Source organism: Isoptericola sp. NPDC057653, assembly GCF_042799955.1.
Classification (GTDB): Bacteria; Actinomycetota; Actinomycetes; order Actinomycetales; family Cellulomonadaceae; genus Isoptericola.
Genome location: NZ_JBHVHP010000002.1, coordinates 540,148 through 652,713, shown reverse-complemented (window position 1 = coordinate 652,713; position 112,566 = coordinate 540,148). Strand labels below are relative to the sequence as shown.

Annotated in this window: 99 protein-coding genes, 6 tRNA genes and 1 riboswitch (2 of these 106 cut by a window edge); of the genes, 69 read left to right on the top strand and 36 right to left on the bottom strand. The window is 75.5% G+C overall.

Features of this window, described 5'->3' with window-relative positions:
- Positions 1–49 carry the end of a thymidine kinase gene (locus ACFU9A_RS14235; protein ID WP_430575933.1) on the top strand. It extends 611 nt beyond the left edge of the window, so only the last 49 of its 660 coding nucleotides appear in the window; the start codon falls outside the window, past its left edge; it ends in the stop codon at positions 47–49.
- An 18-nt stretch (positions 50–67) separates the two neighbouring features.
- On the opposite strand, the gene sepH is transcribed toward ACFU9A_RS14235, so the two are convergent.
- Positions 68–1,267: a septation protein SepH gene (sepH, locus tag ACFU9A_RS14230; protein WP_430575932.1), complete on the bottom strand. Its 1,200-nt coding sequence runs from the start codon at positions 1,265–1,267 to the stop codon at positions 68–70.
- Positions 1,268–1,421: 154 nt separating this feature from the next.
- Between sepH and ACFU9A_RS14225 the strand changes: the two genes are divergently transcribed.
- The 3 genes from ACFU9A_RS14225 (at position 1,422) to ACFU9A_RS14215 (ending at position 3,499) form a co-directional block, all read left to right on the top strand.
- Positions 1,422–2,084, top strand: a complete 663-nt coding sequence (locus ACFU9A_RS14225; RefSeq protein WP_430575931.1) for a trimeric intracellular cation channel family protein — start codon at positions 1,422–1,424, stop codon at positions 2,082–2,084.
- A gap of 3 nt (positions 2,085–2,087) precedes the next feature.
- Positions 2,088–2,930 carry an inositol monophosphatase family protein gene (locus ACFU9A_RS14220; RefSeq protein ID WP_430575930.1) on the top strand — a complete coding sequence of 281 codons (843 nt, stop codon included), beginning with the start codon at positions 2,088–2,090 and terminating at the stop codon, positions 2,928–2,930.
- 269 nt (positions 2,931–3,199) lie between these two features.
- Positions 3,200–3,499, top strand: coding sequence for a DUF4193 domain-containing protein (locus ACFU9A_RS14215; RefSeq protein ID WP_429729811.1), 300 nt, complete (start codon positions 3,200–3,202; stop codon positions 3,497–3,499).
- Positions 3,500–3,622: 123 nt separating this feature from the next.
- On the opposite strand, the gene ACFU9A_RS14210 is transcribed toward ACFU9A_RS14215, so the two are convergent.
- Positions 3,623–4,093, bottom strand: a complete 471-nt coding sequence (locus ACFU9A_RS14210; protein WP_430575929.1) for a DUF3093 domain-containing protein — start codon at positions 4,091–4,093, stop codon at positions 3,623–3,625.
- Between the two features lie 75 nt (positions 4,094–4,168).
- Here ACFU9A_RS14210 and dut point away from each other — a divergent pair, with 75 nt between their 5' ends.
- The 4 genes from dut (at position 4,169) to ACFU9A_RS14190 (ending at position 6,823) form a co-directional block, all read left to right on the top strand.
- Complete coding sequence (gene dut / locus ACFU9A_RS14205) at positions 4,169–4,666, top strand: dUTP diphosphatase (RefSeq protein ID WP_430575928.1); 498 nt, start codon at positions 4,169–4,171, stop codon at positions 4,664–4,666.
- 127 nt (positions 4,667–4,793) lie between these two features.
- The gene (locus ACFU9A_RS14200; RefSeq protein WP_430575927.1) at positions 4,794–5,552 is read left to right on the top strand and encodes a DUF3710 domain-containing protein; all 759 of its coding nucleotides are present in this window, start codon (positions 4,794–4,796) and stop codon (positions 5,550–5,552) included.
- Between the two features lie 36 nt (positions 5,553–5,588).
- Positions 5,589–5,957: an OB-fold nucleic acid binding domain-containing protein gene (locus tag ACFU9A_RS14195; RefSeq protein WP_430575926.1), complete on the top strand. Its 369-nt coding sequence runs from the start codon at positions 5,589–5,591 to the stop codon at positions 5,955–5,957.
- Positions 5,954–6,823, top strand: a complete 870-nt coding sequence (locus ACFU9A_RS14190) for a DUF3159 domain-containing protein (RefSeq protein WP_430575925.1) — start codon at positions 5,954–5,956, stop codon at positions 6,821–6,823. The genes ACFU9A_RS14195 and ACFU9A_RS14190 overlap by 4 nt, the downstream gene beginning before the upstream one ends.
- Positions 6,824–6,855: 32 nt before the next feature.
- On the opposite strand, the gene ACFU9A_RS14185 is transcribed toward ACFU9A_RS14190, so the two are convergent.
- Both ACFU9A_RS14185 and ACFU9A_RS14180 read right to left on the bottom strand, forming a co-directional pair.
- The gene (locus tag ACFU9A_RS14185; protein ID WP_430575924.1) at positions 6,856–7,608 is read right to left on the bottom strand and encodes a potassium channel family protein; all 753 of its coding nucleotides are present in this window, start codon (positions 7,606–7,608) and stop codon (positions 6,856–6,858) included.
- A complete protein-coding gene (locus ACFU9A_RS14180; protein ID WP_430576471.1) occupies positions 7,608–8,261 on the bottom strand; it encodes a potassium channel family protein in 654 nt (217 codons plus the stop codon). The genes ACFU9A_RS14185 and ACFU9A_RS14180 overlap by 1 nt, the downstream gene beginning before the upstream one ends.
- A gap of 104 nt (positions 8,262–8,365) precedes the next feature.
- Between ACFU9A_RS14180 and ACFU9A_RS14175 the strand changes: the two genes are divergently transcribed.
- Positions 8,366–10,360 carry an APC family permease gene (locus tag ACFU9A_RS14175; RefSeq protein ID WP_430575923.1) on the top strand — a complete coding sequence of 665 codons (1,995 nt, stop codon included), beginning with the start codon at positions 8,366–8,368 and terminating at the stop codon, positions 10,358–10,360.
- 82 nt (positions 10,361–10,442) lie between these two features.
- Positions 10,443–11,741, top strand: coding sequence for a class I SAM-dependent RNA methyltransferase (locus ACFU9A_RS14170; protein ID WP_430575922.1), 1,299 nt, complete (start codon positions 10,443–10,445; stop codon positions 11,739–11,741).
- Between the two features lie 80 nt (positions 11,742–11,821).
- Here the strand turns inward: ACFU9A_RS14170 and ACFU9A_RS14165 are convergent, their stop codons facing one another.
- Entirely contained in the window at positions 11,822–12,538 is a 717-nt protein-coding gene (locus ACFU9A_RS14165) for a DUF5701 family protein (protein WP_430575921.1), read from the bottom strand.
- A gap of 257 nt (positions 12,539–12,795) precedes the next feature.
- Here ACFU9A_RS14165 and acnA point away from each other — a divergent pair, with 257 nt between their 5' ends.
- Complete coding sequence (gene acnA, locus ACFU9A_RS14160; RefSeq protein WP_430575920.1) at positions 12,796–15,549, top strand: aconitate hydratase AcnA; 2,754 nt, start codon at positions 12,796–12,798, stop codon at positions 15,547–15,549.
- Between the two features lie 183 nt (positions 15,550–15,732).
- Here acnA and ACFU9A_RS14155 read toward each other — a convergent pair whose 3' ends face one another.
- Positions 15,733–16,491, bottom strand: a complete 759-nt coding sequence (locus ACFU9A_RS14155) for an SDR family NAD(P)-dependent oxidoreductase (RefSeq protein ID WP_430575919.1) — start codon at positions 16,489–16,491, stop codon at positions 15,733–15,735.
- 146 nt (positions 16,492–16,637) lie between these two features.
- Here ACFU9A_RS14155 and ACFU9A_RS14150 point away from each other — a divergent pair, with 146 nt between their 5' ends.
- Entirely contained in the window at positions 16,638–17,303 is a 666-nt protein-coding gene (locus tag ACFU9A_RS14150) for a TetR/AcrR family transcriptional regulator (RefSeq protein ID WP_430575918.1), read from the top strand.
- Positions 17,304–17,462: 159 nt separating this feature from the next.
- On the opposite strand, the gene ACFU9A_RS14145 is transcribed toward ACFU9A_RS14150, so the two are convergent.
- Together ACFU9A_RS14145 and ACFU9A_RS14140 are read right to left on the bottom strand one after the other, a co-directional pair.
- A complete protein-coding gene (locus ACFU9A_RS14145; RefSeq protein ID WP_430575917.1) occupies positions 17,463–18,218 on the bottom strand; it encodes an SDR family oxidoreductase in 756 nt (251 codons plus the stop codon).
- Between the two features lie 57 nt (positions 18,219–18,275).
- Positions 18,276–19,145 carry an alpha/beta fold hydrolase gene (locus ACFU9A_RS14140; RefSeq protein WP_430575916.1) on the bottom strand — a complete coding sequence of 290 codons (870 nt, stop codon included), beginning with the start codon at positions 19,143–19,145 and terminating at the stop codon, positions 18,276–18,278.
- A gap of 88 nt (positions 19,146–19,233) precedes the next feature.
- On the opposite strand from ACFU9A_RS14140, the gene ACFU9A_RS14135 reads away from it, so the two are divergent.
- The gene (locus ACFU9A_RS14135; RefSeq protein ID WP_430575915.1) at positions 19,234–19,902 is read left to right on the top strand and encodes a TetR/AcrR family transcriptional regulator; all 669 of its coding nucleotides are present in this window, start codon (positions 19,234–19,236) and stop codon (positions 19,900–19,902) included.
- A 1-nt stretch (position 19,903) separates the two neighbouring features.
- On the opposite strand, the gene ACFU9A_RS14130 is transcribed toward ACFU9A_RS14135, so the two are convergent.
- Genes ACFU9A_RS14130 through ACFU9A_RS14110 form a run of 5 tightly spaced genes read right to left on the bottom strand, consistent with a single transcriptional unit; the run spans position 19,904 to position 24,311 of the window.
- The gene (locus ACFU9A_RS14130) at positions 19,904–20,380 is read right to left on the bottom strand and encodes a DUF1801 domain-containing protein (protein ID WP_430575914.1); all 477 of its coding nucleotides are present in this window, start codon (positions 20,378–20,380) and stop codon (positions 19,904–19,906) included.
- Positions 20,381–20,414: 34 nt separating this feature from the next.
- Entirely contained in the window at positions 20,415–21,362 is a 948-nt protein-coding gene (locus ACFU9A_RS14125; RefSeq protein ID WP_430575913.1) for a phosphotransferase, read from the bottom strand.
- A 35-nt stretch (positions 21,363–21,397) separates the two neighbouring features.
- Positions 21,398–22,090: a DUF4241 domain-containing protein gene (locus ACFU9A_RS14120; RefSeq protein ID WP_430575912.1), complete on the bottom strand. Its 693-nt coding sequence runs from the start codon at positions 22,088–22,090 to the stop codon at positions 21,398–21,400.
- Positions 22,091–22,126: 36 nt separating this feature from the next.
- Positions 22,127–22,858: an NUDIX hydrolase gene (locus tag ACFU9A_RS14115; protein ID WP_430575911.1), complete on the bottom strand. Its 732-nt coding sequence runs from the start codon at positions 22,856–22,858 to the stop codon at positions 22,127–22,129.
- 4 nt (positions 22,859–22,862) lie between these two features.
- Positions 22,863–24,311 carry a GuaB1 family IMP dehydrogenase-related protein gene (locus tag ACFU9A_RS14110; RefSeq protein WP_430575910.1) on the bottom strand — a complete coding sequence of 483 codons (1,449 nt, stop codon included), beginning with the start codon at positions 24,309–24,311 and terminating at the stop codon, positions 22,863–22,865.
- A gap of 181 nt (positions 24,312–24,492) precedes the next feature.
- On the opposite strand from ACFU9A_RS14110, the gene dxs reads away from it, so the two are divergent.
- The 5 genes from dxs to ACFU9A_RS14085 all read left to right on the top strand — a co-directional run bounded on the left by dxs (position 24,493) and on the right by ACFU9A_RS14085 (position 31,194).
- A complete protein-coding gene (gene dxs, locus ACFU9A_RS14105; RefSeq protein ID WP_430575909.1) occupies positions 24,493–26,385 on the top strand; it encodes a 1-deoxy-D-xylulose-5-phosphate synthase in 1,893 nt (630 codons plus the stop codon).
- A gap of 81 nt (positions 26,386–26,466) precedes the next feature.
- Positions 26,467–27,132, top strand: a complete 666-nt coding sequence (locus tag ACFU9A_RS14100) for an HAD family hydrolase (protein WP_430575908.1) — start codon at positions 26,467–26,469, stop codon at positions 27,130–27,132.
- A 95-nt stretch (positions 27,133–27,227) separates the two neighbouring features.
- The gene (gene pflB / locus ACFU9A_RS14095) at positions 27,228–29,483 is read left to right on the top strand and encodes a formate C-acetyltransferase (RefSeq protein ID WP_430575907.1); all 2,256 of its coding nucleotides are present in this window, start codon (positions 27,228–27,230) and stop codon (positions 29,481–29,483) included.
- A 1-nt stretch (position 29,484) separates the two neighbouring features.
- On the top strand, positions 29,485–30,345 hold the full coding sequence (pflA, locus tag ACFU9A_RS14090; RefSeq protein ID WP_430575906.1) for a pyruvate formate-lyase-activating protein: 861 nt from the start codon (positions 29,485–29,487) through the stop codon (positions 30,343–30,345).
- 81 nt (positions 30,346–30,426) lie between these two features.
- The gene (locus tag ACFU9A_RS14085) at positions 30,427–31,194 is read left to right on the top strand and encodes a PIG-L deacetylase family protein (RefSeq protein ID WP_430575905.1); all 768 of its coding nucleotides are present in this window, start codon (positions 30,427–30,429) and stop codon (positions 31,192–31,194) included.
- Between the two features lie 19 nt (positions 31,195–31,213).
- Here ACFU9A_RS14085 and ACFU9A_RS14080 read toward each other — a convergent pair whose 3' ends face one another.
- Positions 31,214–32,323 carry a glutamate--cysteine ligase gene (locus ACFU9A_RS14080; protein WP_430575904.1) on the bottom strand — a complete coding sequence of 370 codons (1,110 nt, stop codon included), beginning with the start codon at positions 32,321–32,323 and terminating at the stop codon, positions 31,214–31,216.
- A gap of 129 nt (positions 32,324–32,452) precedes the next feature.
- Here ACFU9A_RS14080 and ACFU9A_RS14075 point away from each other — a divergent pair, with 129 nt between their 5' ends.
- Positions 32,453–33,841 (top strand): pyridoxal phosphate-dependent decarboxylase family protein, encoded by a 1,389-nt coding sequence (locus tag ACFU9A_RS14075; protein WP_430575903.1) that lies wholly within the window; start codon positions 32,453–32,455, stop codon positions 33,839–33,841.
- Positions 33,842–33,931: 90 nt separating this feature from the next.
- Here ACFU9A_RS14075 and ACFU9A_RS14070 read toward each other — a convergent pair whose 3' ends face one another.
- The 4 genes from ACFU9A_RS14070 to ACFU9A_RS14055 form a co-directional block, all read right to left on the bottom strand.
- Positions 33,932–36,079, bottom strand: coding sequence for a 3-hydroxyacyl-CoA dehydrogenase NAD-binding domain-containing protein (locus ACFU9A_RS14070; protein WP_430575902.1), 2,148 nt, complete (start codon positions 36,077–36,079; stop codon positions 33,932–33,934).
- A 5-nt stretch (positions 36,080–36,084) separates the two neighbouring features.
- Entirely contained in the window at positions 36,085–37,335 is a 1,251-nt protein-coding gene (locus ACFU9A_RS14065; protein ID WP_430575901.1) for a thiolase family protein, read from the bottom strand.
- 180 nt (positions 37,336–37,515) lie between these two features.
- Entirely contained in the window at positions 37,516–38,745 is a 1,230-nt protein-coding gene (locus ACFU9A_RS14060; protein ID WP_430575900.1) for an HRDC domain-containing protein, read from the bottom strand.
- On the bottom strand, positions 38,742–39,392 hold the full coding sequence (locus ACFU9A_RS14055) for a DUF3000 domain-containing protein (protein ID WP_430575899.1): 651 nt from the start codon (positions 39,390–39,392) through the stop codon (positions 38,742–38,744). Before ACFU9A_RS14055 ends, ACFU9A_RS14060 begins: the two co-directional genes overlap by 4 nt.
- Before the next feature lie 206 nt (positions 39,393–39,598).
- Here ACFU9A_RS14055 and gndA point away from each other — a divergent pair, with 206 nt between their 5' ends.
- The 3 genes from gndA to ACFU9A_RS14040 are packed head-to-tail and all read left to right on the top strand — an operon-like array spanning position 39,599 to position 43,645.
- Complete coding sequence (gndA, locus tag ACFU9A_RS14050) at positions 39,599–41,035, top strand: NADP-dependent phosphogluconate dehydrogenase (RefSeq protein ID WP_430575898.1); 1,437 nt, start codon at positions 39,599–39,601, stop codon at positions 41,033–41,035.
- A 7-nt stretch (positions 41,036–41,042) separates the two neighbouring features.
- Positions 41,043–42,374 (top strand): hypothetical protein, encoded by a 1,332-nt coding sequence (locus ACFU9A_RS14045; RefSeq protein WP_430575897.1) that lies wholly within the window; start codon positions 41,043–41,045, stop codon positions 42,372–42,374.
- Positions 42,371–43,645: a hypothetical protein gene (locus ACFU9A_RS14040; RefSeq protein WP_430575896.1), complete on the top strand. Its 1,275-nt coding sequence runs from the start codon at positions 42,371–42,373 to the stop codon at positions 43,643–43,645. The genes ACFU9A_RS14045 and ACFU9A_RS14040 overlap by 4 nt, the downstream gene beginning before the upstream one ends.
- A 64-nt stretch (positions 43,646–43,709) precedes the next feature.
- Here ACFU9A_RS14040 and ACFU9A_RS14035 read toward each other — a convergent pair whose 3' ends face one another.
- Positions 43,710–44,207 (bottom strand): hypothetical protein, encoded by a 498-nt coding sequence (locus ACFU9A_RS14035; RefSeq protein ID WP_430575895.1) that lies wholly within the window; start codon positions 44,205–44,207, stop codon positions 43,710–43,712.
- A gap of 74 nt (positions 44,208–44,281) precedes the next feature.
- On the bottom strand, positions 44,282–45,076 hold the full coding sequence (locus ACFU9A_RS14030; protein ID WP_430575894.1) for a dihydrofolate reductase family protein: 795 nt from the start codon (positions 45,074–45,076) through the stop codon (positions 44,282–44,284).
- A 38-nt stretch (positions 45,077–45,114) separates the two neighbouring features.
- Here ACFU9A_RS14030 and zapE point away from each other — a divergent pair, with 38 nt between their 5' ends.
- Positions 45,115–46,200, top strand: a complete 1,086-nt coding sequence (gene zapE / locus ACFU9A_RS14025) for a cell division protein ZapE (protein WP_430575893.1) — start codon at positions 45,115–45,117, stop codon at positions 46,198–46,200.
- 33 nt (positions 46,201–46,233) lie between these two features.
- Here the strand turns inward: zapE and ACFU9A_RS14020 are convergent, their stop codons facing one another.
- Positions 46,234–47,874, bottom strand: a complete 1,641-nt coding sequence (locus tag ACFU9A_RS14020) for a hypothetical protein (RefSeq protein ID WP_430575892.1) — start codon at positions 47,872–47,874, stop codon at positions 46,234–46,236.
- 209 nt (positions 47,875–48,083) lie between these two features.
- On the opposite strand from ACFU9A_RS14020, the gene ACFU9A_RS14015 reads away from it, so the two are divergent.
- The gene (locus ACFU9A_RS14015; RefSeq protein ID WP_430575891.1) at positions 48,084–48,317 is read left to right on the top strand and encodes a hypothetical protein; all 234 of its coding nucleotides are present in this window, start codon (positions 48,084–48,086) and stop codon (positions 48,315–48,317) included.
- Between the two features lie 27 nt (positions 48,318–48,344).
- Here ACFU9A_RS14015 and ACFU9A_RS14010 read toward each other — a convergent pair whose 3' ends face one another.
- The 4 genes from ACFU9A_RS14010 to ACFU9A_RS13995 all read right to left on the bottom strand — a co-directional run bounded on the left by ACFU9A_RS14010 (position 48,345) and on the right by ACFU9A_RS13995 (position 49,282).
- The gene (locus ACFU9A_RS14010) at positions 48,345–48,659 is read right to left on the bottom strand and encodes a hypothetical protein (RefSeq protein WP_430575890.1); all 315 of its coding nucleotides are present in this window, start codon (positions 48,657–48,659) and stop codon (positions 48,345–48,347) included.
- Positions 48,660–48,669: 10 nt separating this feature from the next.
- Complete coding sequence (locus ACFU9A_RS14005; RefSeq protein WP_430575889.1) at positions 48,670–48,996, bottom strand: DUF2277 domain-containing protein; 327 nt, start codon at positions 48,994–48,996, stop codon at positions 48,670–48,672.
- 98 nt (positions 48,997–49,094) lie between these two features.
- Positions 49,095–49,169: transfer RNA gene (locus ACFU9A_RS14000), tRNA-Val, on the bottom strand.
- Positions 49,170–49,209: 40 nt separating this feature from the next.
- Positions 49,210–49,282: transfer RNA gene (locus ACFU9A_RS13995), tRNA-Gly, on the bottom strand.
- A gap of 236 nt (positions 49,283–49,518) precedes the next feature.
- Here ACFU9A_RS13995 and ACFU9A_RS13990 point away from each other — a divergent pair.
- Both ACFU9A_RS13990 and ACFU9A_RS13985 read left to right on the top strand, forming a co-directional pair.
- Positions 49,519–50,928: a threonine/serine exporter ThrE family protein gene (locus tag ACFU9A_RS13990; protein WP_430575888.1), complete on the top strand. Its 1,410-nt coding sequence runs from the start codon at positions 49,519–49,521 to the stop codon at positions 50,926–50,928.
- Positions 50,925–52,469 (top strand): MFS transporter, encoded by a 1,545-nt coding sequence (locus ACFU9A_RS13985; protein ID WP_430575887.1) that lies wholly within the window; start codon positions 50,925–50,927, stop codon positions 52,467–52,469. Before ACFU9A_RS13990 ends, ACFU9A_RS13985 begins: the two co-directional genes overlap by 4 nt.
- Positions 52,470–52,529: 60 nt before the next feature.
- On the opposite strand, the gene ACFU9A_RS13980 is transcribed toward ACFU9A_RS13985, so the two are convergent.
- The 3 genes from ACFU9A_RS13980 to ACFU9A_RS13970 form a co-directional block, all read right to left on the bottom strand.
- A tRNA-Val gene (locus ACFU9A_RS13980) sits at positions 52,530–52,604 on the bottom strand.
- A gap of 8 nt (positions 52,605–52,612) precedes the next feature.
- Positions 52,613–52,683, bottom strand: a tRNA-Cys gene (locus ACFU9A_RS13975).
- A gap of 54 nt (positions 52,684–52,737) precedes the next feature.
- Positions 52,738–52,810, bottom strand: a tRNA-Gly gene (locus ACFU9A_RS13970).
- 124 nt (positions 52,811–52,934) lie between these two features.
- Here ACFU9A_RS13970 and ACFU9A_RS13965 point away from each other — a divergent pair.
- Together ACFU9A_RS13965 and ACFU9A_RS13960 are read left to right on the top strand one after the other, a co-directional pair.
- Positions 52,935–54,101, top strand: a complete 1,167-nt coding sequence (locus ACFU9A_RS13965) for a chorismate-binding protein (protein ID WP_430575886.1) — start codon at positions 52,935–52,937, stop codon at positions 54,099–54,101.
- A gap of 29 nt (positions 54,102–54,130) precedes the next feature.
- The gene (locus tag ACFU9A_RS13960; protein WP_430575885.1) at positions 54,131–54,730 is read left to right on the top strand and encodes a dihydrofolate reductase family protein; all 600 of its coding nucleotides are present in this window, start codon (positions 54,131–54,133) and stop codon (positions 54,728–54,730) included.
- Positions 54,731–54,758: 28 nt separating this feature from the next.
- Here ACFU9A_RS13960 and ACFU9A_RS13955 read toward each other — a convergent pair whose 3' ends face one another.
- Both ACFU9A_RS13955 and ACFU9A_RS13950 read right to left on the bottom strand, forming a co-directional pair.
- Positions 54,759–56,300 carry a multicopper oxidase family protein gene (locus ACFU9A_RS13955; protein ID WP_430575884.1) on the bottom strand — a complete coding sequence of 514 codons (1,542 nt, stop codon included), beginning with the start codon at positions 56,298–56,300 and terminating at the stop codon, positions 54,759–54,761.
- A 10-nt stretch (positions 56,301–56,310) separates the two neighbouring features.
- Positions 56,311–56,802: a hypothetical protein gene (locus tag ACFU9A_RS13950; protein WP_430575883.1), complete on the bottom strand. Its 492-nt coding sequence runs from the start codon at positions 56,800–56,802 to the stop codon at positions 56,311–56,313.
- A 151-nt stretch (positions 56,803–56,953) separates the two neighbouring features.
- On the opposite strand from ACFU9A_RS13950, the gene ACFU9A_RS13945 reads away from it, so the two are divergent.
- Positions 56,954–57,820 (top strand): aminotransferase class IV, encoded by an 867-nt coding sequence (locus ACFU9A_RS13945; RefSeq protein ID WP_430575882.1) that lies wholly within the window; start codon positions 56,954–56,956, stop codon positions 57,818–57,820.
- Positions 57,821–57,909: 89 nt separating this feature from the next.
- Positions 57,910–57,981, top strand: a tRNA-Val gene (locus tag ACFU9A_RS13940).
- A gap of 113 nt (positions 57,982–58,094) precedes the next feature.
- Here ACFU9A_RS13940 and ACFU9A_RS13935 read toward each other — a convergent pair.
- A complete protein-coding gene (locus ACFU9A_RS13935) occupies positions 58,095–58,985 on the bottom strand; it encodes a helix-turn-helix domain-containing protein (RefSeq protein WP_430575881.1) in 891 nt (296 codons plus the stop codon).
- A 55-nt stretch (positions 58,986–59,040) separates the two neighbouring features.
- Here ACFU9A_RS13935 and ACFU9A_RS13930 point away from each other — a divergent pair, with 55 nt between their 5' ends.
- The 8 genes from ACFU9A_RS13930 to ACFU9A_RS13895 all read left to right on the top strand — a co-directional run bounded on the left by ACFU9A_RS13930 (position 59,041) and on the right by ACFU9A_RS13895 (position 70,509).
- Positions 59,041–62,403, top strand: coding sequence for a DUF5107 domain-containing protein (locus ACFU9A_RS13930; protein WP_430575880.1), 3,363 nt, complete (start codon positions 59,041–59,043; stop codon positions 62,401–62,403).
- A gap of 26 nt (positions 62,404–62,429) precedes the next feature.
- Positions 62,430–64,931, top strand: coding sequence for a beta-galactosidase (locus tag ACFU9A_RS13925; RefSeq protein ID WP_430575879.1), 2,502 nt, complete (start codon positions 62,430–62,432; stop codon positions 64,929–64,931).
- Complete coding sequence (locus ACFU9A_RS13920) at positions 64,928–66,262, top strand: cellulase-like family protein (RefSeq protein ID WP_430575878.1); 1,335 nt, start codon at positions 64,928–64,930, stop codon at positions 66,260–66,262. Before ACFU9A_RS13925 ends, ACFU9A_RS13920 begins: the two co-directional genes overlap by 4 nt.
- A gap of 168 nt (positions 66,263–66,430) precedes the next feature.
- Complete coding sequence (locus tag ACFU9A_RS13915) at positions 66,431–67,135, top strand: hypothetical protein (RefSeq protein WP_430575877.1); 705 nt, start codon at positions 66,431–66,433, stop codon at positions 67,133–67,135.
- A gap of 67 nt (positions 67,136–67,202) precedes the next feature.
- On the top strand, positions 67,203–67,898 hold the full coding sequence (locus ACFU9A_RS13910; RefSeq protein ID WP_430575876.1) for a SipW-dependent-type signal peptide-containing protein: 696 nt from the start codon (positions 67,203–67,205) through the stop codon (positions 67,896–67,898).
- Between the two features lie 88 nt (positions 67,899–67,986).
- Positions 67,987–68,970: a hypothetical protein gene (locus ACFU9A_RS13905; RefSeq protein WP_430575875.1), complete on the top strand. Its 984-nt coding sequence runs from the start codon at positions 67,987–67,989 to the stop codon at positions 68,968–68,970.
- Positions 68,967–69,608, top strand: coding sequence for a signal peptidase I (locus ACFU9A_RS13900; protein ID WP_430575874.1), 642 nt, complete (start codon positions 68,967–68,969; stop codon positions 69,606–69,608). The genes ACFU9A_RS13905 and ACFU9A_RS13900 overlap by 4 nt, the downstream gene beginning before the upstream one ends.
- Positions 69,601–70,509 carry a hypothetical protein gene (locus tag ACFU9A_RS13895; protein WP_430575873.1) on the top strand — a complete coding sequence of 303 codons (909 nt, stop codon included), beginning with the start codon at positions 69,601–69,603 and terminating at the stop codon, positions 70,507–70,509. Before ACFU9A_RS13900 ends, ACFU9A_RS13895 begins: the two co-directional genes overlap by 8 nt.
- 73 nt (positions 70,510–70,582) lie before the next feature.
- Here ACFU9A_RS13895 and ACFU9A_RS13890 read toward each other — a convergent pair whose 3' ends face one another.
- A complete protein-coding gene (locus ACFU9A_RS13890; protein ID WP_430575872.1) occupies positions 70,583–73,165 on the bottom strand; it encodes a LuxR C-terminal-related transcriptional regulator in 2,583 nt (860 codons plus the stop codon).
- Positions 73,166–73,241: 76 nt separating this feature from the next.
- Between ACFU9A_RS13890 and arfB the strand changes: the two genes are divergently transcribed.
- Positions 73,242–73,679, top strand: a complete 438-nt coding sequence (gene arfB / locus ACFU9A_RS13885; RefSeq protein ID WP_430575871.1) for an alternative ribosome rescue aminoacyl-tRNA hydrolase ArfB — start codon at positions 73,242–73,244, stop codon at positions 73,677–73,679.
- An 87-nt stretch (positions 73,680–73,766) separates the two neighbouring features.
- Here the strand turns inward: arfB and ACFU9A_RS13880 are convergent, their stop codons facing one another.
- A complete protein-coding gene (locus ACFU9A_RS13880; RefSeq protein WP_430575870.1) occupies positions 73,767–74,822 on the bottom strand; it encodes a LacI family DNA-binding transcriptional regulator in 1,056 nt (351 codons plus the stop codon).
- A gap of 251 nt (positions 74,823–75,073) precedes the next feature.
- On the opposite strand from ACFU9A_RS13880, the gene ACFU9A_RS13875 reads away from it, so the two are divergent.
- The 4 genes from ACFU9A_RS13875 (at position 75,074) to ACFU9A_RS13860 (ending at position 80,133) form a co-directional block, all read left to right on the top strand.
- Positions 75,074–75,895, top strand: a complete 822-nt coding sequence (locus ACFU9A_RS13875; protein WP_430576470.1) for a carbohydrate ABC transporter permease — start codon at positions 75,074–75,076, stop codon at positions 75,893–75,895.
- A 4-nt stretch (positions 75,896–75,899) separates the two neighbouring features.
- Positions 75,900–76,814 carry a carbohydrate ABC transporter permease gene (locus tag ACFU9A_RS13870; RefSeq protein WP_430575869.1) on the top strand — a complete coding sequence of 305 codons (915 nt, stop codon included), beginning with the start codon at positions 75,900–75,902 and terminating at the stop codon, positions 76,812–76,814.
- 74 nt (positions 76,815–76,888) lie between these two features.
- A complete protein-coding gene (locus ACFU9A_RS13865) occupies positions 76,889–78,232 on the top strand; it encodes an ABC transporter substrate-binding protein (RefSeq protein WP_430575868.1) in 1,344 nt (447 codons plus the stop codon).
- Between the two features lie 116 nt (positions 78,233–78,348).
- Positions 78,349–80,133, top strand: a complete 1,785-nt coding sequence (locus ACFU9A_RS13860; protein WP_430575867.1) for a beta-galactosidase family protein — start codon at positions 78,349–78,351, stop codon at positions 80,131–80,133.
- A gap of 56 nt (positions 80,134–80,189) precedes the next feature.
- Here ACFU9A_RS13860 and ACFU9A_RS13855 read toward each other — a convergent pair whose 3' ends face one another.
- Both ACFU9A_RS13855 and ACFU9A_RS13850 read right to left on the bottom strand, forming a co-directional pair.
- Complete coding sequence (locus ACFU9A_RS13855; RefSeq protein WP_430575866.1) at positions 80,190–81,515, bottom strand: FAD-binding oxidoreductase; 1,326 nt, start codon at positions 81,513–81,515, stop codon at positions 80,190–80,192.
- 18 nt (positions 81,516–81,533) lie between these two features.
- A complete protein-coding gene (locus ACFU9A_RS13850) occupies positions 81,534–82,787 on the bottom strand; it encodes an ROK family protein (protein ID WP_430575865.1) in 1,254 nt (417 codons plus the stop codon).
- Between the two features lie 177 nt (positions 82,788–82,964).
- Here ACFU9A_RS13850 and ACFU9A_RS13845 point away from each other — a divergent pair, with 177 nt between their 5' ends.
- The 17 genes from ACFU9A_RS13845 (at position 82,965) to ACFU9A_RS13765 (ending at position 102,045) form a co-directional block, all read left to right on the top strand.
- On the top strand, positions 82,965–84,293 hold the full coding sequence (locus ACFU9A_RS13845) for a glycoside hydrolase 100 family protein (protein ID WP_430575864.1): 1,329 nt from the start codon (positions 82,965–82,967) through the stop codon (positions 84,291–84,293).
- Positions 84,290–86,530, top strand: coding sequence for a xanthine dehydrogenase family protein molybdopterin-binding subunit (locus ACFU9A_RS13840; protein WP_430575863.1), 2,241 nt, complete (start codon positions 84,290–84,292; stop codon positions 86,528–86,530). The genes ACFU9A_RS13845 and ACFU9A_RS13840 overlap by 4 nt, the downstream gene beginning before the upstream one ends.
- Complete coding sequence (locus tag ACFU9A_RS13835; RefSeq protein WP_430575862.1) at positions 86,521–87,003, top strand: (2Fe-2S)-binding protein; 483 nt, start codon at positions 86,521–86,523, stop codon at positions 87,001–87,003. The genes ACFU9A_RS13840 and ACFU9A_RS13835 overlap by 10 nt, the downstream gene beginning before the upstream one ends.
- The gene (locus ACFU9A_RS13830) at positions 87,000–87,950 is read left to right on the top strand and encodes an FAD binding domain-containing protein (protein WP_430575861.1); all 951 of its coding nucleotides are present in this window, start codon (positions 87,000–87,002) and stop codon (positions 87,948–87,950) included. The genes ACFU9A_RS13835 and ACFU9A_RS13830 overlap by 4 nt, the downstream gene beginning before the upstream one ends.
- Entirely contained in the window at positions 87,947–88,924 is a 978-nt protein-coding gene (locus tag ACFU9A_RS13825; RefSeq protein WP_430575860.1) for an LLM class flavin-dependent oxidoreductase, read from the top strand. The genes ACFU9A_RS13830 and ACFU9A_RS13825 overlap by 4 nt, the downstream gene beginning before the upstream one ends.
- Positions 88,921–90,033 carry an NAD/NADP octopine/nopaline dehydrogenase family protein gene (locus ACFU9A_RS13820; RefSeq protein WP_430575859.1) on the top strand — a complete coding sequence of 371 codons (1,113 nt, stop codon included), beginning with the start codon at positions 88,921–88,923 and terminating at the stop codon, positions 90,031–90,033. Before ACFU9A_RS13825 ends, ACFU9A_RS13820 begins: the two co-directional genes overlap by 4 nt.
- Positions 90,027–91,205, top strand: a complete 1,179-nt coding sequence (locus ACFU9A_RS13815) for an amidohydrolase family protein (protein ID WP_430575858.1) — start codon at positions 90,027–90,029, stop codon at positions 91,203–91,205. Before ACFU9A_RS13820 ends, ACFU9A_RS13815 begins: the two co-directional genes overlap by 7 nt.
- Before the next feature lie 49 nt (positions 91,206–91,254).
- The gene (locus ACFU9A_RS13810) at positions 91,255–92,550 is read left to right on the top strand and encodes an ABC transporter substrate-binding protein (protein ID WP_430575857.1); all 1,296 of its coding nucleotides are present in this window, start codon (positions 91,255–91,257) and stop codon (positions 92,548–92,550) included.
- A gap of 63 nt (positions 92,551–92,613) precedes the next feature.
- Entirely contained in the window at positions 92,614–93,564 is a 951-nt protein-coding gene (locus ACFU9A_RS13805; RefSeq protein ID WP_430575856.1) for a carbohydrate ABC transporter permease, read from the top strand.
- A complete protein-coding gene (locus tag ACFU9A_RS13800) occupies positions 93,561–94,388 on the top strand; it encodes a carbohydrate ABC transporter permease (protein WP_430575855.1) in 828 nt (275 codons plus the stop codon). Before ACFU9A_RS13805 ends, ACFU9A_RS13800 begins: the two co-directional genes overlap by 4 nt.
- Positions 94,389–95,651 (top strand): amidohydrolase family protein, encoded by a 1,263-nt coding sequence (locus tag ACFU9A_RS13795; RefSeq protein WP_430575854.1) that lies wholly within the window; start codon positions 94,389–94,391, stop codon positions 95,649–95,651.
- Positions 95,648–96,883 (top strand): MFS transporter, encoded by a 1,236-nt coding sequence (locus ACFU9A_RS13790; RefSeq protein ID WP_430575853.1) that lies wholly within the window; start codon positions 95,648–95,650, stop codon positions 96,881–96,883. Before ACFU9A_RS13795 ends, ACFU9A_RS13790 begins: the two co-directional genes overlap by 4 nt.
- Entirely contained in the window at positions 96,880–98,085 is a 1,206-nt protein-coding gene (locus tag ACFU9A_RS13785; protein WP_430575852.1) for an enolase C-terminal domain-like protein, read from the top strand. The genes ACFU9A_RS13790 and ACFU9A_RS13785 overlap by 4 nt, the downstream gene beginning before the upstream one ends.
- Positions 98,082–99,053: an NAD(P)-dependent oxidoreductase gene (locus ACFU9A_RS13780; protein WP_430575851.1), complete on the top strand. Its 972-nt coding sequence runs from the start codon at positions 98,082–98,084 to the stop codon at positions 99,051–99,053. The genes ACFU9A_RS13785 and ACFU9A_RS13780 overlap by 4 nt, the downstream gene beginning before the upstream one ends.
- Positions 99,054–99,089: 36 nt before the next feature.
- Positions 99,090–100,100, top strand: coding sequence for a glucose-6-phosphate dehydrogenase (coenzyme-F420) (fgd, locus tag ACFU9A_RS13775; RefSeq protein WP_430575850.1), 1,011 nt, complete (start codon positions 99,090–99,092; stop codon positions 100,098–100,100).
- The gene (locus ACFU9A_RS13770) at positions 100,100–101,275 is read left to right on the top strand and encodes an XdhC family protein (protein WP_430575849.1); all 1,176 of its coding nucleotides are present in this window, start codon (positions 100,100–100,102) and stop codon (positions 101,273–101,275) included. The genes fgd and ACFU9A_RS13770 overlap by 1 nt, the downstream gene beginning before the upstream one ends.
- A 125-nt stretch (positions 101,276–101,400) precedes the next feature.
- Positions 101,401–102,045: a YrhK family protein gene (locus ACFU9A_RS13765; protein WP_430575848.1), complete on the top strand. Its 645-nt coding sequence runs from the start codon at positions 101,401–101,403 to the stop codon at positions 102,043–102,045.
- 27 nt (positions 102,046–102,072) lie between these two features.
- Here ACFU9A_RS13765 and ACFU9A_RS13760 read toward each other — a convergent pair whose 3' ends face one another.
- Complete coding sequence (locus ACFU9A_RS13760; RefSeq protein ID WP_430575847.1) at positions 102,073–102,867, bottom strand: GTP pyrophosphokinase family protein; 795 nt, start codon at positions 102,865–102,867, stop codon at positions 102,073–102,075.
- Between the two features lie 180 nt (positions 102,868–103,047).
- Positions 103,048–103,161, top strand: a riboswitch (SAM riboswitch).
- Positions 103,162–103,533: 372 nt separating this feature from the next.
- On the opposite strand from ACFU9A_RS13760, the gene ACFU9A_RS13755 reads away from it, so the two are divergent.
- From ACFU9A_RS13755 to ACFU9A_RS13715, 9 genes are all read left to right on the top strand, one after another.
- A complete protein-coding gene (locus tag ACFU9A_RS13755) occupies positions 103,534–104,757 on the top strand; it encodes an LLM class flavin-dependent oxidoreductase (RefSeq protein WP_430575846.1) in 1,224 nt (407 codons plus the stop codon).
- A gap of 85 nt (positions 104,758–104,842) precedes the next feature.
- Positions 104,843–105,787: a DUF1684 domain-containing protein gene (locus ACFU9A_RS13750; RefSeq protein ID WP_430575845.1), complete on the top strand. Its 945-nt coding sequence runs from the start codon at positions 104,843–104,845 to the stop codon at positions 105,785–105,787.
- Positions 105,784–106,833 (top strand): amino acid ABC transporter permease, encoded by a 1,050-nt coding sequence (locus ACFU9A_RS13745; RefSeq protein ID WP_430575844.1) that lies wholly within the window; start codon positions 105,784–105,786, stop codon positions 106,831–106,833. Before ACFU9A_RS13750 ends, ACFU9A_RS13745 begins: the two co-directional genes overlap by 4 nt.
- Complete coding sequence (locus ACFU9A_RS13740) at positions 106,830–107,693, top strand: amino acid ABC transporter ATP-binding protein (protein ID WP_430575843.1); 864 nt, start codon at positions 106,830–106,832, stop codon at positions 107,691–107,693. The genes ACFU9A_RS13745 and ACFU9A_RS13740 overlap by 4 nt, the downstream gene beginning before the upstream one ends.
- A 72-nt stretch (positions 107,694–107,765) precedes the next feature.
- Positions 107,766–108,800, top strand: a complete 1,035-nt coding sequence (locus tag ACFU9A_RS13735) for an ABC transporter substrate-binding protein (protein WP_430575842.1) — start codon at positions 107,766–107,768, stop codon at positions 108,798–108,800.
- Between the two features lie 84 nt (positions 108,801–108,884).
- The gene (locus ACFU9A_RS13730; RefSeq protein ID WP_430575841.1) at positions 108,885–110,069 is read left to right on the top strand and encodes an LLM class flavin-dependent oxidoreductase; all 1,185 of its coding nucleotides are present in this window, start codon (positions 108,885–108,887) and stop codon (positions 110,067–110,069) included.
- A 33-nt stretch (positions 110,070–110,102) separates the two neighbouring features.
- Entirely contained in the window at positions 110,103–110,492 is a 390-nt protein-coding gene (locus tag ACFU9A_RS13725) for a rhodanese-like domain-containing protein (protein ID WP_430575840.1), read from the top strand.
- A 31-nt stretch (positions 110,493–110,523) separates the two neighbouring features.
- A complete protein-coding gene (locus tag ACFU9A_RS13720; RefSeq protein ID WP_430575839.1) occupies positions 110,524–111,675 on the top strand; it encodes an LLM class flavin-dependent oxidoreductase in 1,152 nt (383 codons plus the stop codon).
- Positions 111,675–112,566: the 5' portion of an LLM class flavin-dependent oxidoreductase gene (locus ACFU9A_RS13715; RefSeq protein ID WP_430575838.1), read on the top strand. The gene runs 236 nt beyond the window's last position; only the first 892 of its 1,128 coding nucleotides appear in the window; the start codon lies at positions 111,675–111,677; its stop codon lies beyond the right edge, outside the window. The genes ACFU9A_RS13720 and ACFU9A_RS13715 overlap by 1 nt, the downstream gene beginning before the upstream one ends.

The following is a 112,566-nucleotide window of genomic DNA, read 5'->3' as shown; positions in this document are numbered from 1 at the left end:
CCGCCGTTCCGCGGTCACCGACCAGCTGGACCTGGGCGACGGGGCGTAGCGGGCGGCGCGCCCGCCGTCACGAGGACGACGGGCGGCCGCCGCCGAAGACGATCTCGTCCCAGCTCGGCACCTGCGCGCGCCCCTTGCGTCCCGAGCGGCGGGCCGAGGCGGGCTTGTCGGTGCGCGGCGCGGGTGCGGCCGGCTGCGGACCGGCGCCCTGGGCGGGCGGGCCGCTCGGCGCGGGCGCGTCGTCCACGACGTCGTCGCGGCCGCCGGCCTGGTCCTCCTCGCCGGTGGGCAGCTCGTCCTCCTGCGGCCCCGGCGCGCCGGGCACCCCGGGCATCGGTCGCCGCGCACTGCCGGACGGGTGGCTCGACCGCTCGGGCGCCACGGTCCGCAGACCGGCGCGTCGCGAGCCGAGGTCGACGATGCTGGCGCCCGCGCCCGCGCCCGCGGCCTCGTCGACCTCGGGGTCGGGGGGCGCGAGGTCGACCCCGGGCGCCGACACGCGGCCCACCGGGACGTCCGTCGTCGTCGGCGACTCCTCCTGCCGCCGGGGGGCGGGGGAGCGGTGCCGCTCGCCCGGCCGCTGGCCGCGCCGCCCGGCGAGGTCGTCCAGGAGGAGCGCCGTCGTGTCGTCCTCGACGTGCCGTCGCGGCGGGACGGTGCGGCTGCCGGCCGACGGCACGCCCAGCACGTCGGGCGAGACCGGGTCGTCGGGCTGGCCGAGCCAGCGTGCCTCGTCGTCGAGCGGCGTCACGACGCGGCCCTTGGGGTCGTAGGTCCAGCGCGCGGAGCGGTCGCGGTCGCCCGCGGAGAACCGCACCTCCACCACCCACGGCGCCGTGCCGTCGCGCCGGGCGGACCAGCGGGCCTCGGCCGCCGTCACGCCGCGGGCGGCCAGCCGCGTGTCCGCGACCTCCCCGAGCGTCGTCGACTCCTCGTCGCCGGGCAGCCGGTGGGCGCGCACCTGGCTGATCGCGTGGGCGCGCTCGGCGACCACCGGCCACTCGTAGCGCTGCACGTGCTCGACAGGGAGGCCCGCCTCCTCGGCCAGCTCCTCGGCCGACGCCCCGCCGCGCAGGCGCGCCTGCAGGTCGCGGGGGCGCAGGGTCGTCGCCTCCTGGGCGCGCAGCGCCTCGGTGCGCGGACGGTCCCGTCGCACCGCGGCGCGCAGCGCCTCCGTGATGGGCAGGGTGCTCTCGGTGCCGTCGGGGCCGCGCAGGACCAGGCGCTCACCGTCCTCGTGCAGCCTCACGAGCTCGAGCTCGGCCATGCTTCCTCCCTCACAGGTCGCCCACGGTGACGTTCCGTCGGGGCGGGTCCGCCGGTTCGAGGGTGCCACCGGCGCGGTGCGGTGCGGCGCAGGCGCGTCGGTGTGCCGTCGATTGGCGCGCCCACCGGGACGGCGCCTGCGAGGATGACGTCCCGTGGATGCGTTCACCTCCGGCCCGGTCTCCGTCGTCGAGCTCGTCGCGGTCTTCGTCGCGGCGGTCTCGGGCGGCCTCGCGGCCGTGCGCAAGAGGTTCGACGCCTTCGGCGTCCTCGTGCTCGCGTGGGTCACGGGCCTCGGCGGCGGCATCCTGCGCGACGTGCTCATCGGCGACACCCCGCCGGTCGGGATCTCGAGCTGGCGGCTGGTCGCCGCAGCCCTCGCCGCGGGGATCATCATCTTCTTCTTCCACCCGGGCCTGGAGCGCATGCGCCGCTTCATCCTGGTGCTGGACGCCGCCGCGCTGGCGCTGTTCGTGCTCCAGGGCACGACGAAGTCGCTCGGCCTCGGCGCGGGGGTGCTGGCGTCGGTCGTGGTCGGCGTGCTCACCGCGGTGGGCGGCGGCATCCTGCGGGACGTCCTCGTGGGGGAGGTGCCGCTCGTGTTCGCCGACCGCCAGCTCTACGCCGTGCCCGCCCTGGTGGGTGCCGGCATCACCGCGGCGCTGTGGCACGCCGGCGAGCTCGGGGTGTGGACGGGGCTCGGCGTCGTGGCGCTCGTCTTCGGCTTCCGCATCATGTCGCTCGCGCGCGGGTGGACCGTGCCGCACCCCGGGCCGGGCTGGACGGCGCGCTGGGGGCGCAGGTCCGGGAAGATGTAGCTCGTGGACGACATCGCGACGACGACCCCGGAGCACGACGTCGAGGCGCTGCGCGCCCTGGCCCGCAGCCTCGCCTGCGAGGCCGGCGCGCTGGTGCGCGACGGGAGGCCGGCACGCGTGGAGGTCGCGGCGACCAAGTCGAGCGCGGTCGACCCGGTGACGGAGATGGACCGCGCGTCGGAGGCGCTGCTGCGCGCGCGGCTCGCCGCGGAGCGGCCGCACGACGCGATCCTCGGCGAGGAGGGGGACGACGTCCCCGGCACCTCCGGCCTCACCTGGGTGCTCGACCCGATCGACGGCACCGTCAACTACCTCTACGGCGTCGCGTCGTACGCGGTGTCCGTGGCGGTCGTCGCCGGGCCGGTCGACCCGGAGCGCTGGACGGCGCTGGCCGGGTGCGTGCACTCGGTCGTCGACGGCCGCACCTGGACCGCTGCCCGCGGGGGCGGCGCCGAGCGCGACGGCACGCCGCTGCACGTGAACCGTCCGGCGTCGCTCGCCGGGTCCCTGCTGGCCACGGGCTTCGGCTACGCGAGCGAGCGGCGCGCCGAGCAGGCCCGGGTCCTGGTGGACGTCCTGCCGCGGGTGCGGGACATCCGGCGCCTGGGGTCGGCGGCGATCGACCTGTGCCTCCTGGCCGACGGCGCGGTCGACCTCTACTACGAGCGCGGGCTCAACCCCTGGGACCTGGCGGCCGGCGCGCTCGTGGCCGCCGAGGCCGGCGCGTGGGTCGGGGGGCTGCGGGGGCGCGGGCCGGGCACCACGATGACGGTCGCGGGTGCGCCGCCCGTGGTCGACGAGCTGGTCCGGCTGCTCGAGGACGCGGGCGCCGACAGCGGCGCCTGACGGCGAACGGTTTCGGGCCGGCGGGCGTCGTCGGGCGAGGTGAAAAAGTTCGTCACCGCTCGGCCGTCCGCTGGCGGCGAACGCCACGCAACCGCGGGTGTCGCCGCAGGTCAGGGGCCGATGACGGTGCTGTGACACGGGGAACACCTCGCGGTGTCGCGCGCCCGCCCGAAATGGTGCACAATCCGTGGGCCGACCGGGAACAAAACCCGGTCACCGAGCATTATCAGCGCGTACCGATACCGACACCACGGAGCGTGACCACACAGATGGCAACCGACTACGACGCCCCCCGCAAGAACGACGAGGACGTGGAGCAGGACTCGATCCAGGAGCTCCAGGCGCGTCGTTCCGACAAGTCGTCGGGTGTCGTCGACGAGGACGAGACGGAGGCCGCGGAAGGCTTCGAGCTTCCCGGCGCCGACCTGTCCGGCGAGGAGCTCGCGGTCCGCGTCCTGCCCCGCCAGGCCGACGAGTTCACCTGCACGAGCTGTTTCCTCGTCCACCACCGCAGCCAGCTGGCCTACGAGAAGAACGGCCAGATGATCTGCACGGAGTGCGCTGCCTGAGCCGCAGCCCCTGATCCACCGCCGGGGGCGCGCGCAGCACCACGGACGACACGGGCCGTCACGTCGAGGACGTGACGGCCTTCGTCGTTCCTGGCGGGCGCGCCGGGCGCGGGCCCGCGGCGGTCAGCCGCGCAGCGCGGCGGCGAGCTCTTGCGGGCGCCGCGTCGACAGGAGCCAGTAGGGCGTCGGGTCCAACGGGTCCTCGAGGTCCGCGCGCACCCCGGTGCGCGCCCACGCGCGCAGGCACACGAAGGCGCGGGCGTCGAGGGCGGTGCCCAGCGCGGTGCGCATCTCCTCGGGGCTGTCCATCGTCGTGATCTCGCCGAGGACGTCGACCCCGATCTGCGCGCGGCCGGCGCGCAGCCGGCCGTCCGCGACCTCGATGACGGGCGAGGTGGCGAGGAGGGCCGCGAGCGTGCCCGCCGCGACGACGAGCCCGATCACCGCCCCGACGGCGTGCGCGAGCGGCCACAGGGTCACCCCGACGATGATCCCCAGCCCGACCGCGCCGCACCAGGCGCCCGGGCCGGGCGAGAGGCGCTCGCGGAAGGCCGGTCCGGCGGTGGGGGAGAGGTCGGGCTGGGGCTCGCTCATGGGCCCATCATCCCAGCACCGTGCGGGCCCGGTGACCGCCCCTCGGTCGGCTGCTCGGTCGGCTACGCTTCGCGGGTGTCCGACACCGCCAGCCAGACCGTGACCCCGTCCGCGAGCCACGACGCGAGCACCGTGGACGTCCTCGTCACCCTGCTCGAGGACGTGCCGACCCCCGCGTACGCGCACCCTGGCGACGCGGGCGCCGACCTCGTGACGACCGTGGACGTCGAGATCCCGCCGCAGGGCCGCGTCACGGTGCCCACCGGTGTCGCGATCGCGCTGCCGGAGGGGTACGCGGCGTTCGTGCACCCGCGCTCGGGCCTCGCCGCGAAGCACGGCGTCACCGTGGTGAACGCGCCGGGCACCATCGACGCGGGCTACCGCGGCGAGATCAAGGTGATCCTCCTGAACACGGACGTGGCCGAGCCGGTGCGCCTCCGCCGGGGCGACCGGGTGGCCCAGCTCGTGGTCCAGCGCGTGGAGCACGCCCGCTTCCTCGTCGCGACGAGCCTGCCGGGCTCGCACCGCGGCGACGGCGGCCTCGGCTCCAGCGGCGGCTTCGCAGGAGCCTGACCGGCGGCGCCGTCCGGCGACGCCGCGGTCGGGCCGGCGGTGGGCCGAACCGGTCTACTGTGGGAGATGGGTAGGACCAGCTCGGACCGATCACCGGACGAGCAGGACGACGAGAAGGAGATCCTCCGTGGGGCTGTTCCGGCGCAACGCGTCGAAGAAGGAGACCGGCGAGGGCCGCGAGACGGCGCCCGAGGAGGTCGCGGCTCCGGCCGACGGCGAGGACGCCGGCGCGACGGAGCGCCCCGAGCGCGGGCCGTTCGACTCCTCCCAGGTGACGGGCATGGGCCCGCGCGTGGACCTGGGCGCCATCTGGCTGCCCGTGCTGCCCGGCCTCGAGCTGCGCATGGAGGTCGACAAGAAGACCCAGAAGGTCACCGGTGTCTCGGCGACCCTCGGCGGGTCCGGCCTGCAGGTGCAGGCGTTCGCGGCCCCCCGCACGGACGGGATCTGGGACGAGGTGCGCGCCGAGATCGGTACGTCCATCACCCGCCAGGGCGGCACCGTCGACGACGTGCCGGGCACGTTCGGGCGCGAGCTGATCGCGCGCATCCCGGCCACGGGCCCCGACGGGCAGCCGGCCGTGCGCCCCGCCCGCTTCGTGGGCTTCGACGGCCCGCGCTGGTTCCTGCGCGGAGTCCTGTCCGGCCGTGCCGCGATCGACCCGGAGGCGGCGCGCCCGCTGGAGTCCGTCTTCGCGAACGTGGTCGTCGTCCGGGACGGCAACCCCCGTCCGCCGCGCGACCTGCTCACCCTCTCGCTGCCGAAGAACGCCCGCCAGGGCGGCACCCCGGACGGCGAGCCCGCGGACGGCCCCGACGGCGCCGCGCCGCAGACGCCGTCGTTCGACCCCCTGACCCGCGGCCCGGAGATCACCGAGATCCGGTGACCGGCCCACGGCCCTGACCACCTGCCTGGAGCACTGATGTCCCTGCGTACCGCCGTCCAGCACGCGCTGGCCTCGGCCGACGAGGTCGCCGCCGACGAGGAACGGCACGAGGCGGCCACCTACCGCGGCTGCACGCCCGTGTCGGAGCTGAGCGACCGCAGGCGCGCCAGCGCGGCCGGGTCGCTGCGCTCGGTCGTGCTGCGGCCCCGCGAGGGCGTCCCCACCGTCGAGGCGGAGCTGTACGACGGGTCGGGCTCGCTCGACCTGGTGTGGCTCGGCCGCCGGTCCATCGCCGGTATCGACCCGGGTCGTCGGATCCGCGTGGAGGGCCTGGTCTGCGACGTCGACGGACGCCGCACCATGTTCAACCCCCGCTACGAGCTGCGCGCGCGGGCCGGCGAGTGAGCCACGCGACGGGCGGGGCCGCCGGGCAGGGCCCGGCGGCCGACGGGCGCGGCGTGCGCGCCGTCACGGGGGAGTCGTTCTCGTTCGGGCAGGCGGTCGGCGGCGCGCGCGGCGTGGTCGAGGCGGTCCTGCCCGGCCTCGTGTTCGTCGTGCTCTACGTCATCACCTCCGAGCTGACCTGGGCCCTCGTGGCGTCGGTGGGTGCCGCGCTGGTCGCCGTCGTCGCGCGCCTCGCGCAGCGCACGCCGATCACCCAGGCGCTCGGCGGGCTGCTCGGCATCGGCGTCGGCGTCTTCTGGGCGTGGCGCTCGGGCGAGGCGCAGAACTTCTACGCGTGGGGGCTGTGGACCAACGCGGCGTATCTCGCGGTGATCCTCGTGTCGCTCGCGCTGCGCTGGCCCGTCGTCGGGCTCGTGGTCGAGGCCGTGCGCGGCGGGCTCGCCGACGTCGCGGCCGACCGCGCCCGCGGCGGGCAGCCGGCCGACCGGGGCGACGGCGCCCACGACACCGACCCGGCCGGCGCTGCGCACACCACCGACCCCGCCGGCGCGGACACCGCTCCGAACCCACTCGCGGCCCTGGTCGCCTGGCGCAAGGACCCGGACCTCGTGCGCCGGTACACGCTCGCGACGTGGTTCTGGGCGGGGCTGTTCGCGGTGCGGCTGCTGGTCAAGGTGCCGCTGTACTTCTCGGGCGACATCGGCTGGCTGGGGACGGCCCACCTGGTGCTCGGCGTCCCGCTGTGGGGCCTGGTGCTGTGGCTGACGTGGGTCGTCGTGCGCGGTGCGCACGGCGGCGACGACCGGCCCGCGGTCGAGGACCGCGAGCCGGCCGGGCCCGCCGACCAGGACCGGCCGGCCGGTTGAGCCGCTGGTGAGCCGCGACTACCGGTGAGCCGCTAGAAGTCGTCGTCGCCCGCGTCGAGGGTGGTGGCCGCAGCCTCCGGGGCGACGAGCGGGGCACCCTCCTCGATCGCGGGGACGCTCGGGCCGCCGGTGGCCAGCAGCCGCTGGAGCGCCTCCTCGTCCGCCTGGCTGCCCATGACGAGCACCAGCTCGTCGCCCGACTCCAGGGTGTCGTCCACCGTCGGGGCGAGCGGCTGCGAGCCGCGCACGACGCACGCGAGCACCGTGTCCGTGGGCCAGCCGACGGACCCGACCCGCGCCCCGACGAGCGGGGAGTCGGTGGGCAGCGTCACCTCGACGATGTCCGCGCCGGACTGGTGGAACGTGAAGATCCGCACCAGGTCGCCGACCGCCACGGCCTCCTCGACCATCGCCGTCATGATCCGCGGCGTCGACACCGCGACGTCCACGCCCCACGACCCGTCGAACATCCACTCGTTCTTCGGGTTGTTCACGCGCGCGACGGTCCGCGGCACGCCGAACTCCGTCTTGCACAGCAGCGAGAAGACGAGGTTCGCCTTGTCGTCGCCCGTGGCCCCCACGACGACGTCGGCGCTGGCCACGTCGGTGGCCTCGAGCGAGGACAGCTCGCAGGCGTCGGCGAGCAGCCAGTCCGCCTCCGGCACCTGGGCCACGCGCATCGCGGCGGGGTTCTTGTCGATGAGCACGACCTCGTGGTCGTGCGAGAGCAGCTCGCGGGCGATGGACCGGCCCACCGACCCGGCCCCGGCGACGACGACGCGCATCAGCTGTCCCCCTGCCGCGGCTCGTGGGTGAGGACCCGCTCGACGGCGGCGGCGGCGTCGACGCGCATGAGCACGTGCAGCACGTCGTTCTCCTGCAGCACGGAGGACGCGGTGGGCACCACGCCGTCGGTGTACCGGGACAGGAAGGCGACGCGGGCGCCCGTGGCCTCCTCGATGCGGCGCACCGTGGTGCCGGCCCAGGCGGCGTGGTAGTCGACCTGGGCGAGGCGTACCTGCCCGGACGGGTCGCGGTACTCGTCGGTGGCCCCGAACGGGAGCATCCGGCGCAGCACCTGGTCGGCCGTCCAGCGCACCGTCGCGACGGTGGGGATGCCGAGCCGTTGGTAGATCTCGGCCCGCTGCGGGTCGTAGATGCGCGCCACGACGTTCTCGACGCCGTACGTCTCGCGCGCGACGCGCGCGGCGAGCACGTTGGAGTTGTCGCCGTCCGAGACGGCGGCGAACGCGTACGTGTCCTCGATGCCGGCCTGGACGAGGGTGTCGCGGTCGAAGCCGACGCCCGTCACCTTCTGGCCGGAGAACCCGGCCGGCAGGCGGCGGAACGCGTCGGGGTTCTGGTCGACGACGGCCACCGAGTGGCCGTGGGACTCGATCGTCTGCGCGAGCGTCGACCCGACGCGTCCGCAGCCCATGATCACGAAGTGCACGAGCGAAACGCTATACCTCGCGAGACCGTGCTTCCTCGCGGTGCCCCGGCGCGAGACGGCGGGCCTCGCGGGGCATAGCATTGCTCGACGTGTCGGACATCGCGGACGCTGCCAAACGGCTCCTCATCGGGCGCCCCATGCGCAGCGAGAACCTGGGGCACACGCTCCTGCCCAAGCGCGTCGCGCTGCCCGTCTTCGCGTCGGACGCGCTGTCGTCCGTGGCGTACGCGCCGGACGAGATCCTCCTGACCCTCGCGGTCGCCGGGATCGCCGCGACCACGGTCTCCCCGTGGGTCGGGCTCGTCGTCGTCGTGGTGCTGCTCGTGGTGGTGTCGTCGTACCGGCAGAACGTGCGGGCCTACCCGTCGGGCGGCGGCGACTACGAGGTCGCGACCACGAACCTGGGACCGTCCGCCGGCATCGGCGTGGCGTCGGCACTGCTGGTCGACTACGTCCTCACGGTGGCGGTGTCGATCTCCTCGGGCGCGCAGTACGCGGCGTCCGCGCTGCCGTTCCTGCGGGGCCACGAGGCCCTGTTCGCGGTGATCGTCGTCGTGATCCTCACGGTGATGAACCTGCGCGGCGTGCGCGAGTCGGGCACGGTCTTCGCGATCCCGACCTACTGCTTCATGGCGCTCATCGGGCTGCTCGCCGTGGTCGGGGCGATCCGCTGGTTCGCGGGCGACCTGCCGCTCGCCGAGAGCGCGAACTTCGAGATCACGCCCGAGGCGGGCTTCGACCAGGGGCTCACGGGGCTCGCGGGCGCGTTCCTGCTCGCGCGGGCCTTCGCCTCCGGCTGTGCGGCGCTGACCGGCGTCGAGGCGATCAGCAACGGCGTGCCGGCGTTCCGCAAGCCCAAGTCGCGCAACGCGGCGACCACCCTCGCCCTGCTGGGCGGCATCTCCGCCACGATGATGATCGCGATCCTGCTGCTCGCCCAGGCCACGGGCGTGAAGTACGTGGAGGACGCGCACGAGCAGCTGACCTCCGGCGGCCAGCCGCTGCCGGCGGACTACAACCAGCACCCCGTGATCAGCCAGCTCGCGGGCGCGGTGTTCCAGGGGTTCACGCCGTTGTTCGTGGCGATCTCCGTCGTCACCGGCCTGATCCTGGTGCTCGCGGCCAACACGGCCTTCAACGGCTTCCCGGTGCTCGGCTCGATCCTGGCGAAGGACGGCTTCCTGCCGCGCCAGCTGCACACCCGCGGCGACCGGCTCGCCTTCTCGAACGGCATCATCACCCTCGCCGTCGCGGCGATCGTCCTCATCGTGGCGTTCGACGCCCAGGTGACCCGCCTCATCCAGCTCTACATCGTGGGCGTGTTCGTGTCGTTCACGCTGTCCCAGCTGGGCATGGTGCGGCACTGGACGCGGGCGCTGCGCAAGGAGCCCGACCCCAAGGAGCGCGCGCGGATGCAGCGCTCGCGCGTGGTCAACGGCGTCGGCTTCGTGATGACGGCGACGGTGCTCGTCATCGTGCTCGCCACGAAGTTCACCCACGGCGCCTGGATCACGCTGCTCGCTATGGGGGTGCTCTTCGGCCTCATGAAGGCGATCCGCTCCCACTACGACCGGGTGCGCCAGGAGCTGGCCCTCGACGACGTGGCGGGGGCGCGCGCGCTGCCGAGCCGCGTGCACGCCATCGTGCTGGTCTCCAAGATCCACAAGCCGACGATGCGTGCGCTCGCGTACGCGCGGGCGTCCCGGCCGTCCGTGCTCGAGGCCGTGACGGTGGGCGTCGACGCCGACGAGATCGCCGACATCCGGCACCGCTGGGAGGAGCTCGACCTGCCCGTGCCGCTGCGCGTGCTCGACTCCCCGTTCCGCGAGATCACGCGCCCCGTGCTGAAGTACGTGCGGTCCGTGCGCCGTGACTCGCCGCGCGACCTGGTGGTCGTGTACATCCCCGAGTACGTGGTGGGCCACTGGTGGGAGCAGCTGCTGCACAACCAGTCCGCGCTGCGGCTCAAGGGACGCCTGCTCTTCACCCCCGGCGTGGTCGTGGCGTCCGTGCCCTGGCAGCTCTCGTCGTCGGCCGGCCAGACCGGCCTGGAGGGCACCTCGCCCCGCGGCCCGCGGTACTGATCCCCGCGGGCCTCTCCGTGGGTCGGGCACGACACAGCCGCCGCGGTCGGCCCGCGCCCGGGTCCGGGGGAGAATGGTGCCCATGCCCCGACCTCGCCGTTCCGCGCCGCGCCCCCGCACCACCGCCCCCGACCCCGAGGTGGGGCGCGAGGTCGAGCTGGAGGTCGGACCGGTCGCGCACGGCGGCCACTGCGTGGCCCGGCTCGACGGCCGCGTCGTCTTCGTGCGGCACACCCTGCCGGGCGAGCGCGTGCGCGCCCGCGTCACCGAGACCGGCTCCCGGTTCTGGCGCGCGGACGCCGTCGAGGTCCTCGAGGCGTCGCCCGACCGCGTCCCGTCCGCCTGGCCGGAGGCCGGCCCGGGCGGCGTGGGCGGCGGCGAGCTGGCGCACGTCGCCCTCCCCGCGCAGCGCCGGTGGAAGGCCGCCGTCCTCGTCGAGCAGCTCCAGCGCCTCGCGCGCCTCGAGCGCGACGTCGAGGTCGAGGCCGCGCCCGGCGACGACGAGCGCGGTGGCCTCGGCTACCGCACGCGCATCGACCTCGTGGCCGACGCCGAGGGCCGCGCGGGGATGCGGCGGTTCCGCAGCCACGACGTCGTCCCCCTGGAGGGGATGCCGCTGGGTACCGACGAGGTCGCCGCGCTCGCCGAGGCGGAGGGCGTGTGGACGCGGCGCTGGCGCCCGGGCGCGCAGCTCCAGCTGGTGGCGCCCGCGGACGGCGCCGACCCCGTCCTGCTCGTCGACGACGTGCCCTGGCGCCGCGGCCGCGGGGACACGCGCCCCAACGCCCGCCGCGCGGTCGCCGAGACGGTGCGCGCCGGCGGGGCCGAGCACCGCTACCGCGTCGCTGCCGACGGTTTCTGGCAGGTGCACCGGGCGGCGCCCGACCTGCTGACCGGCGCCGTGCTCGACGCCGTGCACGACGCCGACGGCGCCACCGTGCTCGACCTGTACTCGGGCGCGGGCCTGTTCACCGTGCCGCTCGCCGCGGCGGTCGGCGGCTCCGGCCGTGTCGTGGCGGTCGAGGGCGACGCCCGCGCCGTGAAGGACGCCCGCCGCAACGCCCACGACCTGCCGCAGGTCGAGCTGCACCTGGGCGCCGTCGACCGCGTCCTCGCCGACGGCGATGCCTCGGGGAACGACGTGGGCGCCGCCGACGTCGTCGTGCTCGACCCGCCCCGCGCCGGCGCCGGCCGGGCCGTGGTCGACGCGATCGCCGGCCGCGAGCCGCGCCGCGTCGTCTACGTGGCGTGCGACCCCGCGGCCCTCGCCCGCGACGTGGCGTACCTCGCCGGGCACGGCTACGAGCTCACCGGGCTGCGCGCGTTCGACCTCTTCCCGATGACGCACCACGTGGAGGCCGTCGCGGTCCTGGACCGCTGACCGGTCAGCATCGAGCGTGCTGACGTGATCCCTAGACCGGCCGTTCGAGGATCAGGGCAGCACGCTCGACGTCGTCCGGGTCAGGCGTGCCGGCCCGCCGTCGACGCGAACCCGAGCCACGTGTGCCGGTTGCGCCACCAGCACCAGCCGACCTTGGGCGCGCCGCGGCGCGCGCTCCCGTCGCGGCCCGTGCCGTTCGAGATCCAGACGGCGGGCGTGCGGGCGTCGTAGGTGCCGTTCGCGCGGCGCAGCCGGGAGCCGATGGTCATGAAGCAGAGGTTCCGGGCGAGCGCGTCGGGGGACTGCAGCACCCAGTGGATCCCCTCGGCGAGGGTGAGCGGGCTGCGGCCGCGGGCGGCGATCGCGGGCTCCGCCTCCTCGGGCGACCAGTTCGCCATCGCGTCGCCGCGGTCCACGGCGGCGACCGCGTAGACGTCGGCGTCGGGGACGTCGAGGCCGGGCACGGGCGCGAAGTCGTCGACGTCGGTCATGTCGACCACGACGAAGCCCTCGCGCTCCACGGGGCGCCCCCGCACGGCGGCCTGGCGGCGCAGGTGCCCGGCGAGGGCGGACGGCGGCAGCAGCCGCGGGTGCACGACCAGGAGCGACCCCGCGGGGGCCGTCCGTGCGAGGTCGGCGGCGGCGGCGCGCAGCGCGGCGGGGGAGAGGGACTCGGGCGGCACGACGCCGCGCCCGATCAGCACCTCGGCCTGGGCGGCGAGCGGCGGCAGCACGGGCGGCGCGTCGGGGGCGGTGGTCGCGGCGGGGGACTCGGGGGCGGGTGCGGGCAGCGTCATCGGGCGTCCTTCCGGTCGAGGGCAGCTGCACAACGTCCGGCCCCGCGGCCTTGTTCCCGTGCGCCGTACGGGAATGGCGGCGCCGCCCTCGACGCAGGGACCTGACGCCGAGATATCTTGACGTCAAGATATATGGGCTATGCTGGTGATGTGCCCGGCGTACGCTGGGCGGAGCCCCCCAGAACCCACGGCGTCGGAACCGTCGCGCCGCAGCGCGCACGGTGCCGCCGTCGGCCAGCCCCGCAGAAGGAGCCGCAGTGAGCAGCGTGGACACGTTCGGATCGAAGGGATCGCTGGAGGTCGGCGGGAAGGCCTACGAGATCTTCCGCCTCTCCGCCGTCGAGGGCGCCGAGCGCCTCCCGTACTCCCTGAAGATCCTCGCCGAGAACCTCCTGCGCACCGAGGACGGTGCCAACATCACGGCCGACCACGTGCGCGCCCTCGCGTCCTGGGACCCGGACGCGCAGCCCGACACGGAGATCCAGTTCACGCCGGCGCGCGTGATCATGCAGGACTTCACCGGCGTGCCCTGCGTCGTCGACCTCGCCACGATGCGCGAGGCCGTCGCGGAGCTCGGCGGCGACCCGTCGAAGATCAACCCCCTGGCGCCCGCCGAGATGGTCATCGACCACTCCGTGCAGATCGACGTCGCCGGCCGCGCCGACGCGTTCGTCCGCAACGTCGAGTTCGAGTACCAGCGCAACCACGAGCGCTACCAGTTCCTGCGCTGGGGCCAGACGGCGTTCGACGACTTCAAGGTCGTCCCCCCGGGCACCGGCATCGTGCACCAGGTCAACATCGAGTACCTGGCCCGCACCGTCATGACCCGCGAGGTCGACGGCGTCCTGCGCGCCTACCCCGACACCTGCGTCGGCACCGACTCGCACACCACGATGGTCAACGGCCTCGGCGTCCTGGGCTGGGGCGTCGGCGGCATCGAGGCCGAGGCGGCCATGCTCGGCCAGCCGGTGTCGATGCTCATCCCGCGCGTGGTCGGCTTCAAGCTGTCGGGCTCCATCCCGGCCGGCGTGACCGCGACCGACGTCGTGCTCACCATCACCCAGATGCTGCGCCAGCACGGCGTGGTCGGGAAGTTCGTCGAGTTCTACGGCGCCGGCGTCGCCCAGGTGCCGCTGGCCAACCGCGCCACCATCGGCAACATGAGCCCCGAGTTCGGCTCGACGGCCGCGATCTTCCCGATCGACGACGTCACCCTCGACTACCTGCGCCTCACCGGCCGCAGCGACGAGCAGCTCGCGCTCGTCGAGGCGTACGCCAAGGAGCAGGGCCTGTGGCTCGACCCGAGCGCCGCGTCCTACGTGGAGCCGAAGTTCTCGGAGTACCTCGAGCTGGACCTCGGCACGGTCGTGCCGTCGATCGCCGGCCCGAAGCGCCCGCAGGACCGCATCGAGCTCTCGCACGCCAAGTCGGCCTTCGGTCGCGACCTGCCGGTGTACGCCCCCGAGGTCACGGACGTCGTCGACGAGGCCGAGAAGGAGTCCTTCCCGGCCTCCGACTCGCCCGCCATCCACGCGAACGGCCGCCGCACGGTGCCCGTGACCGACAGCGAGGGCAAGCAGTTCGACCTGTTCCACGGAGCGGTCGCGATCGCCTCGATCACCTCGTGCACGAACACGTCGAACCCGTCCGTGATGCTCGCGGCGGCGCTCCTGGCCAAGAAGGCCGTGGAGAAGGGCCTCGTGTCCAAGCCGTGGGTCAAGACGTCGATGGCGCCCGGCTCGCAGGTCGTGACGAACTACTACGAGAAGGCCGGCCTCTGGCCGTACCTCGAGAAGCTCGGCTTCCACCTCGTGGGCTACGGCTGCGCCACCTGCATCGGCAACTCCGGCCCGCTGGACGAGAAGATCTCCGAGGCCGTCAACGAGCACGACCTCGCCGTCGTCTCGGTACTGTCCGGCAACCGGAACTTCGAGGGCCGCATCAACCCCGACGTGAAGATGAACTACCTGGCGTCCCCGCCGCTGGTCATCGCCTACGCGCTCGCGGGCACGATGGAGTTCGACTTCGAGTCCGACCCGCTGGGCCGCGACGAGGCCGGCAACCCGGTGTTCCTGCGGGACATCTGGCCCACGCCGGAGGAGGTCCAGGCCACGATCGACGCCTCGATCGACCGCGACATGTTCACCAAGGACTACGCGGACGTCTTCACGGGCGACGAGCGGTGGCGCGCGCTGGAGACCCCGGAGGGCGACACGTTCTCCTGGGACGGCGAGTCCACCTACGTGCGCAAGCCCCCGTACTTCGAGGGCATGGGCGCCGAGCCGTCGCCGGTCTCCGACATCTCGGGGGCCCGCGTGCTCGCGAAGCTCGGCGACTCCGTCACGACCGACCACATCTCGCCCGCCGGCTCCATCAAGGCGGACAGCCCGGCCGGCGTGTACCTGGCCGAGCACGGCGTGGGCCGTCGCGACTTCAACAGCTACGGCTCGCGCCGCGGCAACCACGAGGTCATGATCCGCGGCACGTTCGCGAACATCCGCCTCAAGAACCAGCTGCTCGACGGCGTCGAGGGCGGCTTCACGTTCAACTTCGTGAAGAACGCCCAGGACACCATCTACGACGCGGCGCAGGACTACGCGGCGCAGGGCACCCCGCTGGTCGTGCTCGGCGGCAAGGAGTACGGCTCCGGCTCGTCGCGCGACTGGGCCGCCAAGGGCACCGCGCTCCTGGGCGTCAAGGCCGTCATCACCGAGTCGTTCGAGCGCATCCACCGCTCCAACCTCATCGGCATGGGCGTGCTGCCGCTGCAGTTCCCGGCCGGCGAGAACGCGGACTCGCTCGGCCTGGACGGCACCGAGTCGTTCGACTTCGCGGGCATCACCGCGCTGAACGACGGCGCCACCCCGGAGACCGTCAAGGTCACCGCCACCAAGGCCGACGGCACGTCCGTCGAGTTCGACGCCGTGGTGCGCATCGACACGCCCGGTGAGGCGGACTACTACCGCAACGGCGGCATCCTGCAGTACGTGCTGCGCTCGCTCGTCGCCTGACGAGCCCCGCTCCGACGGCGCCCCGTCCCTCCTCGCGGAGGGGCGGGGCGCCGTCGTGCTCAGGGGGTGCGGGAAGGCATGTCGCCAGGACGCCGATCACGACGCCCCGCCGCACTCTTGTCCCCGTCCCGGCCCGGCGGCACGGAACCGGGGTGGATCGAGGCCGTCCCTGCGCCCTTCCGGTCAGGGGTAGACCTGGACCTCGCCGCCGTCCACGAACAGCTCGCTGCCCGTGATGAAGCTGGACTGATCCGATGCCAGGAAGAGGACGGCGTTGGCGATCTCGGCCGGATCAGCGGTGCGTCGCAGGGGTGTGCTGCTCGCCATCTCGTCGAGGAACGCGCCCGCCTGCTCCGGGTTCTCGGTGAGGCCGCGGAGCCCTGGCGTGTCGGTGGGGCCGGGCACGATCGTGTTGACGCGCAGGCCGCGGTGCGCGAGCTCGGCGGCCCAGACTCGGCCGAGCTGCCTGATGGCCGCCTTGGTGGCGGAGTAGACCCCGAAGCCGGAGGTGCCGCGGTGCGCCGAGCTGGACCCTGTGAGCACGATGCTCCCGCCGTCGTTCAGCAGCGGGAGCGCCTTCTGGACCGTGAAGGCGGTGCCGCGCAGGTTGATCCCGAAGGTGTGGTCGAAGGCCTCGGGCGTGAGCGAGGCGAGGGGCTGTCTCGCTTCGCCGCCGCCGGCGTTCGCGAAGAGGATGTCGAGGCGATTCCCGTCCGCGGCGATCCGTTCGAACAGCCTGTCGAGGTCGTCCAGATCGGAGACGTCGTTCTGGATAGCGATCGCATGGTCGCCCAGCTCGTGGGCCGCGGCGTCGAGCACCTGCTTTCGGCGTCCGGTGAGGTAGACGCGCGCGCCCTCGGAGATGAAGCGCTTCGCCGCGGCGAACCCGATGCCTGTGCTCGCGCCGGTGACCAGGGCTGTCTTGTCGGTGAGCTGACCCATGGGTAGACGTCCTCTGCGATGTGGTGTGTGAACCGCCGGAGTGGGCGGGTGACCGGCGGCCGCGATGGCGTGCGGGCCAGTTGTTGACCGATTGGTCCACGATATTCTTGGTGGACCGATCGGTCAAGAATTGATACGGTGGGGCGATGTCAAGGCCACGACAGTTCGACGAGGACGCGGTGTTGTGCGCAGTCCGTGACCAGTTCTGGAACGCGGGCTACGCGGCGACGTCGCTCCAGGACCTCATGCGGGTCAGCGGCCTGGGTAAGGGCAGCCTCTACGCCGCCTTCGGGGACAAGCACCAGCTCTTCCTCCGGGTGCTGCGCCGGTACGTGGCGTCGCTCGACCACGCGGTGCGTGGGTCGATCGACTCGGCTCCACGCGCGGTGGACGCGCTGCGCTCGTTCGTGACGATGCCGGTGGGCGACCCCGCAGGGAGGGCTGCCCGGCGCGGCTGTCTGCTCGCCAACAGCGCCACCGAGCTGGCTTCTGCCGATCGTGTCGTCGCCGCGGAGGCGCGGCGAGCCTACGAGGGGATCATCGCGGTGCTGACCGAGGGTGCGCGACGGGCTCAGGTGGAGGGTGACCTGAGCGCCTCCATCGACCCCGTCGGCGTCGCGCGGGCGCTGCTGGCCACGCAGCAGGGCTTGACGTTCATGGGCCGCGCCGGGATGGATGTCGAGACGCTAGCGGCCACCGCTCGCGAGCTGGCAACCCAACTTCTACCCACCGTGGTCGACCGTCGGGACGGTACGAATCCGCCTCATGGGCCGGGCGGTCCCGCCGCCCCGGCTCCTGGCGCTCGGCGCTGAGCCGCCTCTCCGGCGGGAAGTGCAGCGCCGTCGGCAGCACCGTGAGCACGATCCGCCGCGGGGTCCGGTGTCTCTCGTCGACACCTCGACGACATCCGCACGACCGCTCGTTCGCCAGCTGAATTCGGCGTCGCCCGAGTCTCTTCGTCGTTCGCGCGATCAGCGGTTCGTGAGCCGGTCGGCGAGGTGCACGACTCCGAGCCGGGCGCCGGGGCCGGGCAGCAGCTCGTCGCCGGTCACGGCGGCGCCGAAGTAGGTCGCGTCGGGGTCGACGACGACGGGTCGCGGGTCGCCCTGCGCGGCCAGCCCCGAGGCGACGAACGCGGGCAGCCGCATGGGGTCCGGGCCGGCGAGCTCGAGCGTCGCGTCGGCGGGCCCGGCGTCGACGACGCGCAGCAGCTCGGCCGCGACATCGTCCTCCGCGACGGGCTGGTCCGCGACGTCGGGCAGCCGGACCTCGGGGCCGCCCGCGCCGTCGCGCGTGGACGCGTCCGCGATCCCGGACGCGAAGCCGAAGAACTGTGTGGCCGCCAGGACGGTGCACGGCCGCCCGGAGCAGGCGAGGAGGTCCTCCTGGGCGACCTTGGCCTGCAGGAAGCCAGCCCCGCGCAGGCGGCGGGCCCCGACGACGGACAGCAGGACGTGGTGCCCGATGCCCGCGCGCTGCCCGGCGTCGAGCAGCGTGCGGGTGCCCGTGGTGAAGAACTCCCGGGCGTCGTCGGGCGCCATGGAGGGCGAGCGAGAGACGTCGACGACCGCGTCGGCGCCCGCCAGGGCGGCGTCGACGCCGGTTCCCGTCACGACGTCGACGCCCGTCCGCCGCGACGCCACCACGACGTCGTCCCCGCGCGCCCGGAGCCGCGCGACGAGACGGGCCCCGATCCGCCCTGAGCCGCCGACGACCACCACGCGCACCGTGCACCTCCCGCGAGCCTGCCCTGGGCGGGTGGGGCCCCGCTCACCGTCTCACGCTCACCGTCTCGCGGTCGCCGGCCGGGGCGCCGTGACGTGCGCGACGACGGCGGCCACGACGGCGGGGTCGTCCAGCACGCGGGTGTGCCCGAGTCCTCGGGTGGTCAGGAGCTCGCTTCCCGGCACCGCCGCGCGCAGCAGCGGTGCGCCCGACGGCAGGGACATCCGGTCGTCGTCGTCCTGGACGAACAGCGTCGCCACGCGTGCCGGGACCGGGTGCCGCACGAGGTCGACCCGTGTACGGATGTCGCGCACGTCGCCGGGGAAGGTGCGTTCGACGTGGTCGCAGAAGCGGTCGTGGAGGCTCGCGGGCATGCCCACGAGCCGCAGAAAGGCTCCCGCCAAGGCGTCGAACCCCGTCATGGTGGCGACGGAGACGAACCGGTCGGCAGGGAAGCCGTCGGCGAGGGCGAGGCCGGCCGCGAGGCCGCCGAGGGAGTGGCCGACGACGGCGGTGAACGGCCCCTCGGTGTCGTGGACGGCGCGGATGGCCGCCATGTGGTCGAGGGCGGACATCCGGCGTCCGGTCGAGTCGCCGTGGGCGACGCCGTCGAACGACACCGCGGCGAGGCCGGCCTCGCGGAGCGCGGTGACGAGCGGGGCGAACCGGGACGCCCTGCTCTTCCAGCCGTGCGCGAGCAGGACGGCCGGGGCGTCCCGGTCGCCCCAGCGGTAGGTGACAAGGCGCTCGTCGCCGACGGAGACCGTGCCGCGCGCGGCGCGGTCGTGCACGGCGCGGTCGGCGGGACGCACCGGCGCGGGCGGCCCGAAGTGCCAGAAGGTGCGGGCGGCAAGGCGCACGGCGAGCGGGGGAGCGACGGCGGACAGCACGCGGAAGCCCGTGCTGACGGCGGTGGGGACGTAGGGCACGGCGGACTCCTGGGGGGAGGGCGGGACAGGAGGAAGATGAACGATCGTTCGCACACTAACACCGAACGAACGGTCGTACACTCATCAGGTGACCATCGAGACGCGGACAGACCCCTCGACCGCACCTTCGACGGACGGGCGCCGTCTGCGGGGCGACCGGTCGCGCCGCGCCGTCCTCGACCTCGCCGTTCAGGACGCCTCCGTGCGCGGCCTCGAGGCGCTCACCCTCGGGTCGTTGGCCGCGCGGCTGCCGGTGAACAAGAGCGGCATCGCGGGGCTCTTCGGCGGCAAGGAGGGACTCCAGCTCGCGGCCGTCGAGCACGCCCGGGGGATGTTCGTCGACGCGGTCGTCGACCCCGCCCGGGAGGCGGCGCCGGGGCTGTCCCGGCTGTGGTCGCTCGTGCGGCGGTGGTCGGACTACTCCCGACGGCGGGTCTTCGCGGGCGGCTGCTTCTTCCGGACGGTGGAGGTCGAGTTCGACACGCAGGACGGGTCCGTGCGCGACGCGGTCGTCGCCGCCCACCGCGACTGGACCTCCTACCTGCGCCGGCACGCGGAGCTGGCGGTGGGAGCGGGGGAGCTCGCGGCCGACACCGACGTCGACCAGCTCTCCTTCGAGATCACCGCGATGCTGAACGCCGCGAACGACGGCTCGCTGCTGCTCGGCGACGACGGCGTCTACGCCCGCGCGCTCGCGGCGGTCCGAGGGGCGCTCGAGGCCCGCGGCGCGGACCCGGCGGCCCTCGCCGCCGACTAGCTCACCCGGCCGGCGGCGCGTGCTCTGGCCCGTCGCCGCCCTCGCGTGCCCGGAGCCCGTACGTGCCGGCCGTGAGCGCGGCGTAGGACGCGGCGACGATCCCCTCCAGGACGTCGAGGTCCACCTGCGCGAGATCCTTGAGGTACAGGCACCCCACGCCGGTCGTGTGCGGGCCGAGGCGGGCCAGCGCGCCGGCGTGCGCCTCCGTGCCGTCGGAGAGGTAGACGACGGTCGCGGCCGCCCGCGGAGAGAAGCCGGCGGCGGCCGCGTGGCCCGTGCGGCCGCTCGCGTACGCGTAGCGGTACTCGCCGAAGCCCACGATCGACGTGCCGAACATCCGTGGGGGCTGCCCGGTGGCGCGCTCCATCAGGGCGAGCAGGGTCTGCCCGTCCCGCCGCCGCACGGGTCGGGCGACGGCGGCGACGAACGCCCGCGGGTCCGCGTCGGTCCAGGTCGTCGTCTGCGCGTCGCGGGCCATGGCCCGAGTCTGCCGCAGACGTCCGTGCCGCCGCTCAGGCGGCGCCGTCGAGCAGCGCGGCGAGGGCGTGGCGTCCGATGGGGACCATCCGGGGGTGCAGCTGTGGGTGGGCGAGCATGTTCGTCGCGAACAGCAGCGACCAGCCCGCCGCGCGCGCCCATGTCGCCTCGTCCCAGCCGCGGCCCGCGTTCGCGCGCGCCTGGATCTCGGCCCGGCAGGCGGCGCGCCCGGCGTCGTCGAAGCACAGCCATAGCGACCCCAGGTCGGAGGCCGGGTCGCCGGACGTCACGTCGCCCCAGTCGACGACGGCGGACAGCCGGGGCGGCCGACCGTCCTCGCCGGGCGCCACGACGAGGTTCGCGGGGTGCGGGTCGCCGTGGAGCCAGACGGGCGGGCCGTCGAACGCGCGGGCGTCCAGGGCGCGGTCCCAGAGGCGGCGCGCGGCCGCGCGGGTGGCCGCCGGGGCGGCGGCGAGGCGCTCGTCGAGGACCGACGGGTCGCGGGCCTCCGCGCGCTCGCCCAGGGGCACCCCGCGCACCGGGTTCGGAGGCGCGTCGTCCGGCGCGGGGGAGTGCACCGCGGCGAGGAGGCGGCCGAGCGTGGGCGCCCAGGCGACGCGGGCCGCCACGTCGGTGGCCTCCGCGCTCACCCCGCCCGCCCACGGCACCACGTGCCAGGACCACGGATAGCCGAGCGCGGCGCTCGGCCGGCCCAGCCGCACCGGCACCGGCACGACGACGTCGGGCACCGCCGCGCGCAGCCGTGCGGCCAGGGCGGGCAGCGCCTGCTGCTCGTGCTCGACCAGAGGTGCGGCCAGCGCCCGCCGCGGCAGCCGCACCGCGAGGTCGTCGCCGAGCCGCACCATGACGTTGTCCCAGCCGTGGGCGACGATCTCCAGCGGCCGGTCGGCCAGGTCGGGGTGCTGCTCGGCGAGCAGCGCGCGGGTCAGGGCGACGTCGACGTCGATCTCGGCGGCAGGCACCGGACCATCATCGCGGACGACCGTCCGCCCGGCGGTCAAGCCTCGGAGGGGTCGTCGTCCTCGTTCCACCACGGCTCGGCCGTGAGCACCTGGAGATCGATGTGCACCCCGGTGAGCGCGCCGTCGGCGTCGTGCGTCGTGACCACCGGGTAGAAGCCGTCGCCCCACCCCGAGTGGGACAGCACGACGTTCTCGCCGTCGGCGTGGGGGAGCGGCGCGTTCGCCGCCCCGACGACGAGGTGGTCGGCGGAGTCCTGCAGCGCGAACCAGGAGTCGGGGCCGCCGTGGTCGACGACCTCGCCGTACCAGTCGTCGACCGCCGCGGTCGCGGCCCGGACGGCCCGGGCGTCGGCGAAGCCGACCGTGCCGGCGTCGACGCCCACGCCGAACCACAGCGGCTCGCCGTGCTCGTCCGTCGTGCTGCGTCCCTCGGGGACGAAGGGCCGGACCTCGGCGTCGGGCGCGTCGGCGAGGACCACCGAGAGGTAGGCCTCGCGCAGGTGGCTGGCGTCCTGCTCCTGCGAGACGTCGGCGACCGTGACGCGCACGGGGTAGGCGCCGGCCGGTACGGGGACCTCCAGGCCCTCGCCGAGCGTCACGAACGGGTCGGAGGCCTCGAGCCTGCCGGACGGCACGTGCACCAGCCCGAGGTCGTGGACGGTCAGGGTGTAGGGCGTGCCCTCGGGGCGGCCCGTGCGCAGGGCGAGGAAAGGGGAGCCGGGTTCCATGGCGCGGACGCTAGCGGCCCCCGCCGACACCGTAGGTCAGAGCTCGCGCTCGCGGCCGCGGTCCCACGGCTCGGTCCACCCCAGGCGGTCGAACGCGGCGTCGAGGATCCCCGCCGTGAACCCCCAGACGAGGTGCGGCACCCCCGCGGCGTCGAGCACCTCGAAGCCAGGCCCTCGCCAGGTGCGGCCGCCGCGGCGCAGGACGGTCGTCACGCGGTGGTCGGGGTCCAGCAGGTCGGCCACGGGGGCGCGGAAGACGTGCGCGGACTCGGCGACGTCCACCACGCGCACCGGGGTGGGCCGCGCCCACCACCCCAGCACCGGGGTGACGAGGTGGTTGCTCACGGGCATCGGCAGCTGGGCGAGGGCGCCGAGCACCTCGACGCCGCCCGCGTCGAGGCCGGTCTCCTCGACCGCCTCGCGCAGCGCCGCGTCGACGGGAGTCTCCCCGTCCTCCGCCCGCCCGCCCGGGAACGCGACCTGCCCGGCGTGGGAACGCAGCGTCGACGCCCGCTCCAGGAGGAGCACGTCGAGGTCGTGCGCGACGGCGAGGGCCTGGGCGTCGTGGTCCGCGGCGAGGTCGTCCAGCAGCCCGAACAGCACGAGGACGGCCGCCGGGCGGGCGGCCGCGGCGTCCAGCTCGCCGCGCGCGAGGCCCCAGTCGCCCAGGAAGCCACGGTCGGCGGCGAGCTCCGCGAGCTGGGCGCGCGCGGCGTGGGCGGCGGGCTCCGCGCCCGCCGCCCCGCCCGTCCCGGGTGTCGTCGTCACCGGCTCACCAGCTCGTGGCGACCGGCATGCCCTCGGCGTACCCCGCGGCGGACTGGACGCCCACCAGCGCCCGCTCGTGGAACTCCGGCAGGCTGCGTGCGCCGGCGTAGGTGCAGCTCGAGCGCAGGCCGGAGGTGATGTCGTCCAGGAGGTCCTCCACGCCCGGGCGGCGCGGGTCGAGGTACATCTTCCCGGTGGAGATGCCCTCCTCGTAGAGCGCCTTGCGCGCCCGGCCGAACGCCGAGCCCGCCCCGGCGGTGCGGGCGGCGACGGCGCGGGCCGACGCCATGCCGAACGAGTCCTTGTAGAGGCGGCCGGTGCCGTCGTCGTGCAGGTCGCCGGGCGACTCGTACGTGCCGGCGAACCAGGAGCCGACCATCACCTGCGACGCGCCGGCGGCCAGGGCGAGGGCCACGTCGCGCGGGTGCCGCACGCCGCCGTCGGCCCACACGTGCTTGCCGAGCTCGCGCGCGGCCGCCGCGCACTCCAGCACGGCGGAGAACTGCGGGCGGCCCACGGCGGTCTGCATGCGCGTGGTGCACATCGCGCCCGGGCCGACGCCCACCTTGACGATGTCCGCGCCGGCCGCGACGAGGTCGCGCACGCCGGCGGCCGTGACGACGTTGCCCGCGACGACCGGCACGTCCGGCGACACCGACCGCACGGCCTCCAGCGCCCGCAGCATGGTGGACTGGTGCCCGTGCGCGGTGTCGACGACGAGCACGTCCACGCCGGCGTCGAGCAGCTCGCGGGTCTTGGCGGCGACGTCGCCGTTGATGCCGACGGCGGCGCCGACGCGCAGCCGGCCCGCGGCGTCGAGCGCCGGGCGGTACACCGAGGAGCGCACCGCGCCCTTGCGCGTGAGCACGCCCGCGAGGACGCCGTCGCGCACCACCGGCGCGAGGTGGATCTTGGCGGCGTGCATCCGCTCGAAGGTCGCCTCGAGGCCGTCGGCCTCGAGCTGGACGGCGTCGAGCGCGACGACGTCCTCCGACATCACCTGGTGCACCTGCGCGAACCGGTCCACGGCCGCGCAGTCACCCTCGGTGACGACGCCCACGGGCTTGCCGTCGGCCACCACGACGGCCGCGCCGTGCGCGCGCTTGCCCAGCAGGGTCAGCACCGTGGAGACGGTGTCGGTGGGCGCGACGACGACGGGCGTCTCGATGACGGGGTCCTTGGACTTCACGTCGGCCACGACGTCGGCGACGACGTCCACCGGGATGTCCTGCGGGATGATCGCGATGCCGCCGCGGCGGGCGACGGTCTCCGACATCCGGCGCCCCGCGACGGCCGTCATGTTCGCGACGACCACGGGGATCGTGGTGCCGGTGCCGTCGTCCGTGGCGAGGTCGACGTCGAAGCGGCTGGTCACGTCCGAGCGGGACGGGACCATGAAGACGTCGCCGTAGGTGAGGTCGGTGGTGGGCTGCTGCCCGTCGAGAAAGCGCACAGGTGTCCCCTGAGAAGTGTGCCGAGGGAGGTTCGTCCGTCCCTCGAACGCTCGCCGGCGGTCACGTGTTCCCGTCGGCAGGGTCGAAACTACCCCGTGCGACGCCAGGAGGTGTCGGGGGACGGCCTGTGGGACGCTGCGGACCGCCTATTGTGGTGTGGTTATGAACGGGGAGGAACGCATGAGCCTGCTGAGCAGCATCGGCTCGCCAGAGGACGTCCGACGGCTGACGCCGGAGCAGACGACGCAGCTCGCGGCGGAGATCCGGGCCTTCCTCGTCGACCAGGTGTCGCGGACCGGGGGGCACCTCGGGCCGAACCTGGGCGTCGTCGAGCTGACGATCGCGCTGCACCGCGTCTTCGAGTCGCCGCACGACACCCTCGTGTTCGACACGGGGCACCAGGCGTACGTGCACAAGCTGCTCACCGGGCGCCAGGACTTCTCCGCGCTGCGCAAGGTCGGCGGCATGTCCGGCTACCCGTCGCGCGCCGAGTCGGAGCACGACGTCGTCGAGAACTCGCACGCGTCGACGGCGCTGTCGTGGGCCGACGGCATCGCCAAGGCCAACGCCGTCCAGGGCCGACCGGACAAGCACGTCGCAGCCGTCATCGGCGACGGTGCCCTCACCGGCGGCATGGCGTGGGAGGCCCTCAACAACATCGCCGCCTCGCAGGACCGCCGCCTCGTCGTCGTCGTGAACGACAACGGCCGGTCGTACTCGCCCACCATCGGCGGCGTCGCGAACCACCTCAACACCCTGCGCACCACGCGCGGCTACGAGGCGTTCCTGTCGTGGGGCAAGCGCACCCTGCACCGCACGGGCGCCCCGGGGCGTTTCGCCTACGACTGGCTGCACGGGCTGAAGAAGGGCCTCAAGGACGTCGTCGCGCCGCAGGGCATGTTCGAGGACCTCGGCCTGAAGTACATCGGGCCGGTCGACGGCCACGACGTGGTCGCCATGGAGCACGCGCTGCGGCGCGCGAGGGCGTACGGCGGCCCGGTCATCGTGCACGCGATCACGGAGAAGGGGCGCGGCTACACGCCCGCCGAGCAGGACGTGGCCGACCGCTTCCACGCCGTGGGGCAGATCCACCCCGAGACGGGCCTGCCCGTCGCGCCGTCGCGGTTCGGCTGGACCAAGGTCTTCGCCGACGAGATCGTCAAGATCGGCCACGACCGGCCGGACGTCGTCGCGATCACGGCGGCGATGCTGCACCCCGTGGGGCTCGCGCCGTTCGCGCAGGAGTTCCCCGCGCGCACCTTCGACGTCGGCATCGCCGAGCAGCACGCCGCGACGTCCGCGGCCGGCATGGCGTTCGCCGGCCTGCACCCCGTGGTGGCCGTCTACGCGACCTTCCTCAACCGCGCGTTCGACCAGGTCCTCATGGACGCGGCGCTGCACCGGGCGGGCGTGACCTTCGTCCTGGACCGGGCCGGCGTCACCGGCGACGACGGCGCCAGCCACAACGGCATGTGGGACATGGCGATGCTGCGCATCGTGCCGGGCCTGCGCCTGGCCGCGCCGCGCGACGAGCCCACGCTGCGGGCCGCCCTGCGCGCAGCCGTCGACGTGGACGACGCGCCGACCGTCGTGCGCTACCCCAAGGGTGCCCTGTCCGACCCGCTCCCGGCCCTCGAGGAGCTGGACGGCGTGGACGTGGTCGCGCGGCACACGCCCGGCGCGGGCGCCGCGACCGCGGACGCCAAGGTGCTCGTGGTCGGTGTCGGCTCCATGGTGGGCACGGCGCTCGCGGCAGGCGAGTCGCTGGCGGCACACGGCCTCACGGTCGACGTCGTCGCGCCCACGTGGGTGCTCCCGGTGCCCGAGGCGCTGGTGAAGCTCGCCGGCGAGCACGACCTGGTCCTCACGATCGAGGACGGCGTGGTCGACGGCGGCGTCGGCGCCATGACCGCGCAGCGCGCGGGGGAGCAGGGCGTGCGCACACCGTTCGTGCACGTCGGGCTGCCCGTGGCGTTCCTCGACCACGCCACCCGCGACCAGGTCATCGGCCAGCAGCGGATGCGGGCCGAGGACGCCGTGCGCGACGCGCTCGCGGCGCTCGCCCGGCGCTGAGCCGACGCTGAGCCGACGCCGCCGGCCGTGGTCGGCCGAGACGCCGGGCGCGGCGGCGCCCGGGGTCGGTAGCCTCCCGTCATGATCTGGCTGCTGGACCTCGACAACACGCTCGTGGGTCGCGCGGAGGCGTTCGCGTCCTGGGCGATCTCCGAGGTCGACGCCGCGGGCGCGACCGCCGACGACCTCGCGGCGATCCTCGCGGCCGACGAGGGCGGCCACGGGTCCAAGGAGGCGCTCGCACGCGTGCTGATCGCCCGGCTCGGCTGGGACGAGGGCGTGCCGACCGCGATCGAGCGGTTCCGGGCGGGGATCCTCGACGGCGTCCAGCTCTACGACGGCGTGCTCTTCTCGCTCGACGTGCTGCGCGGCGCGGGCCACCGGGTGGCGGTCGTGACCAACGGGACGTCCGCCCAGCAGCGGGGCAAGATCGCGCGCTGCGGGCTGGAGGGCCACGTGGACGCGGTCGTCGTCTCGGAGGAGGAGGGCGTCGCCAAGCCGGACCCCCGCATCGTGGAGATCGCGCTGGAGCGTCTCGGTGCGGCGGACGCCGACCGGCGCCAGGTGTGGATGGTCGGCGACGCCGCCCATGCGGACGTGGCGGTCGGCCGCGCGGCCGGCACGCGCACGGCGTGGGTCTCCCACGGCCGGTCGTGGGACGGCCCGGACCGGCCCGACGTCGTCGCCGCGACGACGCGCGAGGCGATCGCCCTGGCGGCCTCCCCGCCCGGGGCTGTCCTCGACTGATCCGAAGGTGTCTGCGACGTCACAGCCCCTCGACCTCGCTTGTGAAGGCTTTCACGAATAGGCTGTGGTCATACCTCAGAAGGAGGGGGCTCCCTATGACCACCGACGCGGCACCCACCACGACCACCGCCTGGCGCGGGTTCACGCCCGGGCCCTGGTGCGACGGCATCGACGTGCGCGACTTCATCCAGCGCAACTACACCCCGTACACGGGCGACGACGGCTTCCTCGAAGGTCCGACGGCGCGCACCACCGGGGTGTGGGAGAAGCTGTCGGCGATGTTCCCCGCGGAGCGCGAGAAGGGCGTCTACGACGTCGACCCGCACACCCCGGCGGGCATCACCGCGCACGGCCCCGGCTACATCGACCGCGACGCCGAGCTGGTCGTCGGCCTGCAGACCGACGCCCCCCTCAAGCGCGCGATCATGCCGAACGGCGGCTGGCGCATGGTCGAGGGCGCACTGGAGACCTACGGCTACCCGGTCGACGAGGACCTCAAGAAGGTGTTCACCGAGTACCGCAAGACGCACAACCAGGGTGTCTTCGACGTCTACCCGCCCGCCGTCCGCGCGGCGCGCAGCTCCCACATCATCACGGGCCTGCCCGACGCCTACGGCCGCGGCCGCATCATCGGCGACTACCGCCGGGTGGCGCTGTACGGCGTCGACCAGCTCATCGCCGCGAAGAAGGTCGACAAGCTCGGCCTCGACGTCCAGCCGTTCACCGAGTCGGTGGCGCGCGAGCGCGAGGAGCACGCCGAGCAGATCCGCGCGCTCGGCGAGCTCAAGGAGATGGCCGCGTCCTACGGCTACGACATCTCCGGCCCCGCGACGACGGCCCGCGAGGCCGTGCAGTGGCTCTACTTCGGCTACCTCGCCGCGGTGAAGGAGCAGAACGGCGCCGCGATGTCGCTCGGGCGGACGTCGACGTTCCTCGACGTGTACATCGAGCGGGACCTGCAGGCCGGGCGCCTCACCGAGGCCGGGGCGCAGGAGATCATCGACGACTTCGTCATCAAGCTGCGCATCGTGCGCTTCCTGCGCACGCCCGAGTACGACTCACTGTTCTCCGGCGACCCGACCTGGGTCACCGAGACGATCGGCGGCATGGGTGACGACGGCCGCCCGCTCGTCACGAAGAACTCGTTCCGCTTCCTGCAGACCCTGTACAACCTGGGGCCGGCGCCGGAGCCGAACATGACCGTCTTCTGGAGCCCGCGCCTGCCGCAGGGGTTCAAGGACTTCTGCGCCAAGGTGTCGATCGACACCTCGGCCGTGCAGTACGAGTCGGACGAGCAGATCCGCCCCGCCTGGGGCGACGACGCGGCCATCGCGTGCTGCGTCTCGCCGATGGCCGTCGGCAAGCAGATGCAGTTCTTCGGCGCCCGCGTGAACCTCGCCAAGGCGCTGCTGTACGCGATCAACGGCGGCAAGGACGAGGTCACCGGCAAGCAGGTCTCGCCGGCGTTCCCCGCGGTCGCGCCGGGCCTTCCGCTCGACTACGACGACGTGCGCGCCCGCTTCGACCGCACCATGGACTGGCTCGCCGAGACGTACGTCGAGGCCCTGAACTGCATCCACTGGTCGCACGACAAGTACGCGTACGAGCGGCTCGAGATGGCCCTGCACGACAAGGACGTGCTGCGCACCATGGCCTGCGGCATCGCCGGGCTGTCGGTCGCGGCCGACTCCCTGTCGGCGATCCGGTACGCCAGGGTCGTCCCGGTGGCCGACGAGAACGGCATCGTCGTGGACTACGAGATCGACGGCGACTACCCGGCCTACGGCAACGACGACGACCGCGTCGACTCCATCGCCGTCGAGCTGGTCGAGTCGTTCATGGCCAAGATCCGCAGCCACCACATGTACCGCGACGCGGTGCCCACCCAGTCGGTGCTGACGATCACGTCCAACGTGGTCTACGGCAAGGCCACCGGGAACACCCCGGACGGCCGCCGCGCGGGCGAGCCCTTCTCGCCCGGCGCGAACCCGATGAACGGCCGGGACACGCACGGCATGCTCGCCTCGGCGCTGTCCGTCGCGAAGCTGCCCTACGACCAGGCCCAGGACGGCATCTCGCTGACCAACACCGTCGTGCCGTCCGGCCTCGGCCGCACGCGCGAGGAGCAGGTGGCCAACCTGGCCGGTCTGCTCGACGCGTCGGTGGGCGCCGACGGCTACCACATGAACGTCAACGTCCTCGTGCGCGAGACGCTCGAGGACGCGATGGAGCACCCGGAGAAGTACCCGCAGCTCACGATCCGCGTCTCCGGCTACGCGGTGAACTTCGTGCGGCTGACCCGCGAGCAGCAGCTGGACGTGCTGTCGCGGACCTTCCACGGGGGGCTCTGACATGACTGCCGGCCCGGTGCTGCTGGACGCCCCCTCCCGGCGCCGGGCCGGCGCCGGCCTGCGGGGGATCGAGACGGCCGACGTCGAGCGGTCCGAGCGCCTGGCGCTGATGCGCTCGGGCGAGCTCGGCTCGGTGCACTCGTGGGAGCTCGTGACCGCCGTGGACGGCCCCGGCACGCGGCTGACCGTCTTCCTCAACGGGTGCCCGCTGCGGTGCCTTTACTGCCACAACCCGGACACCCTGGCGATGAAGGACGGCGAGCCCGTCCTCGCCGAGGAGCTGCTGGCCCGCGTCGCGCGCTACCGCGGCATCTTCTCCGCGACGGGCGGCGGCCTCACGCTCTCGGGCGGCGAGGTGCTCATGCAGCCCGCGTTCGCCGCCCGCGTCCTGCGGGGCGCGAAGGAGCTCGGGGTGCACACGACGCTCGACACCTCGGGCTTCCTCGGGGCCAACGCGACGGACGCGATGCTGGAGGACACCGACCTGGTGCTGCTCGACATCAAGTCCGGCGACGAGGAGACCTACCGGCGCGTGACGGGGCGCTCGCTGGCCCCCACGCTCCGCTTCGGGCGCCGCCTCGCCGAGCGCGGCGTGAAGGTCTGGGTGCGGTTCGTGCTCGTGCCCGGGCTCACGGACGACCCGGAGAACGTCGCCGCCGTCGCGCGGCACGCGGCCGACATCGAGGCCGTGCGCCCGGGGACCGTGGAGCGCGTCGAGGTGCTCCCGTTCCACCAGATGGCCCGCGACAAGTGGGCCGAGCTGGGCCGTGCCTACGAGCTCGACGACACCGAGCCGCCGACGCCCGAGGCGACCGAGGCCGTCCGCGAGGTGTTCCGGTTCCACGGCCTCACGACCTACTGACCCGGCCCGCTCTCCCGGGGCCCCGACAGCCCGGCGACGCCGGGGCGCGCGACCGCGCCCCGGCGTCGCTAGCGTGGTGGCATGACGACGACGTCCGACCACCCGCACGAGGACGACCCCCTCCGCCCGCTCGACGAGACCTGGGCGACGGCGCTCGCGGTGGTCGCCCACCCCGACGACATGGAGTTCGGCGCGGCCGCGGCCGTCGCGCGCTGGACGGGCCAGGGCAAGCGCGTCGTCTACACGATGGTGACCAGCGGCGAGGCGGGGATCGACGGCATGCACCCCGACGAGGCGCGCCGGGTGCGCGAGGCCGAGCAGGTCGCCTCCGCGCGGGCCGTGGGCGTCGACGACGTCGAGTTCCTCGGCTTCGCGGACGGGGTGATCGAGTACGGCCTGCCGCTGCGCCGGGCGATCGCGGGCGCCGTGCGCCGGCACCGTCCCGAGGTGGTGATCACCGGGAACTACCGCGAGTCGTTCCCCGGCGGCATGCTCAACCAGGCCGACCACGTCGCCACGGGCCGCGCCGTCGTCGACGCCGTGCGCGACGCCGGCAACCGCTGGGTCTTCACGGACCAGCTCGAGGCCGAGGGGCTCGAGCCGTGGGGCGGCGTCCGCCAGGTGTGGGTGGCCGGGTCGCCCGACGCGGGGCACGGCGTGGACGTGACGGCGACCTTCGACGCGGGCGTCGCGTCGCTGCGCGCGCACGCCGCCTACCTCGACGGGCTGGGGTGGGAGGACTTCGACCCGGCCGCTTTCCTCGCCCGGATGACGTCGGCCACGGGGCCGCGGCTCGGCGCCGCGCACGCGACGCCGTTCGAGGTCCTGAAGATGGGCTGGGACGACTGACCCTCCCGCGGTGCCGCGGTCAGGCGTGGGTGGCCTCGACCGCGCGGTCCACGACGGCGCGCAGGTCGCCCGACGCCGCGTGCCACGCGCGCTGGCGCGCGGCCCCGTCGCCGGCGGCCCACAGCCGTCCGAGCAGCTCGGTGACGGCGTCCAGGTCCCCGGCGTCGACCAGCGCCTCGCGCACGTGCGCCACGAGCTGCCCGACGACGTCGTGCGCCGGCGCGGGCCGCCACGTGCGGGGCGACAGCAGCTCGGTGGCCAGCCCCGACCGTCCGGCCCGCCACGCGGCCGTGCGCAGCAGCTCGGGGCGCAGCACCGGCGCGGCGAGGCCGTCGGTCGCCTCGCGCGCCGCGGTCTCGACGAGGCCGCGGGCGAGGGCGCCGAGCAGGGTGGCGGTGTCGGCGTCGAGGCAGACGTCGGCGACCCGGACCTCCACGGTGGGGTAGCGGGAGGACAGCCGGGCGTCGAAGTAGACCATGTCCTGGTCGAGGATCGTGCCCGTCGCGACGAGGTCGTCGACCGCCTGCCGGTACGCCTCCGGCGAGCCGAACGAGCGGGCGGGCCCGGACGTGGGCCAGCGGGCCCACACCTGCGAGCGGTAGCTCGCGAACCCGGAGTCCTCGCCCTGCCAGAAGGGGGAGTTCGCGCTCAGCGCGAGCAGCACCGACAGCCACGGCCCGATGCGGTCGAGGACGGCCACGCCCTCGGCGTCGTCGGCGACCGCGACGTGCACGTGGCACCCGCTGGTCAGCTGTTCGCGGGCCGTGAGGCCGAACGCCGCACGCGCCTCCAGGTAGCGCAGCCGCGCCACCGTCGTGCCCTCGAACCGCCACGGAGAGGTGGCCAGTGCCGCGACGCGCGCCCCGACCCGGTCGGCCGCCGTCTGGGCGCGCTCCCGACCGGCGCGGATCTCGGCCGCGAGCTCGGTGAGGTCGCTGCGCGGGTGCGTCGCCGTCTCGAGCTGCTCCTCCATGAACTCCGTCTCGAGCGCCCCACCGCCGGTCTGCGCCGAGGCCTGCGGCGCGCCGTCGACCTCCGCCGCGTCCAGCGCCTCGGACGCCCGCGCCACGGGACGCCCGTCCGCTCCGACCAGGAGGAACTCCTCCTCGATCCCGATGGTCCGCTTCATCGGGGAAGTGTCACACGCGCCCGGCCGTCGCCGGAAGTTTCCCCCGGCGGGACGGTCGCGGGCCGGGGCGTGGCCCCCGGCCCCTCGGTACGCTGGGAGGCCCGAGGCCGGTCGCGAAGGAGCACGCGGATGACCGTGCGAGGCAAGGACTTCGACGGCGCGCTGGACCGCGCCGCGCACCACGCACGAGCCTGGCTCGACGGCGTGGGAGAACGCTCCGTCCCGCCGCGGGCCGACGCGGACGCCGTCGGACGGACCCTCGCGGGTCCGCTCCCCGAGCGCGGGCTCGCGCCCGACGCGGTGGTCGACGAGCTCGTGGACCGGGTCGAGCCGGGGCTCATGGCGATCGGGTCGGGGCGGTTCTTCGGCTGGGTCATGGGCGGCACGCTGCCCGCGGCGCTGGGCGCCGACTGGCTCGTGAGCGCGTGGGACCAGAACGCCGGGATGCGCTTCGCCACACCGGGCGTCGTCGCGGTCGAGGAGGCCGCCGGGCGGTGGGTGCTGGACGCGCTCGGCCTGCCCTCCGGCTCCGACGTGGGCTTCGTCACCGGTGCGACGACGGCGAGCTTCACGGGGCTGGCGGCGGCGCGCGGGGCGGTGCTCGCCAGCGCGGGGTGGGACGTCCACGACCGGGGCCTGACCGGCGGGCCGGCCGTGCGCGTGCTGGTCGGCGCCGAGCGGCACGACTCCGTCGACCTCGCCCTGCGGTACCTCGGTCTCGGCGTGCCGACGGTCGTGCCGGCCGACGACCAGGGTCGGCTGCGCACCGACGCCCTGGCCGCCGCGCTCGCGGACGGCCCCGCCGGGGCGCCCACGATCGTCGTCCTGCAGGCCGGCAACGTGCACTCCGGGTCGTTCGACCCCTTCGCCGAGGCGGTCCCGCTCGCGCACGACCACGGCGCGTGGGTGCACGTCGACGGTGCGTTCGGCCTCTGGGCCGCCGCCGCGCCGGAGCTCGCACCCCTCGTGCGCGGGTTCGAGGCCGCGGACTCGTGGGCCACCGACGCCCACAAGACGCTCAACGTGCCGTACGACTGCGGCGTGGCCGTCGTGGCCGACCCGGCGGCCGTCCGCGCGGCGTTCGGCGTGCACACCGCGTACCTCGTGGACGCCCCGGGCCCCGGCAACCCGTACGACAAGGCGCCGGAGCTCTCCCGTCGTGCCCGCGGGGTGCCCACGTGGGCCGCCCTGCGCTCGCTCGGTCGCGAGGGCCTGGCCGCGCTGGTCGGCGGCCTGGCGCGTCGCGCCCGCGGGATCGCCGAGGGTGTGGCGGGTATCGACGGCGTGCGGGTCGTCAACGACGTCGTCTACACGCAGGTGTGCCTCGCGCTCGCCGACGACGCCCGCACCCGGGCCGCGGGCGAGCGGCTCGTCGCGGACGGCGAGACGTGGATCTCGGGCTCGCGGTGGCAGGGCCGGGACATCCTGCGCGTGTCGGTGAGCAACTGGTCGACGGACGAGGACGACGTCGCGCGGACGGTCGAGGCGGTCCGGCGCGCCGCGCACGACGCGGCGTAGCGACCACGCACCGGTGACCCGGTCCCGAGGTCGGGACCGGGCCACCGGTGCATCGTGAGCCGTGCGGCTCGGGTCACCGAGGAGGGCGTGTCAGGCGACGGCCTCGGGGACGTTCGCGACGCCGTCCGGCAGGATCCGGCGTCCGAGGACCTTCTCGGAGTACCCGGTGCGGTCCAGGTACGGCGTGATGCCGCCGGTGTGGAAGCCCCACCCGGCGCCGAGGATCATGCACAGGTCGATCTGCTGCGGCCCGGCCACCACGCCCTCGTCGAGCATGTGGCCCACCTCGACTGTCAGCGCCGTGAGCACCGAGTCGAGGACGCCGGCGGCGTCGAGCACCGGAGTGCCCTGGCGGCCCGTCGTGCCGGCGGGCAGGGCCTCGCCGAACACGGACTGGATCGCCGGGTCCACCGGCTTCGGCAGCCCGGGGGCCGGGCGGTCCAGGACGACCCGCGTGCCGTCGGCCACGAGCTTCTCCAGGCCCGGCGACGTCGGGAACCGGTCGCCGAGGTCCTCGCGCAGCGAGGTGAGCACGTGCAGGCCCACCGCGGGCCCGACGAGGTCGAACAGCTCGAAGGTGGGCATCGGGAAGCCGAGCGGCGCGAGGGCCGTGTCGGCGACCTCGACGGACGTGCCGTTCTCGATCGCCTCGACGACCTTGCCCATGACGAGCACGAGCAGGCGGTTGACCACGAAGCCGGGGCGGTCGGCGACCAGGACGGCCGTCTTGCGCAGCTTCTTCGTGATGGCGAACGCGGTGGCGAGCGCCTCGTCGGAGGTCTCCGTGGCCTGCACGACCTCGACCAGCGGCATCTGGGCCACCGGGTTGAAGAAGTGGATGCCCACCACGCGCTCGGGGTGCTGGAGGTCGGCGGCCATCTCGGTGACCGACAGTGCGGAGGTGTTGGTCGCGAGGACCGTCTCGGGGGAGACGATGCCCTCGAGCTCGGCGAAGACCTTCTTCTTCAGGCCCATGACCTCGGTGACGGCCTCGACGACGACGTCGCACGACGCGAACTCGCCGATGTCCGTGGTGCCGTGCACGCTCGCGACGATGCGCGCGGCGGCCTCCGGCGTCATCCGGCCGCGGCCGACCAGCTTCTCGACGGTGGCGCGGACGAAGCCGAGGCCCTTGTCGACCCGCTCCTGGTCCAGGTCGCGCATGACGACGGGCACGCCGAGGCGCTGGGCGACGAGCAGCGCGATCTGCGCGGCCATGAGGCCGGCGCCGACGATGCCGACGCGGGTGACGGGGCGGGCGAGGCTCTTGTCGGGCGCGCCGACCGGCTTCTTGCCGCCGGAGACGAGCTGGAAGGCGTAGACGCTGGCGCGCATCTCGTCGGACATGATGAGGTCGGCCAGCGCCTGGTCCTCGGCGGCGAAGGCCTCCTCGCGGCTGGCCGTGCGGGCCGCCGCGAGCAGGTCGAGGGCGCGCCCGGGCGCGGGGCGCGAGCCCGCGACGACGGCGTCGAGCCGCTGGCGCGTGGCCGCGACGACCGCGTCCCACACGGGCTGCGGGTCCAGGTCGCGGCGCGGGACCTCGAGGTCGCCGCGCAGCACGCGCGAGGCCCACAGGATCGACTGCTCGAGGAAGTCGGCCGCCTCGAAGAGCTGGTCCACGAGGCCGATCTGCGCGGCCTCGGCCGCCTTGAACGGCTTCTGCGTGGCGGGGCGGGTGAGGATGACGTCGACGGCCTTCTCGATGCCGACCAGGCGCGGCACCAGGTAGGCGCCGCCCCAGCCGGGCACGAGGCCCAGACCGGTCTCGGGCAGGCCGAGCGCGGGGGCGTCGGAGGACACGGTGCGGTAGTCGCAGTTGAGCGCGACCTCGAGGCCGCCGCCGAGCGCCAGCCCGTTGACGAACGCGAAGGTGGGCACGCCCATCGTGTGCAGCAGCTCGTAGGCGGCGTGCCCGGAGCGGCCGAGCTCGAGCGCCTGCTCGTGCGACGTGACGGTGGAGACCTGCAGGAGGTCCGCGCCGGCGGCCAGGAAGTAGGGCTTGCCGGTGACGGCGACGGCGGCGATCTCGCCGCGGCCGGCGCGCTCCTGCAGCGCGGTGAGCGCCGCGGTGAGCTCGGCCATGCCGTCGGGGCCCAGGGTGTTGGGCTTGGTGTGGTCGAGGCCGTTGTCGAGGGTGACGAGCGCGAGGGTGCCCGCGCCGCCCGGGAGCTCGACGTCGCGGACGCGCGAGTGGGTGACGCGCTCGGCGCGGACGCCGGCGGTGGAGTTGTCGGTCATGCGGGTCAGTTCTCCTCGTCCGTCGCGGTGGTGTGGCCCGAGTAGTCGGCGTGGTGCGGGTTCTCCCAGATCACCGTGCCGCCCTGGCCGAGGCCCACGCACATGGTGGTGATGCCGTACCGGACCTCGGGGTGCTTCGCGAACTGGTGCGCGAGCTGCATCATCAGGCGCACGCCCGAGCTGGCCAGCGGGTGGCCCATGGCGATGGCGCCGCCGTACGGGTTGACGCGCTCGTCGTCGTCGGCGATGCCGTAGTGGTCGAGGAAGCTGAGCACCTGGACGGCGAAGGCCTCGTTGATCTCGAACAGGCCGATGTCGTCGATCGTCAGGCCGGCCTGGGCGAGCGCCCGGTCGGTGGCCGGGACCGGGCCGTAGCCCATGATCGACGGGTCGACGCCGGCGAAGGCGGAGGAGACCAGGCGCATCGCGACGGGCAGGCCCAGCTCGGCGGCGGTGTCGCCGGACGCCAGCAGCGCTGCCGTGGCGCCGTCGGTGAGCGGGGAGGCGTTGCCCGCGGTGACGCGGCCGCCGGGGCGGAACGGCGTCTTGAGGTTCGCGATGCCCTCGACGGTGGTGCCGGGTCGCGGCAGCTCGTCGGCGGTGGCGAGGCCCCAGCCCTGCTCGGCGGAGCGGACCGCGACGGGGACGAGCTCCGGGCCGACGTCGCCGTTGGCCAGGGCCTTGGCGTACTTGGCCTGGCTGTTCACCGCGTAGGCGTCCGCGCGCTCCTTGGTCAGGTGCGGGAACTTGTCGTGCAGGTTCTCGGCGGTGACGCCCATGTTCAGGGCCTCGGGGTCGACCAGGCGCTCGGAGAGGAAGCGCGGGTTGGGGTCGGCGTCGAAGCCCATCGGGTGGCGCCCCATGTGCTCGACGCCGCCCGCGACCACGACGTCCGCGCTGCCGGTCGCGATGCCGGCGGCGGTCGTGGTGACGGCGGTCATCGCGCCTGCGCACATGCGGTCGATGGCGAAGCCGGGCACGGTGGTAGGCAGGCCGGCGAGCATGCCGACGGTGCGGCCCAGCGTCAGGCCCTGGTCGCCCTGCTGGGTGGTGGCGGCGATGGCCACCTCGTCCACCCGCTCGCCCGGCAGCTCGGGGTGGCGGCGCAGCAGCTCGCGCACCGCCTTGACGACGAGGTCGTCCGCGCGCGTCTCGGCGTACAGGCCGTCGGGGCGGGCCTTGCCGAACGGCGTGCGGACGCCTTCGACGAAGACGACGTCGCGCAGCGCGCGGCGGGCCGGGTTCCGGGTGGTCATGGCAGCTCCATCCACTGACGATGGTCGGGACTTCGGCGTCCGACGAGCGACGCCGCTCTCGGGGCTCGACCCGCGTGGGGCCGGCACCGAGGTACACGCTACCGCGAGTACCGGTAACGAGGATAGACCATCGTGAGACGCCGTATCAGCACCTGCCGCGTCGCCGTCGGACCGCCCGGCTCAGGCCTCGGCGAGGACCGACTCCAGGGGGACCGCGACCAGGTCGATCTGCCACGGCCGGGCGCCACGGCCCCGCAGGAACTCGGCGATCTCCGCCGCACGGACGGGGTCCGGCGGCGTCCAGCACAGGCGGCGCAGGGCGTCCGGCTGCAGCAGGTTCTCGACGGGGACGTGAAGATCGCCCGACATCGTGCCGAGCAGCTCGCGGGCGCCCGTCAGGCGGCGGGCTGCGACGGGGTCTCGGTCCGCCCAGGTGCGCGGCTGGGGCGGGCCGTCCGTGCGCGGGCCGCGGTGGCTGGGCAGCCGGTCGTCCGGCAGCGCGAGCGCCTCGTCGATCGCCTGCTGCCACGCCGGGGCGCGGCGGCGTGTGGCCTTGCCGGCGAACTCGGGCAGCGCCACGAGCTGCGGCACGGTGCGGGGCATGGCCCGGGCGGCAGCGACGATCGCGCGGTCCGGCAGGACGCGCCCGGGCGACACGTCCCGGGTCCGGGCGTTGGCGTCGCGCGCCTGCCAGAGGCCGCGCACCACGGCCAGCTGTCGCCGGTCGCGCAGCGTGTGGGTGCCCGACGTGCGCCGCCACGGGTCCAGGCGCGGGGCCGGGGGAGCGGCGGTGCGCTCCGCCTCGAACTCCTGTGCCGCCCACTCGGCCTTGCCGGCCGCGTCGAGCCGCTCGGAGAGGCGGTCGCGCAGGTCCACCAGCACCTCGACGTCGAGCGCGGCGTAGCGCAGCCAGTCCTCCGGCAGCGGGCGCGTGGACCAGTCGACCGCGGAGTGCTCCTTGGCCAGGCCGAGGCCGAGCAGCTCGGCGACGACCGCGGCGAGGCCCACGCGCTCGAGGCCCAGCAGCCGTGCGGCGAGCTCGGTGTCGAAGACCCGCGCCGGGTGCAGCCCGTGCTCGGCCAGCCCCGGCAGGTCCTGGGAGGCCGCGTGCAGCACCCACTCGGCGTCGCCCACGGCGGCCCCGAGCGGGGAGAGGTCGGGCAGCGCGACCGGGTCGAGCAGGGCGGTGCCGGCACCCTCGCGGCGCAGCTGCACCAGGTAGGTGGCCTGCCCGTAGCGGTACCCCGAGGCGCGCTCGGCGTCGGCGGCGACGGGCCCCGTGCCGCCCGCGAAGCGCTCGACGACGCGGTCGAAGGCGGCCGGCGAGTCGACGACGCGCCCGACCCCGTCCGCGGGCTCGGTGAGCGGGACGACGTCGGCGGCGGCGGACGGGGGGACTGCTGAGCTCATGGCCCCACGGTATTCGGTCGCGACGGGGGCCGGGTCGGGCCGTGGGTGCGACCCCCGGGTCGCGTGGGCAGCGCGGTGACGCCGTCGGGCAGGGGCGGGAGGCCGCCGGCGGTCGCCATGAGGTCCGCCCAGACCGCGAGGTGGACGCCGAGGGCGGTGTCGGTCGGGGTCCACGAGGCGCGGATCTCGAGGTCGACGGCGTCGGGCGTCGCGCCGAGGGCTCCGAAGCTCTGGGAGAGCACGCGGGTGACGGTCCCGCCGAGCGCCAGCGCCTCGACCCCGGCGGCGTCGAGGGCCTCGGTCACCCAGGTCCACGCGACGTCCGCGAGCAGCGGGTCCGCCGCGAGCTCGGGCTCGAGGGTCGCGCGCACCAGCGTGACGACGCGGAACGTGCCCTGCCAGGTCTCCTGGCCCTCGGGATCGTGCAGGACGACGAACCGGCCCGTGGCGACCTCGTCGCCGTCGGGCTCCGCCACCTCGCCCTCGAGGGCGACCGACCACGGGGCGATGCGCGTGGGCCCGGGGATCTCCGCGAGGTGCACCTCGCCGCGCAGCCGCCGCTCGCGCAAGGACGCCAGCGCGGCCGCGAACGGGGCGGGCGCCTGCCTGGGGTCCTGCCTGGAGTCGCCCGTGCGGTCGCCGGTCACGCCTGCCACCGTACGGCGCCCGGGCCTCCGGTCGGGGAAGCGACGCGGCGGGGACCTCCGGTCGTGTCCGGATCGTGATGGTCCGTACACCTCGCGCGCGGCGCCGACTACGCTGGACCCGGCTCCCCGGGCCGGGGCGGGCGCGCCTTCGTCGCCGCCTCCCGACGACGCCCGACCGACCGAGAATCGACGGAAGCAGGGAAACGATGACAGCTCGTGCCCAGATCGGCGTGACCGGACTTGCGGTCATGGGCCGCAACCTCGCCCGCAACTTTGCGCGGCACGGGTACACGGTCGCGGTGCACAACCGGTCGTACGCGAAGACCGAGTCCCTCGTCGCGGACGCCGGTCACGAGGGCGACTTCGTGCCGTCCGAGTCGATGGCGGACTTCGTCGCGTCCCTCGAGCGGCCGCGCAAGGTCGTGATCATGGTCAAGGCGGGCGCCGCCACGGACGCCGTGATCGACGAGCTCCTCCCGCTGCTCGACGAGGGCGACATCGTCGTCGACGCCGGCAACGCGCACTTCCCCGACACGATCCGTCGCGAGAAGGCGCTGAGCGAGAAGGGCCTCCACTTCGTCGGCACCGGCGTCTCCGGCGGCGAGGAGGGTGCGCTCAACGGCCCGTCGATCATGCCCGGCGGCACCCGCGAGTCCTACGCGAGCCTCGGCCCGATCCTCGAGGACATCTCCGCGAAGGTGGACGGCACCCCCTGCTGCACCTACGTCGGCCCCGACGGCGCCGGCCACTTCGTCAAGATGGTGCACAACGGCATCGAGTACGCCGACATGCAGCTCATCGCGGAGGCCTACGACCTGCTCAAGCAGGGCCTGGGCGCGTCCGCCGCCGAGATCGGCCAGATCTTCGCCGACTGGAACACCGGCGACCTCGAGTCGTTCCTCATCGAGATCACGGCAGACGTGCTGCAGCACGTCGACGCCGCGACCGGCAGCGCGTTCGTCGACGTCGTGCTCGACCAGGCCGAGCAGAAGGGCACCGGCCGCTGGACAGTGCAGAACGGCCTCGACCTGGGCGTGCCGATCACCGGCATCGCCGAGGCGACGTTCGCCCGCGCCCTGTCGGGCTCCGTGCCCCAGCGCGAGGCCGGCCGCGCCGCGCTGCCCGCCGACGCCGGCTCGTGGGACGTCACCGACCGCGCGGCGTTCGTCGAGGACGTGCGCCTCGCGCTGTACGCCTCGAAGGTCGTCGCGTACTCGCAGGGCTTCGACCAGATCGCGGCGGCCTCCGCCGAGTACGGCTGGGACGTCGACCGTGGCGCGATGGCCCGGATCTGGCGCGGCGGCTGCATCATCCGCGCGCGCTTCCTCAACCGCATCACCGAGGCCTACGAGCGCGACGCCGACCTGCCGCTGCTGCTCGCGGACGAGTACTTCACCGACGCCGTCGCGAACGGCCTCTCGGCCTGGCGCCGCGTCGTCGCGCAGGCGGCCCTCAACGGGGTGCCCACGCCGGCGTTCTCGTCGTCGCTCGCCTACTACGACGGCGTCCGCGCCGAGCGGCTGCCCGCCGCGCTCATCCAGGCGCAGCGCGACTTCTTCGGCGCCCACACCTACCGCCGCACCGACCGCGACGGCACGTTCCACACCGAGTGGTCCGGCGAGCGCACCGAGCAGGAGGCCTGACGCCACCGTGAGCACCCCCAGCACCCCGGCCGCGGGAGCACCCGCGGCCGCTCCCGGGTTCCGACCGGTCATCGTCGGGTCCGACATCGGCGTGTACGCCCTCGCCCGGGCGTTCCACGAGCGGTACGGCGTCCGCACCACCGTGGTCGCGTTCGCCGAGCCCGGCCCGATCGCGAACTCCCGCATCATCGACGTCGTCCTGTCCGGCAGCGAGCCCGAGCAGATCGTCGCGACCCTGCGCGAGCACGCCGCCGCGCAGGCGCAGGCGGGCTCGCGGGACCGGCTCGTCGCGCTCACCAACATGGACTGGGCCGTCCGCACGCTCGTGCACCACCGCGCCGAGCTCGAGGGCGCGGGGTACGTCGTGCCCTTCGCCGACGTCGCGCTCATCGACCGCATCTCCGACAAGGCGGAGTTCGCGGCCGCGTGCGCCGAGCTCGGCATCCCCACGCCGGCCACGGTGATCCAGGACTTCGCACGGGCCGACGACGCGGGCTGGCAGCCGGCGCCCGTCGCCTTCGACTTCCCGGTGATCGCGAAGCCGGCGAGCAGCGCCGACTACCACGGCGTGACGTTCCCCGGGAAGAAGAAGATCTTCGAGATCGCCACCCCGGCCGAGCTCGACCGGCTGATGATCTCCCTGCGCGAGGCCGGCTTCCGCGGCCGGTTCCTCGTCCAGGAGATGATCCCGGGCGACGACACGCAGATGCGTTCGGTCACCGCGTACGCGGACAGCTCCGGGCGGGTGACGCTCCGCGCGTCGGCCCACGTGCTCCTCGAGGAGCGCACCCCGGCCACCCGCGGCAACCCGTCGGCGATGATCGTCGAGCGGATCGACCCGATCCTCGACGCCGCGCAGCGGCTGCTCGAGCACACCGGTTGGCGGGGCTTCGCGAACTTCGACGTGAAGCTCGACCCGCGCGACGGCGTGTTCAAGTTCTTCGAGCAGAACCCCCGGATCGGGCGGAACAACTACTACGTCACCGCGGGCGGCCAGAACGTGGCCGAGGTGCTCGTGGACGACGTGGTGCACGGCGTGCGCCGCGAGCCGGTGACGGCCGACCGCGAGGTGCTCTACGCCGTCGTGCCGCACCACCTGCTGCGCCAGTACGTGCTGGACCCGGCGCTGCGCGCGCGGGTGGTCGCGCTCATGAAGGCGCGCCGCACCGTGCACCCGCTGCGGTACAAGGCGGACTCCTCGCCCCGCCGCCGGCTGTACGTGCTCACCGCGCTGGTCAACCACTGGCGCAAGTACCGCCAGCACTACCCGCTGGACGAGCTGCGGCGCGTGCACGCCACCAACACGCCGGACGGCGCGTCCGGCCGGGTGAGCGCATGAGCCGCACCGCCGCGCCCGAGCCCCGGCCCGAGCTCGCGCCGGTCATCCTCGGCGGCGACATCGGCGTGTACGCCCTCGGGCGGGCGTTCCACGAGCTGTACGGCGTGACGTCGACGGTGATCTCGGGCCTCGTGCCCGGCCCGATCGCCGACTCCCGCATCCTGCGCACCGTGCAGGTCGAGGACAGCCACGACGAGCGCGGGCTCGTGGACGCCGCGCTCGAGGTGGCCGCCGAGACGCTCGCGGCCGACCCCGGTCGCCGCCTGCTGCTCCTGGCCAACTCCGACTGGCTCGTGCGCACCGTGGTCCGCCACCGCGGCGAGCTGGAGGGCGCGGGCTACGTCGTGCCGTTCCTCGACGAGGAGCTCCTGGACGACATCAGCGACAAGGCGACCTTCGCCGAGCTCGCCGAGAAGGTCGGCATCGCCGTGCCGCGCACGATCGTGCAGGACTTCGCCGGCGCCGACGACCCGTCGTGGCGGCCGGTGCCGGTCGACGTCGGCTGGCCCCTCATCGCGAAGGCGGCGAGCAGCGCGGACTACCAGGACGTCGAGTTCCCCGGCAAGCGCAAGGTGTTCGAGATCGGCACGCAGGCCGAGCTCGACGACCTGTGGCGCCGCCTGCGGGACGCCGGCTTCCGCGGCCGGTTCGTCGCCCAGGAGCTGGTGCCCGGCGACGACACCCAGATGCGCTCCATCACCGCGTACGTCGACGGGCGGGGCGTGGCCACCCTCATGGCGGGGGCGCACGTGCTGCTCGAGGAGCACACGCCGAACGGCCTCGGGAACCCGGCGGCCATGATCACGGGCGACCTCGGCGCGATGTTCGACCAGGCGCGCGCGTTCCTGGCGGCGACCGGCTACCGCGGCTTCGCCAACTTCGACATCAAGGTGGACCCGCGCGACGGGCGCTTCGCGTTCTTCGAGGTGAACCCGCGCATCGGCCGCAACAACTACTACGTGACCGCCGCGGGCGCGAACGTGGCGCGGTTCGTGGTCGCCGACCACGTGGACGGCGTGGCCCTCGAGCCGGTCGTCGTGAACCGCGAGGTGCTCTACTCCATCCTGCCGACCAGCCTGCTGCTGCGGTACGTCCGTGAGGACGGGCTGCGGGCGAAGGTGCGCCGGCTCGCCCCGGACACCGCGCACCCCCTGGCCTACTGGGCCGCGGACGGCGGCGCCAAGCGCCGCGCCTACGTCGCGGCCGCGAAGGTCAACCAGGTGCGCAAGTTCCGGCAGTGGTACCCGGAGCCCACCGGCACGGGGTTCTGACGCGCGCAGCGTCCGGGCACGACGCGGGCCCGCACCCCACGGGGTGCGGGCCCGTCGTGCGTCGTCAGTCGCCGATCTCGCTGGTGCCCGCGTACAGGTGCAGCACCGGCGCCCGCAGCTTCTGCCGGGCGCGCGACGCCCAGTCCCGCCGGAGCGTGTCCGCGACCACGTGGGGGTAGGTGACCACGACGACGCCCTGCACGCCGTCGGGCCCGCCCTCGGCGCTGACCGCCGCGGCGAGCGCGGGCACGGGGTCCTCGGCGGTCACCTCGCCGTCGGCGGCGACCCCGGTGGCGCGCAGCAGCGTGAGGGACCGCTCGAGCCGGTCGGCCGCGATGACCTTCGCCTCGTCCGGCGTGGGCTCCCGGCCGACCAGGTCCTCGCCGGCCTCGCGCAGCTCGCCGCTCCACAGGTGGTCGATGATCGCCGAGACGACGTCGGAGTCCGTGTCCTCGGGCACGAGGACCCGGTACCTCTCCGGCTGCTCGGTCTGCAGGTCCGCGATGTGCTGCACATCGGCGTCGGTGAGCGCGTCCTCGGTGAGGATGATGGTCGTCGGCATGCCAGCACCGTAGTCATCCGGGTCCCCGTCCGCGAGGTCAGGACGGCCCTTCCCGCGCGGACGTGACCAGTGCCTCAGCGCAGCAGCCAGCGGGCGAGGAGCGTGCCGGTGCCCGGGGCGTGCAGCAGGTGCCCGAGCCTGGCCGGCACCGGTGGCGTCGTCGGGACCCCCGCGGCCGGGGCGGCGCCCGGTCCGCTCGCGGGGGCGGCGACGATGCGCGACGGGCCGGGCCCGACGACGCTGGGGCTGGTGGTGACGCACAGCTCGTCGACGAGGCCGTCCCTGAGCAACGCGGCGAGCAGCGTCGGCCCGCCCTCGCACAGCACGCGCGCCAGCCCGCGCGCCGCGAGGGCGGCGAGGCCGGCGCGGACGTCGACGTCGTCCGGGTCGTGCGCGGACGGCACCTCGAGCACCCGGTCCGCGGGCAGCAGGCGCGCCGCCGTCCGGGCCCCGGTGGCGCCGGTGATCATCAGGGGCGGCCGGTCGCCGTCGGCGAGCAGCTGGGGCACGCGGCCCGACCGCGACACGAGCGCGAGCTCCAGCGGCCGGTCGCTCGCGGCGGGCAGCCCGGCCGGGCGCTCGAGCGCGGTGTACCCCTCGTGGCGTGCGGTGCCGGCGCCGATCAGCACGACGTCCGCCGCGGCGCGGAGCACGCGGAAGACCCGCCAGTCCGCGTCGTCGTTGATCGAACCGGAGCGGTGGTCGGCGCCCCAGGCCGCGCCGTCGACGGTGGCGACCATGTTGGCCCGGACGTGCGGCGTGCCGGCGGGCACGGCGTGGAGCGTCGTGAGCCGTGGCTCCGCCGGGTCCGCGGGCAGGTGCTCGGGGCCGGGGACCAGCAGGTCGAGCGGCGTGGTGGCAGATCTCACAACGGCCAGCGTACTGACGCGGCGTAGCCTTGACGGTCGTGACGCTCACGCAGGACGGCCCCGCGACGCCCCCGACCCCCGATGCTCGGGAGGGCGCGGTGCCCTCCCTGTCGGCGGTGCGCCCGACCGTCTCGCCGGACCGGCTGCTCGCCGATCTCGTGCCGCCGCGCCACTTCGCGCAGGCCCGTTTCTCGACCTACCGCGCCGACCCCGCGCACCCGAGCCAGACGACGGTGCCCGCCCGGCTGCAGGAGGTGGCCCGCGAGATCACCGCGGCGCGCGCCTCCGGCCTGAAGGCCCTGTTCGGCCGGCGCCGGGCGGTGCCCGCCGTGTACATGGACGGCGGCTTCGGCGTGGGCAAGACGCACCTGCTCACGTCCCTGGCGCACGAGGTCACCGCCGCGCTCGGCGAGGGGTCGGTCGCGTACGGCACGTTCGTCGAGTACACGAACCTCGTGGGCGCCCTCGGCTTCCTCCCGACCGTCGAGGCGCTCGCCACCCGCCGGCTCGTGTGCATCGACGAGTTCGAGCTGGACGACCCGGGGGACACGGTGCTGATGTCGCGCCTGCTGCGCGAGCTCGCCGACCGCGACGTCGCCCTCGCCGCGACGTCGAACACGCTGCCCGAGGCGCTGGGCGAGGGCCGGTTCGCGGCCGAGGACTTCCTCCGCGAGATCCAGGCGCTCTCCTCGCGCTTCGAGGTGCTGCGCGTGGACGGCGAGGACTACCGGCACCGCGCGGTGGTCACCGAGGCGGCGCCGCTGGCCGAGGACGTCGTGGCCCGTGCCGCGGCCGCCCACCCCGGCGCCGTGCTCGACGGGTTCGAGGACCTGCTCGCCCACCTCGCCACCGTGCACCCGAGCCGGTACGGCGCGCTGCTCGACGGCGTCGAGCTCGTGGCGCTGACCGGCGTGCGGCCCGTGCTGCGCCAGGAGGTGGCGCTGCGCCTCGTCGTGCTCGTCGACCGGCTCTACGACCGCGACGTGCCGGTGCTGCTGGCGGGCGACTCCGGGCAGCACCTGTTCACCGACGAGATGCTCCGCGGCGGCTACCGCAAGAAGTACTTCCGGGCGCTGTCGCGCCTGGGCGCCCTCGCCGAGGAGGGCCGCCGCCTGGCGGTCTAGCCCGGCGTCCCGGGCGCCGTGCGCGCCCGGGTGCTACCGGTCGACGGGGCCCGTGTGCAGCACGGCCGGCGACCGCGGCGGCAGCGAGAGCGTGCCCTCCGCGTAGGTGGTCCGGGCGGGGTCCCAGGCAGCGACGAGCCGGGTACCCTCCGGCAGGCCCGCGACGTCGAGGGAGGCGGGCTCGGTCCCGGTGACCAGCGCGACGGCGGTGCGGCCGCGGCGGCCGAGCAGCGTCGTCCCGTCCGTGCGCACCTCCACGGGGAGGTCGCGGTCCGCCGAGGCGGCCGGCCGCAGACCGACCAGCGTCCGGGTCCAGGCGACGAGCCTCCGCGACCGGGCGTCCCGCGCCGGGACGGGGACGTGCTCGGTGTCGAGCACCGGCGGCGTGCCGGCGAGGATCGCGAACGTGAGCAGGCAGGCGCGGTCGTCGTCGGTGACCCCCGCCGCGAGGTCCGCGTCGAGCGCGTCGGGGGTCCAGGGCACGGAGCGGTTGGCCGCCGGCAGCCGCGTGAGGTCCCGCACGAGCACCGAGGACGCGCGCTGGGTGGCCCGGTGGGCGCGCCGGAGGCTCGGCGGGCGCCAGGGGGACGTCGTGGGCGGGAAGACGTCCTGCGCGAGGCGCCGCAGGTCCTGGGCGCGGTCGTCGTCGCCGGGCGCGGCGAGGATGTCGTGCACGACGGTGGTCAGCCGGTCGCTGCGGCCCGGACCGTCCACGAGCAGCGCGACACGGCGGCCGAGCTGCTCGCCGAGCCGGTGGACGTCCTCCGCGAGCTCGCCCAGGAACGGCATCGCGGACCGGTCGACGAGCGCCTCGACGTCGAGCAGCAGCCCGTCGACGTGGAAGTCCCGCAGCCACCGTTCGGCGTCCGCCACGAGGAAGTCGCGCGGGCCGCGGCTGCCGCTGCCGTCGAGGTTGAGCCGCGGGCTGTCCGAGCCGGCGGGCCCGGGCCGGGCCCCGGTGCGGGGGCCGATCCGCGACCCCGTCGCGTAGGGGCCGAAGGCGTGCAGGCCCAGCCCGTCGGCGACGGCCCACCGGTGCGGGGCGTCGAGCACGACGGCGAGGCCGTGCGCGTGCGCGCGGTCGACGAAGCGCAGGAGCGCCCGGGGGCCGCCGAACGGCTCGTGCACCGCGAACAGGCGGACGCCCGCGGCGGGGCCGAGGTCGGCGTCGAACGCGGCGACGGGGGAGAGCTCGACGCCCACGACGCCCGCGTCCGCGACCTCGCCCAGCCGGTCGGCGGCCGCGTCGAGCGTGCCCTCGGGGGTGAACGTGGGGACGTCGACGCGCAGGAGGGCGCCGACGTCGAGGTCAGTCCCGCGCCAGGCGGCGTCGGTCCAGGGGAAGTCGGGGTCGAGCACGCGGGAGGGCCCGCGCACCCCGTGCGGGAGCCAGGTGCTGCAGGGGTCGGGCACGGGGGTGGCCCCGTCGATCGAGAACGCGTAGTCCGTGCCGGCCGACAGCTCGGCGTCGGCGCGCCAGTAGCCGGGCTCGTGCGCGCCCACGAGGCGCAGCGGGAGCCGTTCGCCCGTGGCGGGCAGCACCACCTCGACGGTGTGCGCCCTCGGCGCCCACACGAACGGGCGCGGCCCGGGCCACCGGTCCTTGGTCCGCGGGAGCGGGGGAGGGGGTCCGGTCGCCGCCCTGTCGGCAAGGCCTGGATCGGCAGCGGTCACGGCGGACACTCTAGCCACGGGCACCGACCTTCGCGGCCCCAGTCCACCGGGTCGGACGTGACGTCGGCGACGGCCCGGGCAGGGGCCGTGCGGCGGCCGCCCGGACGTCGTCCAGGAGGCGGCGAGACGGTGACGACGTGGCGGTCAGGTCGTGGAAATACTGTGCCAAGCGCGGGCGGCCCGTGCGGGCTGCTGCTAGACCTGGGCCCATGAGCACGCACGACACGGAGGCCGTCACCCCGGCGCCGGTGGACATGTTGGACGAGTCGATCGCCTCGCAGGCGCGGCTGGCACCCCGGCGCCGCCCGCTGGACGAGCGGCCCGGTGACCCGCGGGCGGGAGGGGACGCGGCGAAGGCGCCGGCGTCCCTCTCGGCCGCCGAGCTCGGCCCGATCGAGGGGGCCTCGAGCGGAGTCTCCTGGGACGACCCCGACGAGCTCTGACCGCGCCGACGGCGCCGCCGCCCCGGCTCAGCGGGGGAGGCGGTCCGCGTCGACCGGCACGAGCCGAGGCATCCCGGCGGGGGCGACGTGGCTCAGCGCGACGTAGCGGGCCTCCGCGCGGTGCAGGCGGATGTGCTCGTCGAGGGACCAGTCCGGCCCGTTGGTGAGCACCATCCCGCACGAGCAGTCGATCTCGACCACGCCGCCGGCCGCGTGCCGCACCTGTCCCACGGTGACGTGCGACGCCCTGGCCCGCGCCTTGGCCCGGTGCATCGTCGCGGAGACGGGGTCGGGGGAGCCGGCGAGCGGCTCGTCGACAGGGGCGGGCGAGGCGTGATCCACGCGGGCGAGCCTAGTGCGTGTGCGCGATGCCGAGCTCGTGCATCCGCTCGTGCTGCTCCCGGGCGGCCTGGCGCGCGGCGATGCGTGCCTGCACCTCCTCGCGGCGCAGCGGCGGCACCGTCTTCGGCGGCTGGCGGCGGGCGGGGAGCTCGCCGAGCAGGCGCGTGACGATCTCCGCGATCTGGTCGGTGGCCTCGTCGCACGGCTCGCGCGTGGCGGCGCCGGCCGAGCGTTGGACGCCCGTCACCTTGCGGACGAACTGCTCCGCCGCGGCCCGGATCTCGTCGTCGGTGGCGGGCGGCTCGAGCCCCCGCAGGGTCGTGATGTTGCGGCACATGCCCTCGACGCTACGCCGCGGGGGTGACGAGGGGGTGACGAGGGCGACGGGCCCGGAGACGAGAGAAGCCGTCCCGGTGGTCCGGGACGGCTTCGTGCTGGTGGGCGATACTGGGATCGAACCAGTGACCTCTTCCGTGTCAGGGAAGCGCGCTACCGCTGCGCCAATCGCCCAAACGGCTGCTGCGCCCCCGTCAGGGAATGCAGAGCTCTGAGCGGATGACGGGACTCGAACCCGCGACCCTCACCTTGGCAAGGTGATGCTCTACCAACTGAGCCACATCCGCACGACCAAGAACTCCGGGCTTCCCCGGCCTCTCGGCGCCTGAGGAACATTACCCGTCCGGGGGCGCGCTGGTCCAATCGCGACCGTGTGACCTGCGACGCCGTGCGTCGGTCCCGCTGCGGCCCGACGACGACCCGGCCGGCCGTTGCGCTCGCGCTCGCGCCCGCGAGGCCCGATGCTGCCAGCGGGACAGCGCATCGACGACGACGTCGGGGCGAGGCGGGCGGACGGAGGCGCATGGGCGAGGACCAGGTCGAGGTCCAGGGCGAGTCGCGCGACGAGACCCAGGACGGCGGGGCGGTGGCCCCGCGGCGACGGCGGGGCTGGCGGCAGCGGCTCGCCGCGATCCTGCACGGTTCCGGCGGGGGCGGCCGACCGCAGCCCGCGCCGCGCCACGTCGTCGACCCGGACCTCGTGCCCCTCCTGACCGAGCTCGGCGTGGGCCTGCTCGACGCCGGGCAGGCCACCAACGAGGTCGAGGACGCGCTCCGGCAGATCTCGCGGACCCGCGGCGAGGCCGAGGTGCGCGCGTTCGTCGTGCCGACCGGGGTGATGGTGCAGGTCGACGAGCCGGACGACGTCCGCACGTACTACGAGAGCTCGACCGGTTCCGGCTTCCACCTGGACCAGGTCGGCGCGCTCGACACCCTCGTCGACGACGTCGCCCAGGCGCGGGTGTCGCTGCGGGACGCCCGCGCCCGCCTGGCCGAGATCGCCGCCGCCCCCGCGCGGTTCGGGCCGGTGGTGGCGGTGCTCGGGCACGTGCTGCTGTCCGTCGGGTTCGCCCTGCTCCAGCAGCCCACCGCCGGCTCCGTCGCCGGGGTCGCGGCGCTCGGCCTCGTCGTCGGCGTCCTGCAGGTGAGCGTGCCCCGGGGCAGCGCGATCGCGAACGCGCTGCCCGTCCTCGCGTCGTTCCTCGTCACGGTCCTCGCGATCGGGGTCGTCGGCCCGCTGGTGGACGCCGGCCTCGTGGACCTGGTCGCGCCGCCGCTGGTCAGCCTCCTGCCCGGCGCCGCGCTCACGACCGCCACGATGGAGCTCACGCACCACCAGGTCGTCTCCGGCGCGAGCCGCCTGGTGTACGGCCTCGGCCAGCTGCTGCTCCTCGCCTTCGGGGTCGTGGCGGGCGTGGCGGCGGTCGGGACGCCGGACCCCGTCGCCGGCTCGCCGCTGCCGGCCTGGGTCGCGTACGTCGGCGTGGCGCTGGTCGCCGGGGGAGACGTGCTCTTCTCCTCGGCGCCGCGCTGGTCGCTGGGCTGGATCGCCCTCACCCTGTACGCGGCGTTCGTCGCGCAGGCCGCGGGCGCCGTGCTCCTGTCGCCGCAGCTCTCGGGCTTCCTCGGCGGGTTCGTCCTCGTGGTCGTGGCGCGGCTGGTCGCGCGGGCGCCGACGGGCCCGTCGCGGCTCGTGACGACGCTGCCGGGGTTCTGGCTGCTCGTGCCCGGCTCGCTGGGCTTCATCGGCATCTCGGAGGTGGCGACGTCGGGCGCGCAGGCGGTGACGGAGCTCGTCGACATGGTGCTGGCGCTGTTCGCGATCGCGCTCGGGATCATGACCGGCACCGCGGTGTCGCGGCAGGCGTCGACGCTCACCCGGACCCTGTACCGCCACGCCCCCGACCTGCGGAACGACAGGAGACGCTCATGACCGGGTCCACGGAGGCGCCGACGTCGCGCCGCTGGCTCTCTCTCGCCGGGATCTGCACGGGAGCCGGCATCGTCTGGCTGGCGTTCGCGGACCTCGGGGTCGCGATCCCGACGATCGCCGACGAGATGGACGCCGACATGAGCGCCCTGCAGTGGGCCAACAACGCGTTCAGCCTGGTCACCGGCGCCCTCGTCATCGCCGCCGGGCGGTTCGGCGACATCTTCGGGCGCCGCCGGATGCTGCTGGCCGGCGTGGTCCTCTTCGCCGCCTTCTCGGTGGTCGGGGCCCTCGCCCCGGGCATCCCGGCGCTGATCGCCGGGCGCGGCCTCATGGGCGTCGGCGCCGCGCTGATCCTGCCCGCGACGCTCGCGCTCATCCCGCCGCAGTTCTCCGGGCGGGCGCAGCTCACCGCGTTCGGGGTGTGGCAGGCCGTCGCCTGGGGCGGGCAGGCGGTGGGGCCCGCGATCGGCGGCGCCGTCACCGACGGCCTCGGCTGGCGGTGGCTGTTCTGGCTCAACATCCCCCTCGCCGCCGTGGCGTACCTCGTGGTGCGCGGCGTGACGCCCGAGTCGAAGGACCCGGGCGCCTCCCGCCGGATCGACTGGCCGGGCCTCGTGACGATCGGGCTCGCCGTGTTCGCGCTGCTGTACGCCCTGACCGCCGGCCCGAGCGCCGGGTGGGGGAGCCCGCTCGTGGTCGGCATGCTCGCGGGGGCGGTGCTCCTCGCCGGCGCCTGGTTCCTCGTCGAGTCGCGCACCCGCGACCCGCTCGTGGACCTCCGCCTGTTCCGGCTGCGGCCCTACGACGGCGCCCTGACGGCGAACCTCACCATGAACCTCGCCTTCGCGGGGCTCAGCTACATCCTCGTGCTGTGGCTGCAGAACGTGCGCGGCTACGACGCCGTCGAGGCCGGGATGCTGATGCTGCCGTCCACGCTCGGCATCTTCCTGCTCATCCCGCTGGGCGGGCGGCTCAACGCGCGCGTCGGGGCCCGGCTTCCCGTGGTCGTGGGCCTGGTCGTCATGAGCGCGGGCCTGCTGGCGCTCGGCGCCATCGCGACCGACTCGCCGCTGTGGCAGATGGGCGCGGCGCTCGTCGTCGTGGGCCTCGGGCTCGGCCTCCTGTCCACGCCGATCTCCGCGACCGCGGTCGGCGACGTGCCGCCCGACCTCGACGGCGCGGCCGCCGGGGTGTTCAAGATGAGCAGCATGGTGGGCGGCGCCGTGGGTGTCGCGGTGGTCTCCGCGCTCGGGCGCGGGCTCAGCGCGCGGGACTGGCACGCCGCGGCCGCCGCGCAGGGCCTCGGCGAGACGGACATCGCCTCCGTGCAGGCCGCGCTCGTCAACTCGTCGTCGTTCCAGGACGCGGTGGCCTCGCTGCCGCAGTCCGCCCGGCAGCAGGTCACCGACGCCGTGGTCGAGGCCTTCACGACCGGGGTCGGCGGCGCGATGGTCGCCGTCGGAGTCCTGTCGCTCGTCGTCACCGTCGTGGTGCTCCTGGTCTGGCCCCGGCCGCGGGCGCGGCGTCCGGCGGCGCCCTGAGGCCGGCGCGGGGACGACGAAGCCCCCTGACCGGGTCCCGGTCAGGGGGCTTCGTCGTGCTGGTGGGCGATACTGGGATCGAACCAGTGACCTCTTCCGTGTCAGGGAAGCGCGCTACCGCTGCGCCAATCGCCCGTGCTGCGAGGTGGGTACGGGATTCGAACCCGTGTATACGGCTTTGCAGGCCGCTGCCTCGCCTCTCGGCCAACCCACCTTGAGACGTGCTCTCCCGACGCTCGAAGCGAGTCGATCAGAGAGTGGGCCTCCGAGCGGATGACGGGACTCGAACCCGCGACCCTCACCTTGGCAAGGTGATGCTCTACCAACTGAGCCACATCCGCGCGACCAGGACCAGGACACCGTGCGGTGCCCGCCGTTCTGGCGCGCCCCAAACATTAGTGGACCCTTGACGGTCCGTCCAATCGCCCCCGCCGGGCGTCCCTGGGAAGCCGTTAGCGTGCTCCTGTGACCGAGCCGACCTCCTGGGCCACCTTCGCCGGACGCCGCGCCACGCGCGCCGTCGAGTGCGTCGACCTCGCCGAGCACCCCGAGCGGCTGGACGACGGCCTGTGGTTCGTCGTCGTCGACTTCGAGGCCGGCCTGGGACGCGACGGCGCCTCGCGACCGGGCGGCCGCGCCCGCGCGTGGCGGTTCGCCGACGTGGCCCCCGACCGCCCCGCCCCGGCGGGCCGGGGCGACGCCTGGCGCGGTCCCGCGCCGTCGGGCTGGCGGACGTCGGCGGGCCGGGAGGAGTACGTGCGCGCGGTGGGGACGGTCCGCGAGCGCGTCCGCCGCGGCGACGTCTACCAGGTGAACGTCTGCCGGGTGCTCTCCGCGGCCCTGCCCGCCCGCGGGACGGGCGACGACGCCGTCGAGCCGGACGCCGCGGCCCTCGCCGCGCGCCTCGCGGCCGGGAACCCCGCCCCGTACGGGGCCGCCGTGCACGTCCCCGCGGCGAGCGGCCTCGACCCCGTGTGGGTGGTGAGCGCCTCTCCGGAGCTGTACCTGTCGCTCGACGACGCGCGGGGCGTCGAGGGAGGTGGCGCGGCGGTGCTCGGCTCGGGCCCGATCAAGGGGACCGCCCGCACGCCGGACGGGCTCACGGCCAAGGACCGCGCCGAGAACGTCATGATCACCGACCTCGTGCGCAACGACCTGCAGCGCGTGTGCCGCCCCGGCACGGTGGACGTCACCGACCTGCTCGCGGTCGAGGAGCACCCCGGCCTCGTCCACCTCGTCTCCCGCGTGCGCGGCGAGCTGGAGCCGGCCGTGGCGGGTCCCGGCCGGTGGGGCCGGGTGCTGGAGGCCACGTTCCCGCCGGGGTCGGTGTCGGGGGCGCCCAAGTCGTCGGCGCTGCGCCTCATCGCCGAGCTCGAGACGGAGGCCCGCGGCCCCTACTGCGGCGCCGTCGGCTGGGTGGACGGCACCGCCGGCCGGGCCGAGCTGGCCGTCGGGATCCGCACCTTCTGGTGGGCCGACGAGCCCGGCGGCGGCGTGCTGCGTTTCGGCACCGGCGCCGGGATCACCTGGGGGAGCGACCCCGATCGGGAGTGGGAGGAGACCGAGCTCAAGGCCGCGCGCCTGGTCGGGCTGGCGTCGTCCGGGGAAGGCACGGTGCGCGCCGACCGATGAGTCCGGCCCGTCGCCGCCGTCGAACGGGCATGACACAGGTGACGTGCGACATCGGGATCTCGCTGGACGGCTACTCCGCGGGGGTCAACCAGAGGGAGGACCAGCCCTTCGGGGACGGGGTCGGCGGCGGCGAGCAGCTCCACGCGTGGATGTTCGACCATGCCGACGCGCACCGCGCCGAGCTCGACGCGATCGTCGCCGCGGGCGCGTTCGTCATGGGGCGCAACATGTTCACCCCCGGGCGCGGTGACTGGGACCTCGGCTGGCGCGGCTGGTGGGGCGAGGACCCGCCGTACCACGCGCCCGTCTTCGTGCTCACCCACCACGAGCGCGAGCCGCTCGAGATGGACGGCGGCACCACGTTCCACTTCGTCACCGGCGGGCCGCAGGAGGCGCTCGCCCGGGCGCGCGAGGCCGCCGGCGAGCGCGACGTGTCCATCGCGGGCGGCGCGTCGACCGTCAACCAGTTCCTCGCCGCCGACCTCCTCGACGAGCTACGGCTGCACATCGCGCCCGTCGTCCTGGACGTGGAGGGCGTGCGCCTGTTCGACGGCGTCGGGAACCACGCGCTGCGCGGCGCGGGAGGGCGGGTCACGCCCGAGGTGACGCACCTGGTGCTGCGGCGCTGAACGGCGGCAGCGTCCCCGGGTCACGACGTCACTCGGGGACGTTGCCCGTGTCGTGGCCCAGCAGGTACGGGGTCGTGACTCCCTCGTACATGAGGTGCGCGACGAGGCCCTCGGTCGCGTGGGGCAGGTTGTGGCAGTGGTCCATCCAGATCCCGGGGTTGTCGGCGACGAAGGCCACGTCGTAGAACTCGCCGTCGCCGACCTCGAGGGAGTCCACCCACCACGGGCTGCCGGTGGCCGGCACGCCGTCGCGGGACAGCACGACGACGTGGTGACCGTGCAGGTGCATCGGGTGCGGCTCCCCGCTGCGGTTGTCGATCCGCATCCGCACGACGTCCCCCTCCGCGACCGTGAACATGGGCACGTCCGGGTAGGTGTGCCCGTTGACGGTCCAGTGCATGCCGGGCTTGCCGTCGAGGAACCCCGGCGCGCGCCCGATGACGTAGTCGAACGACCGGTCCGCGGTGCCCGGGTCGAGCTCGAGCGGCGCCGGCGTGCCGTACGAGAGAGGGTCCAGCGACGTCGCGGGACGCCGCGTGCGGGCGGCGTCGGCGCCCTGCGGCCCGAGGACGAGCGCCGCCGACCCGCCCAGCTCGACGCGTGCGGCCGACCCGTCGGCGGGCGCGACGACGAGGAGGTCCGCGCGACCGCCGGCCGGGACCGTCACGGCCTGGTCGGTCACCTCTGCGGGGGAGTGGACGTCCGTCCCGTCGACCGCCAGGAGGCGGAACGGGGCCCCGCTCACCCACACCGACAGGGTGCCGTTGTCGGTGTTGACGACGCGCACGCGGGCCGCGCGGCCGGGCGCCAGCTCGACGGGCAGGTCCCCGACCGTCCCCTGCACCGTCCGCCGCGAGCCGTACTGGTGCACGACGACGGGTACGTCCACGGCGTCGTCGAGCAGCCGGGCCACGGCGGGGCCGCCGGCAGGACGGGCACCCGGGGCCGGCTCGACCACCAGCGCCCCCAGCAGCCCCTTGCGGACCTGCTCGTGCGACACCTGGTGCGAGTGGTACCAGTACGTGCCCGCGTCCTCGGCGACGAACCGGTACGTGAAGGACCCGCCGACGGGCACCGCGTCCTGCGTCACCCCCGCCACGCCGTCCGCCGCGCCCGGCACGTCCACGCCGTGCCAGTGCAGCGTGGCGCCGTCGGGCACGCCGGCGTTGACGAAGCGCACCTCGACGAGGTCGCCCTGGACGGCGCGCACCGTCGGGCCGGGCGTCGTGCCGTTCACGGTGTACGCGTCGACGGTCACGCCCGGCGCGATGTCCACGCGCTCGGCGCGGGCGGTGAGGGTGACCTGCACGTCCGCCGGACCGGGCGGAGCCACCAGGGTGTCGACGCTCACCCCGGCAGCGGTGTGCGCGCCCTGCCCGCCGTGCCCCTCGTGGCCGTCGAGGCTCGTCACGCGAGGCCCGCTGCCCCGCTCGGACGCGCCCGCACCGGTCACGGAGAACTGCCCGGGCACGCGGCTGGTCTGCCACAGCAGCAGCACGGGGACCAGGACGGCAGCCGCCACCACGCCCGCGACCACGCGGCGCAGCACCGGCGACGTGCGGCCCTTCATCGCGGGCGCCTCAGGGGGCCAGGCCCTCGGCGGGCGTCGCGGCGACCGCCGCCGTCGTGCGGACCGCGCGGCCACGCGCCGCCACCCGCCAGCCCGTATAGAGCGCGACGCCGAACAGGAGCAGCGCGTTCACCCCGTGCAGGCCGCCGAGGAACGGGACGCTGTGCCCGGCCAGGCCGAGGGTGACCTGGAGCACGACCAGCAGAAGGATCGCCAGCCCCCACCGCCACGCGCCGCGCACCCCCGCGAAGAACGACGCGACGAACGTCAGGAGCGCCAGGACCGGCAGGACCATCGTCCCGTTCATCCCGTGCAGCAGCATCCCGTTCTGCTCGGGGAACACCTGCTCGCCGGCGAACACCTGCTCCATCGCCGCCTGGTCGAGCACGCCGCCCTCGTCGATGTAGAGGCCCATGCCCGCGACCGCGTAGACGATCACGGCGGCCTGGACGACGACGCCCGCGGCGACGAGGTAGGCGAGCGTGCGGAAGACCTGTCTCATCGGGACCACCTCGAGGACGTGGGGCCACGCCGTCGTGGCCCGTCTCTTGATGGTGAGCCGCTCGCGTCTCGCGCTGCTACGCGGCGCCGGGGTGAACACGGGGGTGAAGTCGTCGGGGCGCGCAGTCCGTGAGGTCGGGCACACTGGCCCCATGAGTCTGGTGATCTGGGCGGAGGGCCGCCTCGTCGGTCAGGGAGAGGCGGCGCTCAGCGCCGTCGACCACGGCATCACGGTCGGGGACGGGGTCTTCGAGACGTGCACGGTCTTCGACGGGCAGGCGTTCGCGCTGTCGCGGCACCTGCGCCGCCTCGCGCGGTCCGCGACGGGCCTCGGCCTCGCCGCGCCCGACGAGCAGAAGGTGCGCGACGGCGTCGCCGCCGTGCTCGCCGAGGCCGTGCGGGCCGACGGCCCGTTCGACGGCCGCCTGCGCATCACCGTGACCGGCGGGATCGGCCCGCTCGGCTCCGGGCGCGTCGACGCCCCCGAGACCGTGGTCGTGGCCGTGCAGGACTCGGCCATGGCGCCCACCTCGCGCTCGGCCCGCTCGCCCTGGCCGCGCAACGAGCGGTCCGCCGTCGCGGGCCTCAAGACCACGTCGTACGCCGAGAACGTGGTGGCGCTCGCGGACGCGGTGCGCAAGGGCGGCGACGAGTCGATCCTGCCGAACACGGTGGGCGACCTGTGCGAGGGCACCGGCTCGAACGTGTTCGTGGAGCGCGACGGCGAGCTGGTCACGCCCACCCTCGAGTCCGGGTGCCTCGCCGGCATCACCCGCGCGCTCGCGCTCGAGTGGGCCGCCGAGGAGGGCCTGCCCGTCCGCGAGGCCAAGGAGGGCGAGCTGCCCTTCACCGTGCTGGACGAGGTGACCCAGGGCCGGTCGCAGCTCACGCTCACGTCGTCGGGGCGCAACGTGCAGCCCGTGGTCTGGCTCGACGGCGCGGACGTCGCCGTGGGCGACGTGTCGCGCGCGGTGCGCGAGGTGTTCGAGCGCAACTGCCGCGAGCGCCTCGACCCCTGAACCCCGTCGTCCCTGCTCGTCGGGGAGCCGCGCCGCGGCGGGCCGGTTTGAGTCGTCGCCCGATCTGTGGCTAATATCGTCCACGCACCGGGCGATTGGCGCAGTGGTAGCGCGCTTCGTTCACACCGAAGAGGTCACTGGTTCGAACCCAGTATCGCCCACCCGTGAGCAAGGCCCCCTGATCAGCGAGAACGCTGAGCAGGGGGCCTTCGTCGTCCCCCGGCGAGACCGGTCGCCGGGCCCCGGTGCCGGGGCGCGGGCCGCGCGGCCGACCTCAGGCGGCGCGGGCGCGGTAGGCCGACGGCGATGCCCCGTGGGCGCGGGCGAACTGGCGGGAGAAGTACAGCGGGTCGGGGTACCCGCACGCCTGGGCGACGGTGGCGACGGGCAGGTCGGTGGAGTCCAGGAGCTCGCGCGCCCGGGCCAGGCGAAGCCGCGTCTGGTACTGCAGCGGGGACGCGCCGACCTGGGCGCGGAACCGGGCGCCGAGCTGCGACGGGCTGAGCCCGACCATCGCCGCCAGGGCGGTGACGGAGGTGCGCCGCGGGGTGGTGGCCCGCAGGTGCTCGACGGCACGCTCCACGGGGTCCGGGGCGGGGCCCGGGGAGCGGCGCCCGGTCGCGACGACGTGGGCGAGGGCGTGCCACGCCGCCCCGGTGGCCCGGACCAGGCCGCCCGCCGTGCCGTCGTCGAGGGCGTCGAGGACCTGCGAGACCAGGCTCGCGACGGCAGCCGGGTCGCGCAGGTGCGAGACGGGTCCGCCCGCGGCGTCCCGGGCGGCGCGGGCGAGCTCGTCGGCGTCGGGGCCGGCCGCGTGCAGCCACCACAGCGTCCAGGGGTCGTGCTCGTCGGCGGCGTACTCGTGCGGCGCGCCGGCGGGGAGGACGACGACGTCCCCCGGGCGCACGTCGGACCTCCCGTCCGGGGTGCGGCACCAGCCCGCCCCGTCCGTGCAGACCAGCAGGACGTGCTCCCGGGCGCCGTCGGGCCTCGACCTCCCGTGGCGCGCGGCGTGCGGGAAGAACCCCGCGTCCGTCACGACCAGGCGCCCGGTCACGGGCCGCGCGAGGGCCGCGCGGACCGTCGGGCGGGGCAGGACGACCATGCGCTGACCGGCGAACCCGTCGCGGAGCGCGTCGCCGCCCGTGGCCGTCGTTTCGTCCATGCGCGCCAGGGAATCGCCCATCGCCCAGCGGCGTCAAGCCGCCTACGGTCGGGGCATGCCCGACCAGGAGTCCCGGATCGTCCTGCCGCCCGCCCCGGGCGGGCTCGCCGGCCACCCCGTGCGCGGCTGGCGCGAGCCGGTGTCCATCGACACCTACGACATCGGCGAGCCGGACCGGTACCCGGCCTACCTGGACCAGCGCGTGTACCAGGGCTCGTCGGGGGCCGTGTACCCGATGCCGTTCGTCGAACACGTCGAGCGGACCAAGGCGCCGCGGGACTGGGACGCCGTCCACCTCGAGAACGCGTACGTGCGGCTCATGGTGCTGCCCGAGCTCGGCGGGCGCATCCACGTGGGCCTGGACCGCACCCGCGGCTACGACTTCTTCTACCGCAACGACGTGATCAAGCCGGCGCTGGTCGGGCTGCTCGGGCCGTGGGTCTCGGGCGGGGTCGAGCTCAACTGGCCGCAGCACCACCGGCCCGCCACCTACCTGCCGACCGAGTCGTGGATCGAGGAGGAGCCCGACGGCGCGGTCACCGTCTGGTGCTCCGACCACGACCCGTTCGCGCGCATGCAGGGGATGCACGGGGTGCGGCTGCGCCCGGACAGCGCGCTCGTCGAGCTGCGGGTCCGCCTCGTCAACCGCACCGACGACGTCCAGACGTTCCTGTGGTGGGCCAACGTCGCCGCGGCCGTCCACGACGACTACCAGGCCTTCTTCCCGACCGACGTCACGGTGGTCGCCGACCACGCCAAGCGCGCGGTGACGACGTTCCCCGCGGCGTCGGGCCGCTACTACGGGGTCGACTACCCGTCGCGGCGCACCGCGGAGCGCCCGGACGGGGACCGCCTGGACCGGTACCGCAACATCCCGGTGCCGACGTCGTACATGTGCCTGGGCTCGCAGGACGACTTCTTCGGCGGCTACGACCACGCCGCGCGCGCCGGGTTCGTGCACTGGGCGGACCACCGCATCGCGCCCGGGAAGAAGATGTGGACCTGGGGGGACGCGCCGTTCGGCCGGGCGTGGGACCGGCACCTCACGGACACGAACGGCCCGTACGTGGAGCTCATGGCCGGGGTCTTCACCGACAACCAGCCCGACTTCGCGTTCCTGCGCCCGGGGGAGACGACGGCGTTCTCGCAGTACTGGTACCCGATCCAGGACGTGGGTCCCGTGCACCAGGCGACGCGCGAGGCGGCCGTCCGGCTGGACGTCGGGCACGGCCCAGCGGGCGGCCCCGCGGCCGTGCGCGTCGGGGTCGCCGTGACCTCCCCGCGGCCGGGGGCACGGGTCGTGCTGCGCGCCGGGGACGCGGTGCTGCTCGACGAGCGGGCCGACGTCGCGCCCGGCTCCCCGCTGGTGCGCGAGCTGGCCGGGCCGGCCGGCGTCGACCCCGCCGCGTACGAGCTGGTCGTCGAGCACGGCGGCACGGCCCTCGTGACCTGGCGGCCGCGGCCCGCGGCCGACCCCGGGGCGGCCGCGGTCGAGCCGGCGAGCGAGCCGCCCGCGCCGGCCGACCTCGCGTCGGCGGACGAGCTGTACGTCACCGGCCTGCACCTGGAGCAGTACCGGCACGCGACGCGGTCGCCCGAGCCGTACTGGCTCGAGGCGCTGCGCCGGGACCCGGGCGACGCGCGCTGCGCCACGGCGCTCGCGGCCCGCCGGGCCCGCGCCGGGCGCCTCGAGGAGGCCGAGCGGCTGCTGCGCACCGCGACGGCGCGGCTCACGACGCGCAACCCCAACCCCCGCGACGGCGAGGCGCACTACCGGCTGGGGCTGGTCCTCGCCCGGCAGGGCCGGACGGCCGCGGCCCGCGAGGCCCTGGGCACGGCGTCGTGGGACCAGGCCTGGCGGGACGCGGCGGCCGTCGCGACGGTGCGGCTCGACCTCGCCGAGGGGCGCGACGCCGCCGCCGGCGAGCAGCTCGAGGGCCTGCTGCGCCGCAGCCCCGAGCACGTCCAGGCGCGCAACCTCGCGACGGTCCGCGCGCTGCGGGCGGGCGACGCGGACGCCGCCCGGGACCTGCTGCGCGGGACGCTCGCCGTCGACCCGCTCGACGCCTGGGCCCGCGACCTCGCCGCCCGCGCCGGCCTCGACGCCGGCCCGACCGGCACGACCGGCACGATCGGCCCGACGCCGGACCCGACCGTTGCGCTGGACGTCGCCCTGGAGCACGCGTCGGCAGGGGAGACCGCGGCCGCCGTCGACCTGCTCGAGGACGTCGCGACCCGACCGTCGCCGGGCGGGCAGCGCGACGTGCGGGCCCTCGCGCTGCTGCACCGCGCCGACCTCGAGCTCGCCCGCGGCGACCGGGCGGCCGCCACCGACGCGCTCGAGCGGGCCCGGCGCGCCCCGCGGGACCGGGCGTTCCCGGCCGCGACCGACGACGACGCCCTGGCCCGGCTGCGCGCCGCCTGGCCGCACGACCCGCTCGTGGCGGGGCTGGCGGGCCACCGGCTCTACGCGGCGGGGCGGCACGCGGACGCGGTCGCCGCGTGGGAGGTCGCCGCGGCCGGCGACGGGACCGACCCGGTGGTGCTGCGGAACCTCGGCGTCGCCGCCCAGAACGTGCGCGGCGACGCGGACGCGGCGGCCGGCTGGTACGCCCGGGCGCGGGCCCTCGCCCCCGACGACGCGCGCCTGCTGTACGAGGCCGACCAGCTCGAGGCCCGGCGCGGCACCGCCGCGGCGCGCCGCCTCGCGACGCTGCTCGAGCGGCCCGACCTGGTCGCCGCCCGCGACGACCTGTGCGTGCAGCTCGCCGAGCTCCTCACCGCCGCCGGTCGCGCCGCGGAGGCGGTCGACGTCCTGGCCGGGCGGTCCTTCCAGCCCTGGGAGGGCGGGGAGGGGCGCGTGCTCGCCGCGTGGGACGCCGCGCACCTCGACCTCGGCCGGCGCGCGCTGGACGGCGGCGACGCCGCGAGCGCCCTCGCGCACGCCACGGCGGCACTCGTCCCCCCGGAGTCCCTCGGGGAGGCGCGGCACCCGCTCGCGACCACCGCCGACCTGCACCTGCTGCTCGGCGACGCGCTCGCCGCTGCCGGCGGGGCCCGGGACGACGAGGCCCGCGACGCGTGGCGGACCGCCGCCACCCAGCAGGGCGACTTCGAGGGCATGGCCGTCCGGGCGTACTCGGAGCGGACGGCGGCGTCCGTGCTCGCCCTGCGCCGGCTGGGCCGCGACGACGAGGCCCGGCGGCTCCGCGACGGGCTCGCCCGGTACGTCGAGGCGGAGGCCGGACGTCGTGCGACCGTCGACTACTTCGCCACCTCGCTGCCCGCGATGCTGCTGTTCACCCGCGACGTCCAGCAGGACCACGACGAGCGCGTCCGGGCCCTGCGCGACCAGCTCGCCGCCCTCGACCGCGCACCCGCCACGGACCGGCACCGCACCGGCGCCGCGCCGGCCTGACCTGCCCCGCTGCTCGAAGGAGAGACATGCCCGACGACCTGGCGCGCCGCCGCTCCGCACCCCACCGCGTGGTGGTCGCTCGCCCGGCGCCGCCGCGCCGCGGCCACCTCGGGCTGGGCGACCCGCCCGGGACGCCGGACGCGGTGGCGGTGACCGGCCGGCACCTCGAGCGGGCCGGCCGCCCCTGGCTGCCCGTGACCGGCGAGGTGCACCACTCCCGCATCCCGCGGCGGCGGTGGTCCGAGGTGCTGGGGCACGCGCGGGCGGGCGGGCTCGACACCGTGGCCACTTATGTCTTCTGGCAGGCGCACGAGCCCACGCCCGGCGAGTTCCGCTGGGACGGCGACCTCGACCTGCGCGCGTTCGTCGAGCTCGCGGGGCGCCACGGGCTCGACGTCGTGGTGCGCATGGGCCCGTGGGCCCACGGCGAGGCGCGGCACGGCGGCTTCCCCGACTGGCTCGTCGCGCGCAGCCAGGCCACCGGGATGGCGACCCGGACGAACGACCCGGCCTACCTGGAGCTCGTGCGCGCCTTCTTCGCGCAGACGGTCGCGCAGCTCACGGGGCTCGCGCACGCCGAGGGCGGCCCCGTCGTCGGCGCGCAGATGGACAACGAGCTGTACGACCAGCCCGAGCACCTGGCCACGCTGCGGCGCACGGCCGAGGAGCTGGGGCTGCGCGTGCCGCTGTGGACCGCGACGGGCTGGGGCGGTGCGCAGGTGCCGGCCACGCTGCTGCCGGTGTACAGCGCGTACGCGGACGGGTTCTGGGAGGACGCCGGCACCGCGTGGCCCGCGTTCGCGCCCGTGCACTTCCGGTACTCCGCCGTGCGCGACGACCTCGGCGTCGGCGCCGACCTGCGCGAGGCCCTCGACGGCGTGGTCGTGACGCCGGGCGCCGTGCCGCTCGACGGCGCACCACCGCCGGACGGCGACGCCCTCCCGTACGTCACCTGCGAGCTCGGCGGGGGGATGCACGTGGCCTACCACCGGCGTCCGCTCGTGACCCCCGAGGACGTGGCCGCGCTCGCGCTCGCGAAGCTCGGCAGCGGCTCCGTCTGGCAGGGGTACTACATGTACGCCGGCGGCACCCAGCGCACCGGGGGGCACGGCACCGAGCAGGAGTCGCACGCCACCGGCTACCCCAACGACGTGCCCACCCGCACCTACGACTTCGGCGCCCCGGTGGGGGAGCACGGCCAGGTGCGCCGCCACCACCACCTGCTGCGCCGCCAGCACCTGTGGCTCCAGGAGGACGGCCCGGCGCTCGCGGCCATGACGGCGACGGTGGGCGGCGGCAGCGAGGACCCCGGCGAGCTGCGCTGGTCGGTGCGGTCGGACTCCCGCCGCGGGTACCTGTTCCTCACCACCTACCAGCCGGCCCGCCGCCCGCTGGCGGCACAGCCGGGCGTGCAGGTGGAGGTGGTGCTGGACGACGCGGCCGTCGTCGTCCCGTCCCGCCCGGTGGACCTGCCGGCCGGCGTCTCGGTCGCGTGGCCGCTGCGGTTCCCGCTGGGCGCCGGGCTGGTGCTGCGCAGCGCGACGGCGCAGGTCCTCACGCGGCTCCCGGACGGCCCCGGCGTGGACGGCACGGGCGACGGGCTCGTCGTGCTGGTCGCGACCGACGGCGTGCCGGTGGAGCTGGTGCTCGACGGCGACGTCGACGCGACCGGCCCGGTGGCCGCCCGCCGCGAGGACGGTGCGACCGTCGTCGACCTCACGGGCGGCCCCGGCCCGGACGCCGTGGTCGGGCTGCGTGCCCCGTCCGGAGGCCCCGGCGTCCGCGTGCTGGTGCTCGACGAGGCCACGGCGGACCGGCTCTACCGGCTGGACGTGCTCGGCCGCGAGCGGCTCGTGCTCTGCGAGGCCCCGGTGCAGGCGCTGGACGGCGCGCTCGTCGTGCACACGGACGCCCCGGCCGTGACGGTGTCGCTGCTGCCCGCGCCCGCCGGCCTCGTCGCGTCGTCGGCCGACGGCGCCGACGTCGCCCGGGTGGCCCCGGCTCCCGCCGGCCCGGACCGCGGCGCCGGCACCCTCTGGACCTCGTGGACCGTGGCGGTGCCCGGGGCGGGGACCCGCCGTCTCGCGACGGACCTGCGCCCGCACGCCCCCGCCCCGCCGGATCCCGCGCGCGGCGGGCCGATGGACCGGCTCAGCGCGCCGACCGACTTCGCCGGCGCCGCCCGCGTGCACCTCGACGTGCCCGCCGGCGCGCTCGTGGACGTCGACCGTGCGCTGCTGCGCGTCGCGTGGACCGGGGACGTCGGGCGCGCCGTGCTGCACCGCGCCGGCGGCGACGAGGTCGTGGGCGACCACTTCTGGCACGGCCGGGACTGGGACGTCGACCTCACGCCCTGGCGCGACGACGTCGCCCGGGGCGGCCTGACGCTCGAGCTGCTGCCCTGGCGGCGCGCCACCGGCGTCTGGGTCGACCCGTCCGTGCGCGACGTGCCCGACGGGATCGCCGTCGCGGCGGTGGACGTCGTCCGCGTGGCGCGCGTGGTGCTGGTGGCGGGGGAGGACGCGTGAGCGCCGGGACGGCCCGCATGGTGACCGGCGCCGGGCAGGCGACGCCCACGGCCGGCCCCGGCCGGGCCGCGGTGCCCGCGCACCTGCCCCCGCGCCTGGCGATCACGCTCTGGGACTTCTCCTGGTACGTGCGCACCGGGCCGGGGGAGCCGTTCCAGGACCTGGACGCGGCGTTCGCCCGCGCCGCGGAGCTGGGGTACAACGCCGTGCGGGCCTGCGTGATGCCGTTCCTGCTGTTCCGCTCCGGCCTCGACACGACGGCGCTGCGGCTCGGGCCGATCGGCGGCGGCTACGCGTCGCGGGTGCGCTGGTACGACGTGCGGGAGCCGACGACGATCGACGCCCGCGCGCACCTGCTGGACCTGTTCCGCGGCGCCGACCGGCACGGCCTGACCGTGATCGCGTCGTCCTGGGAGTACCAGCAGAGCCCGGCGTTCGCCGTCGACCGCGCCTGGTACGACGCCCTCGACGCCGTCGATCCCGAGGAACGGCTGACCGTGCTCGGCGAGGCGATGGCCGACCTCGTCGACCTGCTGCGGGCCGAGGGGCTGGACCACGTCCTCGCGTACGTCGAGCCGCACAACGAGGTCCAGGCGGGGCACCTCACCGCCGGGCTGCCGGGCGTCGAGGACCCCGTGGTGGAGCTGCGCGGGCGGCTCGAGCGCGGGATCGCCGCCTTCTCCGCGCGCCACCCCGACGTGCTGTGCGGGCCGAACTACGCCGCCGTCCCGGTCACCGCGATGCGCGGACTGCCCCGCAACGCCGGGGTGCTCGGCGTGCATCCCTACGTGTACGGCGTGCTGGACGACCTGGTCCGCGAGTTCGCGCTGCGCGGCGACCCCGCGGACTTCCCGCAGGACCGGGCCGACGCCGAGCTGCTGCGGCCGGGGGCGCCGCGGCTGGACGAGTGGGCACCGCCGGCCGACGAGGAGTGGAAGCGGCGCGCGTCGATCGTCGGCCACGCCGAGATCTACCTGCACGACTGGTGCGACCCGCAGGCGGTCGACCGGTGGCTGTACGAGCGGTACGGCGCGCACCGCCTCGCCATGGCGGAGCGCCTGCGCGAGTGGATCGGCGTCGCCGCCGACCACGCCGCGCGGCTCGGCGTCCCGCTCGTGCTCGGGGAGGGCTGGGTCGGCTACACCCCGCGCGACACCCGCTTCGAGGAGGGGCCGGTCGGGGCGCAGATCTGCCGCGACGCCGTCCGGCACGCGGACGCGGTCGGCGCGTGGGGCTCCGTCGTGTGCTCGAACGCGGCCCCGCAGCACGCCATGTGGCTCGACGAGGAGCTGCAGCGGGAGTGCACGGCCGTCATCCGCGGCCTGCGGTAGCGCGCCGGGCCGCGCTACTCACCCGGGGCCCGCGTCCCCACCCCTCGGGCGCGGGCCCTACTGAACGACGCCCGCGCGCCGCGCATCGAAGCGCTTGCGCACCTGAGTAGCGGGTGCCGGCCGCGCAGGCTCCTTGCATCGAGACCACCGATGCGAACGGAGCCCGTCGTGACCACCCAGCAGCCGCAGCCCGGACGTCGACCGACGCCCGGCCCGCGCGACCGCCGGCCCGCCGGCGCCGTGCGGCGTGCGGACACGCGGGCCGCCCTCGTGGCGGTCGTGCTGGTGTGCCTCGCGGGTGCCTCGTGGCTCGTGCGGTCCGCCGTCGTCGGCGACCCGGGCGCGCTCACCGACATGGACGGGCGCCAGGTGGTCCTCGAGCACGCCCCCGACGCGACGGGCGCGCAGGCCGCGCCGACCGGCGGTCACTTCGTCGCCCCCGAGCAGGGGCTCGACGTCCCGCTCCTCGCGATGACCGTCACCGGCCAGGTCGTCAACCCGCCCTCGCTGGTCGACGCCTACCTGCTGCGCGGGTACGGCTCGCCGACCGACCCCGGCTCGGGGCTGGTCGTCGTGGCCATGCACGCCGTGCGGGACGGGCACGCGCCCGGGAACGCCTTCGTGGACCCGGACGAGGGCGCGCAGGTGTCGCTCGACGCCGGGGACCCGCTCGTCGTGGACGGCGTGGCCTACGCCGTCGACGGGGTCGAGGTGCTCGGCAAGGACCGGGCGGCGCAGTCCCTGTGGGACGACGCGCCCGCCCGCGACGGCGAGCTGCTGGTCCTCACGTGCCTCCAGCGCCCCGGCACCGCCGGCGCCGCCGCCGAGAACCTCGTCGTGCACGCCACGCGCACGACCCGGGCCGGCGCCTGACCCTCCATACCCACCAGACCGACAGACCCCACCGACCCCACCGACCCACCCACCGAAGGAGAACATCATGGCCAGCAGGAAGACCAAGGGAATCGTCGCCGGCGTCGCCGGCGGGGCGCTGCTGCTCGGCGCGGGCGGGACGTTCTCGCTCTGGGCCGACCAGGAGCAGCACCCCGGCGGCACGATCACCCCCGGCCACCTGAACGTCGACGCCGGGCCCGTGACCTGGTACGACTCGTCGCCGGACCGCCTGGACCCCACGGTCTCGTACACCCCCGGGATCGGCCAGTGGCAGGACTACAACCTGGGCCAGGAGGCCACCTGGAACGGCGTCTCGACCGACTTCGCCGGCTGGTCGGGGGAGATCGAGGGCCTCGAGAAGGACCCGAACATGTGGCGGATCGTCCCCGGGGACCAGTTCTTCGGCCTCACCACCGTCAAGGTCCAGACCGAGGGCGACAACATGCGGGCGCACCTCCGGGTCGAGACCCCGGGCGTCAGCGGCGACCTCGCCGAGGCGACCGGCCTGCGCTACCTCGTGGTCCGCCACGGGGGCGGGCAGGAGATGGGCGAGGCCCGGCCGCTGAACGAGCCGGTCGACGTCCCCGTCGAAGGCACCTACGGCGACGCCTTCGAGGTCCTCATCATCGGCGACTTCTCGGAGAACATCTCCGGCGGCCCCGGCGACCAGATGAGCCTCATGGGCCCGGACACCATGGCCCAGCTCGACAACCTCACGGTCACCCTCGAGCAGGTCCGCTGACCGCACCGCCGGCGCGGCACCCGACCCCTCGAGGGCAGGGTGCCCGTCGGCCTGGCCCTTCGGCGGCCCCCAGGACAGGAGCAGGACCATGACACGCAGACGCGCGGCCGCGCTGACGGCCGCCGTTCTCTCCGCCGTGCTGCTCGCGGGCGGGGCGGGCGGGACCGCCGCCCGGTGGCACGCCGCGGCGCACGCCCCGGTGGGCTCCGTGGCGAGCGGCCGGCTCGCCGTCGACGTCGCCGACGGCCGGTGGGACCTCGACCCTGGGCAGCTGGAGACGCTCGAGCCCAACGCGAGCGTCGTGGGCACCTACGACGTCACGATCGACCTGCGCGGCACGAACCTGGTGTCCGACGTCGAGCTGGCGATCCCTGCGTGGGAGGGCAGCGACAACGTGCTCCTGGCCGCGCTGGACGTCGACCAGGTCGTGGACGTCGCCGGCGGTGGCACCGTGCCGTGGGGTCAGCCCTTCACCGTCGTGCCGCAGGGGCACGCCGACGCCGGCGGGGGCGGACCCGTCGTCGAGGCCGACGCCGACGGCGAGGTCGCCCTCCGGGTGACCGTCACCATCGGCGTGCCCGCCTGGCTCGGGAACGAGTTCCAGGGGAAGACGCTCCCGGACGCCGAGCTCACGGCGACGGCGGCCCAGGTGCGCGGCGGCGGCACGGCGGGCCTCTGGGACGACACCGACGCGGCGCCCCTCCCCCGGATCGGGACGGGAACGCTCGGCGTCGAGATCGAGCGCAAGGCCACCGCCGCGGACGACACGGCTCCGGACGAGAAGGCCTCGGACGAGAAGGCCCCGGACGAGGCGGACGTCACGCCGGCGCCGGACGACGAGTCACCGGCCGGGCCGGACCCGACCGCGGTGCCGGACGACCCGGCCCCGACGACGACGGAGCCACCCGACCCGGAGGACGCCGACCCGGCCGCGCCGTCGCCCGACACCCACACGACCGCCCCGGCCCCGGACGACGACCTCGCGCCCGCGAACGAGCGCGCGGGCGGCGCGACGACCGACGAGACCGACGGGCCGCGGTCCGCCGCCGGCACCGCCGAGGAGGACTCATGAGCACCGTCGAGAACGCTGCCGCACGGCCGACCTCGCCGCCGCCGGGCGGCGCGCGCACCGAGGCCGAGAGCAGCGCGGCCGACACCAGCCCGGCCGGGACCACCACGGCGCCGCCGGCACGCCGGTCGGCGTGGGGACGGATCTCCTCGGCGGCGCTGACCGTCGTGGTGGTGGCGCTGCTCGCGCTGGCGGCCGCGGTGGTGCTGGTGCCCCGGTTGCTGGGCGCCGTGCCGCTGACCGTCCTGTCGGGGTCCATGGAGCCGGCGCTCTCCCCGGGCGACGTGGTGGTGACCCGGCCCGTCGACGCGGACCAGATCCGCGTCGGGGACGTGATCACCTTCCAGCCCGAGTCCGAGGACCCGACGCTCATCACCCACCGGGTGACCGGCGTCCGGACCGGCGCCGAGCCCCGCTTCGTCACGCAGGGCGACGCCAACGGTGCGCCGGACGCGCCGATCGCCGCCGACCAGGTGATGGGCCGCGTGGCCTACTCGGTGCCGTACGTGGGGCACCTGACCAACGCGTCGTGGGCCCCGCAGGCCGTGACCGGCATCGCCGTGCTGCTGATCGCCTACGCGCTGGTGTCCGTGCTGGTCCCGGCCCGGCGACCCACCACGAAGGAGGCGCGCGATGCGTGACCTGACGACCACCCGCACCACCACGGCCCGGGACACGCTCGTGCGCGTCCTGGCGCTCGGCACCTGCCTCGGTGTCGCGGCCGGGGTCGGCGGCGCGTCGGCGGCCGCGGCCGCAGGAGGGACCGCGGGGACGGCGGCGGGCGAGGCCGACCCGGCCGTCGTCCTGCCCTGGGACGGCCGGGCGGACGAGGTCATCGTGGTCGACGGCGCCCTGTGGGGCCGCGTCACCGTGGTCCCCGGCGACGGGGACACCCGGTCGGTGCGCGTGCGCAACGACGGGCCCACGGCCGGCGAGCTGACCGCGACCATCGTGGACGCCGCCGCCCTGGACGCCGCGGACGACCCGACCTGGGTCGACGACGCCTTCTACGACGACCTGACGATCAACGGGGTCCCCGCCTCCGTCCTCCACCAGAAGGAGACCCTGATCCAGACGACGCCGCTCGCCGCGGGGGAGAGCACCGACGTGACGCTCACGTTCGCCTTCGACGGGCACACGGGGAACCGGACCGGCGGCGGCTACGACGAGGACGCCGGCGAGATCGTCAACCCCGACGGGGTGGGCCCGCGCGAGTTCGGCTTCGACGTGCTGCTGCGGCTGGCCGGCGACGCCCCCGGTCCGGGCCCCGAGCCGAGCCCGGACCCGAGCCCGGACCCGTCGGGCACGCCGAGCGAGCCCGGGGACCCCGGGCCGTCGACCCCCGCCGCGCCCGGCGGCGGTTCAGGTGGCCAGGGAGCCGGCGGGGAAGGCGTGGCCGACCACCGAGCCGGCGTGACGGGCCCGCTCGCCGCGACGGGCGGGCACGCCCTCGGCCGGGAGGGCTGGCTGCTGCTCGGCGCCGCCGCCCTCGTGCTCGTCGCCGGCGCGTCCGCGTGGGCGGCCCGCCGCCGGGCCGGCTGACGCCGCCCGCCGCCGGGCTCCCAGGCCCTCGGGATCTCGGGATCTCGGGATCTCGGGATCTCGGCGGGCGGTCTCAGCGGCGCAGCGCGTCGGCGAGCTCGGCGCGGTGGGAGATCGCGAGCTTGCGGAACACGCGGAACAGGTGGTTCTCCACCGTCCGCACGGACAGGGTCAGCCGACGGGCGATCTGCTGGTTGGACAGCCCGTCGGCGGCGAGCTCGGCGACCTGCTGCTCCCGGTCGGACAGGTCGCCCGGCGGCGCCAGCGTCATCAGCAGGGCGACGGCCTCCGGCCCGTGCGGCTCGACGAGCGCCTGCGCGCGCTCGCGCTCCTCGGCCCGCCGCTGGGGCCCGTCCTGGCCGGCCGCCCGCACGGCGGCCACCACCGCCCGGACCCCCAGGAGGATCTGCCCGTCGGCCAGCAGGGAAGCCCCCAGGTGGCGGGCCTCGTCCGGGTCCTCGGTCACCAGGGCGCGGACGAAGCGCGCGGTCTGGCGGGCGTGCCCCGCGGGGAGGGAGCGGGCGAGCGCCAGCACCTCCTCCGCCCGCGCCGGATCCGGGTGCAGGTCGAGCGAGTAGCCGGCCATCGCGACCGCCGCGATCCGGTAGCCGCGCCGCAGGAGGCTCTCGTACTCCTGCCACAGGGCGTCGGCGGCGTCCGGCTCACGCCCCTGCACGAGCCCGTCCCGCCCGGTGTCGAGGCGGGCGAGCGTCCAGCTCGGGGTGGTGCCCGGCAGCGGGCTGAGGCCGATGGAACGGACGGACGCCTGGCCGGCGAACGCCCGCGCCGCCCCCATGCGGCCGTCCTGCAGGGCGATCCCCGACGCCAGCGACAGGTTCGCCGCCTCGTAGGGGCGCTGGGTGCCCGACGCGAGCCCCGTCGCGAGGACCGAGGCCAGGTGCTGGCGGAGCTCGGTCAGGCGCTGGCTCAGGAACAGCGCCATCGCGACCACGTAGCCGTGGCCGTGGATGGCGTCGACGTCGAGGCGGGCACGCCCGTCCGCCAGGTGCCGCCTCGCCCATGCCAGTCCCTCGTCCAGCCGTGCGTCGAGGACCAGCGTCAGGCCGTAGAGCACCTCGCGGCCCTGACCGAAGTCCGACCGGTCCGGCGGCAGCCCCTCGAGCAGCTCGCGTGCGGCCGCCGGGTCGCCGAGGAACGCCAGCCGCTCGGCGCGCGTCGTCGCGACGGCGTCCGCGGCCTCGGGGGACATCGCCGCGCCCGCGAAGCGCTCCAGGGGGTCGTCGTCGGAGACGTCGTCGAGCAGCATGGCCAGGTGGGACTCGACGGCGGCGAGCATCGGGTCCCAGTCCTCGCCGGCGTGCGACCCGGCGAGCCGGACCTGAGCGGCGGGGAGGTCCTTCTCGACGAACGCGAGCACGAGGGCGTGCCAGCTCGTCAGGGTCGCCATGGCGCGCGGGTCGCCGTCCTGGGGCGTGCGCTCCAGGACGTTGCGCAGCGTCACGGCGTCCGCGTCCCCCACCAGGAGCGCGCGCAGGTACGCGACCGCTGTCGTGGGGGTGGACGACGTCTCCCAGGCGGCCTTGCGGACCAGGCGCTCGCGGCGCCAGTGCTCGAGCAGGAGCCGGTGGAACACCGCGTCCGACTCGTGCTCCGCCTCGGGTCCGGGCGGGCTCAGGGCCTCCGCCGCGGGGTTGGTGCCGGGGGTCCGGCCGTCCGGCGTCACGGCGAGCGCGTCGGCCAGGGTCTCGTCGAGGCGCAGGCGGCGGGCCGCCGACCCCGAGCGCCGCAGGTACTCCGCGACGATCGGGGGGAACACGCCCACGTGCGTCACGCCGTCGAGGGTGACGAAGCGCAGCAGCCGGCACTCGTCGAGCTCCTCGAGACGCTCCCAGCCCACGAGCCGCCGCACGAGCCGCGCCTCGAGCGTGCCCGCCAGCGCCAGGGTCTCGAGCGCCTCGCGGGCGCCCACCGAGAGGTCCTGGAGCAGCGGCTCGACGGTGCGGGTCACCTCGGCGTGCCACAGGTCGGGGCCCGCCTCCCACACGCCGCCCTCGCGGACGATCAGCCCGTGCCGGTCGCCCGCTCGCGCGATCGCCGCGACCAGCGCGGGGATCCCGCCGGACAGGCTGTGCACCCGGCGCGCCAGCTCCGTGGCGATCGCGCCCGGCAGGAGCTCGTCGAGCATCGACTGCGTCCCGACGAAGTCGAGCGCCCGGACCGTGATCTGCACGCCGGGCCGCACCTCCTCCGGGAGGCGGTGGGCCTCGCGCAGGCGCGCCGGCAGGGGGCGGGACACCGAGAGCAGGGGTGTCCGGGTGCGCGAGTGGAACGCGGTCAGCACCCCCGCCGTCACCGTGTCGAGGTCGTCGACGTCGTCCGCGATCACCACCGTCCGGCCGACGCGGGCGTGCGCGTCCAGGGCCTCGACGGCGGCGGCCACGGGGGAGCCGCCGTTCCGCGCCGGCACGAACCCGGCGACCGCGAGCACCTCCAGCGGGCGGTCGGACAGGGCGGCGAGGCCGTCCACCCGCACCACCTGCCACCCGTGGCCGTCGAGCAGCCGGGTCACCCCGCGGAGCAGCACGGAACGGCCCGAGCCCTTCACCCCCAGCAGGTCGACGCTCGACCCGGCCAGCAGGTGGTCGACGATCTCGACCTCGAGCTCCTCCTGGAGTGCGCGCGCACTGTCGGCCATCGCCCCATCGTCCGCCACGGCGGGACATGTCGCTCAGGCAGCAGTCCCGTGCCGGCGGGGGCGGCATGATGGGCCGGTGCCCCGTGACCCCCGCCCCGGCCTCCGGGTGACCCCTGCGCTCGTCGTGCCCGAGGCCGAGCTGGCGTGGCGCTTCTCGCGGTCGTCGGGGCCGGGCGGCCAGGGCGTGAACACGGCCGACTCGCGGGTCGAGCTGTCGTGGGACGTCGTGGCGTCCGCGGTGCTGTCGGACGCGCAGCGGGCGCGGCTGGTCGAGCGGCTGGGCGGCCGCCTGGTGGGCGGGGTGCTCACCGTGGCGGCGTCCGAGCACCGGGCGCAGCTGCGGAACCGGGAGGCCGCCCGGGTGCGGCTCGCCGCGCTCGTCGCGGACGCGCTCGCTCCGCCGGGGCCGCGCCGCCGCGCGACCCGGCCGACCCGCGGCTCCGTGACGCGCCGGCTCGACGCGAAGAAGCAGCGGTCGGGCGTCAAGAGGCTGCGCCGGCCGCCGTCGGACTGACCGTGCGGGTGCCGGCCGCCCGGACCGGTGAGCTGTCAGGGCCAGGGCGAGGTCTCCCCGGCGCGCGCCCTGACAGGTGCACCGGGGCTACCGCGGCGCGGGCCCGCTGCTCTGCCGCACGGTGAGCCGCACGGGCACGGTCTCGTGCGTGCCGCTGAGGTCGACGCCGTCGCGCACCTGGCGCAGCAGCAGGTCCACGAGGCTGCTGCCGATGCGCGCGAAGTCCTGCTCCACGGTGGTGAGCGGCGGCCACAGGTGCTCGGCGAGCGTGATGCCGTCGAAGCCGACGACGGACACGTCCTCGGGCACGCGACGGCCCGCCTCGTGCAGGGCGTGCAGCACGCCGGCGGCGGTCTCGTCGTTGGCGCAGAACACCGCGGTGACGTCGGGGTCGGCGGCGAGGCGGGCGCCGGCGGAGTAGCCGGTGCGGGCGCTCCAGTCGCCGTGCAGCGGGTCGGGGACGGGACGCCCGGCCGCCTCGAGCGTGGCCCGCCAGGCGTCGATGCGGCTCTGGGCGGGCAGCGAGTCGTCGGGGCCCGCGACGTGGTGCACGGTGCCGTGGCCGAGGTCGAGCAGGTGCTGCACGGCCAGGCGCGCGCCCTCGGTCTGGTCGGCGCGGACGGCGGGGTGCGTCCCGACGAACCTCGAGTCCGACACGACGACGGGCAGCTGGGCGGGCAGCGCCAGGGTGTCCGGGGTGGCGGACTCGGCGCGCACGATGACCAGGCCGTCGATGGCCTGGTGGGACAGCCGCGCGACGGCGGCGGAGACGTCGTCGGGGGAGGGGCTCTCGACGTCGACGATCGTCACGGTGTAGCCCTCGGCGCGCGCCGCATCGACGACGGCCTCGACGGTGCGGGACTCGCCGGTGCGCGCCAGGCGGTGGGCGATCACGCCGATGGTGCGGAAGCTGCCGTAGCGCAGGGCGCGGGCCGCGGTGTTGGGCGCGTAGCCGAGCTCCGCCATCGCGGCGAGGACGCGCTCGCGCGTGGCGGGCTTGACGTTGTCCAGCCCCATGGAGACGCGCGAGACGGTCTGGGAGGAGACGCCGGCCAGCGCCGCGACCTCCGCCATCGACGGTGCCGTCCGCGAGCGCCCGCGTCCCTGGGGGCGCGCCTCGGGCGCACCGTTCGTCTCGACCATCCCTGCCCTCTCGTGACCTCGGCCGTCGGCCCGCGACGGCGACGTCGCGGGCCGGGTGCGGCGGCCGGGGCTTGACATCTCCCGCCGCCTCGCGACACTCTAATGCGGCCAGGATGTTTACGTAAACATTCGGCCCGTCCCCTGGGAGTTGCTCCGTGACCGCTGTCGCTCCGGCATCCTCGCCGCCCACCGTGCCCGTGCTGCGCCGCAGCGGCCGGCGCTGGACCGGGTGGGCGTTCGTCGGCCCCTTCATGCTGGTGTTCGCGCTGGTGTTCCTGGCGCCGATCGCCTACTCGCTCTACCTGTCCGTGTTCCGCACGCAGATGGTGGGCGGCACCACGTTCGTCGGCCTCGAGAACTACTCGCAGGCCCTCGCCGACCCGCAGTTCTGGGAGGGGCTGGGCCGCGTCGCCCTGTTCCTCGTGGTGCAGGTGCCGATCATGCTCGGCATCGCGCTGCTGGTGGCCCTCGCGATCGACAGCGGCCGGCTCTACGGCAAGAGCTTCTTCCGCATCTCGATCTTCATGCCCTACGCGGTGCCCGCCGTCGTCGCCTCGCTCATGTGGGGCTTCATGTACGGCACGCGCTTCGGCCTGGTCGGCAACATCAACGACGCGTTCGGCATCAGCCTGCCGAACCCGTTGTCGCCGGACCTCGTCCTCGCGTCGATCGGCAACATCGTGACCTGGGAGTTCGTCGGCTACAACATGCTGATCTTCTACGCCGCGCTGCGCGTGGTGCCGCACTCCCTGTACGAGGCGGCGGAGATCGACGGCGCCGGCCAGTGGCGCGTCATCAGCGCCATCAAGCTGCCGGCCATCCGCGGCGCGCTCGTCATCGCCACGATCTTCTCGATCATCGGCAGCTTCCAGCTCTTCAACGAGCCCAGCATCCTCAAGTCGCTGGCGCCGAACGCGATCACGACGTCGTACACGCCCAACCTGTACGCCTACTCGCTGTCGTTCTCCGGCCAGCAGTACAACTACTCCGCGACCGTGGCCATCATCATGGGCCTGATCACCATGGTGATCGCCTACGTGGTGCAGCTGCGCGGCATGCGCAAGGAGCCGTGACCCCGTGTCGACGCTGACCGCGACCCCCGCCCGTCCCGCCCCGCGCCTGCGCACGCCGCGCCACCACTCCGTGGCCCGCCCGCGTCGCAGCACCCTCCTCACCGTGCTCACCACGGTGGTCCTGGTGTACTCGCTGGTGCCCCTCGCGTGGCTGCTCATCAACTCCACGAAGACGCAGGCCGACCTGTTCTCCTCGTTCGGCCTCTGGTTCGGCGACTCGTTCTCCCTGTGGGACAACATCACGGCCACGCTGACCTACGACGGCGGCGTCTTCGTGCGGTGGTTCGCCAACACCGTGCTGTACGTCGTGGTGGGCGCCGGCGGGGCGACGTTCCTCGCCGTGCTCGGCGGCTACGCCCTGGCGAAGTTCGACTTCCCCGGCAAGCGCGGCGTGTTCGCGCTGGTCATCGGCGCGGTCGCCGTGCCCGGCACGGCGCTCGCCGTCCCGACCTTCCTGATGTTCAGCCAGATGGGCCTGACGAACACCCCGTGGGCGGTGATCATCCCTTCGCTCATCTCGCCGTTCGGGCTCTACCTCATGTGGACGTTCGCCTCCGAGGCGGTGCCCGGCGAGCTGCTCGAGGCCGCCCGGATCGACGGCGCGGGGGAGTTCCGCACGTTCTTCCGCGTGAGCCTGCCGCTGCTCGGCCCCGGCATCGTCACGGTGCTGCTCTTCACCATGGTCGCGACCTGGAACAACTACTTCCTGCCGCTGATCATGCTGCGCGACTCGTCCTGGTACCCGCTGACGCTCGGCCTCAACGCGTGGAACGCCCAGGCGGCCACCGCCGGCGGCGAGGCGATCTTCAACCTCGTGATCACCGGGGCCCTGCTCACCATCCTGCCGCTCGTGGTCGCCTTCCTGCTGCTGCAGCGCTACTGGCAGTCCGGCCTCGCGGCCGGGTCCGTCAAGGAATGACCGGGAGCGACCCGCACTCCCACCCGCAGTCCCGACACGCTCCACCCCCGTCTGACGATGAAGTGAGGACACCCATGAACGCACGACCCCGCCACCTGGTGCGCGGAACCGCCCTCGCCGGCGTGCTGGCGCTCGGCCTGACGGCCTGCGGCGCCGGCGACGACGGCGGCTCCGGCGGCGGCGACGCCGCGCCCGTCGACACCGCCTCCGTCCTCGACAAGGGCGGCGAGATCACCGTCTGGGCGTGGGAGCCCACGCTCGAGGACGTCGTGAAGGACTTCGAGTCGACGTACCCGAACGTCACGGTGAACCTGGAGAACGTCGGCACGGCGAACGACGAGTACACCGCGCTGCAGAACGCGATCGCCGCCGGCGACGGCGTGCCCGACGTCGCGCAGATCGAGTACTACGCGGTGCCGCAGTTCGCCATCTCCGAGGCTCTGGCCGACCTGGGCCCGCTGGGCGCCGCCGACCTGGACGGCACGTTCAGCACCGGCCCGTGGAACGCGGTGCACAGCGGCGACGGCGTGTACGGCCTGCCGATGGACTCCGGCCCGATGGCCCTCTTCTACAACAAGGACGTGTTCGACAAGTACGGCGTCGACGTGCCCACCACGTGGCAGGAGTACCTCGAGGCCGCCCGGACCATCCACAAGAAGGACCCGAAGGCGTACATCGCGAACGACATCGGCGACGCCGGCTTCACCACCAGCATGATCTGGCAGGCCGGCGGCCACCCCTACCAGGTGGACGGCACCGACGTGGCGATCGACTTCGCCGGCGACCAGGGCACCAAGGCCTTCACGGACGTCTGGCAGCAGCTCATCGACGAGGACCTCCTCGCGCCCGTGGGATCGTGGAGCGACGAGTGGTACCAGGGCCTGGGCAACGGCACCATCGCGTCGCTGACCATCGGCGCCTGGATGCCGGCCAACCTCGAGTCCGGCGTGCCGCAGGGCAAGGGCAAGTGGCGCGTGGCCGAGATGCCGCAGTGGGAGGCCGGGCAGCACGCCTCGGCCGAGAACGGCGGCTCCTCGTTGACCGTGCCCGCCGCCAGCACGAACGCCGAGCTCGCGTACGCGTTCGTCGACTACGCCACGCACGGCGACGGCGTGCAGACCCGCATCGACGGCGGCGCCTTCCCCGCGACGACGGCCGACCTCGAGTCGGACGCGTTCCGCGGCACGGAGTCCGCGTACTTCGGCGGCCAGAAGATCAACGAGGTGCTCGCCGACTCCGCCGCGAACGTCGTGGACGGCTGGCAGTACCTGCCCTTCCAGGTCTACGCGAACTCGATCTTCAACGACACGGTGGGCCAGGCGTACGTCTCCGGCACCACGCTGACGGACGGTCTCGCCGCGTGGCAGGAGCAGTCCGTCACGTACGGCAACGGCCAGGGCTTCACCGTCAACAAGTGAGCGAGGCCGCGTGACGCGGCGGTGGGGCGGTCCCCGCCCCGCCGCCCGTCGCGCGCCGTCCCGTGCCCGACGGCACGGCGCCCCCGAACCACCGCGACCGAAAGGCCTGCCACCCCATGCCCACGTTCGAGATCGGCGAGCGCGACTTCCTGCTCGACGGCCGCCCCTTCCAGGTGATCAGCGGCGCGCTGCACTACTTCCGCGTGCACCCCGACCAGTGGGCCGACCGGATCCGCAAGGCGCGGCTGATGGGGCTCAACACGATCGAGACGTACGTGGCGTGGAACTTCCACGCCCCCGAGCCGGACGCCTTCGACCTCACCGGCCGGCGCGACCTGGGCCGCTTCCTCGACCTCGTCGCCGCCGAGGGGCTGCACGCGATCGTGCGCCCCGGCCCGTACATCTGCGCGGAGTGGGACGGCGGCGGGCTGCCGGCGTGGCTGTTCGCGGACGGGAGCGCCGGCGTGCGCCGGCACGACCCGGCGTTCCTCGACGCGATCGGCACCTACTACGCGCACCTGCTGCCCGTCGTGGCCGAGCGCCAGGTGACCCGCGGCGGGCCGGTGCTCATGGTGCAGGTGGAGAACGAGTACGGCGCCTACCCGGGCGTCCCCGCCGACGAGCGCACCCGCTACCTGCGCGCGCTGGTCGACCTCACCCGCGCGCAGGGGGTCGACGTGCCCCTGTTCACCTGCGACCAGGCCGACGACGAGCACCTGTCCCTCGGCGGCCTGCCCGAGCTGCACAAGACGGCGAACTTCGGCTCCCGGTCCCTGGAGCGGCTCTCGGTGCTGCGCCGCCACCAGCCCACCGGGCCGCTGATGTGCACCGAGTTCTGGGACGGCTGGTTCGACTCCTGGGGCCTGGAGCACCACGTCACCGCGCCCGAGACCACGGCGGCCGACCTCGACGACCTGCTCGGCGCGGGCGCGTCGGTCAACCTCTACATGTTCCACGGCGGCACCAACCTGGGCCTGACCAACGGGGCGAACGACAAGGGCACCTACCTGCCCATCACCACGTCGTACGACTACGACGCCCCGCTGTCCGAGCACGGCGCGCCCACCGCCAAGTTCCACGCCCTGCGGGCGGTGATCGCCAAGCACGCGCCGGTGCCCGACGAGGTGCCGGTCGAGCCGGCCCCCGCGCCCGTGCTCGACGTCGCCCTCGACCGTCGCGTGGCGCTCGACGGCGTCCTGGACCTCGTGTCCGGGCGGACGTCGCGGACGTCGTCACCGCGGCCCCCGACGATGGACGACCTGCGCCAGTGGTCCGGCTTCGTGCTGTACGGCACGCGGGTCGGCGCCGACGACGCGGTCCTCGTGGCGGACGAGGTGCGCGACCGCGCCGTCGTCGCCCTCGACGGCGACCCGGTGGGAGTGCTCGACCGCACCACCCACGCCTGGTCGGTGCCGCTGCCGCGCCGGGCGGGCACGCTGACCCTGCTCGTCGAGGACCGCGGCCGCGTGAACTACGGCGCCCGGATCGGCGAGCCCAAGGGGCTCGTCGGGACGGTGCGCACCGCCACCCGCGAGCTCACCGACTGGGAGGCCCTGCCCCTGCGGCTCGACGTCGCCCCGGCGCTCCTGCCCGACGCCGTGTGGGGACCGGGCGACGACGTGGCACCGGCCGCCGGACCGTCGTTCCACCGCGGCACGTTCGCCTCCGTGGCGGGCGCCGACCACTTCCTGCGCCTGGACGGCTGGACCCGCGGCCTCGCCTGGGTGAACGGCGAGCTGCTCGGCCGGTACTCCAGCCAGGGCCCCACCGGCACGCTCTACGTGCCCGGCCCGCTGGTCCGCTCCGAGGGCAACGAGCTGGTGCTGCTCGAGCTGCACGGCACCGCCGCCCCGCGCGCGCGGTTCGTGGCGGAGCCCGACCTCGGCCCGACCGAGGCCTGACCGAGGCCTGACCGCGCCGCGACGGCGGCGCCGAAGGGTGCCGAGGGGCGGGCGCCTCAGCCGTCGAGCGGCGAGGCCAGGGCGCGGTCGGGGTCGTACCGCGCCACCGTCGCCCGCAGGGCGTCGAGCCCGGCGGGCGGGAAGCAGTCGGCGAGGGCGCCCGCGCCACCGGTGAGGTCGGCCTCGCCGACGTACCGGCCCGTCCGCACGTGGTCGAGGGCCGCGACCGTGCCGCGGGCCCAGGCCACGGGGTGCTCCGGGCGCTGCCGCGCCGCGTCCCAGTGGGCGTAGGCCGACACGCTCAGGGTGCCGCCGGGGGCGTACAGGGCGTCGCCCGGGACGGCGCCGTCGGAGCGGCGGGCCGACGCCGTCACCAGGACGCTGGAGCACGGGAACAGGTCCGGGTCGTGGCGGGGGAGCCGTGGCAGCACCTCCCGGAACCCCGCCCCCGTCCAGGCGTGGTCGGAGAACATCGCCTCGCCCCGGTGCCGGGGGATCGGCTCGAGCAGGGCCGCGAGCGAGCGCGCGACGGCGACGTCGGGCAGCGCGCCGCCGAGGGCCGGGGTGCGGAGCAGGCCCAGCGCGTCGGCGCCGTCCGGTCCGAACGCGGTCGCCGAGACGACCGCGGTCGGCGGGCGGCCCGCCGCGCGTGCGGGGCGCCAGAACACCGTGAGCTCGAGGTGCGGGGGCGCGGCGGCGACGACGTCGTCGAGGGCGGCGCCGAGGGCGGCCGGGTCGTGGGCGTCCACGGTGATCGCGACCCGCGCCGACGGGGCGTCGCCGGGCACCAGGCGCAGCCGGAACGCGGTGACGACGCCGGGGAAGGCGGGCCCGGCACCCCGCATGGCCCGGAACAGGTCCGGGTGCGACGCGGCGTCCACGCGCACGGCGGTCGCGTCCGGGAGGACGACGTCCGCGGCGAGGACGCGCTCGCACGCGTGGCCCCACACCGGCGTGTTCCAGCCGTTCCCGCCGGCGAGGAGGTAGCCGCCGAGCCCGACCGTCGGCGCGTGGCCGAGCGGGAAGGAGTACCCGGCCGTGGCGAGGGCGCGGGCGGCCTGCGCCACGGTGGTGCCGGGGCCCACCCAGGCGGTCCCCGCCCGTCGGTCGACGGCGACGTCGTGCAGGGCGCCGAGGTCGACGGTCACGGCGCCGTCGACGACGTGCGTCGTGCTGAGCGAGTGCCCGCCGCTGCGCACGGCGACCCGCCGTCCCTCCTGCCGTGCCCGCGTCACGGCGGCGCGCACCCCCGCCGCGTCCCGCGGCCGGGCGACCGCCGCGGGCGACCGGTCGGGCTGCCAGGCCGAGGCGGACAGCGCGGCGACCGCCCGTCCGAACGCGGGGGAGCCGCGGCCCACCCACTCGAGCGGCGGGGGACTCACAGGAGGCTCACGGCAGGCTCACGCGAGGATCGCGGCGTCGATGGCGGCCGGGTCGTACACGAGGTCGACGATCTTGCGGGTCAGGCCGACCACCGCGCCGTCCGCGCCGAGGTGGGCGGCCCCGACGCTCAGGTGGTGCCGGGCGCGCTCGGTCACGTCCTCGCGGATCGCGGCGTCGATCCGCGACACGACGCGGGGGATCCGGCCCAGGGCGCCGCCCAGCACGAGGTCGTCAGGGTTGGCGACGGCCACGACGGTGGCCAGCACGCGGGAGAGGCGCGCGGTGGCCTCGTCCACGGCGTCGCAGACCGTCGGGTCGCCGGCCGCGACGCGGTCCACGATGTCCCGCAGGTGGCGCACGCCCGTGTCCGCGAGCCGGCGGATCAGGGCGTGCCCCGACGCCCAGGCCGCCAGGCAGCCGCGCCGCCCGCACGTGCACACCGGCCCGTCGTCGGTGATGCGCACGTGCCCGATGTCTCCCGCGGCGCCGTCCGCGCCCTCCAGCACGTGCCCGGCGTCGACGATGCCGGCACCGATCCCCGTCGCGTACTTGACGGCGAGCACCGTGCGGTCGGCGCCGATGACGCTGGACTCGCCGAGCGCGAAGGCGCGGGCGTCGTTCTCGATGACGGCCGGGACCTGCCAGTGGTCGCGGATGGCCTCCAGGACGGGGTAGGCCTCCCAGCGCGGCATCGTGGTCGACGTGCCGAGGACCCCGGTGGCGGGGTCGACCGGTCCGGGGATCCCGAGGGCGACGCCGATGAGGCTCTCGTCCTGGCCGGCGTCCACGAGCCGCCGGGAGATCTCGAAGATCTCCGCGAGGTACGCCGGCGCCTCCGTGTCGATGTCGACGGCGACGTCGCGCATGCGCAGGATCCGCCCGTCGACGCCCGTGACGCAGAGGCGTGCGTGCGTCTGCCCGAGGTCGAGCACGAGCACCACGCGCCCGCGCGTGTCCCAGCGCAGCAGCTCGGAGCGCCGGCCCGGCCCGTGGCCTCCCGTGCCCGGCGGCGCCGACCCGTCCTGGTACACGTACCCGTGCTGGAACAGGGCCTCGAGGCGCTCGAACAGGGTGGTGCGGGACATCCCCGTCGCGGCGAGCAGCTGCTGGCGCGTCATCCCGGGCCGCGAGCGGATGAAGCTCACCAGCGCCCCGTAGGACGCCGCGGGGAGCACGGCGGGGAGCGTCGTGCGGACGGGCGGGAGCGGCACCGCGGCGCGGGCCGTGCGGCCGTCGTCGTGCGCGTCGCGGGTCCGGGCCGTCTCGGTCACCACAGGTCGTCCTCCTCGACTCGGCGCTGCGGGTGACGTTCTCACGGCATCGGCGCAGCAGTCCGCGGTTGGTTCGTCCGGGGTCATCTTGGCACGTTGACGGGCGTCACACTAGCCGTTACGTTCAGCCATTGGACGCAACAGCCCAACGACGGGCGCCGGGACGTAAGGACGAAGATGACCGAAGTCGCGACCTCGCTGCCGCAGGCGGCCGCCGAGGTGCTGCGCGCCAACGACCGGGGCCGCCGCACCGTCGCGGCCCCCGCGCTGTACCCGCACCAGTGGTCCTGGGACGCCGCGTTCGTGGCCATCGGCTGGGCGACGATCTCCGTGCCGCGCGCGCTCGAGGAGATGCGGCACCTGCTGCGCGGGCAGTGGGCGACCGGGATGATCCCGCACATCGTGTTCACCCCCGAGCCGGGGTACTTCCCCGGGCCCGACCGGTGGCGCACCGCAGGGGTCGGCCAGGCACCCGCCGACGTCCCGACCTCGGGAATTTGTCAACCGGCCATACACAGTCTCGCGCTCTCCGTGATCGGCGAGCAGGCCCGGCGCAAGGGTGGCGCGGACGCGGAGCTCTTCCGCGCCTTCCTCGCCGAGACCTTCGACGGCTGGCTCGCGTGGCACCGGTGGCTCGAGACCACCCGCAGCACGCATCCCACCGGGCTCGTGGAGATCCACCACCCGTGGGAGTCGGGGATGGACAACTCGCCCCGCTGGGACGTCCCGTGCGCGCGCATCGACGTCGGCACGATGGCGCCGTACGAGCGACAGGACGTGCGGCACGTCGCGGGCGCGGACGAACGTCCGGCGGACGCGGACTACGACCGGTACCTGTGGCTCGTCGAGCAGCTCGTGTCCGTCGGTTACGACGACGACGCCGCCCGCCGGACCGTGGACTTCCGCGTCGGCGACGTCTTCTTCACCGCGACCCACGCGATGTCCGCCGACCTCCTCGCCGCGCTCGGCGACGGGATCGGCCGCGGCGCCGAGGCGCGGAAGCTGCGGGCGATGGCGGCGCGGGCCCGCGCCGCGGTGTCCCGCACGGCCGACCCGGCGACCGGACGGGCGCGCGACTTCGACATGCGCGCGGGCGAGTGGCTCGACTCCGCCACGGTGGGCGGCTTCGCCCCGCTGGTCTGCGGCGCCGACGCCGGCACCTACGACGCCCTGGTCGAGCAGCTCCTCGGCCCGTCGTGGTGCGGGCACCCCGCCCTCGCGCACCCGGTGCCGCCGACCGTGACGCCGGACAGCGAGGCGTTCGTCAGCCGCACCTACTGGCGAGGCCCGCAGTGGCCGGTGCTGGTCTGGCTGCTCACCTGGGCGCTGCGGCACCACGGGCGGCGCGACGCCGCCGAGGCGATCGGCCGCGCGGGCCGGGAGCAGCTCGGCGACCTCACCTTCGCCGAGTACTACGACAGCCTCAGCGGGCAGGCGCTCGGCAGCCAGAACCAGTCGTGGACGGCGGCCGTCGCGCTCGCCTGGACGTGGGGGGAGGAGCGATGACCACGCCCACCGCCTGGGTGGGGCGCTCGCGTCCCGCGGTCGAGGGCGGCGAGATCGTCACGGGCGACCTCGTCTACGTCACCGACCGGCGCCCGCCGGGCATGCTGTACGGGTACGTACTGCGCTCCGCCGTCCCGCACGCGCGGATCGACGCCCTCGACACGGCGGCGGCCCGCGCCCTCCCGGGGGTGGAGTGCGTCCTGACCGCCGCGGACGTGCCGGTGAACGCGCTCGGGCCGCGCGACGTGGACGGCCCGGTGCTCGCCGAGGGCGTCGTCCGGCAGGTGGGCGAGGCGATCGCCCTCGTCGCCGCGCGCGACGCGCGGACGGCCGAGCGGGCCGCCGCCCTCGTGCGCGTGGACCTCACCGCGCTGCCCGTGGTGGACGGCCCGGAGGCCGCGGCCGCCGATGGGGCGCCCGCGCTGCACGAGGGCGGCAACGTCTCGGGCCGCATCGCGTTCGCCTCCGGCGACGTGGCGCCGGCCCTGGACGCCGCGCACCTGGTGCTGCGCCGCCAGGTGCGCACCCCCGCGCAGGAGCACGTGGCCATCGAGACGCCGGGCGGCGTCGCCGTGGCCGCGGACGGCGGCGTGACCATCTGGTGCGGCTCCCAGAACCCCGGCCTGCACCAGCGCAAGGTGGCCCGCGCCCTGGACGTCGACCCCGCCGTCGTGCGGATGGTCGCGGGCCCCGTGGGCGGCGCCTTCGGGTCCCGCAACGACGACCCCGTGCCCGTGTACTTGGCGCTCCTCGCGCGGGCCGCCGGCCGACCCGTGCACCTGCACATGACGCGCGAGGACGTGATGGCCGCCGGCGCGAAGCGGCATCCCTTCGTCACGGACATCGAGATCGGCTTCGACCGCGACGGCACCATCCTCGGGTCCGCCGTGCGGGCCGTCGCCGACACGGGGCCGGTGATCACGTCCGGCCCCAACGTCATGAAGACCTCCGCCGAGATGTCCACCGGCCCCTACCGCTTCGACGTGGCGTCGTTCGACGGCACCGTCTACTACACGAACAACGCGAACGCCGGCGCGTTCCGCGGCTACGGCGTGCCGCAGGTCGCGTTCGCCGTCGAGAACGCCATGACCGAGGCCGCGCACCGGCTCGGGATCGACCCGGTCGAGATCCGCCTGCGCAACGCGCTCGACGGGGGCGACCGGCACAGCCTGTACCGGCACGCCACGACCCGCAGCCTCGCCGTGCGCGAGACGCTCCGCACCGCGGCCGCGCACCCCTTGTGGGCCGACCGCGCCCGCTGGCAGGCGGAGGCACGCGGGCCGTGGCGGCGGGGGACCGGCGTCGCCACCGCGATGAAGGGCGTGGGGATGGGCAGCGGCACGGGCGACACGGCCCGGGCGCGGCTGCGGATCGACGAGCGCGGTCACGTGACGATCTGGGCCGGGCCCAACCACACCGGGCAGTCGATCCAGACCACCTACGAGCAGGTCGCCGCCGACGCCCTCGGGTTGCCGATCGAGCAGGTCGAGGTGCGCGTGGGCGACACCGGCGAGGTGCCGGAGTCCGGGCCGACGGCGGCGAGCCGGTCCACCTACGCCGGCGGGAACGCGGTGCGGGCGGTGTGCGACGAGCTGCTCGGCCGGTGCGAGCGCCTCGCGCTCCCGCTCGCGACCGACGCCCCCGGCGCCGGGACCAAGCTGGTGGACCTCGGCGAGGCGGAGATGGCCGCGGAGTTCCGGCTCCCGGACACCGAGGACATCGGCCTGGTCCCGCCCGAGCAGCTCGCCACGTTCGCGCCCCACCGCGTGTACGGCACCTGCACCCAGGTCGTGCGGGTGGAGGTCAACGTGCACACGGGCGAGCTGCGCGTGCCCGAGCTGCTGTGCGTGCTCGACTGCGGCACGCCCATCAACCCGGCGGCGACGATCGGGCAGGCGGAGGGCGGCATCCTCCAGGGGCTCGGGCTCGCCGTCATGGAGGACCACCAGGTGGTGGGCGGGGTGCCCCGGACCACCAGCCTGGAGAACTACCTCGCGCCGACCATCGCGGACACGCCCGCGATGACCACGCTCTTCGTCCCGGGCAGCGAGGCCTCCGGGCCGTTCGGCGCCAAGGGGATGTCCGAGGTCGTCGTCGTGCCGACGCCGCCCGCGGTCACCGCCGCGGTGCTCGACGCCGTCGGCGTCCTGCCCCGCCGGCTGCCCGTGACCCCCGAGCGGCTCCTCGACCTGCTCGACGAGAACGACCACGGGCCCCGGGAGGCGTCGTGCGACTGAACGGCACCGAGGTGGGCGCGATCCCCACGGAGCTCCACGGGCTGCGCCTGCTCGACTACCTCCGCGACGTCGCCGGGCTGACCGGCGCCAAGGAGGGGTGCGGCATGGGGGAGTGCGGCAGCTGCACCGTCACGGTGGACGGCCGCGCGACGACGTCGTGCCTCGTCCTCGTCGGTCAGGTGCTCGACGCCGACGTCCGCACCGTCGAGGGGCTGGCCGCGGCGGGGCACGGCGCGCTGCAGGCTGCGTTCGTCGAGCGCCAGGCCGTGCAGTGCGGGTACTGCATCCCCGGGGTGCTCAACTCGTGCGCCGCGCTGCTGGACCGCGACCCCGACCCGGACGACGCCGCCGTGCGGCGGGCGCTGGACGGCAACCTGTGCCGCTGCACCGGGTACCAGCGCTTCGTCGACGCCGTGCACGACGCCGCCTGCGCCCGCCGGGCCGCCGGGGCGGGGGCGGAGGGCGACGCATGATCACCACACCCCCGCGCGTGCTGCGCCCCGCCCGTGCGGCCGACGTGGCCGCGCTGCTCGTGGGTATCGGGGCAGGCACCGGGGCGGGCGCAGGACCGGCGCGACCCATCGCCGGCGGCACCGACCTGCTCGTGCAGCGCCGCGCCGGCCTCGACGCGCCCGTCCTGGTGGACCTCACGGCGCTCGCGGACGCCGTCCCGGCCGCGGGCCGCACGACCGACGGCCGGGCGCTGCGCCTGTCCGCGCTGCGCCCGCTGAGCGACGTCGCGGCGGCGCTGGGCGACGACGTCCCACCCCTGCGCGCGGCGATCCGCGAGTTCGCGTCGACCACGATCCGCCACCGCGCGACGATCGGCGGCAACCTCGTCACCGGGTCGCCCGCGGCGGACACCGTGCCGGCCCTCCTGGCCGGGGACGCCGTCGTGGAGATCGTGACGCCCGACGGCTCCGGCCGCGCGGTGCCCCTCGGCGCGTTCCTCCTCGGGCCGCGCCGCGTGGACCTCGCGCCCGGCGAGTGGGTCGCGTCCGTCACCGTGCCCGACCCGCGCCCCGGGGCGGGCTCCCTGGAGGGCGGCTTCCGAAAGATCGGCGGCCGACGCGCCCAGGCCATCTCGCTGCTCAGCCTCGCCTGGCAGTGGCGCCGCGACGCCGACGGCCGCCTCGCGGACGTGCGCCTCGCGGCGGGCGCGGTCGCCCCCACGGTGGTGCGGCTGCCGCGGGCCGAGGCCCTGCTCGAGGGCGCGGTGCCCGCGCCCGCCCTCGTCGAGGAGGCCGCGCGGGCCGTGGCCGCCGACATCAGCCCGATCGACGACCTGCGCGCGAGCGCCGCCTACCGGCGACGGTGCGCGGCGGGCCTGCTCCGGGAGGTGGTCCCCACCGCGGGCCCAGTCCCGGCCACGAGCTGCAGCACGACTTCCGGCACGACCACGAGAGGGAACGACCAGTGAACGTAGGCGTCACCGTGCGGCTGGACCAGCCGATCACCGAGGCGGCCCGCTGGGCACGCCGGGCCGAGGACCTGGGCTTCTCCAGCGTCTGGCTGGCCGACCACTACTTCCACCGCGACGCGTCGGCGGCCCTGGCGCTGATGATGACCGCGACGCGGCACGTCCGGCTGGGCACCGCGGTGGTGTCGCCGTTCCTGCGGCACCCGACGCTGCTCGCGAGCCTCGCGGCGACGCTGCGCGAGATCGGGCCGGGCCGGTTCGTGCTGGGCCTCGGCGCCGGCGGCTACGAGATCGCGGGCGAGATGGGCATCGCGATGCGCCGCCCGCTGCGCCTCACGGCCGAGGCGGTCGACATCGTGCGCGAGCTCACCGCGGGCACCGCGCACGTGACCGGCGAGACGTTCAGCGCCGAGGGCTCGGCCCTGCGGTGGCAGGCCGAGGACGGCCCCCTGTACCTGGCCGCCCGCGGCCCGAAGATGCTCGAGCTCGCCGGCCGGTGCGCCGACGGCGTCATCACCCACGGCATCGCGGACAGCCACATCGCGTTCGTCCGGGAGCGGGTGGCGGCCGGGGCCGCCGGGCGCGAGAGCGGGAGCGCCGCCGTCTGCCTCATGCTCGACGTCGAGATCGGCGACGACACCGACGCCGCGCTGAGGGCCCTCGCCCCGCGCTGCGTGACCATGGCGGGCGGCGCGTACGCCGACGAGCTCATCGAGGTCTACGGCCTCGACCGGGACGAGGTCGCGGCCCTGCGCGCCACCGTCCGCAGCGGCGACCGCGCGCTGGCCGCGAGCCAGGTCACCCCGGACATGGCCCGGGCGTTCGGGTTCGCCGGGCCCGCCGCCGAGGTGGCCGACGGCCTGCGTCGACTCTCCGACCAGGGCGTCGACGAGGTCATCGTCTCCGTGGGCGGCGCCGACCCCGACGCCGTCGACCGCCAGCTGTCCGCCCTCGCCCAGGAGGTCTTCGCATGAGCCCGCTCCCGTCCGCCGTCACCGTCCTCGGCTCCGGGGCCGGCGCGCTGTCCAGCGCGACGGAGCTGTCGCTGGCGGGTGTCGACGTCACCGTCGCCGACTTCGAGCGGTTCCGCGCCAGCATCGACGCGATCGCCGAGCGCGGCGTCGTGCGCCTGCGGTCCCCGTGGCACGGCGTCACGGAGACGCCGGCGCGCGCGAGCCTCGACCCCGGGGCGGCGGCCGCCGCGGCGGACGTCGTGGTGGTGTCGGTGCCCGCGTTCGGGCACGACACCTTCGCGACCCTCCTGGCCGAGCACCTCCGCCCTGGGACGCAGGTGATCTTCGCGGGGGAGGGCGGCGGCAGCCTCGCCCTGGTCGCGGCGATGCGCCGTGCCGGGCGCGCGCTGGACGTGGACGTCGCGGAGCTGAACAGCCTCCCGTACGGCGCGCGGGTCCGGGAGCCCGGCCTCATCACGGCGTCCCGCAAGGTGGGCGGCACCGTCGCGGCGGGCATGCCCGCCGGCAACGCCGCCGTCGAGACCGCGTGCGCGATCTGGCCCTCGGTGACCGCCGGCGAGAGCGTGCTCGAGACGGTGCTGCTCAACTTCAACGCCATCGACCACGTGCCGCCGATCCTGGCGAACCTCGGCGCGATCGAGGGCGGCCCCGGCAAGTTCCTGCTGTGGGGCGTGGGCGCCAGCCCGGCCGTCGCGCGCTTCATCGGGGCGATCGACGCCGAGCTCGTCTCGATCCGCCGCGCACTGGGGTTCGCGAACCTGCAGGGGTACGAGGAGTACCTCGTGGAGCAGGGGTTCGCGCCCGAGGTGAAGGGGGACCTGCACGCCACCCTCGCGTCGTCGGCGTTCGCGGACTCCACGTTCGCCACCGGGCCGACGGCGCTCGAGAGCCGGTACATCACCGAGGACGTGCCCTACGCGCTGTGCCTCATGGCGTCCATCGGGCGGGAGGTGGGCGTCGCGACGCCGACGGTCGACGCGATGATCCACCTGGCGGGCGTGGCCACGGGCACCGACTACCGCGCCCGCGGCCGGACGCTGGAGACCTTCGGCCTCGCCGGCCTGGGCCGCGACGGGCTCCTCGAGGCGACGAGGACCGGGCGATGGTGACCGACGCCGCCCCGGGCGCGGTGACCGTGCCCGGCCTCGTGAACATGCACGACCACCTGCGGTCGTTCGTGCCGGGTACCACCGCCTCCGAGGGCGCCTCGCTCGCCCAGGCGATCAGCGCGGGCAACGCGCGGCAGGCCGTGGCCGGGCCGGCCGAGTACCGCGCCCTCACCGCGCTCGGCGCGGCCCGCCAGGTGGTGGCCGGGACCACCACCGTGGTGGACCACGTCTACCCGCTGCACCGACCCGGGCTGCTGGACGCCGTCGTCGCGGGGCACGCCGCCGTCGGGGTCCGGGGCTACGTCGCGCTCGGCATCATGACCCGCGGGGCGCCCGGCCTCACGACGTCCGTCGCGGACGTCGTCGCCCTCGCCGAGCGGGCCGCGGACGTGCTGCTCCCGCGCGACCGGCTCTTCCTGGCACCGGTGTCCGTGCGACAGAACGTGCCCGCGGACTACGCGGAGGCCGCGGCGGCCGCCGAGCGGCTCGGCCTGCGGCTGTACACCCACGTCTCCGAGAACGCCGCCGAGGTGGACGCCTGCCTCGCGGAGCACGGGGTGCGGCCGATCGGGCTGCTCGACCGGGCGGGCTTCCTGCGGCCCGGCACCGTCCTGGTGCACGGCGTCGAGCTGACCGACGAGGAGATCGACCTCCTGGCCCGGCGCGGGGCCGCCCTCGTGTACTGCCCGACGAACCACCTGCGGTTCGCGAAGGGCGTCGCCCGCGTCCTCGACCTGCTGGAGGCCGGGGTGCCGGTGACGCTCGGCGTGGACGGCATGGAGAGCCTGTTCCACGAGATGCGGCAGGCCGTGTACACCCAGGGGCAGGCCGCGCGGGACCCGGCCGCGCTGTCCTCCGACGCCGCGTACGCCATGGCGACGACGACCCCGTCGGCCGTCCTCGGGCTGCCGGCCGACGCGGGCGACTCCGTGCGGCTCGCGACCGGCGGGCCGGCGTGGCAACCGCTGGTCGACCCGCGGTGGGCCCTCGTGCACCGCGCGGGCCCCGCCCACGTGCGCGACGTGGTCGCGGCGGGCCGCACCCTCCTGCGCGACGGCGAGCTGGTGTCGGCCGACGTCGCCGAGCTCGCCGCCGACGCCGACTCGGCCCTCCGTGCGCTCGCCGCACGGTCCGGTCACCGCCCACCCGCCCCGGTGGGCCCCCTTCCCTGAGCTGTTCCGCCTCGATGCAGAGACCTCGATGAAGAGACAAGGAACCGACATGGCTGCACGTACTCCCTCCCTCACCCGGCGTCAGATGCTCGCCCTCACCGGCGGGCTCTCGGCGGGGTTCGTCCTGTCCGCGTGCGGCACGGGCACCGGCGGCGGCGCGGCGCCGACCGGCGGCTCGTCCGGCGGCGGGGGCGGCACCCTCGAGCTGTGGGCCAACGCCGCGACGGCCGGCGACACCGGCTCGCCCCTGCACCAGGCCGCCGAGGCCTTCGGCAAGGCGAACGGCGTCACGATCAACATCCAGGGCATCCCGACGGAGGACCTGGTGCCCAAGCTGACCACCACGAGCAGCGGCGGCTCCGGCCCGGACGTCGCGATCGTCGACGTCTCCTCGGTGCCACAGCTCGCGGCGGCCCAGGTGCTGGCCGACGTCACCTCCCAGAGCGCCGAGGTCGCCGACGCGTTCGGCACGGAGCTGCTCGCGGGCGCGGGCTACGACGGCAAGCAGTACGGCCTGCCGTACACGACCAACAACGTGGCGCTCTACTACAACAAGGGCATGCTCTCGAAGGCCGGGATCGAGGTCCCGTCCACGTGGGACGACCTGCGCTCCGCGGCGGTCGAGCTCACCGGCGGCGACCAGTACGGCTACATGCTGGGCGCCTCGGGGTTCGGGTCGTTCCTGTTCTGGCCGTGGCTGTGGCAGAACGGCGGCGAGATCCTCAGCGACGACCTGACCAAGGCCACCTTCGCCGACGGCCCGGGCATGGAGGCCTGGGAGTTCTACGCGAACCTGGCGCTCAAGGACAAGGTGGCGCCGCAGGAGTTCGTCGCGGCGAACTCGTCGTGGGACCAGTACGTGGCGCCGTTCGTCCAGGGGCGGGTCGCCATGATGGCGATCGGGCCGTGGGGCACCGGGCCGGTCACGGACGGCAACCCCGACCTCGACTGGGGCGCCGCACCCCTGCCCGGCAAGGGCTCGCAGGCGACCGTCCTCGGCGGGACCGCGGTCGGCGTGGGGGCGAACAGCGCCAACGCCGACGTCGCCTGGGACTTCGTCCGGTGGGTCACCGACGCCGGCCAGATGCCGTACATCCAGAAGACCGGCAACATCCCCGCGCGGCTCGACGTCGTCGAGTCGGACTGGGCCGCCGAGGACCCGGTGCGGAAGGTCTTCATCGACCAGATCGCCGTCACGCGCGCCCGCCCGGCGCTGCCGAGCTGGGGCGACATCGAGTGGGGCGTCATGGCGGACGCGTGGGACTCCGTCATCCAGGGCCAGAAGGAGCCCGCCGCCGCTCTCACCGCCGCCGCCGAGGCGGCGGACGCGAAGCTCTCCAGCTAGTCCGGACCGACCGGCGGGCCGCCACCGCGGCGGCCCGCCGCAGGACACGAGCCAGGGACGACCATGTCAACCATCATCTCCACCCGCCCCGAGACGGCACCCGCCGCCGGCGCTGCCCGGCGCCCCCGACGGCGCCTCGCCCGGCGACTGGAGCCGGTCGCGTACATCGCGCCCGCCTTCGTCGCGCTGGCGCTCATCGTGGGCTACCCGGTGTTCAACGCCATCGGCACGAGCTTCCTGCACGCCAACCTGACGCGGCCGGGACAGGACACGTTCGCCGGGCTGGCGAACTACACCGACCTGTTCACGAGCGCCACGTTCTGGACGGTCACCGCGCGCACGCTCCTGTGGGCCGGGTCGGCGCTCGTCGTGCAGGTCGGGCTCGGCCTGGTCATCGCGACCACGCTGAACAAGCGCCTCGTCGCGCGCGGCGCGATCCGCACCACGCTGATCGTCCCGTGGGTTGTGCCGACGGTGCTCGTCGCGCTCATCTGGCGCTTCCTGCTGGACCCCGTCTCCGGACCGATCAACGGCCTGCTGCGCAGCAGCGGCCTGCTGGAGACCCCGCCGATCTGGCTCGCCGACCCCACGTGGGCCCTGCCGGTGCTGGTGCTGATCAGCGCGTGGAAGTGGACGCCGTTCACCGCGGTGATCCTCCTCGCGGGCATGCAGCAGATCCCCGGCGAGCAGTACGAGGCGGCCATGGTCGACGGGGCCAGCGCGTGGCAGCGGTTCCTCCACGTGACGATCCCCGGCATCCGCGCGTCCCTCGCGCTCGTGACCCTCACGACGATCTCGGGCGCGATCAACAACTTCAACGGGATCTGGATGTTCACGCGCGGCGGCCCCGTCGGCGCCACCGAGATCCTCACCACCTACGCCTACAGGACGGCCTTCATGGAGTTCGACTTCGGCAAGGCGTCGGCCATCTCGGTCGTCATCTTCGCGATCATGATGGTCCTCGCCGTCACGTACTTCTACGTCGTCGAGGGTCGCAAGGGGGACCGGCGATGAGGCGCTCCCGCACCCGGGCCTCCCTCGGCGCGCACGTGGTCGCCACGGTCCTCGTGCTCGGCACCGTGCTGCCGTTCCTGTGGATGCTCGTGTCGTCGTTCAAGACGCCGGCCGAGCTCAACGGCGTCGACAAGCGGCTGCTGCCGTCGGCCCTGTTCCTCGGCAACTACGCCAGCCTGCTCGACACGAACTTCGTGACCTACTTCCGCAACTCCGTGGTGGTGGCGGCCGCGACCACGACGGTCGCCCTGCTGCTCGCGATCCTCGCCGGCTACGGCTTCGCGCGGTTCACCTTCGTGGGCAACCGGGGGATGCTGCTCATCGTCGTGGCGGCGCAGATGTTCCCCGCCGTCATGCTCGCGACCCCGCTCTTCGTCACGGTGAAGACCCTCGGGCTGCTCGACTCGCTCACCGGCCTGGTGGTCGTCTACGTCTCGTTCGCGCTCCCGTTCTGCATCTGGCTCATGCGCAACTACTTCCTCGCGGTGCCGGTCGAGACGGAGGAGGCCGCGCTCATCGACGGCTGCACCCGGTTCCGCGCCCTGTGGCGGGTCGTGCTGCCGCCGGCGTTGCCGGGGGTCATGGCCGCCGCGGTGTTCACGATCATCCAGGTCTGGGAGGAGTTCCTGTACGCCAACACGTTCATCGACACCGACGCCAAGCGCACGCTGTCGGTGGGCCTGAACTCCCTCATCGGCGAGTTCACGACCGACTGGGGGCGGCTACTCGCCGCGGGCGTGCTCGTCATGATCCCGGTGCTCCTCGTGTTCGGGTACCTGCAGCGGTACGTCACGCAGATCGCCGGGGGCGGGGTGAAGGGCTGAATGACCGTCCAGCTCCTGCGTGGCGCGCGCCTGGCTGGCGGCGAGGTCGTGGACGTCCGGCTCGACGGCGGGCTCGTGACCGCGGTCGAGCCGGCCGGCGGCGCGCCCCGGCCCGGCGACGCCGGCCTGCCGGTCACCGACCTGACCGGCTACCTGCTGTGCGGGGCGTTCGCCGAGCCGCACACCCACCTCGACAAGGCGTTCACCGCGGACCGGGACGCGACCCCGGACGGCACCCTGCGCGGCGCCATGGAGCGCTACGGGGCGGTGCTCGCGGACATGGACGAGGAGGACGTGCGCCGCCGCGCCGCACGGGCCCTGGGGCACCTGGTGGCGCACGGCGCGACGGCGGTGCGCACCCACGTGGGCTGCGGGCGGCTCCTCGGGGTGCGGGCCGTGCGCGCCCTCGCGCGGCTGCGCGACGAGCTGGCCGACGTCGTGGACCTCCAGGTCGTCGCGCACGTCGGCGGGCCCGGACCGGGCGAGACGTGGCGCACCCACCGGACGAGGCTGACCGACGCGCTCGACGCCGGGGCCGACGTCGTGGGCGGCAACCCGTCCATCGAGGCGGACCCGGTGGCCGCGATGGAGGAGTGCGTGGCCGTCGCCGTCGAGCGCGGTGTCCCGGTCGACCTCCATGTCGACGAGACCACCGACCCGGCCGTGCTCACGCTGCGCCACCTCGCGCGCCTCGCCGCCGGGGCCGGCGTACCGGTCACTGCGAGCCACTGCGTGTCGCTCGGCCAGCAGGACGCCGACACGGCGGCCGAGGTCGCCGCCGAGGTGGCGGCGGCGGGCGTCCGGGTGGTCGCCCTGCCGGCCACGAACCTCTACCTCCAGGGCCGCGCGGCCGTGCCCAGGCCCCGCGGGCTCACGGCGCTCGACGCGCTCCGGGCCGCCGGCGTCCGCGTCGCCGCCGGGGGCGACAACGTGCGCGACCCGTTCAACCCCACCGGGCGGCTGGACCCGCTCGAGACGGCGTCGCTCGCCGTGACCGCCGGGCAGCAGCCGCCGCGGGTCGCCTGGGACCTGGTCGGTCCCGACGCCCGGGCCGTCCTCGGCCTGCCGGCGGCCGGCCCGCAGCCCGGGGCGCGGGCAGACCTGGTGGCCGTGCGGGCGGGCTCCCTCGAGGACGCCCTCGCGCTCGGGCCCGCCGACCGGATCGTGTGGCGGGCGGGTCGGCTCGTCTCCCGTACGGGCGTCGAGCGGCAGGGGCCCCTCGAGGACCGCCTGCGCGGCCTCGGCGCGGAGCCCGTGCGATGAGCGCCGTCGCGCCGCGCACCGGCTCCCTGTGGAGGGTCCGGGAGATCCGGGCCGTCTTCGTGCTGAGCTTCGCCGGCCTCACCAGCTTCTCGGTCACCCTGGCGGCGCTGCCCGCCTGGGCGAGGCAGCTCGGGCACCCCGAGGGGGTGGTCGGCACCATCACCGGCGTGATGCTCGCGGCCACCGTGGTCACCCAGCTGCTGACCGCCGGCCTGCTGCGCCGGTGGAGCCTGCGGACGCTGCTCGTGGCGGGCTCGCTGCTGCTCGGCCTCCCGACGCCGCTGTACCTGCTCGCCCACGACCTGGGGGCGTTCTACGCGCTCTCCGCGGTGCGGGGGGTCGGCTTCGCCGTCGTCACGGTGGTCGCGGCGCTCGCGATCCCGCGCGCCGCGCCGCCCGAGCGACGGGGCGAGGCGATCGGCCTCTTCGGGCTGTCCGCGGCCGTGCCGATGATGGTCGGGATCTCGGGCGGCGCCGCGCTCACGCTCGGCGGCTCGTTCGCGGCGGTCGCCGTGCTCGGCGCGCTGCCGGTGGTCGCGCTGGTCGTGGCCCCGGGTGTGCCCGCCGAGGTCGTCGGCGCCTCCGGCTCGACCGCGATCTCGCGCGTCCTGCGGACCCTCGCGCTGCCCGCGGGCCTCCTCCTGGTGACCACGGCGGCGGGGGGCGGGCTGGTCACGCTCCTGCCGCTGCAGCGCCCCGACGGCTCGGTCGCGGCCGCGGCCCTGCTCGCGTTCGGGGCGGTGGGCATGGTGGCCCGGTGGCGGGTGGGTCCCGTGCTCGACAGGGTCGGGCCCCGCGTGGTGCTGCCCGGGCTGGTGGGGTGCGGGGTCGGGGGCCTCGTCGTGGTGGCGGCGGGCCTCGCCGGGCCGGCGGGGGTGCTCGTCGCCGGGGCCGCGCTGTTCGGCGTCGCCTACGGCGGCCTGCAGACCGTGACCCTGGACCTCAGCTACCGTGCCGTCCCCGACCGCGACGCGCCCGCCGCGAGCGCCGTCTGGAACGCGGCGTTCGACGCCGGCACCGGAGCGGGCTCGGCGATGCTGGGCTTCGTGGGCGGCACCGCCTGGGGCGGCGGTGGTGCCCTGGTGGCCGGCGCCGCCGGCGTGGCCCTCGTGGGGGCGGCCGCCGCCCTCACGGCACGTCGCCAGCCCGCCAGGGCCGGGGCCGACGGCCTCGCCGAGCAGACGACCGACCGCACCGCCGACCGCACCGCCGACCCGGAGGGGGCCGCATGAGGATCACCGACGTCACGTGCGTGGAGTACGTGGGCCACGTCGAGGCCCCGGAACCGATCTTCGCGGACCGGCTGCGCCGACCCACCGACGTCTACCCGGAGCTGCGCGCGCAGGGGCCGCAGGCGTTCCCCGAGGTCGCGCCCGGCGTGGCCGAGGTGCGCTCGGTGTTCCTGCACGTCGACACGGACACGGGCCTGCGGGGCAGCACGGCGCAGCTCTCGAGGGAGCAGGCCTTCATCGTGACCACCGTGTTGCGCCCGCTGCTGCTGGGGGCGGACCCGCTGGCGACCGAACGGCTGTGGGACGTGCTCTACCGCTCGGCGATCCACGGCCGCGCGGGCGCCGGGATGACGGCGCTGTCCGCCGTCGACTGCGCGCTGTGGGACCTGCGGGCGCAGCACCTCGGTGTCCCGGCCCACGTGCTGCTCGGCGGGCCCACGCGGGCCGCGGTCCCGGCGTACGCCTCGACGCTCGGGGACAGCCTGGAGCCGGCCGCCGTCGCGGCCCGCACCCGCGAGCTCGTGGCGCGCGGCTTCCGAGGGCTGAAGTGGTTCCCGCGCTGGGGGCCCGAGGACGGCGCCGCGGGCGTGGACCGGGTGGTCGAGCTGGTCGGCACCGTGCGCGACGCGGCCGGGCCCGGCGTCGCGATCATGCTCGACGCGTGGAGCGGGTGGGACGTGCCCTTCACGCTCGACGTCGCGCGCGCCACCCGGGACCTGGGCGTCGCGTGGATCGAGGAGCCGCTGCTGGCCGACCAGGCCGAGGGCTACCGCGCGCTGCGGCGCCGACTGCCCGACGGCGCGCGGGTCGCGGGCGGGGAGCACGAGTACACCCGGTGGGGCTACCGGGAGCTGCTCGCCGCGGACGTGCTCGACCTGTACCAGCCCGACCCGCACTGGGTCGGCGGGATCTCCGAGCTGACCAAGATCATGGCGCTCGTCAGCGCGGCCGGGGCGCAGCTCGTGCCGCACGGGCAGTCGCTCCAGTGCAACGCGGCCCTGACGTTCGCGGCGTCCCCGGCGCTGGTCCCGCAGATGGAGTACCTCACACGGCTCATGCCGATGTACCAGCACTTCCTCGCCGAGGAGATCGTCCCGGCCGACGGTGCGGTCCCCGCGCCGACGGCCCCCGGGCTCGGCATGGCGCTGGACCCCGCGAAGGTCGTGGAGTCGCGGCTGCTCGGGCGCGGCGGAGCCGCGTGAGCGCCGTCCTGGTGTGCCTGTCGGACTACCCCCGCGACCTCGTCGAGGGCTGGGTCGCCGGCGCGGACGTGGAGGTGGTCCTGACCCCGGGCGGTGCGGGCGTGCCCGACCTGCCGGCCGTGCTCGGACGCGCCGACGTGGTGGTCGGCGACGCCGCGCGCAGGGTCCCGCTCGACGCCGCCGCCCTCGAGGGCATGGTGCGGTGCCGCCTCGTCGTGCACCCCGCCGTCGGGCTGGACGGCGTCGTCGACCTCGACGCCGCCCGCGCCCGCGGGATCCGCGTGGTCAACGCGCCCGGGTACAACGCGGACGCGGTGGCCGACTGGGCGCTGATGGCCATGCTCCTGCTGCTGCGCGACGGCGTCGGCGCCGACCGGGACCTGCGCACCCGCGGCTGGCACGCGCGCCCGCTGGGCCGGGAGCTCGGTGCCCTGACCGTCGGGATCGTCGGCTACGGGGCGGTCGGCCGGGCCGTGCACCGCCGGCTGCGCGGGTTCGGCGCACAGGTGGTCGTGACCACGGGGCACGACACCGCCGACGTCGCCGCCGCGGGTGGTACGCAGACGGATCTCGGCACGCTGCTCGCACGGTCCGACGTCGTCACCCTGCACGCCCCGCTGACCGCTGCCACGCGCCACCTGCTCGACGCGACGCGGCTGGCGTCCATGCGGCCGGGCAGCGTGCTGGTGAACGCCGCCCGGGGTGAGCTCGTCGACGAGGCGGCCCTCGCGGTCGCGCTCCACGCCGGGCGCCCGGCCGCCGCCGCGCTCGACGTGTTCGCCGCCGAGCCGCTGTCGCCGTCGAGCCCGCTGCTCGGGCTCTCGAACGCCTATCTCTCGCCGCACGTCGCCGCCGGCACCGTGCAGGCCCGGCACCGCGTGCGGGCCCTGGTGGGGGAGGCCGTCCGCGCGGCGCTCGCGGACCCGGCCGCCCCCGCCCCGCGACCCCACCGATCGGCGCCGGCCTGACGGGGCCCGCGCACCACACGTCTCAGGAAGGACACCATGCTGCAGCTCGGGTACAAGGCGTCGGCGGAGCAGTTCTCGCCGCGCGACCTGCTCGCCTACACCGTCCTGGCCGAGGAGGCCGGGTTCGACTCCGTCTTCGTCAGCGACCACCTCCAGCCCTGGCGGCACACCGGCGGGCACGCGCCCGCCGCGCTCCCGTGGCTCGGCGCCGCGGCGGCGAGCACCTCCCGGGTGCGGCTCGGGACGAGCGTGCTCACCCCCACCCTGCGCTACCACCCCGGCGTGGTGGCACAGGCGTTCGCCACGCTCGGCTGCCTGGCGCCCGGCCGCGTCATTCTGGGCGTCGGTTCGGGGGAGTCCTTGAACGAGGCGCCGCTCGGGCTGCCCTGGCCCGACGGCAAGGAGCGGTACGCCCGGTTCCGGGAGGCGATCTCCCTGATCCAGGCGCTGTGGGCCGGCGAGCGCGTGACGATCGACGGGACGTACTACAGCGCCCGCGACGCGACGATCTACGACCGCCCGGACACCCCCGTGCCGCTCTACGTCGCGGCGTCCGGGCCGTCCGCCACCCGCCTGGCGGGCCGCGTCGGCGACGGCTTCATCTGCACCAGCGGCAAGGGCCGCGAGCTGTACGCCGACACGCTCCTGCCAGCCCTCGCCGAGGGCGCCGCGAAGGGCGGCCGCACCCTGGCCGACCTCGACCTCATGATCGAGATGAAGGTCTCCTACGACCCGGACCTCGACCGGGCACGGCAGGCCACCCGGGCGTGGGGCGCGCTGGCGCTCACCCCGCAGGAGAAGGTCGGGGTGGAGGACCCCGTCGAGATGGAGCGGCTGGCCGACGCGCTGCCCGTCGAGCGCACCGCGAGCCGGTGGATCGTGTCCGACGACCCGGACGAGCACGTCGAGCGCATCTGGTCGTACGTCGAGATGGGCTTCACCCACCTCGTCTTCCACGACCCGCGCGCCGACCAGGCGGCCCTCCTCGAGCGCTACGCCGAGGAGATCCTGCCGCGGCTGCGGGCCAGGGAGCAGCGGGAGGCCTGATGGACCCCGTCCTCGACGCCGTCCTCGCCGGGTCGCGCACCGGGTCGCGCACCGGGTCGACCGCGGCGCCGTTCGCGCTCGCGACGGTCGTGGCGACGTGGAGCTCCGCCCCCCGTGGCCCGGGCGCGCGCATGCTGGTGCGCGCCGACGGGACCGCCGTCGGGTCGCTCACGGGCGGGTGCGTCGAGGCCGACGTCCACGCCCGCGCCCTCGAGGTGCTGGGCGACGGCGTGCCCCAGCTCGTGCGCTACGGGGTGAGCGACGACGTCGCGGGGTCGGTCGGCCTGACCTGCGGCGGCACCGTCGAGATCCTCGTGCAGCGGGTGGACGACCCGGAGGTGCTGCGGGAGTTCGCGCGCCGCGTCGCGGACGGGGCGCCGGCCGCGCTCGCGACCGTGGTCGCGCACGACGGCGCCGTGCCCGGGGCGTCCGTCGCCGTGGGCCCCGCCGGGCTGGTCGCCGGGGGGACGGGGTCGGCGCGGCTCGACGCCGCCCTCGCGCACGACGCCGCCGCGCTCGTCGCCGCCGGGCGCACCGGAGAGCTCACGTACGGCTCCGACGGCAGCCGTCAGGGCGTGGGCCTGCGCGTGCTGGTCGACGTCGCCGCGCCCCCGCCGCGGATGATCGTCGCGGGCGTCACGGACTTCGCGGCCGCCGTCGCCTCCCTGGCGGGCTTCCTCGGCTTCCGGGTCACGCTGTGCGACGCCCGCCCCGCGTTCGCCACCCGCGAGCGGTTCCCCGACGCGCACGAGATCGTCGTCGAGCGGCCGGACCGCTACCTGGCCGCCGAGCTCGCGGCCGGACGGGTGGACGGGCGCACCGCCGTCCTCGTCCTCACGCACGACCCGAAGTTCGACGAGCCGCTGCTCGAGGTCGCGCTCGCCGCCGACCTCGCGTTCGTCGGCGCGATGGGGTCGCGCCGCACCCACGCCGACCGGCTCGACCGCCTGCGGGACCGGGGCGTGCCCCCGGAGGCGCTGGCCCGGCTGCGCTCTCCCGTCGGCCTCGACCTCGGCGGGCGCAGCCCCCGCGAGACCGCGCTGTCCGTCCTGGCCGAGGTGGTCGCGGTCCGCGCCCGCGGCACCGGCGCGCCGCTCACGGTGACGGCCGGGCCGCTGCACCACGACCGGCGCCCCGACGAGGTGCCGCACCGCGGGTACCGCCGGCGGCCCTGAACCGCCGCACCGCCCCTCGTCCGGACCCTCGCCGGTCCCGCCCCGCGAGCCCCGCGGCGCGGACGTACGCTCACGACGCCGGGAGGAGCCCGGCGAGAGCCGGCCGCGACGTGGGGTGGTGCGCGATGGCGACCAGCACGCAGGGCACCCGCGAGCGCCGCCTGCGCCGGGAGGCGTGGGGGTTCGCGGCGGGGTCGGTCTGCTTCCTGGTGGGCGCGCTGCCCGCGTACGCCGCGTGGGCGGGGCCCGTCGGCACGGGGATCACGTTCGTCGTGGGGTCGGTGCTGTTCACCGCGGCGGCGGTGGTGCAGCTCGCGCTGAGCGGCCGCCGCCCGCCCGGGCCCGGGGCGGTCGCCGCCGACCGGTGGGACTGGTGGTCGGCCGCGGTGCAGCTGCTCGGGACGCTGCTGTTCAACGTCAGCACCACCGTGGCGCTGACCGCGGCCGTGGTCGACCCGGGCGACGTCGGCGCGGGGTGGCGGCCGGACGCGTACGGCTCGGCCGCGTTCCTCGTGTCGAGCGCGATGGCCCTGGTCGCGACGTCCGACCGGGGGCGGCTGTGGGACACGGACGCCCGGACCTGGCACGGCACCTGGCTGAACATGGCGGGCTCGGTCGCCTTCGCCGCCTCCGCGGTGGGCGCCTACGTGGCGCCGGGCACGGACGCCGACCTCAGCCCGTGGTGGTCGACGGCGGGGACGCTGGTGGGCGCGGCCTGCTTCCTCGTCGCGGCGCTCCTGTCGCGGCGGGCGGTCGAGGCGGCGTCCTGACCGGGTCGTTCGGCGCCCTGCGCCGGCTCAGTCGTCGCGGGACGAGCGCATCGCGATGCCCTCGGCCCGGGCGGCGCCCCAGAAGTTGTGGAACAGCTCCTCGGGGGTCAGCTGGTCGTCGCGGTGCTCGACGGGGTCCGCCTCGCCGGCGATGGCCTTGACCTCCTCGTGGATGCGCTCCATGGAGCTGTCGAGGGACGCGGCGACGTCGGCGGCGAGCTTGAGCGAGTCGGTGAGGTGGCGGGGCACGTCGCGCTCGTACTTGTAGTAGATCTTGTGCTCGAGGCTCGCCCAGAAGTCCATCGCGATGGTGCGCAGCTGGATCTCGACGACGACGTCCTCGACCCGGTCGGACAGGTAGACCGGCACCTGCACGATGAGGTGCAGCGACTTGTACCCGTTGGACTTGGGGTGGGCGATGTAGTCGCGCTCCTCCAGGACGGTGAGGTCGGTCTGCCCGACGATCATGTCCCGCACCTTGTAGATGTCGGACACGAAGCTGCAGGTGACGCGCACGCCGGCGACGTCGAACATCTGCCCGCGGACTCCCTCGGGCGTGAGCGGGATGCCCTTGCGCCGGCACTTGGCCACGATCGACTCGAGCGACTTGAGGCGCGAGCTCACGTGCTCCACGGGGTTGTAGTTCTGCATGTGCCGGAACTCGTCGCGCAGGATCGAGATCTTGGTCATGACCTCGTCGATCCCGAACTTGTAGGTGAGCACCAGCCTCCGCAGCTCGTCCACCAGCGCGCGGATCTCGGCGGCGTCGGGGGAGAGGTGCCCGGGTCCGTGCCCGGGGAGGTGCTCGGCGTTCTGGCTCACGACGTCCACGGTAGACGGGTTCGCGCGAGGACCCGAAATCCGATAAAACCGGTCGGATCTGTTCGGTATGCGAGACGGACCCCGCGGACCGTTGACAGCCCGGGGTCCGGCACCTACTTTCCTGCGCACCGGGTCAGGCGACCGCGGCCCCTCGCGGGGGTGCGGCGCAGGTCCCGGGACGGTCATGAGCTCCGACGCGAAGCCCCGGCTCGTCGGACGGCAACCCCCTGCGCGGGTGGGTGCCCCGGGTGAGGACCAGGCCCGCCGCCGCCGGCGGTCGGGCAACACGCAGTCCCGCCTCGGCGGGCACCAGGAGAGGACGAGCATGAACCGCGACGCGACCACCGTGCGTCCCCTGTCGTCCCGGAACGACCAGGCCTCCGCGAGCGCCCCGTCGTACGCCGTCCCGAGCACGTCGAGCCGGCCGTGCACGCCGGGCGCCACCACCACCGCGTGGTGTCGACGCCGCTGACCGCGGCCTGACCCTCCGCCGCGCACCGCGGCGGACCGTCCCCGACCCGGCCTCCGCCGGGACCGGCCGCAGCCGGCGTCCCTCCGCCCCTCGCCGGCGGACGTCCTTCCCTGCCCTCCGGCAGCCGCGCCCACCGCGGGTCCACGACCCGACGGCGCCGTGCGCGCGCTCGCCGTGCCCCGATCGGAGCCGACGTGTCGTACCCGCAGTCCTCCTCGTCCCCCGCGCCCACCGCCCCCGCCGCCCGGCCCCTCGTGCTCGGCGTCGACCTCACGGCCGCCGGCGCGCGCCCCGGCGCCCACCGGGCGCGCGGCATCGTGCAGCCCCGGTCGTTCGACGGCGAGCGCTTCGTGCAGCTCGTCCGCCGCGCCGACGCGGGCCGCCTCGACCTCGTCACCCTCGACGAAGGGTTCCTGCTGCACCCCGGCCGCCGACAGGTGGCGGGCCGCCTCGATGCCGCGGTCGCCGCCGCCCGGGTCGCGCCGCACACGACGCGCACCGGGCTGGTCGCCACGGTGGACACGGCCGACGTCGACCCCGCGCACGTCGCCCGGGCGATCGCCCGGGTCGACCAGGCGAGCGGCGGCCGCGCCGGCTGGCAGCCAGGCCTGCCCACGGGCGCCGTCGTGCAGGACGAGGCCTGGGCCGCCCGGGCCGGGACCGTCGCGGCCCGGGTGGCAGGGCACTGGGACGGGCCGGCGCGGGGCGACGGCGCGGTGGCCGTCGACGCCGACGGCCGCTTCCGCGTGGACCACGACGGCGTCCGGTTCGCCGTGCGTCCGCGGGCCGCGGACGACCACCCCCGTCAGGGCCGCCCTCCGGTCGTCGTCGCCGTGCGCTCCGAGGCGGCGCTCGAGCTCGCCGCCCGCTCGGCCGACGTGGCGCGGGTGGCGGCCACCGCGCCGGCCCGCGCGATCCACCTGCGGACGCGGCTGCGCGACGCCGCGGCCGCCGCGGGCCGCGACCCCGACTCCCTGGTCGTGCTCACGGAGGCGTACGTGGTGCTCGCCGACGACCGGGCGAGCGCCCAGGCCCGCCTCGAGCTCGTGGAGGCGCTCGAGGGACCCGAGATCTCCGGCGGCCTGCTCGTCGTGGCGGGCACGCCGGACGACCTCGCGGAGACGATCGTCGACTGGCGCGAGTCGGGGGCCTCCGACGGCTTCCTGCTGCGCCCCTCGTCGCTGGGGCCGGACCTGGACGCCCTCGTCGACGGGGTGGTCCCACGCCTCGTGCGCGACGGGGTGCTCCCGCCCGCCGCCCCCGCGCCCCGCACGCTGCGCGAGGCGCTGGGGCTGGGCGACGCGGGCCGTGCCCCCGCGGCCCCCGCGGCCCCCGCAGCCCGCGAGGCCGTCGCGGCGCGCCCCGTGGCCCGGCCCCGGGCGTCCCGGACGGCCGACGCACGGCTGGTCCGCGCATGACCCCGCGCCCGCGCCGCCGGCCCGCGCCGTGCGGCCGCCCCGACAGCGCCCGCACCCACCGTCCCCTCGCGACCGGAGGTCTCCGATGACCGTCACCGACAGCGCGCGCCCGCCGCGCGGCACCGACCCGAGCACAGACCCCGGCACCGAGCCTGAGGCCGGACCGCGGGCGCGCCGGCGCGCCGACCGCGAGCGGGAGCTCGCCGCCCCGCACGGCTGGCTGAGCCTCACCGCGTTCCACTGGCTGCCCGCCCGGCCCGAGTCGCTGCCGGGCCTGCCCGGCCTGTGGCTGGCCGACGACGCGGGAGCGCACCTGCGCCCCGGGGAGGGTGCCGGCCCCCTGCTGCGCGGGTCCGCCGTGCGCGACGGGTCGTTCGACGGCGACGTGCCCGAGGGCGGCAGCACGGTCCTGGGCACCTTCCGGCCCGACGGGCGCGAGCCGGTCGGGCCCGGCGCCGGGGCGGTGGCCCACGACCCCACCCGCGACGAGGCCCTCGACGAGCGCTCCGGCGAGACGTCCGAGGTCGCCGTCGAGCTGGTGCGCCGCACCGGGCGGCTCGCGGTCCGGCTGCGCGACCCGCACGCCCGGGCCCGGCTCGACTTCGCCGGCGTGCCCGTCTTCGAGCACGACCCGACGTGGGACCTGACGGTCCCCGTGCGGCGGTACGCCGCGCCGCGCGACGTCGTCGTGGGCGCCGCCCGGCCCGGCCTCGTGCACCACCTGGACGCGGTCGGCGAGGTGGACCTGACCCGCGGCGACCGCACGGTGACCCTCGTCCTCACGGGCACCCCCGGCGGCGCGCCGACGCTCCTGTTCAGCGACGAGGCCGACGGCGTCGCGCCGTGGCGCGTGGCGCGGCCGACCCTCCCGGAGGGCCTCGCGCCCGGCGCGTCGGGCACCGCGCGCCTCGACCTCAACGCCGCCGTCAACCTGCCGTACGCGTTCAGCGACCACGGCACGTGCCCCGCCCCGCCGCCCGGCAACCACGTGCCGTTCGCCGTCACGGCGGGGGAGAGGGCGCCCCGATGACCGCCGTCACCGCGCCTCCGCCCCGCGACGTCGTCGCGGCGCCGGCCGCGTCCCCCTACGACCGGCTGCCGATCGTCCCGGCCCGCCACCCCGGCCGGTGGGCCGCGACGGCCGGCGTGGCCCTGCTGCTCGCCATGGTCGTCAGCTCGCTGCTCACCAACGACCGGTGGGAGTGGGGCGTCGTCGCGCAGTACCTCACCTGGCCGTCGATCCTCTCCGGCGCCTGGGCGACGATCCGGCTCACCGCAGCGGCGTCGGTCGTGGGCTTCGCGCTCGGCACCGTGCTGGCCCTCATGCGGCTGTCCCGGTCGCCCCTGCTGGTGAGCGTCGCGTGGGCCTACACCTGGGTGTTCCGGTCGGTGCCGCTGCTGCTCCAGCTGCTGCTCTGGTACAACCTCGCCTACCTCTACCCGCACCTGAGCCTCGGCGTCCCGTTCGGGCCCGGGTTCCTCTGGTTCGACACCCTCGGCCTCATCGACAAGTTCGGTGCCGCGATCCTCGGCCTCGGGCTCTCCCAGGCGGCCTACTCCGCCGAGATCGTGCGGGCAGGGATCCTCAGCGTCGACCAGGGGCAGCAGGAGGCGGCCGCGTCCCTCGGCATCCCGCGCCGGCGCCAGGTGACCCGCATCGTGCTGCCGCAGGCGATGCGCTCCATCGTGCCGACGGCGGTCAACGAGGTCATCGGCCTGCTCAAGGGCACCTCGATCGTGTACGTGCTCGCGTACGGGGAGCTGTTCTACATCGCGTCCGTCATCTACGGCCGCAACGGCAAGGTCGTGCCCCTGCTCATCGTCGCGGCCGTCTGGTACCTCGTGCTGACCACGCTCATCACGGTCGTGCAGTACTACGTGGAGCGGCACTACGCGAAGGGCGCCGTGCGCACCCTGCCGCCCACGCCCCTGCAGCGCGTGCGCTGGACGGCGGCCGTCACCCGGGCCCGCCTCACGGGGCGGCCCGTGCCCGCCCACGTCCCGCCCGCCTTCGCCGCCCGTGCGCGCGTCGGCGTCCTCACCCGCACCGCCCGCACCTCGGGAGGCCCGGCATGACCGCCACCGCCGCCACCGCCGCCACGACCACCGCCGCCACGACCGCCGCCGCCACGACCGCCGCCGCTGCGGACACCGGGAGCGCCGCCGCAGGCCGCGTCGAGGTGCACGGCCTGCGCAAGAGCTTCGGCACCCTCGAGGTGCTGCGCGGCGTGGACCTCACGTTCGAGCCCGGCACCGTCACCGTCGTCCTCGGGCCGTCCGGCTCCGGCAAGTCGACCCTGCTGCGCGCCATCAACCACCTCGAGAAGGTCGACGCCGGGTTCGTCACCGTGGACGGCGACCTCGTCGGCTACCGCCGCCGGCGCGGGCGGCGGGGCGACGTGCTGCAGGAGCTCAAGGAGCGGGACATCCTCGGGCAGCGCACCCGGATCGGGTTCGTCTTCCAGGGGTTCAACCTCTTCCCGCACCTGACCGTCCTGGAGAACGTCGTCGAGGCGCCGCTGTCCGCGCAGGGCCGGCCGCGCTCCGAGGTCGAGCCCGAGGCGCGGGAGCTCCTCGCGCGGGTCGGCCTCGCGGACAAGGCCGGCGCGCGCCCGCGCCAGCTCTCCGGCGGGCAGCAGCAGCGGGTCGCGATCGCCCGCGCCCTCGCGCTGCGCCCGCGCGTGCTGCTCTTCGACGAGCCCACGTCCGCCCTCGACCCCGAGCTCGTGGGCGAGGTGCTCGCGGTCGTCAAGGACGTCGCGAGCACCGGCGCCACCCTCGTCGTCGTCACCCACGAGATCGGCTTCGCCCGGGAGGTCGCCGACGCGGTCGTCTTCATGGACGACGGCGTCGTGGTCGAGCAGGGGCCGCCCGGCCAGGTGCTCGACCACCCGCGCCACGACCGCACCCGCGCCTTCCTCGACAAGGTCCTCTGACCGCCCCGTCCTCCCTCGCCCCACCCTCGACCACCGCCACCGCCCTCTCGACCCCCGACCCAGGAGATCCCCGTGACCGCACCGACCCGCCGCACCCGGCTGCTCGCCGCCCTCGCCACCGTGCCCCTGCTCGCCCTGGCGGCCTGCAGCAGCGTGAGCACCTCGGCCCCCGAGGCCGCGGGCACCGCCGACGGCGCCGACGCCCCCGCGGGCACCAGCTCCGAGGGCGCGTCCGCGGCCGGCCTCGAGGTGAGCACCAGCCCCGACCAGGACCGCATCCGCTCCACCGAGTCGGCCGAGGCCGTCGCCCTGCTGCCCGCCGACGTCGCCGCCCAGGACGAGCTCGTCGTCGCGGTGAGCGCCGGGGCCGCGCCGCCGCTCGGCTTCTTCGCCGACGACGACAAGACCCCGATCGGCAACGAGACCGACATCGCCCAGCTCGTGGCCGACGGCCTCGGCAAGGACCTGCGCCTGGAGGTCAAGGCGTGGGCCGACTGGCCCCTCGCGCTGCAGTCGGGCGACGTGGACGCCGTCATCTCCAACGTCACCGTGACGGAGGAGCGCAAGGAGACGATCGACTTCTCCTCCTACCGCAACGACGAGCTCGGCTGGCTCACGAAGGCCGGCTCCGACGTCACGTCGATCGCCGAGCGCCAGGACATCGCCGGCCTGCGGGTGGGCGTCGGCTCCGGCACCAACCAGGAGAAGATCCTCCTCGAGTGGAACGACCAGAACGTCGCGGCCGGGCTGGAGCCGATCGCCGGCGGCCAGCCGGAGTACTACGAGCAGCTGTCCGACGTCCTCCTCGCCCTTAAGTCCGGCCGCCTCGACGTCTACGTCGGCCCCAACGCGTCCCTCGCGTACCAGGCCAAGATCGCGCCCGACGAGCTCGCCGTGGTCGGGACCCTCAACGGCGGCTGGCCCGACACCGCCCAGATCGCCGTCGCGACCAAGAAGGGCGAGGACCTCGCCCCGGCCGTCACCGCCGCGCTCCAGCACGCCTTCGACGACGGCACCTACGCGCAGGTGCTGGAGCGCTGGGGCCTGGAGACCGAGGCGGTCGAGAAGCCCGAGACCAACCCGCCGGGCCTGCCGAAGACCGAGTGACGGCCCGGCACCGACCGGCCACCCGCCCCCGACCTCGCGCCGCCCCGCGCCGCCCCGCGGCGCCCGCACTCCCAGGAGACCGCCATGACCGACCCCGCCCGGGTGCCCCTGTCCGTCCTCGACCTCGCCCTCGTGCCCGCCGGCGGCACGGGTGCCCAGGCCGTGCGCGACGCCGTCGACCTGGCCGTCGACCTCGACCGGCTGGGCTACCGCCGGGTCTGGTACGCCGAGCACCACCTGTCGCCCGGCGTCGGCTCCGCGTCCCCGGCCGTGCTCGCGGGGGCGGTCGCGGCGCGCACCGAGCGGATCCGGGTGGGCTCGGGCGCCGTGCTCCTGAGCACGACCAGCCCGCTCGTCGCGGCCGAGCAGTTCGGCACGATCGCCGCCCTGCACCCGGGCCGCGTGGACCTCGGCCTGGGGCGCGCGTTCACGCCGCCCCAGGGCGGCGGCGCCCCCCGCCCCGCCCCGGCCGCGTCCTCGGCGGGCGGCGCGCGCGTCGTCGACGGGCTGTACGTGCCCCCGGCCCCGCCGACGGGCGGGGACTCCGCGCTCCGCGAGCGTGCGCTCGCGCAGGCGGCCGTGGTGGGCGCGTCGCGCACGCCCTCGAGCTTCCGCACCGAGGTCGAGCTCGTCCTCGGGCTGCGGTCGGGGACCTACGCCGACGAGGCGGGCCGGCGCTACGTCTCGCCGCCGGTGCAGGACGCCGCCTTCGACCTGTGGGTGCTCGCGTCGTCCGGCGGCGAGAGCGCCCGCGTCGCGGGGGAGCTCGGCCTGCCGCTGGCCGCGAACTACCACGTCAGCCCGTCCAACACCCTCGAGACGGTGGCCGCGTACCGCGCGGCGTTCCGCCCGGGCGTGCTCGCCGCCCCGTACGTCGTCGTGTCCGCCGACGTCCTCGTCGCCGAGACCACCGAGCGCGCCCGCGAGCTCGCCGCGCCGTTCGCCGACTGGGTGCTGTCCATCCGCCGCGGCACGGACGGTGCGATCGCCTACCCGCGGCCCGCCGACGCCACGCCCTGGGCGGAGCGCCCCGAGGACGAGCGCGCCGTGGTCGCCGACCGCGTCGACACCCGCGTCGTCGGCGACCCCGCGACCGTCGTCGAGCGGCTCGGGACCCTGGCCCGCGTGACCGGGGCCGACGAGCTGCTCGTCACCACCGCCACCCACGACCCCGCCGACCGGCGCCGGTCGTTCGCGCTGCTGGCCCAGGCGTGGGGCACGGCCGGGGGCGACCCGGCGCGCCTGCCCGCCCTCGCCTCGTCCCTCTGACCCGCCCGACCCACGGACCTCCCAAGGAGCGACATGACCACCACCCCTGGCACGACCGGACCGACCACGACCTCGGGCACGCCCGCGCCGCAGCCCGCCGGCGAGGCCGGCGCGCGGGTCGAGCGCGGCGCCCTGCTGATCGACGTCCGCTCGGCAGGCGGGCGCGCCGCCACCGGCGACATCCCGGGCGCCACCCTGGCGGACCGGGACGACCTCGACGCGCTCTTCGGCCCCGCCGGCGCCCCCGCGATCTCGCTCGACACGCCGGTCGTCGTGGTGTGCGGCTCGATCAACGGCTCCGGCCCCGTCGCCGCGGCGCTCGCCGCCCGTGGCTACACCGACGTGACCCACGTCGACGGCGGCTTCCCCGCCTGGAAGGCCGCCGGGCTCCCGGCGACCGCGCCGCCCGGCGCCGACAGCTGACCCACCCGGACACGCACGCAAGGAGAACCTCATGCCCGTCGAGTTCCTCGGCATCGCCACGACGAACGACGCCTCCGAGACGTCGGCCCGCACCACCGCCCCGTTCGACCCCGCCTACCTGGAGCGCATCGTGCGCGCCCACGAGGACCACGGCTGGACGCGGGTCCTGTTCGCGTACGGGTCCTCGGGCCCGGAGCCGGCCGCCCTCGCCGCGCACACGGCGGCGCGGCTGCAGAGCATCGAGCTGCTGCTCGCGCACCGGCCCAACGTGTCCTACCCGACGTACGCGGCCAAGACGTTCGCCACCCTCGACCAGCTCTCCGGCGGCCGCCTGTCGGTGCACTTCATCACCGGCGGCAACGACCACGAGCAGGGGCGCGAGGGCGACCGCCTCACCAAGGACGAGCGGTACGCCCGCACGCACGAGTACATCCGGATCGTCAAGCAGGCGTGGACGAGCCCGGAGGCCTTCGACCACCACGGCGACCACTACGAGTTCGAGGACTTCGTGCTGGACACCAAGCCCTTCGAGGGCCACGTGCCCACGATCTCCTTCGGCGGGTCGTCCGACGCCGCGTTCCGCGTGGGCGCCGCCGAGGCGGACATCTACGCCGTCTGGGGCGAGCCGCTGGCCCGCACCCAGGAGCAGATCGACCGCGTGCACGCCGAGGCCGCCGCCGCGGGCAGGACGACGCCGCCGCGGATCCATGCCGCGTTCCGCCCGATCATCGCGCCCACCGAGGAGCTCGCCTGGGAGAAGGCGCACCGGGTGCTCGACCGGATCGAGGGACGCAAGGCGGCCCTGGGGGGCCAGCTGTCGCGCCGGCACCCGATCGACGGGCCCGAGAACGCCGGCTCGCAGCGGCTGCTCGAGATCGCCGCGGCCGGCGAGCGCTACGACACCGCGCTGTGGACCGCCACGGCGAAGGCCACGGGCGGCGCGGGCAACTCGAACGCGCTCGTCGGCACGCCGGAGCAGGTCGCCGAGGCGCTGCTCGCCTACTACGACCTGGGCGTGCGGGTCGTCTCCGCCCGCGGCTACGACCTGCTCGACGACGCGATCGACTTCGGCCGGTACGTCATCCCCCTCGTGCGCGAGGGCGTGGCGGCGCGCGACCGTGCCGCCGAGTCCGCCGAGGCCGCGGCGGGCGGCGCCGCGCGCGCCGAGGAGCGGGTGGCCTGATGCGCTTCCAGCTGCTCGACATCGTGTTCAACCCGCCGCACCCGGTCACGGGCGAGGCGGTCGCGCCGGCCGACCGGCTCGAGCGCGTCGTCGAGCACGCCGTGCTGGCCGAGGAGCTGGGGTTCGACTCGTTCGCGGTGGGGGAGCGGCATGCCGGCGACGTGCTGTCGTCGGCCCCCACCGTGATCCTCGGGGCGGTCGCGGCCCGCACCCACCGGATCCTGCTCTCGACCGGCGTCACCGTGCTGTCGCTGCTGGACCCGATCCGGGTGGCCGAGGACCTGGCCACCGTGGACCAGCTCTCCCGCGGGCGGCTGGAGATCGTCATCGGCAAGGGCAACGAGGAGCTGCAGTACCCGCTGCTCGGCCTGGACATCGCCCGGCAGTACGAGTACCTCGAGGAGAACTACGAGCTGCTGCGGCTGCTGCTGTCGGAGGAGGACGTGACGTGGTCCGGCCGGCACCGGCACGCGCTGGAGCACGCCACCACGCTCCCGCGACCCTTCGCGGGCCCGTTCCGCGTCTGGCACGGCTCGGCGACGAGCGAGTTCGCCGTCGACCTGGCCGCCCGCTGGGGCGACCCGATCGTCAGCGCCAACGCGCTGCAGCCGCGGGAGAGCTACGGGGTGCTCATCGACCGGTACCGGGAGCGGTACGCGGCCGCCGGGCACGACCCGGCGCAGGGGTTCGTCGGAGCAGGGTCGGGCGGGCTGTTCCTCGCCGACACCACCGAGCAGGCGATCGAGCAGTACCGGCCGCTGTACGAGGGCCAGGTCGCGCGGCTGCGGGCGCGGGGCTACGACCCCGCCACCCACGTGGGCAAGGCCCTCGCGTTCGAGACGATCGAGGACGCCGTCGAGCGCGGGCCCGCGCTGGTCGGCTCGCCGGAGC

Coding starts and splice junctions, on each gene's coding strand:
- ACFU9A_RS13890 (WP_430575872.1), bottom strand. CDS start 73,165: ATGGCCGACAGTGCGCGCGCACTCCAGGAGGAGCTCGAGGTCGAGATC.
- ACFU9A_RS13810 (WP_430575857.1), top strand. CDS start 91,255: ATGGCTGCACGTACTCCCTCCCTCACCCGGCGTCAGATGCTCGCCCTC.
- ACFU9A_RS13765 (WP_430575848.1), top strand. CDS start 101,401: ATGGCGACCAGCACGCAGGGCACCCGCGAGCGCCGCCTGCGCCGGGAG.
- ACFU9A_RS13950 (WP_430575883.1), bottom strand. CDS start 56,802: ATGAGACAGGTCTTCCGCACGCTCGCCTACCTCGTCGCCGCGGGCGTC.
- ACFU9A_RS13750 (WP_430575845.1), top strand. CDS start 104,843: ATGACCGTCACCGACAGCGCGCGCCCGCCGCGCGGCACCGACCCGAGC.
- ACFU9A_RS14155 (WP_430575919.1), bottom strand. CDS start 16,491: ATGGGTCAGCTCACCGACAAGACAGCCCTGGTCACCGGCGCGAGCACA.
- sepH (WP_430575932.1), bottom strand. CDS start 1,267: ATGGCCGAGCTCGAGCTCGTGAGGCTGCACGAGGACGGTGAGCGCCTG.
- fgd (WP_430575850.1), top strand. CDS start 99,090: ATGCTGCAGCTCGGGTACAAGGCGTCGGCGGAGCAGTTCTCGCCGCGC.
- ACFU9A_RS13720 (WP_430575839.1), top strand. CDS start 110,524: ATGCCCGTCGAGTTCCTCGGCATCGCCACGACGAACGACGCCTCCGAG.
- ACFU9A_RS13905 (WP_430575875.1), top strand. CDS start 67,987: ATGACACGCAGACGCGCGGCCGCGCTGACGGCCGCCGTTCTCTCCGCC.
- pflA (WP_430575906.1), top strand. CDS start 29,485: ATGACTGCCGGCCCGGTGCTGCTGGACGCCCCCTCCCGGCGCCGGGCC.
- ACFU9A_RS13745 (WP_430575844.1), top strand. CDS start 105,784: ATGACCGCCGTCACCGCGCCTCCGCCCCGCGACGTCGTCGCGGCGCCG.
- ACFU9A_RS14130 (WP_430575914.1), bottom strand. CDS start 20,380: ATGGCCCGCGACGCGCAGACGACGACCTGGACCGACGCGGACCCGCGG.
- ACFU9A_RS14100 (WP_430575908.1), top strand. CDS start 26,467: ATGATCTGGCTGCTGGACCTCGACAACACGCTCGTGGGTCGCGCGGAG.
- ACFU9A_RS14080 (WP_430575904.1), bottom strand. CDS start 32,323: ATGAAGCGGACCATCGGGATCGAGGAGGAGTTCCTCCTGGTCGGAGCG.
- ACFU9A_RS13800 (WP_430575855.1), top strand. CDS start 93,561: ATGAGGCGCTCCCGCACCCGGGCCTCCCTCGGCGCGCACGTGGTCGCC.
- ACFU9A_RS14120 (WP_430575912.1), bottom strand. CDS start 22,090: ATGGAACCCGGCTCCCCTTTCCTCGCCCTGCGCACGGGCCGCCCCGAG.
- ACFU9A_RS13935 (WP_430575881.1), bottom strand. CDS start 58,985: ATGGACGAAACGACGGCCACGGGCGGCGACGCGCTCCGCGACGGGTTC.
- ACFU9A_RS14075 (WP_430575903.1), top strand. CDS start 32,453: ATGACCGTGCGAGGCAAGGACTTCGACGGCGCGCTGGACCGCGCCGCG.
- ACFU9A_RS13830 (WP_430575861.1), top strand. CDS start 87,000: ATGATCACCACACCCCCGCGCGTGCTGCGCCCCGCCCGTGCGGCCGAC.
- ACFU9A_RS14060 (WP_430575900.1), bottom strand. CDS start 38,745: ATGAGCTCAGCAGTCCCCCCGTCCGCCGCCGCCGACGTCGTCCCGCTC.
- ACFU9A_RS14085 (WP_430575905.1), top strand. CDS start 30,427: ATGACGACGACGTCCGACCACCCGCACGAGGACGACCCCCTCCGCCCG.
- ACFU9A_RS13925 (WP_430575879.1), top strand. CDS start 62,430: ATGCCCGACGACCTGGCGCGCCGCCGCTCCGCACCCCACCGCGTGGTG.
- ACFU9A_RS14035 (WP_430575895.1), bottom strand. CDS start 44,207: ATGCCGACGACCATCATCCTCACCGAGGACGCGCTCACCGACGCCGAT.
- ACFU9A_RS13875 (WP_430576470.1), top strand. CDS start 75,074: ATGCTGGTGTTCGCGCTGGTGTTCCTGGCGCCGATCGCCTACTCGCTC.
- ACFU9A_RS13910 (WP_430575876.1), top strand. CDS start 67,203: ATGGCCAGCAGGAAGACCAAGGGAATCGTCGCCGGCGTCGCCGGCGGG.
- ACFU9A_RS13795 (WP_430575854.1), top strand. CDS start 94,389: ATGACCGTCCAGCTCCTGCGTGGCGCGCGCCTGGCTGGCGGCGAGGTC.
- ACFU9A_RS13930 (WP_430575880.1), top strand. CDS start 59,041: ATGCCCGACCAGGAGTCCCGGATCGTCCTGCCGCCCGCCCCGGGCGGG.
- ACFU9A_RS13725 (WP_430575840.1), top strand. CDS start 110,103: ATGACCACCACCCCTGGCACGACCGGACCGACCACGACCTCGGGCACG.
- ACFU9A_RS13815 (WP_430575858.1), top strand. CDS start 90,027: ATGGTGACCGACGCCGCCCCGGGCGCGGTGACCGTGCCCGGCCTCGTG.
- ACFU9A_RS13945 (WP_430575882.1), top strand. CDS start 56,954: ATGAGTCTGGTGATCTGGGCGGAGGGCCGCCTCGTCGGTCAGGGAGAG.
- ACFU9A_RS13895 (WP_430575873.1), top strand. CDS start 69,601: ATGCGTGACCTGACGACCACCCGCACCACCACGGCCCGGGACACGCTC.
- ACFU9A_RS13860 (WP_430575867.1), top strand. CDS start 78,349: ATGCCCACGTTCGAGATCGGCGAGCGCGACTTCCTGCTCGACGGCCGC.
- ACFU9A_RS13785 (WP_430575852.1), top strand. CDS start 96,880: ATGAGGATCACCGACGTCACGTGCGTGGAGTACGTGGGCCACGTCGAG.
- ACFU9A_RS13985 (WP_430575887.1), top strand. CDS start 50,925: ATGACCGGGTCCACGGAGGCGCCGACGTCGCGCCGCTGGCTCTCTCTC.
- ACFU9A_RS13955 (WP_430575884.1), bottom strand. CDS start 56,300: ATGAAGGGCCGCACGTCGCCGGTGCTGCGCCGCGTGGTCGCGGGCGTG.
- ACFU9A_RS13900 (WP_430575874.1), top strand. CDS start 68,967: ATGAGCACCGTCGAGAACGCTGCCGCACGGCCGACCTCGCCGCCGCCG.
- ACFU9A_RS14015 (WP_430575891.1), top strand. CDS start 48,084: ATGAGCACGCACGACACGGAGGCCGTCACCCCGGCGCCGGTGGACATG.
- ACFU9A_RS14150 (WP_430575918.1), top strand. CDS start 16,638: ATGTCAAGGCCACGACAGTTCGACGAGGACGCGGTGTTGTGCGCAGTC.
- ACFU9A_RS13840 (WP_430575863.1), top strand. CDS start 84,290: ATGACCACGCCCACCGCCTGGGTGGGGCGCTCGCGTCCCGCGGTCGAG.
- ACFU9A_RS14195 (WP_430575926.1), top strand. CDS start 5,589: ATGTCCCTGCGTACCGCCGTCCAGCACGCGCTGGCCTCGGCCGACGAG.
- ACFU9A_RS13880 (WP_430575870.1), bottom strand. CDS start 74,822: ATGGTCGAGACGAACGGTGCGCCCGAGGCGCGCCCCCAGGGACGCGGG.
- ACFU9A_RS13740 (WP_430575843.1), top strand. CDS start 106,830: ATGACCGCCACCGCCGCCACCGCCGCCACGACCACCGCCGCCACGACC.
- ACFU9A_RS13770 (WP_430575849.1), top strand. CDS start 100,100: ATGGACCCCGTCCTCGACGCCGTCCTCGCCGGGTCGCGCACCGGGTCG.
- ACFU9A_RS14180 (WP_430576471.1), bottom strand. CDS start 8,261: ATGGGCTGCGGACGCGTCGGGTCGACGCTCGCGCAGACGATCGAGTCC.
- gndA (WP_430575898.1), top strand. CDS start 39,599: ATGACAGCTCGTGCCCAGATCGGCGTGACCGGACTTGCGGTCATGGGC.
- ACFU9A_RS14170 (WP_430575922.1), top strand. CDS start 10,443: ATGCCCCGACCTCGCCGTTCCGCGCCGCGCCCCCGCACCACCGCCCCC.
- ACFU9A_RS13845 (WP_430575864.1), top strand. CDS start 82,965: ATGACCGAAGTCGCGACCTCGCTGCCGCAGGCGGCCGCCGAGGTGCTG.
- ACFU9A_RS14185 (WP_430575924.1), bottom strand. CDS start 7,608: ATGCGCGTCGTCGTCGCCGGGGCCGGGTCGGTGGGCCGGTCCATCGCC.
- ACFU9A_RS13790 (WP_430575853.1), top strand. CDS start 95,648: ATGAGCGCCGTCGCGCCGCGCACCGGCTCCCTGTGGAGGGTCCGGGAG.
- ACFU9A_RS14165 (WP_430575921.1), bottom strand. CDS start 12,538: ATGACGCTGCCCGCACCCGCCCCCGAGTCCCCCGCCGCGACCACCGCC.
- ACFU9A_RS13730 (WP_430575841.1), top strand. CDS start 108,885: ATGACCGACCCCGCCCGGGTGCCCCTGTCCGTCCTCGACCTCGCCCTC.
- ACFU9A_RS14065 (WP_430575901.1), bottom strand. CDS start 37,335: ATGACCACCCGGAACCCGGCCCGCCGCGCGCTGCGCGACGTCGTCTTC.
- ACFU9A_RS13990 (WP_430575888.1), top strand. CDS start 49,519: ATGGGCGAGGACCAGGTCGAGGTCCAGGGCGAGTCGCGCGACGAGACC.
- ACFU9A_RS14215 (WP_429729811.1), top strand. CDS start 3,200: ATGGCAACCGACTACGACGCCCCCCGCAAGAACGACGAGGACGTGGAG.
- ACFU9A_RS14210 (WP_430575929.1), bottom strand. CDS start 4,093: ATGAGCGAGCCCCAGCCCGACCTCTCCCCCACCGCCGGACCGGCCTTC.
- ACFU9A_RS14070 (WP_430575902.1), bottom strand. CDS start 36,079: ATGACCGACAACTCCACCGCCGGCGTCCGCGCCGAGCGCGTCACCCAC.
- ACFU9A_RS13865 (WP_430575868.1), top strand. CDS start 76,889: ATGAACGCACGACCCCGCCACCTGGTGCGCGGAACCGCCCTCGCCGGC.
- ACFU9A_RS13960 (WP_430575885.1), top strand. CDS start 54,131: ATGACACAGGTGACGTGCGACATCGGGATCTCGCTGGACGGCTACTCC.
- ACFU9A_RS14040 (WP_430575896.1), top strand. CDS start 42,371: ATGAGCCGCACCGCCGCGCCCGAGCCCCGGCCCGAGCTCGCGCCGGTC.
- ACFU9A_RS13805 (WP_430575856.1), top strand. CDS start 92,614: ATGTCAACCATCATCTCCACCCGCCCCGAGACGGCACCCGCCGCCGGC.
- dxs (WP_430575909.1), top strand. CDS start 24,493: ATGAGCCTGCTGAGCAGCATCGGCTCGCCAGAGGACGTCCGACGGCTG.
- ACFU9A_RS13820 (WP_430575859.1), top strand. CDS start 88,921: ATGAGCCCGCTCCCGTCCGCCGTCACCGTCCTCGGCTCCGGGGCCGGC.
- pflB (WP_430575907.1), top strand. CDS start 27,228: ATGACCACCGACGCGGCACCCACCACGACCACCGCCTGGCGCGGGTTC.
- ACFU9A_RS14005 (WP_430575889.1), bottom strand. CDS start 48,996: ATGTGCCGCAACATCACGACCCTGCGGGGGCTCGAGCCGCCCGCCACC.